Source organism: Roseateles asaccharophilus (assembly GCF_004362405.1).
In the GTDB taxonomy this organism is placed as follows: domain Bacteria; phylum Pseudomonadota; class Gammaproteobacteria; order Burkholderiales; family Burkholderiaceae_C; genus Kinneretia; species Kinneretia asaccharophila.
On record NZ_SNXE01000004.1, the window covers coordinates 37,964 to 146,374 of the forward strand.

Annotated in this window: 112 protein-coding genes, 6 tRNA genes and 1 riboswitch; of the genes, 39 read left to right on the top strand and 79 right to left on the bottom strand. The window is 68.0% G+C overall.

Features of this window, described 5'->3' with window-relative positions; translation table 11 throughout:
- Nucleotides 1-20: 20 nt before the first annotated feature.
- From DFR39_RS10245 to DFR39_RS10270, 6 genes are all read left to right on the top strand, one after another.
- Nucleotides 21-96 (top strand) — tRNA-Ala (locus tag DFR39_RS10245).
- A 49-nt stretch (nt 97-145) separates the two neighbouring features.
- Nucleotides 146-221 (top strand) — tRNA-Glu (locus DFR39_RS10250).
- Between the two features lie 37 nt (nt 222-258).
- Nucleotides 259-335: transfer RNA gene (locus tag DFR39_RS10255), tRNA-Asp, on the top strand.
- A gap of 35 nt (nt 336-370) precedes the next feature.
- Nucleotides 371-446, top strand: a tRNA-Ala gene (locus tag DFR39_RS10260).
- Between the two features lie 49 nt (nt 447-495).
- Nucleotides 496-571 (top strand) — tRNA-Glu (locus DFR39_RS10265).
- Between the two features lie 37 nt (nt 572-608).
- Nucleotides 609-685, top strand: a tRNA-Asp gene (locus DFR39_RS10270).
- Nucleotides 686-944: 259 nt separating this feature from the next.
- On the opposite strand, the gene lexA is transcribed toward DFR39_RS10270, so the two are convergent.
- Complete coding sequence (gene lexA / locus DFR39_RS10275) at nt 945-1,646, bottom strand: transcriptional repressor LexA (RefSeq protein WP_246030781.1); 702 nt, start codon at nt 1,644-1,646, stop codon at nt 945-947.
- A 78-nt stretch (nt 1,647-1,724) separates the two neighbouring features.
- Here lexA and DFR39_RS10280 point away from each other — a divergent pair, with 78 nt between their 5' ends.
- Nucleotides 1,725-2,687: an asparaginase gene (locus DFR39_RS10280; RefSeq protein WP_336622257.1), complete on the top strand. Its 963-nt coding sequence runs from the start codon at nt 1,725-1,727 to the stop codon at nt 2,685-2,687.
- Nucleotides 2,688-2,700: 13 nt separating this feature from the next.
- Here the strand turns inward: DFR39_RS10280 and DFR39_RS10285 are convergent, their stop codons facing one another.
- Together DFR39_RS10285 and DFR39_RS10290 are read right to left on the bottom strand one after the other, a co-directional pair.
- A complete protein-coding gene (locus tag DFR39_RS10285) occupies nt 2,701-3,126 on the bottom strand; it encodes an organic hydroperoxide resistance protein (RefSeq protein WP_133603480.1) in 426 nt (141 codons plus the stop codon).
- A gap of 13 nt (nt 3,127-3,139) precedes the next feature.
- Nucleotides 3,140-3,655, bottom strand: coding sequence for a MarR family winged helix-turn-helix transcriptional regulator (locus DFR39_RS10290; protein WP_133603481.1), 516 nt, complete (start codon nt 3,653-3,655; stop codon nt 3,140-3,142).
- A gap of 67 nt (nt 3,656-3,722) precedes the next feature.
- On the opposite strand from DFR39_RS10290, the gene DFR39_RS10295 reads away from it, so the two are divergent.
- Entirely contained in the window at nt 3,723-4,073 is a 351-nt protein-coding gene (locus tag DFR39_RS10295; protein ID WP_133603482.1) for a DUF1304 domain-containing protein, read from the top strand.
- A gap of 168 nt (nt 4,074-4,241) precedes the next feature.
- Entirely contained in the window at nt 4,242-5,927 is a 1,686-nt protein-coding gene (locus DFR39_RS10300) for an ankyrin repeat domain-containing protein (RefSeq protein WP_246030782.1), read from the top strand.
- Here DFR39_RS10300 and DFR39_RS10305 read toward each other — a convergent pair.
- The 8 genes from DFR39_RS10305 to queF form a co-directional block, all read right to left on the bottom strand.
- Nucleotides 5,924-7,909: an ATP-binding cassette domain-containing protein gene (locus tag DFR39_RS10305; RefSeq protein WP_133603483.1), complete on the bottom strand. Its 1,986-nt coding sequence runs from the start codon at nt 7,907-7,909 to the stop codon at nt 5,924-5,926. The genes DFR39_RS10300 and DFR39_RS10305 overlap by 4 nt on opposite strands.
- The gene (gene prmB, locus DFR39_RS10310; RefSeq protein WP_133603484.1) at nt 7,906-8,808 is read right to left on the bottom strand and encodes a 50S ribosomal protein L3 N(5)-glutamine methyltransferase; all 903 of its coding nucleotides are present in this window, start codon (nt 8,806-8,808) and stop codon (nt 7,906-7,908) included. Before prmB ends, DFR39_RS10305 begins: the two co-directional genes overlap by 4 nt.
- The gene (gene dapE, locus DFR39_RS10315) at nt 8,805-9,956 is read right to left on the bottom strand and encodes a succinyl-diaminopimelate desuccinylase (protein WP_133603485.1); all 1,152 of its coding nucleotides are present in this window, start codon (nt 9,954-9,956) and stop codon (nt 8,805-8,807) included. Before dapE ends, prmB begins: the two co-directional genes overlap by 4 nt.
- Before the next feature lie 36 nt (nt 9,957-9,992).
- A complete protein-coding gene (locus DFR39_RS10320; RefSeq protein ID WP_246030783.1) occupies nt 9,993-11,159 on the bottom strand; it encodes a PilT/PilU family type 4a pilus ATPase in 1,167 nt (388 codons plus the stop codon).
- A 63-nt stretch (nt 11,160-11,222) separates the two neighbouring features.
- Nucleotides 11,223-12,041 (bottom strand): 2,3,4,5-tetrahydropyridine-2,6-dicarboxylate N-succinyltransferase, encoded by an 819-nt coding sequence (gene dapD, locus DFR39_RS10325; protein WP_133603486.1) that lies wholly within the window; start codon nt 12,039-12,041, stop codon nt 11,223-11,225.
- Nucleotides 12,042-12,055: 14 nt separating this feature from the next.
- Nucleotides 12,056-13,279 carry a succinyldiaminopimelate transaminase gene (dapC, locus tag DFR39_RS10330; protein WP_133603487.1) on the bottom strand — a complete coding sequence of 408 codons (1,224 nt, stop codon included), beginning with the start codon at nt 13,277-13,279 and terminating at the stop codon, nt 12,056-12,058.
- A gap of 99 nt (nt 13,280-13,378) precedes the next feature.
- Nucleotides 13,379-13,804: an SET domain-containing protein gene (locus DFR39_RS10335; protein WP_133603488.1), complete on the bottom strand. Its 426-nt coding sequence runs from the start codon at nt 13,802-13,804 to the stop codon at nt 13,379-13,381.
- 90 nt (nt 13,805-13,894) lie between these two features.
- Entirely contained in the window at nt 13,895-14,326 is a 432-nt protein-coding gene (gene queF, locus DFR39_RS10340; protein WP_133603765.1) for a preQ(1) synthase, read from the bottom strand.
- Between the two features lie 264 nt (nt 14,327-14,590).
- Here queF and smc point away from each other — a divergent pair, with 264 nt between their 5' ends.
- From smc to paeA, 3 genes are all read left to right on the top strand, one after another.
- Nucleotides 14,591-18,109, top strand: coding sequence for a chromosome segregation protein SMC (gene smc / locus DFR39_RS10345; protein WP_133603489.1), 3,519 nt, complete (start codon nt 14,591-14,593; stop codon nt 18,107-18,109).
- A 43-nt stretch (nt 18,110-18,152) separates the two neighbouring features.
- Nucleotides 18,153-19,247 carry a cell division protein FtsZ gene (locus DFR39_RS10350; protein WP_133603490.1) on the top strand — a complete coding sequence of 365 codons (1,095 nt, stop codon included), beginning with the start codon at nt 18,153-18,155 and terminating at the stop codon, nt 19,245-19,247.
- Nucleotides 19,248-19,310: 63 nt separating this feature from the next.
- A complete protein-coding gene (gene paeA, locus DFR39_RS10355; RefSeq protein ID WP_133603766.1) occupies nt 19,311-20,618 on the top strand; it encodes a polyamine export protein PaeA in 1,308 nt (435 codons plus the stop codon).
- A 7-nt stretch (nt 20,619-20,625) separates the two neighbouring features.
- Here the strand turns inward: paeA and DFR39_RS10360 are convergent, their stop codons facing one another.
- Entirely contained in the window at nt 20,626-22,671 is a 2,046-nt protein-coding gene (locus DFR39_RS10360; RefSeq protein ID WP_133603491.1) for a putative bifunctional diguanylate cyclase/phosphodiesterase, read from the bottom strand.
- 128 nt (nt 22,672-22,799) lie between these two features.
- Here DFR39_RS10360 and ligA point away from each other — a divergent pair, with 128 nt between their 5' ends.
- Nucleotides 22,800-24,854, top strand: coding sequence for an NAD-dependent DNA ligase LigA (gene ligA / locus DFR39_RS10365; RefSeq protein WP_133603492.1), 2,055 nt, complete (start codon nt 22,800-22,802; stop codon nt 24,852-24,854).
- A gap of 16 nt (nt 24,855-24,870) precedes the next feature.
- Here ligA and DFR39_RS10370 read toward each other — a convergent pair whose 3' ends face one another.
- The 6 genes from DFR39_RS10370 to DFR39_RS10395 form a co-directional block, all read right to left on the bottom strand.
- Nucleotides 24,871-25,767, bottom strand: a complete 897-nt coding sequence (locus DFR39_RS10370; RefSeq protein ID WP_409847242.1) for a DMT family transporter — start codon at nt 25,765-25,767, stop codon at nt 24,871-24,873.
- Nucleotides 25,764-26,276 carry a methylated-DNA--[protein]-cysteine S-methyltransferase gene (locus DFR39_RS10375; RefSeq protein ID WP_211343846.1) on the bottom strand — a complete coding sequence of 171 codons (513 nt, stop codon included), beginning with the start codon at nt 26,274-26,276 and terminating at the stop codon, nt 25,764-25,766. The genes DFR39_RS10370 and DFR39_RS10375 overlap by 4 nt, the downstream gene beginning before the upstream one ends.
- Complete coding sequence (locus DFR39_RS10380; RefSeq protein WP_133603494.1) at nt 26,276-27,784, bottom strand: Ada metal-binding domain-containing protein; 1,509 nt, start codon at nt 27,782-27,784, stop codon at nt 26,276-26,278. Before DFR39_RS10380 ends, DFR39_RS10375 begins: the two co-directional genes overlap by 1 nt.
- Nucleotides 27,785-27,856: 72 nt before the next feature.
- A complete protein-coding gene (locus tag DFR39_RS10385) occupies nt 27,857-28,618 on the bottom strand; it encodes a substrate-binding periplasmic protein (protein ID WP_133603495.1) in 762 nt (253 codons plus the stop codon).
- A gap of 106 nt (nt 28,619-28,724) precedes the next feature.
- A complete protein-coding gene (locus DFR39_RS10390; protein ID WP_133603496.1) occupies nt 28,725-29,504 on the bottom strand; it encodes a LytR/AlgR family response regulator transcription factor in 780 nt (259 codons plus the stop codon).
- 41 nt (nt 29,505-29,545) lie between these two features.
- Nucleotides 29,546-30,697 carry a sensor histidine kinase gene (locus tag DFR39_RS10395; protein ID WP_162849486.1) on the bottom strand — a complete coding sequence of 384 codons (1,152 nt, stop codon included), beginning with the start codon at nt 30,695-30,697 and terminating at the stop codon, nt 29,546-29,548.
- Between the two features lie 206 nt (nt 30,698-30,903).
- Between DFR39_RS10395 and DFR39_RS10400 the strand changes: the two genes are divergently transcribed.
- Together DFR39_RS10400 and DFR39_RS10405 are read left to right on the top strand one after the other, a co-directional pair.
- On the top strand, nt 30,904-32,295 hold the full coding sequence (locus DFR39_RS10400) for a phosphomannomutase/phosphoglucomutase (RefSeq protein ID WP_133603498.1): 1,392 nt from the start codon (nt 30,904-30,906) through the stop codon (nt 32,293-32,295).
- Nucleotides 32,292-33,587, top strand: coding sequence for a 3-deoxy-D-manno-octulosonic acid transferase (locus DFR39_RS10405; RefSeq protein WP_133603499.1), 1,296 nt, complete (start codon nt 32,292-32,294; stop codon nt 33,585-33,587). Before DFR39_RS10400 ends, DFR39_RS10405 begins: the two co-directional genes overlap by 4 nt.
- Before the next feature lie 21 nt (nt 33,588-33,608).
- Here DFR39_RS10405 and selD read toward each other — a convergent pair whose 3' ends face one another.
- From selD to DFR39_RS10420, 3 genes are all read right to left on the bottom strand, one after another.
- Complete coding sequence (selD, locus tag DFR39_RS10410) at nt 33,609-34,694, bottom strand: selenide, water dikinase SelD (protein ID WP_133603500.1); 1,086 nt, start codon at nt 34,692-34,694, stop codon at nt 33,609-33,611.
- A gap of 16 nt (nt 34,695-34,710) precedes the next feature.
- Nucleotides 34,711-35,877, bottom strand: coding sequence for a helix-turn-helix domain-containing protein (locus DFR39_RS10415; RefSeq protein WP_133603501.1), 1,167 nt, complete (start codon nt 35,875-35,877; stop codon nt 34,711-34,713).
- A 105-nt stretch (nt 35,878-35,982) separates the two neighbouring features.
- Nucleotides 35,983-38,529: a GspE/PulE family protein gene (locus tag DFR39_RS10420; RefSeq protein ID WP_336622256.1), complete on the bottom strand. Its 2,547-nt coding sequence runs from the start codon at nt 38,527-38,529 to the stop codon at nt 35,983-35,985.
- A gap of 233 nt (nt 38,530-38,762) precedes the next feature.
- Here DFR39_RS10420 and pcp point away from each other — a divergent pair, with 233 nt between their 5' ends.
- Nucleotides 38,763-39,419: a pyroglutamyl-peptidase I gene (gene pcp / locus DFR39_RS10425; RefSeq protein ID WP_133603502.1), complete on the top strand. Its 657-nt coding sequence runs from the start codon at nt 38,763-38,765 to the stop codon at nt 39,417-39,419.
- Between the two features lie 6 nt (nt 39,420-39,425).
- Here the strand turns inward: pcp and DFR39_RS10430 are convergent, their stop codons facing one another.
- Nucleotides 39,426-39,629: a zf-HC2 domain-containing protein gene (locus DFR39_RS10430; protein ID WP_133603503.1), complete on the bottom strand. Its 204-nt coding sequence runs from the start codon at nt 39,627-39,629 to the stop codon at nt 39,426-39,428.
- A gap of 25 nt (nt 39,630-39,654) precedes the next feature.
- Nucleotides 39,655-40,215 carry a sigma-70 family RNA polymerase sigma factor gene (locus DFR39_RS10435; RefSeq protein WP_133603504.1) on the bottom strand — a complete coding sequence of 187 codons (561 nt, stop codon included), beginning with the start codon at nt 40,213-40,215 and terminating at the stop codon, nt 39,655-39,657.
- A gap of 142 nt (nt 40,216-40,357) precedes the next feature.
- On the opposite strand from DFR39_RS10435, the gene DFR39_RS10440 reads away from it, so the two are divergent.
- The 4 genes from DFR39_RS10440 to DFR39_RS10455 all read left to right on the top strand — a co-directional run bounded on the left by DFR39_RS10440 (nt 40,358) and on the right by DFR39_RS10455 (nt 42,759).
- Complete coding sequence (locus DFR39_RS10440; RefSeq protein ID WP_133603505.1) at nt 40,358-40,645, top strand: BufA1 family periplasmic bufferin-type metallophore; 288 nt, start codon at nt 40,358-40,360, stop codon at nt 40,643-40,645.
- A 22-nt stretch (nt 40,646-40,667) separates the two neighbouring features.
- Nucleotides 40,668-41,525, top strand: coding sequence for an MNIO family bufferin maturase (bufB, locus tag DFR39_RS10445; protein ID WP_133603506.1), 858 nt, complete (start codon nt 40,668-40,670; stop codon nt 41,523-41,525).
- Nucleotides 41,522-42,262 (top strand): HvfC/BufC N-terminal domain-containing protein, encoded by a 741-nt coding sequence (locus DFR39_RS10450; protein WP_133603507.1) that lies wholly within the window; start codon nt 41,522-41,524, stop codon nt 42,260-42,262. Before bufB ends, DFR39_RS10450 begins: the two co-directional genes overlap by 4 nt.
- 65 nt (nt 42,263-42,327) lie before the next feature.
- The gene (locus DFR39_RS10455) at nt 42,328-42,759 is read left to right on the top strand and encodes a DoxX family protein (protein ID WP_133603769.1); all 432 of its coding nucleotides are present in this window, start codon (nt 42,328-42,330) and stop codon (nt 42,757-42,759) included.
- Here the strand turns inward: DFR39_RS10455 and tolA are convergent.
- The 18 genes from tolA to DFR39_RS10545 form a co-directional block, all read right to left on the bottom strand.
- Complete coding sequence (gene tolA / locus DFR39_RS10460; protein WP_133603508.1) at nt 42,737-43,657, bottom strand: cell envelope integrity protein TolA; 921 nt, start codon at nt 43,655-43,657, stop codon at nt 42,737-42,739. The genes DFR39_RS10455 and tolA overlap by 23 nt on opposite strands.
- A 49-nt stretch (nt 43,658-43,706) precedes the next feature.
- The gene (gene tolR, locus DFR39_RS10465) at nt 43,707-44,144 is read right to left on the bottom strand and encodes a protein TolR (protein ID WP_133603509.1); all 438 of its coding nucleotides are present in this window, start codon (nt 44,142-44,144) and stop codon (nt 43,707-43,709) included.
- A 3-nt stretch (nt 44,145-44,147) separates the two neighbouring features.
- A complete protein-coding gene (gene tolQ / locus DFR39_RS10470; RefSeq protein ID WP_133603510.1) occupies nt 44,148-44,846 on the bottom strand; it encodes a protein TolQ in 699 nt (232 codons plus the stop codon).
- A complete protein-coding gene (gene ybgC / locus DFR39_RS10475) occupies nt 44,843-45,283 on the bottom strand; it encodes a tol-pal system-associated acyl-CoA thioesterase (RefSeq protein WP_133603511.1) in 441 nt (146 codons plus the stop codon). The genes tolQ and ybgC overlap by 4 nt, the downstream gene beginning before the upstream one ends.
- Entirely contained in the window at nt 45,280-46,476 is a 1,197-nt protein-coding gene (locus DFR39_RS10480; RefSeq protein ID WP_133603512.1) for a pyridoxal phosphate-dependent aminotransferase, read from the bottom strand. The genes ybgC and DFR39_RS10480 overlap by 4 nt, the downstream gene beginning before the upstream one ends.
- Before the next feature lie 31 nt (nt 46,477-46,507).
- Entirely contained in the window at nt 46,508-46,987 is a 480-nt protein-coding gene (nusB, locus tag DFR39_RS10485) for a transcription antitermination factor NusB (RefSeq protein ID WP_133603513.1), read from the bottom strand.
- A gap of 9 nt (nt 46,988-46,996) precedes the next feature.
- A complete protein-coding gene (ribH, locus tag DFR39_RS10490; protein WP_133603514.1) occupies nt 46,997-47,461 on the bottom strand; it encodes a 6,7-dimethyl-8-ribityllumazine synthase in 465 nt (154 codons plus the stop codon).
- A gap of 13 nt (nt 47,462-47,474) precedes the next feature.
- Nucleotides 47,475-48,578: a bifunctional 3,4-dihydroxy-2-butanone-4-phosphate synthase/GTP cyclohydrolase II gene (ribBA, locus tag DFR39_RS10495; protein WP_133603515.1), complete on the bottom strand. Its 1,104-nt coding sequence runs from the start codon at nt 48,576-48,578 to the stop codon at nt 47,475-47,477.
- Between the two features lie 20 nt (nt 48,579-48,598).
- On the bottom strand, nt 48,599-49,726 hold the full coding sequence (gene ribD / locus DFR39_RS10500; RefSeq protein ID WP_246030785.1) for a bifunctional diaminohydroxyphosphoribosylaminopyrimidine deaminase/5-amino-6-(5-phosphoribosylamino)uracil reductase RibD: 1,128 nt from the start codon (nt 49,724-49,726) through the stop codon (nt 48,599-48,601).
- A gap of 25 nt (nt 49,727-49,751) precedes the next feature.
- Nucleotides 49,752-50,963: a prepilin-type N-terminal cleavage/methylation domain-containing protein gene (locus DFR39_RS10505; protein ID WP_133603516.1), complete on the bottom strand. Its 1,212-nt coding sequence runs from the start codon at nt 50,961-50,963 to the stop codon at nt 49,752-49,754.
- Nucleotides 50,960-52,240 (bottom strand): PilX N-terminal domain-containing pilus assembly protein, encoded by a 1,281-nt coding sequence (locus tag DFR39_RS10510; protein ID WP_162849487.1) that lies wholly within the window; start codon nt 52,238-52,240, stop codon nt 50,960-50,962. The genes DFR39_RS10505 and DFR39_RS10510 overlap by 4 nt, the downstream gene beginning before the upstream one ends.
- A 5-nt stretch (nt 52,241-52,245) precedes the next feature.
- A complete protein-coding gene (locus DFR39_RS10515) occupies nt 52,246-52,953 on the bottom strand; it encodes a PilW family protein (protein WP_133603518.1) in 708 nt (235 codons plus the stop codon).
- Nucleotides 52,954-52,956: 3 nt separating this feature from the next.
- Nucleotides 52,957-53,580, bottom strand: a complete 624-nt coding sequence (locus tag DFR39_RS10520) for a pilus assembly FimT family protein (protein ID WP_162849488.1) — start codon at nt 53,578-53,580, stop codon at nt 52,957-52,959.
- Nucleotides 53,580-54,050: a type IV pilin protein gene (locus tag DFR39_RS10525; protein WP_133603771.1), complete on the bottom strand. Its 471-nt coding sequence runs from the start codon at nt 54,048-54,050 to the stop codon at nt 53,580-53,582. The genes DFR39_RS10520 and DFR39_RS10525 overlap by 1 nt, the downstream gene beginning before the upstream one ends.
- 104 nt (nt 54,051-54,154) lie before the next feature.
- The gene (locus DFR39_RS10530) at nt 54,155-54,643 is read right to left on the bottom strand and encodes a GspH/FimT family protein (protein WP_162849489.1); all 489 of its coding nucleotides are present in this window, start codon (nt 54,641-54,643) and stop codon (nt 54,155-54,157) included.
- A 229-nt stretch (nt 54,644-54,872) separates the two neighbouring features.
- Nucleotides 54,873-55,316: a transcriptional regulator NrdR gene (gene nrdR, locus DFR39_RS10535; protein WP_133603521.1), complete on the bottom strand. Its 444-nt coding sequence runs from the start codon at nt 55,314-55,316 to the stop codon at nt 54,873-54,875.
- Between the two features lie 15 nt (nt 55,317-55,331).
- Nucleotides 55,332-56,582: a serine hydroxymethyltransferase gene (gene glyA, locus DFR39_RS10540; protein ID WP_133603522.1), complete on the bottom strand. Its 1,251-nt coding sequence runs from the start codon at nt 56,580-56,582 to the stop codon at nt 55,332-55,334.
- A gap of 65 nt (nt 56,583-56,647) precedes the next feature.
- A riboswitch (ZMP/ZTP riboswitch) is annotated at nt 56,648-56,785 on the bottom strand.
- A 54-nt stretch (nt 56,786-56,839) separates the two neighbouring features.
- Nucleotides 56,840-57,679, bottom strand: coding sequence for a lytic transglycosylase domain-containing protein (locus DFR39_RS10545; RefSeq protein WP_133603523.1), 840 nt, complete (start codon nt 57,677-57,679; stop codon nt 56,840-56,842).
- A 265-nt stretch (nt 57,680-57,944) separates the two neighbouring features.
- Between DFR39_RS10545 and ubiD the strand changes: the two genes are divergently transcribed.
- Nucleotides 57,945-59,498: a 4-hydroxy-3-polyprenylbenzoate decarboxylase gene (gene ubiD, locus DFR39_RS10550; RefSeq protein ID WP_133603524.1), complete on the top strand. Its 1,554-nt coding sequence runs from the start codon at nt 57,945-57,947 to the stop codon at nt 59,496-59,498.
- 267 nt (nt 59,499-59,765) lie between these two features.
- Here ubiD and DFR39_RS10555 read toward each other — a convergent pair whose 3' ends face one another.
- Nucleotides 59,766-60,566: a YdcF family protein gene (locus DFR39_RS10555; protein ID WP_133603525.1), complete on the bottom strand. Its 801-nt coding sequence runs from the start codon at nt 60,564-60,566 to the stop codon at nt 59,766-59,768.
- A gap of 82 nt (nt 60,567-60,648) precedes the next feature.
- Here DFR39_RS10555 and DFR39_RS10560 point away from each other — a divergent pair, with 82 nt between their 5' ends.
- The 8 genes from DFR39_RS10560 (at nt 60,649) to DFR39_RS20375 (ending at nt 70,288) form a co-directional block, all read left to right on the top strand.
- On the top strand, nt 60,649-64,383 hold the full coding sequence (locus DFR39_RS10560) for a DUF748 domain-containing protein (protein ID WP_162849490.1): 3,735 nt from the start codon (nt 60,649-60,651) through the stop codon (nt 64,381-64,383).
- Between the two features lie 56 nt (nt 64,384-64,439).
- Nucleotides 64,440-65,006, top strand: coding sequence for a peptide-methionine (S)-S-oxide reductase MsrA (gene msrA, locus DFR39_RS10565; protein WP_133603527.1), 567 nt, complete (start codon nt 64,440-64,442; stop codon nt 65,004-65,006).
- A gap of 5 nt (nt 65,007-65,011) precedes the next feature.
- Nucleotides 65,012-65,671, top strand: a complete 660-nt coding sequence (locus DFR39_RS10570; protein ID WP_133603528.1) for an ABC transporter ATP-binding protein — start codon at nt 65,012-65,014, stop codon at nt 65,669-65,671.
- Complete coding sequence (locus tag DFR39_RS10575; protein ID WP_133603529.1) at nt 65,668-66,879, top strand: FtsX-like permease family protein; 1,212 nt, start codon at nt 65,668-65,670, stop codon at nt 66,877-66,879. The genes DFR39_RS10570 and DFR39_RS10575 overlap by 4 nt, the downstream gene beginning before the upstream one ends.
- A gap of 48 nt (nt 66,880-66,927) precedes the next feature.
- Nucleotides 66,928-67,203, top strand: coding sequence for a hypothetical protein (locus tag DFR39_RS10580; protein WP_133603530.1), 276 nt, complete (start codon nt 66,928-66,930; stop codon nt 67,201-67,203).
- A gap of 1 nt (nt 67,204) precedes the next feature.
- Nucleotides 67,205-67,717 carry a DUF3299 domain-containing protein gene (locus DFR39_RS10585; RefSeq protein WP_133603531.1) on the top strand — a complete coding sequence of 171 codons (513 nt, stop codon included), beginning with the start codon at nt 67,205-67,207 and terminating at the stop codon, nt 67,715-67,717.
- Between the two features lie 35 nt (nt 67,718-67,752).
- Nucleotides 67,753-68,109, top strand: a complete 357-nt coding sequence (locus DFR39_RS10590) for a hypothetical protein (RefSeq protein WP_133603532.1) — start codon at nt 67,753-67,755, stop codon at nt 68,107-68,109.
- Between the two features lie 133 nt (nt 68,110-68,242).
- Nucleotides 68,243-70,288, top strand: a complete 2,046-nt coding sequence (locus DFR39_RS20375) for a TonB-dependent receptor (protein ID WP_133603533.1) — start codon at nt 68,243-68,245, stop codon at nt 70,286-70,288.
- A 19-nt stretch (nt 70,289-70,307) separates the two neighbouring features.
- Here DFR39_RS20375 and pdxH read toward each other — a convergent pair whose 3' ends face one another.
- The 7 genes from pdxH to DFR39_RS10630 are packed head-to-tail and all read right to left on the bottom strand — an operon-like array spanning nt 70,308 to nt 76,292.
- Nucleotides 70,308-70,946: a pyridoxamine 5'-phosphate oxidase gene (gene pdxH, locus DFR39_RS10600; RefSeq protein ID WP_133603534.1), complete on the bottom strand. Its 639-nt coding sequence runs from the start codon at nt 70,944-70,946 to the stop codon at nt 70,308-70,310.
- A 53-nt stretch (nt 70,947-70,999) separates the two neighbouring features.
- Nucleotides 71,000-71,386, bottom strand: coding sequence for a VOC family protein (locus DFR39_RS10605; protein ID WP_133603535.1), 387 nt, complete (start codon nt 71,384-71,386; stop codon nt 71,000-71,002).
- Nucleotides 71,387-71,436: 50 nt separating this feature from the next.
- Nucleotides 71,437-72,777: a hypothetical protein gene (locus DFR39_RS10610; RefSeq protein WP_133603536.1), complete on the bottom strand. Its 1,341-nt coding sequence runs from the start codon at nt 72,775-72,777 to the stop codon at nt 71,437-71,439.
- On the bottom strand, nt 72,774-73,541 hold the full coding sequence (locus tag DFR39_RS10615) for an outer membrane lipoprotein-sorting protein (RefSeq protein ID WP_133603537.1): 768 nt from the start codon (nt 73,539-73,541) through the stop codon (nt 72,774-72,776). Before DFR39_RS10615 ends, DFR39_RS10610 begins: the two co-directional genes overlap by 4 nt.
- A 47-nt stretch (nt 73,542-73,588) precedes the next feature.
- Complete coding sequence (locus DFR39_RS10620; protein ID WP_211343848.1) at nt 73,589-74,824, bottom strand: ABC transporter permease; 1,236 nt, start codon at nt 74,822-74,824, stop codon at nt 73,589-73,591.
- Nucleotides 74,821-75,570: an ABC transporter ATP-binding protein gene (locus DFR39_RS10625; RefSeq protein WP_211343849.1), complete on the bottom strand. Its 750-nt coding sequence runs from the start codon at nt 75,568-75,570 to the stop codon at nt 74,821-74,823. Before DFR39_RS10625 ends, DFR39_RS10620 begins: the two co-directional genes overlap by 4 nt.
- Entirely contained in the window at nt 75,570-76,292 is a 723-nt protein-coding gene (locus DFR39_RS10630; RefSeq protein WP_133603538.1) for a hypothetical protein, read from the bottom strand. The genes DFR39_RS10625 and DFR39_RS10630 overlap by 1 nt, the downstream gene beginning before the upstream one ends.
- Before the next feature lie 323 nt (nt 76,293-76,615).
- Here DFR39_RS10630 and DFR39_RS10635 point away from each other — a divergent pair, with 323 nt between their 5' ends.
- On the top strand, nt 76,616-77,251 hold the full coding sequence (locus tag DFR39_RS10635) for a nucleotidyltransferase family protein (protein WP_246030786.1): 636 nt from the start codon (nt 76,616-76,618) through the stop codon (nt 77,249-77,251).
- 27 nt (nt 77,252-77,278) lie between these two features.
- Here the strand turns inward: DFR39_RS10635 and DFR39_RS10640 are convergent, their stop codons facing one another.
- A complete protein-coding gene (locus tag DFR39_RS10640) occupies nt 77,279-77,974 on the bottom strand; it encodes a gamma-glutamylcyclotransferase (protein WP_133603540.1) in 696 nt (231 codons plus the stop codon).
- Nucleotides 77,975-78,157: 183 nt separating this feature from the next.
- Here DFR39_RS10640 and edd point away from each other — a divergent pair, with 183 nt between their 5' ends.
- Entirely contained in the window at nt 78,158-79,978 is a 1,821-nt protein-coding gene (gene edd / locus DFR39_RS10645; protein WP_133603541.1) for a phosphogluconate dehydratase, read from the top strand.
- A gap of 151 nt (nt 79,979-80,129) precedes the next feature.
- Nucleotides 80,130-80,768, top strand: coding sequence for a bifunctional 4-hydroxy-2-oxoglutarate aldolase/2-dehydro-3-deoxy-phosphogluconate aldolase (locus tag DFR39_RS10650; RefSeq protein WP_133603542.1), 639 nt, complete (start codon nt 80,130-80,132; stop codon nt 80,766-80,768).
- On the opposite strand, the gene DFR39_RS10655 is transcribed toward DFR39_RS10650, so the two are convergent.
- Nucleotides 80,765-82,381 carry a methyl-accepting chemotaxis protein gene (locus tag DFR39_RS10655; RefSeq protein ID WP_133603543.1) on the bottom strand — a complete coding sequence of 539 codons (1,617 nt, stop codon included), beginning with the start codon at nt 82,379-82,381 and terminating at the stop codon, nt 80,765-80,767. The two genes, DFR39_RS10650 and DFR39_RS10655, sit on opposite strands and share 4 nt — an antisense overlap.
- Nucleotides 82,382-82,499: 118 nt before the next feature.
- On the opposite strand from DFR39_RS10655, the gene DFR39_RS10660 reads away from it, so the two are divergent.
- Nucleotides 82,500-83,135: a CatA-like O-acetyltransferase gene (locus DFR39_RS10660; RefSeq protein WP_133603544.1), complete on the top strand. Its 636-nt coding sequence runs from the start codon at nt 82,500-82,502 to the stop codon at nt 83,133-83,135.
- Between the two features lie 20 nt (nt 83,136-83,155).
- On the opposite strand, the gene xth is transcribed toward DFR39_RS10660, so the two are convergent.
- The 5 genes from xth to DFR39_RS10685 all read right to left on the bottom strand — a co-directional run bounded on the left by xth (nt 83,156) and on the right by DFR39_RS10685 (nt 86,681).
- Entirely contained in the window at nt 83,156-83,929 is a 774-nt protein-coding gene (xth, locus tag DFR39_RS10665) for an exodeoxyribonuclease III (RefSeq protein ID WP_133603545.1), read from the bottom strand.
- Between the two features lie 56 nt (nt 83,930-83,985).
- Nucleotides 83,986-84,657, bottom strand: a complete 672-nt coding sequence (locus DFR39_RS10670) for a response regulator transcription factor (protein WP_133603546.1) — start codon at nt 84,655-84,657, stop codon at nt 83,986-83,988.
- 127 nt (nt 84,658-84,784) lie between these two features.
- Nucleotides 84,785-85,300, bottom strand: a complete 516-nt coding sequence (locus DFR39_RS10675) for a dihydrofolate reductase (RefSeq protein WP_133603547.1) — start codon at nt 85,298-85,300, stop codon at nt 84,785-84,787.
- 17 nt (nt 85,301-85,317) lie between these two features.
- Nucleotides 85,318-86,127, bottom strand: coding sequence for a thymidylate synthase (locus DFR39_RS10680; RefSeq protein WP_133603548.1), 810 nt, complete (start codon nt 86,125-86,127; stop codon nt 85,318-85,320).
- 80 nt (nt 86,128-86,207) lie between these two features.
- Nucleotides 86,208-86,681: a hypothetical protein gene (locus DFR39_RS10685; RefSeq protein WP_133603549.1), complete on the bottom strand. Its 474-nt coding sequence runs from the start codon at nt 86,679-86,681 to the stop codon at nt 86,208-86,210.
- Between the two features lie 264 nt (nt 86,682-86,945).
- Between DFR39_RS10685 and DFR39_RS10690 the strand changes: the two genes are divergently transcribed.
- Complete coding sequence (locus tag DFR39_RS10690; protein WP_133603550.1) at nt 86,946-87,323, top strand: hypothetical protein; 378 nt, start codon at nt 86,946-86,948, stop codon at nt 87,321-87,323.
- On the opposite strand, the gene DFR39_RS19835 is transcribed toward DFR39_RS10690, so the two are convergent.
- From DFR39_RS19835 to DFR39_RS10775, 19 genes are all read right to left on the bottom strand, one after another.
- Nucleotides 87,292-87,429, bottom strand: a complete 138-nt coding sequence (locus tag DFR39_RS19835) for a hypothetical protein (protein WP_162849491.1) — start codon at nt 87,427-87,429, stop codon at nt 87,292-87,294. The genes DFR39_RS10690 and DFR39_RS19835 overlap by 32 nt on opposite strands.
- A complete protein-coding gene (locus DFR39_RS19840; protein WP_162849492.1) occupies nt 87,419-87,574 on the bottom strand; it encodes a hypothetical protein in 156 nt (51 codons plus the stop codon). Before DFR39_RS19840 ends, DFR39_RS19835 begins: the two co-directional genes overlap by 11 nt.
- Complete coding sequence (locus DFR39_RS10695; RefSeq protein WP_133603551.1) at nt 87,574-87,777, bottom strand: hypothetical protein; 204 nt, start codon at nt 87,775-87,777, stop codon at nt 87,574-87,576. Before DFR39_RS10695 ends, DFR39_RS19840 begins: the two co-directional genes overlap by 1 nt.
- A gap of 2 nt (nt 87,778-87,779) precedes the next feature.
- Nucleotides 87,780-88,289 (bottom strand): hypothetical protein, encoded by a 510-nt coding sequence (locus DFR39_RS10700; protein ID WP_133603552.1) that lies wholly within the window; start codon nt 88,287-88,289, stop codon nt 87,780-87,782.
- The gene (locus DFR39_RS10705) at nt 88,286-88,528 is read right to left on the bottom strand and encodes a hypothetical protein (RefSeq protein ID WP_133603553.1); all 243 of its coding nucleotides are present in this window, start codon (nt 88,526-88,528) and stop codon (nt 88,286-88,288) included. Before DFR39_RS10705 ends, DFR39_RS10700 begins: the two co-directional genes overlap by 4 nt.
- Nucleotides 88,525-89,133: a glycoside hydrolase family 24 protein gene (locus DFR39_RS10710; RefSeq protein ID WP_246030787.1), complete on the bottom strand. Its 609-nt coding sequence runs from the start codon at nt 89,131-89,133 to the stop codon at nt 88,525-88,527. The genes DFR39_RS10705 and DFR39_RS10710 overlap by 4 nt, the downstream gene beginning before the upstream one ends.
- Nucleotides 89,134-89,198: 65 nt before the next feature.
- Complete coding sequence (locus DFR39_RS10715) at nt 89,199-89,924, bottom strand: hypothetical protein (protein WP_133603554.1); 726 nt, start codon at nt 89,922-89,924, stop codon at nt 89,199-89,201.
- Between the two features lies 1 nt (nt 89,925).
- Complete coding sequence (locus DFR39_RS10720; protein ID WP_133603555.1) at nt 89,926-90,573, bottom strand: hypothetical protein; 648 nt, start codon at nt 90,571-90,573, stop codon at nt 89,926-89,928.
- A 4-nt stretch (nt 90,574-90,577) separates the two neighbouring features.
- Nucleotides 90,578-90,895, bottom strand: a complete 318-nt coding sequence (locus tag DFR39_RS10725) for a hypothetical protein (RefSeq protein ID WP_133603556.1) — start codon at nt 90,893-90,895, stop codon at nt 90,578-90,580.
- Nucleotides 90,896-90,898: 3 nt separating this feature from the next.
- Nucleotides 90,899-91,303 (bottom strand): hypothetical protein, encoded by a 405-nt coding sequence (locus DFR39_RS10730; RefSeq protein ID WP_133603557.1) that lies wholly within the window; start codon nt 91,301-91,303, stop codon nt 90,899-90,901.
- A 73-nt stretch (nt 91,304-91,376) separates the two neighbouring features.
- Nucleotides 91,377-92,228, bottom strand: a complete 852-nt coding sequence (locus DFR39_RS10735) for a major capsid protein P2 (protein ID WP_133603558.1) — start codon at nt 92,226-92,228, stop codon at nt 91,377-91,379.
- 289 nt (nt 92,229-92,517) lie between these two features.
- Entirely contained in the window at nt 92,518-93,168 is a 651-nt protein-coding gene (locus DFR39_RS10740; RefSeq protein WP_133603559.1) for a hypothetical protein, read from the bottom strand.
- Nucleotides 93,165-93,680, bottom strand: a complete 516-nt coding sequence (locus tag DFR39_RS10745) for a hypothetical protein (protein WP_133603560.1) — start codon at nt 93,678-93,680, stop codon at nt 93,165-93,167. The genes DFR39_RS10740 and DFR39_RS10745 overlap by 4 nt, the downstream gene beginning before the upstream one ends.
- Nucleotide 93,681: 1 nt before the next feature.
- A complete protein-coding gene (locus tag DFR39_RS19845; protein WP_162849484.1) occupies nt 93,682-94,011 on the bottom strand; it encodes a hypothetical protein in 330 nt (109 codons plus the stop codon).
- A 230-nt stretch (nt 94,012-94,241) separates the two neighbouring features.
- Nucleotides 94,242-96,104 carry a replication endonuclease gene (locus DFR39_RS10755; RefSeq protein WP_133603561.1) on the bottom strand — a complete coding sequence of 621 codons (1,863 nt, stop codon included), beginning with the start codon at nt 96,102-96,104 and terminating at the stop codon, nt 94,242-94,244.
- A gap of 9 nt (nt 96,105-96,113) precedes the next feature.
- Nucleotides 96,114-96,467: a hypothetical protein gene (locus DFR39_RS10760; protein WP_133603562.1), complete on the bottom strand. Its 354-nt coding sequence runs from the start codon at nt 96,465-96,467 to the stop codon at nt 96,114-96,116.
- On the bottom strand, nt 96,464-96,685 hold the full coding sequence (locus tag DFR39_RS10765; protein WP_133603563.1) for a hypothetical protein: 222 nt from the start codon (nt 96,683-96,685) through the stop codon (nt 96,464-96,466). Before DFR39_RS10765 ends, DFR39_RS10760 begins: the two co-directional genes overlap by 4 nt.
- The gene (locus DFR39_RS10770) at nt 96,682-97,023 is read right to left on the bottom strand and encodes a hypothetical protein (RefSeq protein ID WP_133603564.1); all 342 of its coding nucleotides are present in this window, start codon (nt 97,021-97,023) and stop codon (nt 96,682-96,684) included. Before DFR39_RS10770 ends, DFR39_RS10765 begins: the two co-directional genes overlap by 4 nt.
- Before the next feature lie 185 nt (nt 97,024-97,208).
- Nucleotides 97,209-97,445, bottom strand: a complete 237-nt coding sequence (locus DFR39_RS10775; protein WP_133603565.1) for a hypothetical protein — start codon at nt 97,443-97,445, stop codon at nt 97,209-97,211.
- 289 nt (nt 97,446-97,734) lie between these two features.
- On the opposite strand from DFR39_RS10775, the gene DFR39_RS10780 reads away from it, so the two are divergent.
- Nucleotides 97,735-98,031, top strand: coding sequence for a helix-turn-helix domain-containing protein (locus tag DFR39_RS10780; RefSeq protein ID WP_133603566.1), 297 nt, complete (start codon nt 97,735-97,737; stop codon nt 98,029-98,031).
- A 104-nt stretch (nt 98,032-98,135) separates the two neighbouring features.
- Here DFR39_RS10780 and DFR39_RS10785 read toward each other — a convergent pair whose 3' ends face one another.
- Both DFR39_RS10785 and DFR39_RS10790 read right to left on the bottom strand, forming a co-directional pair.
- The gene (locus tag DFR39_RS10785) at nt 98,136-99,842 is read right to left on the bottom strand and encodes a SulP family inorganic anion transporter (protein WP_246030788.1); all 1,707 of its coding nucleotides are present in this window, start codon (nt 99,840-99,842) and stop codon (nt 98,136-98,138) included.
- Nucleotides 99,843-99,933: 91 nt separating this feature from the next.
- A complete protein-coding gene (locus tag DFR39_RS10790) occupies nt 99,934-100,800 on the bottom strand; it encodes an MBL fold metallo-hydrolase (RefSeq protein WP_133603775.1) in 867 nt (288 codons plus the stop codon).
- A gap of 322 nt (nt 100,801-101,122) precedes the next feature.
- On the opposite strand from DFR39_RS10790, the gene DFR39_RS10795 reads away from it, so the two are divergent.
- Nucleotides 101,123-102,523, top strand: a complete 1,401-nt coding sequence (locus DFR39_RS10795; protein ID WP_409847482.1) for a sigma-54 interaction domain-containing protein — start codon at nt 101,123-101,125, stop codon at nt 102,521-102,523.
- Nucleotides 102,524-102,551: 28 nt separating this feature from the next.
- Here the strand turns inward: DFR39_RS10795 and DFR39_RS10800 are convergent, their stop codons facing one another.
- Nucleotides 102,552-103,394, bottom strand: coding sequence for a COG1361 family protein (locus DFR39_RS10800; RefSeq protein WP_133603568.1), 843 nt, complete (start codon nt 103,392-103,394; stop codon nt 102,552-102,554).
- A gap of 410 nt (nt 103,395-103,804) precedes the next feature.
- On the opposite strand from DFR39_RS10800, the gene DFR39_RS10805 reads away from it, so the two are divergent.
- The 3 genes from DFR39_RS10805 (at nt 103,805) to DFR39_RS10815 (ending at nt 107,656) form a co-directional block, all read left to right on the top strand.
- The gene (locus tag DFR39_RS10805) at nt 103,805-104,689 is read left to right on the top strand and encodes a TRAP transporter TatT component family protein (RefSeq protein ID WP_133603569.1); all 885 of its coding nucleotides are present in this window, start codon (nt 103,805-103,807) and stop codon (nt 104,687-104,689) included.
- A 67-nt stretch (nt 104,690-104,756) separates the two neighbouring features.
- On the top strand, nt 104,757-105,785 hold the full coding sequence (locus DFR39_RS10810; RefSeq protein WP_133603570.1) for a TRAP transporter substrate-binding protein: 1,029 nt from the start codon (nt 104,757-104,759) through the stop codon (nt 105,783-105,785).
- Between the two features lie 2 nt (nt 105,786-105,787).
- A complete protein-coding gene (locus DFR39_RS10815) occupies nt 105,788-107,656 on the top strand; it encodes a TRAP transporter large permease subunit (RefSeq protein WP_133603571.1) in 1,869 nt (622 codons plus the stop codon).
- Between the two features lie 50 nt (nt 107,657-107,706).
- Here DFR39_RS10815 and DFR39_RS10820 read toward each other — a convergent pair whose 3' ends face one another.
- Entirely contained in the window at nt 107,707-108,378 is a 672-nt protein-coding gene (locus DFR39_RS10820) for a PEP-CTERM sorting domain-containing protein (RefSeq protein ID WP_133603572.1), read from the bottom strand.
- Nucleotides 108,379-108,411 lie beyond the last annotated feature (33 nt).

Here is a 108,411-nt window from a genome sequence, read left to right on the forward strand (position 1 = left end):
GACAGCGCGTTACCCGATACGGGGGTATAGCTCAGCTGGGAGAGCGCTTGCATGGCATGCAAGAGGTCAGCGGTTCGATCCCGCTTACCTCCACCAAATTCCCCAGGGAGTTTGTGTGGCGCGCGGTTCAAGTAAAACGGCTTTTGCCTCGTTCGTCTAGAGGCCTAGGACACCACCCTTTCACGGTGGCTACAGGGGTTCGAATCCCCTACGAGGTACCAGTTAGATGATTGCACTAGACGGCAATCATCGCCACGCGGAGTGGTAGTTCAGTTGGTTAGAATACCGGCCTGTCACGCCGGGGGTCGCGGGTTCGAGCCCCGTCCACTCCGCCACAATTTTTACGCTTGAACGGCGCGTTACCCGATACGGGGGTATAGCTCAGCTGGGAGAGCGCTTGCATGGCATGCAAGAGGTCAGCGGTTCGATCCCGCTTACCTCCACCAAATTCCCCAGGGAGTTTGTGTGGCGCGCGGTTCAAGTAAAACGGCTTTTGCCTCGTTCGTCTAGAGGCCTAGGACACCACCCTTTCACGGTGGCTACAGGGGTTCGAATCCCCTACGAGGTACCAGTTAGATGATTGCACTAGACGGCAATCATCGCCACGCGGAGTGGTAGTTCAGTTGGTTAGAATACCGGCCTGTCACGCCGGGGGTCGCGGGTTCGAGCCCCGTCCACTCCGCCATAAATATCAAATCCCCGGATTGCGAAAGCATCCGGGGATTTTTTTTGTGCGACACTGCGTAGTATTCGTGCGTTTTAAACGCCAGTGATTCGAAACATCAGGCGGCAGCGCAAACCAATTGCTCTTATCCGCGCCTCACATACCCATCTCCATCCGCAAGCAAGGGGATAAGCCTGGCCGGTCCATTACCGACGCCCAAGATGGCGCAGCATCGGCTAAGTGCAGGAGCAAGTGGGGCTGGTGGAGCGCCTCTGAAGCCTCAAGAACTCAGGCTGTTTCGAATCAAGCCCACGGCATGCCCCTCGATGGCGAACTCCTCGCCAGGGCGTACTTCGATGGGCTCGAAATCCGGGTTTTCGGGCAGCAGGCAGATGCCGCTGCGGTTCTTCTGGTAACGCTTGACCGTGACCTCGTCGCCGATGCGCGCCACCACGATCTGCCCGTTGCGGGCCTCGCTGCACTTCTGCACGGCCAGCAAATCGCCGTCCATGATGCCGATATCTTTCATGCTCATGCCTTTGACTTTGAGCAGGAAGTCGGGACGGCGTGCGAACATGCCGGCTTCCACCGTGTAGCTCTGTTCGATGTGCTCTTCGGCCAGGATGGGCGCGCCCGCTGCCACGCGGCCCACCAGGGGCAGGGTCAGCTGGGCAAGTTGGGGGATGGGCAGGGCGAACTGGCGGCTGCTTTCGCGCTCGACCCGCTCGCGGCGTTCCTGGTTGAGGGCGCGCAGTGTGTCAGACTTCAGGCGAATGCCCCGCGAGGTGCCGCCCAGCAGCTCGATCACGCCTTTGCGCGCCAGGGCCTGCAGATGTTCCTCGGCGGCATTGGCCGAGCGAAAGCCCAGCTCGGCGGCGATTTCGGCCCGGGTGGGTGGGGCGCCGGTGGTCTCGATGGCCTCGCGCACCAGATCGAAAATCTGCTGCTGGCGGGCGGTGAGTTTGGGGCTGCTGCTGTCCACGGCTGACCTCGCTGAAGCGTTGGGGCGACCGGCTGATTGTATATCCAGTAACTGTTCATTCATCCAGGATTCTTCATCTTGCAAGCGCATATCCCCTCAGAGACCTCTCGCCGCGTCGTCATCCTCGGCACCGGCGGCACGATTGCCGGCCGTGCCAGCCAGGCCAGTGACAACGTGGGCTACACCGCAGCCCAGCTGGGTGTGGATCAGCTGGTGGCTGCCATTCCGGCCCTGGCCGGCCAGGCGCTGGAGGCCGAGCAGGTGGCCCAGCTGGACAGCAAGGACATGGACTTCGCCGCTTGGCAGCGCCTGGCGCAGCGCCTGGCCGAGCATCTGGCCCGGCCCGAGGTGGCTGGCGTGGTGGTGACGCATGGCACGGACACGCTGGAGGAGACGGCCTACTTCCTGCAGCAGGTGCTGGCTCCGTTCAAGCCCGTGGTGCTGACCGCCGCGATGCGTCCGGCCACCGCCTTGCAGACCGATGGCCCGCAAAACCTGCTGGATGCCGTGGCCCTGGCGCGCGAGCCCGGCGCGCGCGGCGTGCTCACCGTTTTTGCCGGTGCCATCCATGGCGCCGAACAGGTGCGCAAGGTGCACAGCTACAAGGTGGAGGCCTTTGCCTCGGCCGAGGGCGGGCAGCTGGGGGTGGTGGAGGAGGGGCGGGTGCGCTGTTTCGGCGCCTGGCCGCAGGGTCAAGCCTTGGGGCTGGCGAGCATTGTGCGGCCTGCGGCCGAATGGCCGCGGGTGATGCTGCTGTGGAACCATGTGGGCGCGGACGGCGCCTTGGTGCGCGCCTTGCTGGACCATCCCACGCAGCGGCCCCATGGCCTGGTGGTGGCGGGCACCGGCAATGGCACGCTGGCCACGGATCTGGAGGCCGCGCTGCGCGAGGCGCAGGCGTCTGGCGTGCGCGTGCTGCGCAGCACGCGTTGCGACGCCGGGCCGGTGATGGACCTGCCCGGCGCCCTGCCCAGCGCGGGAGCGCTGAGTCCGGTCAAGGCCAGGATCCGGCTGCTGCTCGATCTGCTGGCCGAGATGTAAGGACCGAGGCCGATCAGGCCAGGGTCAGGGTCACGTCGATGTTGCCACGGGTGGCGTTGGAGTAGGGGCAGACCTGATGAGCCGCGTCCACCAGCTCCTGGGCCAAGGCGCGTTCCACGCCGGGCACGGAGATGCTCATGGCCACCTGGATGCCGAAGCCTGCGGGGATGGGGCCGATGCCCACGTCGGCGGTGATGGACACCTCGGCGGGCAGGGCCACCTTCCTCATCATGGCCACATGCTTGAGCGCGCCGATGAAACAGGCCGAGTAGCCGGCCGCGAAGAGCTGCTCCGGGTTGGTGCCCGGGCCGCCGGCGCCGCCCAGTTCCTTGGGGGTGGAGAGTTGCACATTGAGTGCGCCGTCCGAGCTGGACGCCGTGCCCTGGCGGCCGCCGGTGGAGGTAGCGCGGGCGGTGTAGAGGACTTTGTCGAGGGCCATGGTGTGCTTCCTATCAAACAGGGTGGGTGGGTGAGGGAATCTCGGCGTCCGCCAGCTGCTGTCGCAGCTCGTGCAGGCGTCGGGTCAGGGAACTCAGTTCTTCCAGCGAGCAGGCGGCGGCACAGGCCAGCCGCGGCGGGATTTCGACGGCCTGTGTCTTGAGGCTACGGCCAGCCGGCGTCAGCAAGATGTCGACACGGCGTTCGTCCTCCGCGGCGCGCTGGCGCAGCAGCAGGCCGGCGGCCTCCATGCGCTTGAGCAAGGGGGTGAGCGTGCCCGAGTCCAGCGAGAGGCGCTGGCCCAGGGTGGACACCCCGATGCCATCCTGTTCCCACAGCGCCAGCATCACCAGGTACTGCGGATAGGTCAGGCCCAGGGGCTCCAGTAGGGGCTTGTAGAGCTTGGTCATGGCCAGGGAGCTGGCGTAGAGGGCAAAACACAGCTGCTGGTCCAGACGCAACCAGTCGGCGCTGGGCGGCGGGGCCGGGTTTGCCAGGGCCTGGGGGGCGAGGGTCTTGCTGCGTGCCATGGGTGATAATGTAGTTCGCAATTAAATTGCGTACAATCTAAATGGGTATTCGAAAGCGAGAGCAAGCATGACGATGATCGCGAACCTGCTGGTGGGCCTGGTGGCCGCCTTGCATCTGTACATCCTGGTACTGGAGATGTTCCTCTGGACCAAGCCGCTGGGCCGCAAGGTCTTCCGGCTGGAACCCGACTTCGCCGAAGCCAGCAAGGTGCTGGCCGCGAATCAGGGGCTGTACAACGGCTTTCTCGCCACCGGCCTGGCCTGGGGACTGCTGGCTGGCAAGCTCGATGTGCAGCTGTTTTTCCTCGGCTGCGTCGTTGTGGCCGGCGTCTACGGTGCGGCCACGGTCGGCAAGAAGATCCTGTTTGTCCAGGCCCTGCCAGCTGCCGTCGCGATGGCGGCGGTGCTGGCGGCCTGAGTACGCGTCCAGGCTGGGGCTGACTTGCGCTAGCATGCAGGCCTGCGGTGCAAGCCGCACCCGGGCCCGCGGGAAGGGTTGAACCCACTTGCCTTCTTTTGCACGACACGTGCTCACACCCTCTGTGCAGCCGGTTCGCGGGCCATCGGCAAGGCACTGGAGGTTCCTGTGAAGCCCGTGATCAAACGACTGCCTGCCCGGCCAGATCTGGCCCATCTGAAGAAGCAGGCCAAGCAACTACTGAACGACTGGCGCGAAGCGCGGCCCGAGGCGCTGGAGCGCCTTCAGGCACTGCGTGTGGTGGCCGAGCCCGTGAGCGGTGTCGATCGCGCTGCGCAGCGGGTTGAAGCGGCGCCGCGCCTGAGCCTGGCCCAGCTGTGCCTGGCCCGCGAGCATGGCTGCTCGTCCTGGAGCGAACTGTCGGCCTGGGTCACCGTGCGGCGGCAGCTGAGTGAGGATCCAGCGCGCAGGCTGCAGCACTGGCTGGCCCTGGTCTACCCTGGCGACGTGGTCGGCAGCCTGGACCGGGCCCGGCCCCGGCTGGCGGCGCAGATGCTGGAGGAGGAGGGCACTGCGATGCTGGGCGAGGATCCCTGGCTGGCCTGTGCCGTGGGCGATCTCGAGACCCTGCGCCGGGCCAGCAGCCGGGATCCGGCCTGGGTGCATCGCCCTGGCGGCCCGCTGGCCTTGCCGCCTCTGCTGGCCGTGACCCATTCCAGCCTGGTGCGTCTGCCGGCCTTTGCCGAGGGGCTGCGCGACAGCCTGCGCTGGTTGCTGGCGGCCGGTGCCGATCCGAACCAGACCGCTGGCAGCCGCTGGCCGCCTGCCTCGGTGGCGGCACCTTCGAACGAGCATGCGCTCACGGCCCTGTATGGGGCCGCCGGCCAGCACGGCGATGCCATCCTGACCCAGCTGCTGCTTGATGCCGGCGCCGACCCCGATGACGGCGAGTCGCTGTACCACGCGCTTGAGCATCCGGACTGTCTGCAGCCCTTGCTCGAGGCCGGGGCGCGGGTGGCGGGCACGGGGGCGATCTATCGCGTGCTTGATCGGGACGACCTGTTGACGCTGCGCCTGCTGCTTGCCCACGGGGCGGACCTGAATGAGCCCCCGCCGCAGGGGGCGGCGCAGGCCTGGCCGTCGCCACTGCTCTGGGCGATCCGCCGCGGGCGCTCGCTGGCCCATGTCGAGACCTTGCTGGACGCCGGGGCGGATCCGGCTGTCCGCACGGCCGAGGGGCTCGATGCAGCCAGTCTGGCCCTGCAGTACGGCCTGCCCGCCCTGGCCGAGCGGCTGGCGTGCGGTGCTCAGCCCGCTCAGTCCCGTCTGTCGGCGCGCTTCGTCGCCGCCTGCTCATGCGGCGATGAGCCGGCTGCCCGTGCGCTGCTGTCGATGCAGCCCGGCTTGGTGGCCGCGCTGTCGGCGGCGGAACTCAGGCTGCTGCCGGAAATGGCGGCGCTGGGGCGCCACGAGGCGGTCCGCTGCATGGTGCGGCTGGGTTGGCCGATCGCCACGCCCGGCGGGGATTGGTCAGCCTCGGCGTTCAACCAGGCGGTTTTCCGCGGCGACGCCGAAATGGCTCGGTTCCTGCTCGCCCACGGCGCCGACTGGCGCGAGGTCCATGGCTTCGGCAGCGATGCGCTGGGCACCCTGTCCTGGGCCTCCTGCAACGAGCCCGACGGGATCGGTCCTGGCCCGGATGCCGGTGACTGGCCGGGCTGCGCAGCGGCGATGCGTGAGCACGGAATGCCCGCGGCCCGCCCGGACCCGCAGGACCCCGATGCCCTGCTGATCGACGGGCGCAGCCTTGAGTTCTCCGACGAGGTCTGCGAGATCTTGCTGCGCCTGCCCTAGGCCGCGGCCTGGATGGCGTCGATCTCGGCGCTGAGCTCCAGCCAGCGCATCTCGGCGGCTTCCAGTTCGTCGTGGATGGCTTTCAGGCGCTTGCCCAGGTCCGCAATCCTGGCCGGGGTGGCGCTGCCGCTGGCCAGCTCGTTCTCGATGGCCAGGCGCTCGTCGGCCAGCTGCTTGAGGCGGGCGTCGATCTGCTCCATCTCCTTGCGCAGCGGCTTGGTCTGCTCGGCCAGGCGGGCACGTGCCTGACCGCTGGCCTTGCGGTCCTCGCGCTTGAAGATCTGGGGTGCGGCGGGTTCGGGCATGGGCGCCGGGGCGGGCGCCGCCACGGCCGCAGATGTTGCGGCGGCCGTGCGGGCCGCTTCCTTGGCCAGTTTGGCCATCTCGCGCGACTGCTCCAGCAACCACTTCTGGTAGTCGTCCAGATCGCCGTCGAAGGGGCCGACCTTGCCGCCCGTGACCAGCCAGAACTCGTCGCAGACCTCGCGCAGCAGGGCGCGGTCGTGGCTGACCAGCATCACCGTGCCCTCGAACTCGTTGAGTGCCATGGAAAGCGCCTCGCGGGTCTGCAGGTCCAGGTGGTTGGTCGGCTCATCCAGCAGCAGCAGATTGGGGCGCTGCCAGACCAGCATGGCCAGCACCAAGCGGGCCTTCTCGCCACCCGAGAGGCTGCCCACGGCCTGGTTGACCATGTCGCCGACGAAGCGGAACTGGCCCAGGAAGTCGCGCAGCTCCTGCTCGCGCGCCTGCGGGCTCACCTCCTTGGCCAGGCGGATCATGTGCATCAGCGGGCCTTCGTCGGGCCGCAGCACATCCATTTCCTGCTGGGCAAAGTAACCGATGGACAGACCCTTGCCCTCGGTGATCTTGCCGCCCATGGCGCGCTGCATGCGCGCCACGGTCTTGACCACGGTGGACTTGCCCTGGCCGTTGGCGCCCAGGATGCCGATGCGCTGGCCGGCCAGCACCGAGCGGTCGATGCCGCGCACGATGATCTTCTCGCCCTCGTCGGTGTCGTAGCCGCAGGCCACTTCATCGAACATCAGCATGGGGTTGGGCAGGCTGACCGGCTCACGGAACTCGAAGCTGAAGTCCGAGGCGGTGAGCACCGGCGCCAGCTTCTCCATGCGCTCCAGCGCCTTGACCCGGCTCTGCGCCTGCTTGGCCTTGCTGGCCTTGGCCTTGAAGCGGTCGATGAACTTCTGCAGATGCGCCATGCGATCCTGCTGCTTCTCGTAGGCCGCCTGCTGCAGCACCATGCGCTCGGCGCGCATGGCCTCGAACGCGGTGTAGTTGCCGCCGTAGCGGTGCAGCTTGGCTTCGTCCAGGTGCAGGGTCACCTTGGTGATCGCGTCCAGGAACTCGCGGTCGTGGCTGATCACGATCAGGGTGCCGTCGTAGCGCTGCAGCCAGGCTTCCAGCCAGACCAGGGCGTCCAGGTCCAGGTGGTTGGTGGGCTCGTCCAGCAGCATCAGGTCGGCCGGGCACATCAGGGCGCGGGCCAGTTGAAGACGCATGCGCCAGCCGCCGGAGAAGCTGTTCACCGGCGCATCCACCTGATCACCCCTGAAGCCCAGGCCCATCAGCAGCGCCTGCGCGCGGGGGCGGGCGTCAAAGGCGCCGGCGTCCATCAAGAGGCCATGGGCCTCGGCCATGGCGTGGCCGTCCTCGGCGGCCTCGGCCTCCTCCAGGGCCTTGCGCGCAGCCATCAGCCGCGTGTCGCCCTCCAGCACGAAGTCGGTGGCCGGCATCTCGGTCTCGGGCATGTTCTGCGCGACCTCGCCCACGGCCCATTGGCGCGGGATCTCGATCTCGCCCTTGTCGCTCTGCAGCCGGTCGGTCAGCAGGGCGAAGAGGCTGGACTTGCCGGCACCGTTGCGGCCCACCAGGCCGATCTTTTCGCCGGGTTGCAGGGTGACGCTGGCGTCGTCCAGCACGATCTTGGTGCCGCGACGCAGGGTGATGTTCTTCAGTTGGATCATTGTTCTTCTTGTCCCGGCGTGGCCGCGGTCTGCTCCAGCAGCAGGGCCTCGCGCGTGATCAGGCAGACCTGGTCGGCGCCGGAGGAGGTGTCCATCCAGGCCACGGCCAGGCTGGGAAATGCGGCTTCAAAGAAGGGGCGCTCGTTGCCGATTTCCAGCACCAGCACGCCGTCTTCGCTCAGGTGGGCGGGCGCCTGGGCCAGCAGGCCGCGCACGAAGTCCATGCCGTCGGCGCCGCCGGCCAGGGCCAGCTCGGGCTCGGCCTGGTACTCGGCGGGCAGGGCGGCCATGGAAGCGCTGTTGACATAGGGCGGGTTGCACAGGATCAGGTCATAGACCTTGCCCGCGGCGGGCGCCAGGCCATCGCCCTGCAGCAGGCGGATGCGGTCCTGCAGGCCGTGCTTGTCCACATTGATGCGGGCCACTTCCAGGGCCTCGGGGCTGAGGTCGATCGCGTCCACGCGGATCTCGGGCCAGGCCAGGGCGGCCAGCACGGCCAGGCTGCCATTGCCGGTGCACAGGTCCAGCACCTCGGTGGTGGCCTCGCTGAGCCAGGGGTCGATGCTGGCGTCGGCGATCAGCTCCGCGATGAAGCTGCGCGGCACGATGGCGCGTTCGTCCACATAGAAGGGAACGCCTTGCAGCCAAGCCTCGCGGGTGAGGTAGGCGGCGGGCTTGCGGCTCGTGATGCGCTCGTCCACCAGGGCCGCGATCTGGGCCTGCTGGTCGTGTGTCAGGTCTTGCTGGGCATGCTCGTCCAGGGCATCCAGGGGCAGACCCAGGCGCCACAGGGCCAGCCAGACGGCCTCGTCAAAGGCGGTGGCCGTGCCATGCCCAAATGAAACGCCCGCCTCCGTGAGGCGGGCGGCTTCTTGTTCGATACAGGTGATGAGCTTCACAGCAGCAGGTTCTCCAGCGTGCGCCGGTAGATGTTCTTGAGCGGATCGATGCAGTCGGCCGGCACGTTCTCGTCCACCTTGTGGATGGTGGCATTGATGGGGCCGAACTCCAGCACCTGGGGGCAGATCTTGGCAATGAAGCGGCCGTCCGAGGTGCCGCCTGTGGTGGAGAGTTCGGGCTTCAGCCCCGTCTCGGCCGCAATGGCGGCAGACACGGCGTCACTGAGGCTGCCCACCGGGGTCAGAAAAGGCTCGCCCCCCAGGGTCCAGGCCAGCTCGTAGTCGAGTCCGTGGCGCTTGAGCAGGGTCTCGACCTTGTGCTTGAGTCCTTCGGGTGTGGACTCGGTGGAGAAGCGGAAGTTGAAGTCGATCAGCACATCGCCCGGGATCACATTGGTGGCACCCGTGCCCGCGTGGATATTGGAGATCTGGAAGCTGGTGGCCGGGAAGTAGCTGTTGCCGCGGTCCCACTCGGTCGCGGCCAGCTCGGCCAGGGCCGGGGCCACCTGATGCACCGGGTTGCGGGCCAGGTGCGGATAGGCCACATGGCCCTGGATGCCCAGCACGCGCAGCTTGCCCGAGAGCGTGCCGCGGCGGCCGTTCTTGACCATATCGCCCAGGCGCTCCACCGAGGTGGGCTCGCCCACGATGCAGAAATCCAGGCGCTGCTGGCGCGCCCTGAGACGCTCGCAGCAGACCACGGTGCCGTCCACGGCCGGGCCTTCCTCGTCGCTGGTCAGCAAGAAGGCCACACTGCCGCGGTGCTCGGGGTGGGCCACCACGAATTCCTCGGCCGCCACCACCATGGCCGCCACCGAACCCTTCATATCGGCGGCGCCGCGGCCGTAGAGCCGGCCGTCGCGGTAGCTGGGCACAAAGGGGTCGCTGGTCCAGGCCTCGAGCTTGCCGGGCGGCACCACATCGGTGTGGCCGGCAAACATCAGGACCGGAGCGTCATCGCCCGCGCTGCCCCGCTTGAGGGCCCAGAGATTGGCCACCCGGAAATGCTCGGGCCCACTGTCCATGCGCTCGATCTCGAAGCCGCAGCGGGCCAGGCGTTCGGCAATCAGGTCCTGGCAGCCGGCATCGGTCGGGGTGACCGAGGGGCGAGTGATCAGGGCTTCGAGCAGGGCAAGGGTTTGACTCATGAGGGGCGGCGCAGCGGACGAGCGTGGTTCTGAAACTCAGTCGGGACGGACGTCCAGGGTGATCTCGGTGAAGCTGGCCAGATCGCTGGCCGGCTCTTCCTTCTTCTTGCCTGCGGCCGGACCGAGGGCGGCCGGGTTCTCGTTCTGCAGGCGCCAGAGCAGATTGGTGGGCGAGTCGGCGAAGGCCAAACCTTCCTCACGGGTAATGGTGCCGTCCTTGATGAGCTTGGCGAAATGCTCCTCGAAGGTCTGCGAGCCCTCGGCGATGGACTTCTCCATGGCCTCTTTCGCACCCGTGAAGTCGCCGCGTTCGATCAGCTCGGCGATCAGCTTGGTATTGAGCAGGATTTCGGTCACGGGCACACGGCCGCCGGCCGTGGCGCGCACCAGGCGCTGCGAGACCACGGCCTTCAGGCCCGCGGCCAGGTCGTTCAGCAGGGCCGGACGCGACTCCGGCGTGTAGAAGGACAGGATACGGTTGAGTGCGTGGTAGCTGTTGTTGCCGTGCAGGGTGGCTACCACCAGATGACCGGACAGGGCGTAGGAGATGGCCGCGGTCATGGTCTCGCGGTCGCGGATCTCGCCGATCAGGATGCAGTCCGGCGACTGGCGCAGCGCGTTCTTCAGCGCGATCTGCAGCGAGGCGGTGTCGCGCCCCACCTCACGCTGGTTCACCACCGAGCGCTTGTTGCTGAAGAGGTATTCCAGCGGGTCCTCGATGGTGAGGATATGGCCCGCCATCTGCTGGTTGCGATGCTCCAGCATGGCCGCCAGGGTGGTGCTCTTGCCGGTGCCGGTGGCGCCCACCATGAGGATCAGGCCGCGCTTTTCCAGAATCATCTTGCCCAGGATGGGCGGCAGATTCAAAGACTCCAGCGAGGGGATCACATGGGGGATGTGGCGGAACACCGCGGCGATGGAGCCGCGCTGGCGAAAGCCCGAGAGCCGGAAGCTCCCCACCTTGGGCACGGCCACCGCCATGTTCAGCTCGCCCGTGGCGTCGAGCTCGGCCAGCTGGCCGGCATCGATGAGCTCCGCGATCAGCTGGCGGGGCTGGCTGGGTGCGAGCAACTGGTCGGAGAGCTGCAGCATCTGGCCATTGATGCGTATCAGCACCGGCATATTGGCCGAGAGATAGCAGTCCGAGGCACCCTTGTCCGCCATCAGGCGCAGGATGCGCTCCATATTGCCGCTGCTGCTCATGCTGTGCTTGCCTTCCGGGTAAATGCTGGCGATCTCGGCCGGGCCGCCGGGCCCGGCCAGCGATCAGGCGCGCAGCAGATCGTTGATGCTGGTCTTGGCGCGGGTGCCGGCGTCGACCTTCTTCACGATGATGGCGGCGTAGAGGCTGTACTTGCCGCCGTCCTTGGGCAGGGAGCCGCTGATCACCACCGAGCCGGCGGGCACGCGGCCGTAGCTCACGGTGCCGGTTTCGCGGTCGTAGATGGGGGTGCTCTGACCGATGTACACGCCCATGGAGATCACCGAGTTCTCTTCCACGATCACGCCTTCCACCACTTCGGAGCGGGCGCCGATGAAGCAGTTGTCCTCGATGATGGTGGGGTTGGCCTGCAGGGGCTCCAGCACGCCGCCGATGCCCACGCCGCCGCTCAGGTGCACGTTCTTGCCGATCTGGGCGCAGGAGCCGACCGTGGCCCAGGTGTCCACCATGGTGCCCTCATCGACATAGGCGCCGATGTTCACGTAGGAGGGCATCAGGATCACGTTCTTGGCCTGGAAGCTGCCGCGACGGGCCACGGCGGGCGGCACCACGCGCACGCCCGAGGCGCGGATGGCGGCCTCGTCCATCTGGCCGTACTTGCTGGGCACCTTGTCGAAGAAGGTCAGGGCGCCTTCGCCCATCAGCTGGTTGTCGTTCAGGCGGAAGGACAGCAGCACGGCCTTCTTGATCCACTGGTGCACGGTCCACTGGCCCACGCCCTGGCGCTCGGCCACGCGCAGGCGGCCCGCGTCCAGCTCGCCCAGCACATGGTCCACGGCCTCGCGCACGGCACCGGTGCTGCTGGTGTTCAGGGAGGCGCGGTCTTCCCAGGCCTGTTCGATGGTGGCTTGCAGTTGGCTCATGGTGCTCTGAGGGTTCACTTGGAGGAGAAGGAGGAAACGAATTCGACGATGCGCTGTGCGGCTTCCAGGCACTCGGCCTGGTCGGCCACCAGGGCCAGACGCACGCGGCCGGCGCCGGGGTTCAGGCCATGGGCCTCGCGGGCCAGCAGGCTGCCCGGCAGCACCGTCACATTGTATTGAGCGAGCAGCTGCTGGGCGAAGGCGATATCGTCCCCGCCGCACACATGGGCGGGCACGCCGGCCCAGAGGTAGAAGCTCGCATCCGGCAGGGCCACGTCCAGGACCTGGGCCAGCAGGGGCGTGACGCGCGCGAACTTGGCGCGGTACTCCTCGCGGTTGGCCACCACATGGGCCTCGTCGTTCCAGGCGGCGATGCTGGCGGCCTGCACCATGGGGTTCATGGCGCTGCCGTGGTAGGTGCGGTAGAGCAGGAACTTCTTGATCAGGGCCGCGTCGCCGGCCACAAAGCCCGAGCGCATTCCCGGCACATTGGAGCGCTTGGACAGGCTGGTGAAGGCGATCAGATTGCGGAAGTCGCTGCGGCCCAGCTTGGCGGCAGCCTCCAGGCCAGAGAGCGGCGCTTCATCACGGAAATAGATTTCCGAGTAGCACTCGTCCGAGGCGATCACGAAGCCATGTTTGTCGCTGAGCGCGAACAGGGCTTCCCATTCCTCCAGTGGCATCACCGCGCCGGTGGGGTTGCCGGGCGAGCAGGTGTAGAGCAGCTGGGTGCGGGCCCAGGTGGTCTCGTCGATCTGCGACCAGTTGGCCGCGAAATTGCGGGCCGGGTCGCTGTTGGCAAAGGCGGTCTGGGCGCCGGCCAGCAGGGCCGCGCCCTCATAGATCTGATAGAAGGGATTGGGGCAGACCACGGTGGCGCCCGTGCCTGCACCTCCACGACGGGGGTCGATCACGGTCTGGGCCAGCGCAAACAGCGCCTCGCGCGAGCCGTTCACCGGCAGCACCTGGGTGGCGGCATCCAGGCTCAGGCCGTAGCGGCGTTGCAGCCAGGCGCTGATGGCCTCGCGCAGCTTGGGTTCACCGGCCGTGGCGGGGTAGGCCGAGAGGCTCTTGAGGCTGGCCATCAAGGCCTCCTCGATGAGCTTGGGCGCCGGATGCTTGGGCTCGCCGATGCCCAGGCTGATGGGACGGTAGGCCGGGTTGGGCGCGATGTCCTTGGTGAGCGCGCGCAGGCGCTCGAAGGGGTAAGGATGGAGCTTGTCCAGCAGGGGATTCATGGCGGCGGGGCAGGGCGATGGGGCGGCAATGTCGGGCTGCGGCAGGTGGCGACAGATGGCCGCGAACGGCGGCTAACTGCCCCTGCGGCAGGGCTGCCATCATAGCCAGCCGGCGCAGCCGGGCTGGCCGCAGCGGCAGGCCAGCCGCCCCTCGTGGTGGGTGGCACCGTAGCCCACGGTGATTTCCTCGCCCGGTGCGATGGCGCGGCTGGCGAAGAACTCGATGGCGCCATCCTGCACCTGGATGCGGGCATTGGGCGCGCAGCTGTGGTTGGTGAAGCGCAGCGCGTCCTCGCTGCGTGTGGCGTCGATGGCGCGGCTTTCGCTCAGCTCCACCAGCATGATGCGCTGGCGCCCGGCGGCGCGGCGCCGGCCCTCGGCCACGGTGATGGCCTCGCCGGTGAGCGCGCCGATGCGCGCACCCGCTGCAATGGGCTCATCGGCAAAGACCCCGTAGCCATCGATGCGGCTGCGACGCACCGCGACCGCGACGCTCAGATGGGCGGAGCTGGTCCGGATCCCCAAGCTAAGGTGCCCCCCGCCCGTGGGTACACGGGCGGTCCCCCACGGGGGCAGGCAAGCTGTTCTTGGGAGCGTCCCGGCGAACCGCTTGCATCAGCGCAGCAGGCCCGATTCGAAGGAATGCGCCGGCAGGTCCACCTTGGGCTGGGGCTTCCAGCCCTTCTTGCGGTGCTCCACGACCACATTGGTGTAGATGCCGCCGCGCACATACCACTTGGCGGTGATGCGGATGAAGCGCGGGTTCGTCACCTTCACGATGTCTTCCAGGATGGTGTTGGTCACCTTCTCGTGGAAGGCGCCCTCGTCGCGGTAGCTCCAGAAGTACATCTTCAGGCTCTTGAGCTCCACGCAGAACTTGTCCGCGATCATGTCGATCGTGAAGTGGGCGAAGTCGGGCTGACCGGTCAACGGGCAGTGGCAGGTGAACTCGGGCACCTGGAACTGGATCACATAGTCGCGCTCGGGGGCCGGGTTGGGGAAGACATGCAGCTCCTTGCTCGGACGCGAGGGCGGGTTGGGCGGCATCTCGCGCATCTTGGGCGCGGGCTTGGCCGCCTTGCTCGCCTTGATGGGCTTCGCAGCAGCGGTGGTCTTCGGGGCAGCCGGCTTGGCGGTGGAGGGGGTCTTGGCCATGTTCTTGGTGCTGGCGCCTGTCCGGCCGCATAAGCCAGAACGGGCTGAATTTCAGGGTAGGCCCCGATGGTATCATCCGAGCCCGTGAAAGCCCCGCTCGATGGGGCTTTTCCGTAAACAAATCAACGGCTTAGCAAGTGTTCTGAATCCGCGTCCATGCGCCTGAACTCGATCAAGCTCTCGGGCTTCAAATCCTTTGCCGATCCCACCAACTTCCAGCTGCCCGGGCAGCTGGTGGGTGTGGTCGGGCCCAATGGCTGCGGCAAGTCCAACATCATGGACGCGGTGCGCTGGGTGCTGGGCGAGAGCAAGGCCAGCGAGCTGCGTGGCGAGTCCATGCAGGACGTGATCTTCAACGGCAGCGGCAACCGCAAGCCAGCCAGCCGCTCCAGCGTGGAGCTGGTCTTCGACAACGCGAGTGCCCGCGCGGGCGGGCAGTGGAACCAGTTTTCCGAGATCGCGGTCAAGCGCGTGCTCACGCGCGACGGCACCAGCAGCTACTTCATCAACAACCAGCCGGTGCGCCGCCGCGATGTGCAGGACGTGTTCCTGGGTACGGGCCTGGGGCCGCGGGCCTACGCCATCATCGGCCAGGGCACTATCAGCCGCATCATCGAGTCCAAGCCGGAGGAGATGCGCATGTTCCTGGAGGAGGCCGCCGGGGTCTCCAAGTACAAGGAACGTCGTCGCGAGACCGAGAACCGGCTCAGGGATACGCGCGAGAACCTCACGCGGGTCGAGGACATCCTGCGCGAGCTGAACAACAACCTCGAGAAGCTGGAGAAGCAGGCCGAGGTCGCCGCCAGCTATCGGCAGCTGCAGGACGCCGGCACGCTCAAGCTGCACCAGCTCTGGTTCCTCAAGCACCGTGACGCCAGCAGCGAGCAGGCGCGGGTCAAGGGCGAGCATGCCGAGGCGCTGAATGCGCTGGAGTCGCGCACCGCCGAGTTGCGCCATGTCGAGGCCGAGCTGGAAACCATACGCCAGGCCCATTACGCTGCGGGCGACGAGCTGCACGCCAGCCAGGGCCGCTTTGCCGAGGCCCAGCTGGAGGTCAGCCGCCTGGAAGAGCGCATCCGCTATGTGGTCGAGGGCCGCCAGCGGGTGCAGACCCGTCTGGCCGAGCTACAGGCGCAGAACCAGCAGTGGCAGGATCGCAGCGAGCAGGCTCAAGGCGAGCTGGAGACCATTGCCGAGCAGATCGCCATGGCCGAGGAGCAGAGCGAGATCCTGGCCGCCCAGGCCGAGGAGCAGGCCGCCAATCTGCCCAATAGCGAGGACGCGGTGCGTGCCGCCCAGGGCCGCGCCAACGAGCAGCGCGGCGCGGTGGTCCAGGTGCAGCAGCAGATCCAGGTGCTGGCCGCCGAGAGCCGCAATATCGAGGAACAGAACCGGGCCCTGCGCACCCGCCGTGAGCGCCTGGCTGCCGAGCGCCAGGGCCTGGCCGCGCCCGACCAGGACAAGCTGGCCGAGCTGAAGCGCCAGAGCGAGGCCGCCGACGAGGCCCGCGATCTGGCCGAGGCCCGCCTGCACGAGCTGCAGGAGCAACTGCCCCAGCTGGAAGACCAGCGCCGTGCGGTGCAGCAGGATGCCAATGCCCAGCTGGCACGTCAGTCCGAGCTGGTGGCCCGCCTGGAGGCCCTGCGCGCCCTGCAGGAAAAAGTGCAGACCGAGGGCAAGCTCAAGCCCTGGCTGGCCAAGCATGGGTTGGACGGCCTGCCGGGTCTGTGGACCCGCCTGCACATCGCCCAGGGCTGGGAGAACGCCCTGGAAGCCGCACTGCGCGAGCGCATGGGCGCGCTGCAGGTGGGCCGGCTGGAAACGGTGCGGGCCTTTGCGGCCGATGCGCCGCCGGCCCGCCTGGCCTTTTATTCGCCGCCCCAGGCCGCTATCGCCAACACCCACGAGACCCTGCCGCGCCTCTCCGAGCTGCTGCGCCTGGATGACGCCGGGCTCAAGGCCTTGCTCAATGACTGGCTGGAAGGCGTGTACACCGCCTCTTCCATGGACGAGGCCCTGGCCGGCCGCGCCAAGCTCAGCCATGGCGAGCTGATCATGACCCGCGAGGGCCATGCGGTGAGCCAGTTTGCGGTGAGCTTCTATGCGCCCGACTCCGAGCAGGCCGGCATGCTGGCCCGGGCCCAGGAGATTGAGCAGCTGCAGCTGGAAAGCCGCGCCCAGACCCTGATCGCTGACGAGGCCAAGAGCCAGCTGGTGCGCACCGATGCGGCCTTCAGCGAGGCCTCCCAGCGCCTGGTAGGCCTGCGCCGCGAAGCCAGCGAAACCCAGACCCGCGCCCACCAGCTGCAGGTGGAGCTGCTGCGCCTCTCGCAACAGGCCGAGGCCGCCAGCAGCCGGCGCAGCCAGCTGGAAGAGGAACTGGCCGAGATCGACGGCCAGATGGAAGAGCTGCAGGAGCGCCGCGTCACCGGCGAGGCCCGCTTCGAGGAGCTGGACCTGCAGCTGGCCACCACGCAGGAGCGCCATGCCGAGCTGGAGGAGGCCGTGATGCAGGCCGAGCGCCGCCTGGCCGAGGCGCGCGAGCAGCTGCGCGGCCTGGAGCGCCGCGCCCAGGAGGCGCAGTTCAGTGCCCGGGCCCTGGCCTCGCGCCGCGGCGAGCTGCAGCGTTCCATCGAGACGGCCCTGGCCCAGGTCAAGACCAATGAAGCCTCGGCCGAAGGCCTGCAGCGCGAGCTGGACACACTCAACGACGCGGCCGCCCAGGCCGGCCTGCAGGAGGCCCTGGCCCTCAAGCTGGAGCGCGAGAAGGAACTGGCCGCCGTGCGCAGCGGCTATGACGATCTGAGCCTGCGCCTGCGCAAGGCCGAGGAGCAGCGCCTGGAGTTCGAGCGCAGCCTGGACCCCTTGCGCGAGCGCATCACCAAGCTGCAGCTCGAAGAGCAGGCGGCCCAGCTGGGCGGCGCCCAGTTCATGGAGCAGCTGGTGGCGGCCCATGTGGATCTGGAGGCCCTGGCCCGCAGCATCGAGGAGGGGGGCGTCAAGCTCTACGGCCTGCAGGGCGAGATCGACCGCATCAACCGCGAGATCGCGGCCTTGGGGGCCGTCAATCTGGCGGCCCTGGACGAGCTGACGGCGGCGCGCGAGCGCAAGACCTTTCTGGACTCGCAGAACGCCGACCTGGCCGCCGCCATGAAGACCCTGGAGGACGCGATCCACAAGATCGATCTGGAGACGCGCGACCTGCTCTCCAGCACCTTCAACCAGGTCAACGAGCATTTCGGCCGCATGTTCCCGCAGCTCTTTGGCGGCGGGCAGGCCAAGCTGACCATGGTGGGCGAGGAGATTCTGGACGCCGGCGTGCAGGTCATGGCCCAGCCGCCGGGCAAGAAGAACAGCACCATCCACCTGCTCTCGGGGGGCGAGAAGGCGCTCACGGCCATCGCCCTGGTGTTTGCCATCTTCATGCTGAACCCGGCGCCCTTCTGCCTGCTGGACGAGGTGGACGCCCCGCTGGACGACGCCAACACCGAGCGCTACGCCAAGCTGGTGTCGGAGATGAGCGAGAAGGGCACCCAGTTCCTCTTCATCTCGCACAACAAGATCGCCATGGAGATGGCCAAGCAGCTCATCGGCGTGACCATGCAGGAGCAGGGCGTCTCGCGCATCGTGGCGGTGGATATGGAATCGGCGCTGAGCATGGCGGAGGCCGCGTGAGCGCGCGCCGGCCGGCGATCAAGAGCATGAGGGAGTTGCTTCAATGAGTTTGACCGAGCTGTTGGCCATTCTGGGCGGCGTGGTGCTGGCCGGGGTGGTGGCTCATGGGGCCTGGGTGGCCCGCAAGGCCGGACCGCGGCGCGCCAGCCCGCAGATCGAGCCGTCCCTGCACGCGGGCGCCCCCTCGGCCGCCGAGCGGCAGGAGCCCGATATGGCGCAAGCCCAGGCCGCCGTGGCCGAGCCCTTCGCGGCACCGGGCGGCGCGCCGGAGCTGGCGCAAGGCGAGCCCGGCGCGGGCCGGCCGGTGCGCAAACCCTCCACTCGCATCGATGCCCTGATCGACGCGATCGCCAGCATCACGCTGGAGGGCCCGGTCAGCGGCGAGATGGCCCTGGCCCATTTGCCGGGCAGCCGTCGCGCGGGCACCAAGCCCTTTCATATCGAGGGCTTGAACGTTCTCAATGGCGAATGGGAACTGCCCCTGCCCGGCCAGCGCTACAGCGAGTTCCAGGCCGGTCTGCAGATGGCCAATCGCAGCGGTGCGCTCAACGAGATCGAGTACAGCGAGTTCGTGCAGAAGCTGCAAGCCTTTGTCGATGCCATCGGCGGCTTTGTGCAGTTCCCGGACATGCTGGACGTGGTGGCCCGCGCCCGCGAGCTGGATCAGTTTGCCGGCGAGCATGATGCCCAGCTGGCCGTACGTCTGCGCTGCCGCGAGGCCGCCTGGACCCTGGGCTATGTGCAGCAAGTGGCCTTGCGCCATGGCTTTGTGCCCGGCGCCGTGCCCGGCCGCCTGGTGCTGCCCGCCGCCGAGGAGGGCCTGCCCCCGGTGCTGACCCTGGGCTTTGAAGCCCAGGCGGCCCTGGCCGAAGACCCCCAGGCCTCGGCCCTGCGCGAGCTGACCCTGAGTCTGGATGTGCCCCAGACGCCCGAGTCCGCCGAGCCCTTCGCCGCCTGGCAGGAGGCCGCGCGCGCTCTGGCGCGCGACTTCGAGGCCGAGCTCTGCGACGACCGCGGCTACCCGCTCAATCTGCATGCCTTCCCGGCCATCGACGAGGGCCTGCGCGGTCTCTATCGCGCCCTGGCCGAGCGGGACTTGGCGGCGGGGTCGCTGGCCGCGCGGCGCCTGTTCAGCTGATCTGCGCCTTGCGGGGCGCCGCAGGGGCGCGGGTACACTGAGCTCTGATCCACGACCCCAGTGCTGCCCTTGACTACAAGCCTCCTGCTGATTGCCCTCCTGATTGCCTGCAGCGCCTTCTTCTCGATGGCGGAGCTTTCGCTGGCGGCCTCGCGGCGCCTCAAGCTCCAGCAACTGCTCGACGATGGAGATGCAAGGGCGGCGCGGGTGATCGCGGTACAGGAGCAGCCGGGGCACTATTTCACCGTGGTCCAGATCGGTGTGAACACCGTGGCCATCTTGGGCGGTATCGTGGGCGAGGGCGCGTTCACGCCCCACTTCGCCGGCCTGCTGGCCTATGTGCTGCCCGAGGAGCAGGCCCAGAATCTGGGCTTTGCCCTATCCTTCATGTGCATCACGGCGCTCTTCATCGTGATGGCCGATCTGGTGCCCAAGCGCCTGTCCATGAATGAGCCCGAGCGCGTGGCCCTGGCCCTGATCGGTCCCATGTCGGGCCTGGTGACCCTGCTCAAGCCCCTGTCCTGGGGCTTCAACGCCATCAGCGATCTGCTGCTGCGCCTGATGGGCCAGCCCGCGGCGCGTGATAACAGCATCACCCACCACGATATCCTGGCCATGACCGAGGCCGGCAATCTCGCCGGCGTGGTGGCCGATGCCGAGCAGCAGGTGATCGAGAACGTGTTCGAGCTGGACACGCGCACGGTGGAGAGTGCGATGACCACGCGCGAGCGCATCGTCTTCCTGAACCTGGATGAGGACGATGCCCTGATCCGCACCCGCATCGCGGAGTCGCCGCACAGCACCTATCTGGTCTGCGACGGCGAGATCGACCGGGTGGCGGGCTATGTGGATTCCACCGATCTCTTCCAGCGCGTGCTGCGCGAGGAGGCCATCAATCTGCGCACCTGTGCCGATCTGGTGAAGAAGGTGCTGATCGTGCCCGACCGCCTGACCCTGGCCGAGGTGCTGGTTCAGTTCCGCGAGAAGCTCGAAGACTTTGCCGTCATCGTCAACGAGTACAGCCTGGTGGTGGGTGTGATCACGCTCAATGATGTGATGAGCACCGTGATGGGCTCGCTCGTGGCCAGCCATGACGAGGAACAGATCGTGCGCCGCGAGGACGGCAGCTTCCTGGCCGATGGCGTGACACCCATCCCCGATGTGCAGCGCGCGCTGGAGATCGAGGCCTGGCCGCATGCGGGCCAGTACGACACCCTGGCCGGCTTCCTGATGGTCATGCTGCGCCGCATTCCGCGCCGCACCGACCAGGTGCAGTGGGAGGGCTGGCGCTTTGAGGTGGTGGACGTGGACAGCCACCGCGTGGATCAGGTGATGATCACCCGCGTGCAGCCGGAAAGCCGTGCGGGCTAAGTTCGCTTCAGCGCCCCAGCTCCTGGGGCGCAGTTTCGCCAAACAGAGAGGCACGGAACTCCGGTGCCGTACCGCCTTGCTCGCCGTGGGCCCACATCAGCAAGGCCTCTGAGGACATGGGGCGGGCATAGAGGTAGCCCTGCAGCTCATCGCAGCCCAGCTTGACCAGCCATTTCTGCTGGCTCTCACGTTCGACACCCTCGGCGACCACTCGCAGATTCAGAGCGTGGGCCAGGCGCAGGATGGCATCCACCATGGTCAGGGCGCTGGAGTTGGTGTCGATCTCGGCGACGAAGCTGCGGTCGATCTTGAGCTCCTTGGCCGGTAGCTGGCGCAGATAGGCCAGGCTGGAGTAGCCGGTGCCGAAATCGTCGATAGAGAGATGCACACCCAAGTCGCCCAGGGCGCGGAAGGTTTCCTGGGTGGCATGGGTGTCCTCCATGGCCACCGACTCGGTGATCTCGCAGGTCAGCAAGGAGGGCTGGATGCGGTTTTCCTGCAATGCCGTGCTGATGCGCTCGACGATATCCGCCTGACGCATCTGCTGGGCCGAGAGGTTGATGGCCAAGCGCATGCGCAAGCCCTGCTCGCGCCAGGATCGGGCCTGCAGGCAGGCGGCCTTGATCACCCAGTTGCCCAGATCCCGCATCAGCCCAAAGCGCTCGGCGATGGGGATGAAGACCGCGGGCGAAATGACCCCGCGACTGGGGTGATTCCAGCGCAGCAGGGCCTCGGCCGCCGTGATCTGGCCGCTGCGCGCATCGATCTTGGGTTGGAAATAGAGTTGCAGCGCATCGCGTTCAATGGCCTGGCGCAGCTCGGCCAGCAGCTCGATCTGCGCCCGGGAGTCGCCGTCCATGCTGCGGTCGTAGAAGCTGAAGCTGGAACCACCCAGGCGCTTGGCTTGCTGGGCGGCGAGCTCGGCACAGGCCAGCAGGCGGCTGGCGGCCCCGTGTTCGGGATAGAAGGCAATGCCGGCCGAACAGGACAGGGAGATGGCCCGCCCCCCCGAGGCAAAGGGCTGGGACAAGAGCTGTAGCAGGCGCCGTGCCCGTGCGCCCACCTGCTCCATATCGCCGGCCTGAGGTATCAGCAGGGCAAACTCATCGGCGCTCACCCGTCCGACGAATTCGTCCTTGGCGCATTCACGACGCAGGCGCTCGGCCGTCTCACGCAGCAGGGTGTCGCCCAGCTCGTGGCCGAAGGCCGTGTTCACCGAGCGAAAACCATCGAGATTGAAGACCATTGCGGCCATGGGAATGCCGCTGCGGTCGGCCTGCATGGCCTGCAGTGCCAGCTGCTGCTCGACGCCATGGCGGCTGGCCAGCTCGGTCAGCGGATCCAGCAGCTGCTGGCGGCGCAAGGTATCGGCCGCAGTGCGGGCGGCCATGCCATGCCGCAGGGCCAGCTTGAGCACCAGGGCCAGGGCCAGGGGCACGGTGAGCAGCAGCCACAGCAGGTCGGCCTGCAGCCACGCTGCGGGTGCCGGTGCGCTCAGCGGGGCCAGAGCAGGCGGGCCGATCAGCAAGACGGGCAGACTCAGGGCCGCCAAGGCCGGCCATGAGAGCTTGCCCAGAACCGGATAGCGCTGGCGCTGGCGCAGCAGCAGCAGCCCCAGGCTCTGCAGAAAAGCCAGCAGCAGGGGCCAGAGCCAGTCTTTGGGACTTGCCGGCCAGGCCTGGGGTTCAGCCAGCAGACGCGGCAGCAGGGCTGCCATGCACAGGGCCAGGCTGCTGAGCAGGGCCAGGGCCAGTCGTGCAGCATGGCCCGATTTCACCGATGTATTCGCCCGCGCCATGGACACGGCGGCTATGCAGGCCAGGGCGGCCAGGGCGGCCAGGCCCAGCGCCTTCCATCCCTGGCCCTGCTGCGGCAGGGGCAGCCCCAGCCACAATGGCCACCACAGGGCCAGGCTCAGCAGCAGGGTGCCCGCCGCGGTGCCCAGCCGGCTTTCATGGGGAAGCCTGTCAAGGGCCAGGGCACCCAGCCAAGCCAGCCAGAGGCTGAGCGCGAGGCAGATGAGTTGCGGGACGAGGGGGCTGGCATCTGGCATGAGTGCGGGCGCCGACGGGGAGTTGGCTGCAGTCTAGCCCCAGAAACGGCCCGAGCTCAGCTGTGATTTGCCCTTGGCAGGGTGCAGCGTGATATTTGCCTGCCGCGGCTGCGCCACAATTCCGCCCCATGACGATCACCGATTCCGGGGCGGCCCGCGCACGCGCCGCTGCACTGCGCGAGCTGCTCAACCACCACGCCCATCTCTACTACGTGCTGGACGCGCCCAGCCTGCCGGACGCTGAGTACGACAAGCTCTTCCAGGAACTGCAGGCCCTGGAGGCCGCGCATCCCGAGCTGCTCACGCCCGACTCCCCCACCCAGCGCGTGATCGGCCGCGTGCTGGACGGCTTCAGTCCGGTGCGCCATGCGGTGCCCATGCTCTCCATTCGTACCGAGACCGACACCAGCCCGGCCGGGGCCGAAGCCTTTGACGCTCGGGTGCGGCGCGAGCTGGGCCTGGGGCCCGAGGCCCCCGCGGTGGAGTACGCCGCCGAGCTCAAATTCGATGGCCTGGCCATCAATCTGCGCTATGAGCGGGGCGTGCTGGTGCAGGCCGCCACGCGCGGCGACGGCGAGACCGGCGAGGATGTCACGCAGAACATACGCACCGTCAAGCAGATCCCGCTGCGCCTGCGCGGCGAGGCGGCGGCCGCGGCCGTGATCGAGGTGCGCGGCGAGGTCTATATGCGCCGCGATGACTTCGAAGCCCTCAACGAGCGCCAGCGCGCCAAGGGCGAGAAGACCTTTGTGAACCCGCGCAATACCGCTGCGGGCGCGGTGCGCCAGCTGGACCCGGCCGCGGCGGCAGCCAAGCCGCTGAGTTTCTTTGCCTACGGCCTGGGCGATGTGCAGGGCTGGGAGATTCCGCCCACCCATGCCGGCCTGCTGGACGCCCTGCAGGCCTTTGGCCTGCCGGTCTGCGAGCACCGCAGCGTGAGCGCAGGGGCGGCCGGCCTGGTGGCCTTCCACCAGGCCATGGGCGCGCTGCGCGACTCGCTGCCCTTTGACATCGACGGCATCGTCTACAAGGTCAACAGCCGCGCCCTGCAGCAGCAGCTGGGCTTTGTGACCCGCGAGCCGCGCTGGGCGGTGGCGCACAAATACCCGGCCCAGGAGCAGGTGACGCGGCTCAACGCCATCGAGATCCAGGTGGGGCGCACCGGCAAGCTCACCCCGGTGGCCAAGCTGGAGCCGGTCTTTGTGGGCGGCACCACGGTGAGCAATGCCACCCTGCACAATGTCTTCGAGCTGCGCCGCAAGGGCGTGCGTGTGGGCGACCAGGTGATCGTGCGCCGTGCCGGCGATGTGATTCCCGAGATCGTCGGCAAGCTCGAGGCCGTCCGCGAGCCTTACGTGCCCAACTTCCGCATGCCCGCCCTGTGCCCGGTCTGCGGCAGCGCGGTGCTGCGCGAGAAGGGCGGCATCGACCACCGCTGCAGCGGTGGCATCTTCTGCCCGGCCCAGCGCAAGCAGGCCCTGCTGCACTTTGCCGGACGCCGCGCCATGGACATCGAGGGCCTGGGCGACAAGCTGGTGGACCAGCTGGTGGACGGCGGCATCGTGCTCAGCCTGCCCGGCCTCTACAAGCTGGGCGTGGCCAAACTGGCGGCCCTAGAGCGCATGGCCGAGAAGAGCGCGCAGAACCTGGTGGACGCGCTGGAGGCCAGCAAGCGGCCGCCGCTGGGGCGCTTTCTGTTTGCCCTGGGCATACGCCATGTGGGCGAGACCACGGCCAAGGACCTGGCGCGGCATTTCGGCACCCTGGAGGCCCTGATGCGCGCCAGCGTCGAGCAGCTGCTGGAGGTGCCGGATGTGGGCCCCATCGTGGCGGCCAGCGTGCACGCCTTCTTTGCCCAGCCCCATAACCGCGAGGTGGTGGAGCAGCTGCTGGCCGCGGGCGTGCAGCCCCAGGAAAGCCAGGGCCAGGCCGACGAGCGCCCGCGCCCCCTGTTGGGCAAGACCCTGGTGCTCACCGGCACCCTGCCCACGCTCTCGCGCGATGCGGCCAAGGAACTGATCGAGAACGCGGGCGGCAAGGTCAGCGGCTCGGTCTCCAAGAAGACCCACTATGTGGTGGCGGGCGAGGAGGCCGGCTCCAAGCTGGACAAGGCCCGCGAGCTGGGCATCACCGTGCTGGACGAAGCCGGGCTGCAGACCTTGCTGAGCGAGGGCGCTGACTGAGGCTGGCTGGGCGGGCTCAGGAACCGCCCAGCGCGGCCGGCTGAGCGCGCAGCTTCAGCAGCCCCAGGGCCAGGGCCGTGCCCAGCAGCACGATGGCGCAGCCGCCGGCCATGGTCCAGGTAAAGGCTTCGGACAGGAACAGCCAGCCCCAGACCACGGCAAAGCCGGGGATCAGAAAGGTCACGGCAATGGTGTTGCTGGGGCCGATGCGGCTCATCAGCCGGAAGTAGAGGATGTAGGCCACGCCGGTGCACAGCAGGGCCAGGCCGGCTGCGGCAGCCCAGGCGCCGGCGCTGGGCAGGGCTTCGGGGCGCAGCCACAGGGCCGGGCCGGCCAGCAGCAGGGCGGCGCTGAACTGGCTGCCCGTGGCAACCGCCAGGGGGCTGCATGCGCTCAGCTGCCGTTTGGTGTAGCTGGCCGCAATGCCATAGCACAAGGTGGCCAGCAGGCAAGCCAGCACCGCCCAGCCGCTGCCGCCCGGCTTGAAGCTGGCTTGCTCCCAGGCCAGGAAAACCACGCCGGCAAAACCCAGTGCCAGTCCCATGATGCGGCTGCCGTTTAGACCCTGGCCCAGCCAGATCCAGGCCACGATGGCGCCCCATAAGGGCGTGGTGGCATTGAGGATGCTGGACAGGCCGGCGCTGATGGACAGGGCCGCATAGCTGTAGAGGGCAAAGGGCAGGGCGCTGTTGAGCAGGCCCACCACCAGCAGCGCGCGCCAGTACTGCCTCAGCTCCCCCAGGCCCTGGCGCATTGCCAGCAGGGGCAGCAGCAGCAAGCTGGCGCCGGCCACCCGCAGCGCCGCCAGCGGTATGGCACCAAACTCATGGGCGCCCAGGCGCATGAACAGGAAGGACGCCCCCCAGATGGCGGCCAGCAGCAGCAGCTCGCCCAGATCCAGACGCTTGATCATGCGACGCGCCGCTCCGCTTGGAAGTGCGCGCCCTCCAGGCGCAGCAGCGCCTGCTTTCGCGCCAGTCCACCGGCATAGCCGGTGAGCCTGCCCCGGCTGCCCAGCACGCGATGGCAGGGGATCAAGATGCTGATGGGGTTGCGGCCCACGGCGGCGCCCAGGGCCCGTGCTGCCTGGGGGCGCCCCAGTTGCCGGGCCAGTTCGCCGTAGCGGCGGCTATGGCCGGGCGGGATCTCCAGCAGGCTCATCCAGACCGTGCGCTGGAAGACCGTGCCCTGCGGGTCCAGGGGAATGCCGTCCAGGGCCAGGCCTTGCCCCGCGAAATAGGCGTCCAGGCGCGCCTGAAGGGTTGAGCGCCAGGGGTGGTCGGGCTGGGGCCGCGCCGCCAGGGTGCCAGGGTGGTGGCGCTGGGCATCAAACCACAGGCCACGCAGCCCGCTCTCGCCCACCAGGGCGCTCAAGGGGCCCAGGGGCGTGTCCAGGCGAAATTGCTGCAACTCGGGGTTCATCACTTGTCCTTGTCCTTGTCCTTGATGGGGCGTGACGCCATGGCGGCCTGGCGCCAGAGCTGGAGCACCGCATAGCTCCGATAGGGCTGCCAGTCTTGAGGCATGGTGCCGGCGGGCAGCTCGGCCAGCTGCTTGCGTAGCACCACATCGCCGGGGGGAAAGACGTCCGGCCAGCTCCAGCCGCGCATCAGCATATAGGCGGCCGTCCAGGGGCCGATGCCGGGCAGGGCCACCAGCTCGGCATGCGCGGCCTCGAACTCGGCCTGGCCGCCGGCCTCGCCCGCATAGCGCAGCCGGGGCCATGCGCGGGCCAGGGCGATCAGGGCCTCGGCGCGGCGGCGGATGATGCCCAGCTCGGCAATGGCCTCCACCGGCGCCTGAGCAATGGTTTCGGGCAAGGGAAAGAGCCGGTCCACGCCGGGCGCGGCCTGGCCGGCATCCAGCGACGTGCCGAAGCGCTGCACAAAGCGCGCGCCCAGGGTGCGGGCCGCGGCCACCGTGACCTGCTGGCCCAGCACGGCACGCACGGCCAGCTCGAAGCGGTCGGTGCAGCCGGCTAGGCGCAGGCCCGGCGTGGTCTCGGCCAGATCGCCCAGGCGGGTGTCGATGGCGGCGGGTTCGGCATCCAGGTCCAGCCAGCGCCGCACCAGGGGAATCAGGCTGGCGGCCGTGCCCCAGACCGCCGCGCAGGGCGAGAGCAGCAGCACCGGCTGGGCCGTGTCGAAACGCACGACCACGCGCCCGGCATGCACCCGCCCGCCATGGCGGATGCGCAGGCTGCGGCTGACCGTGCGCTGAGCCAGGTCCACCGTCTCGATACCGGGAATGGCTCGCGCCGCCAAAAACTCCAGCAGGGCCTCCACCGCATAGGGCGGGCGGTACGCCAGGCGCAGGGCCGGTTCACCGCAGGCGGTGGCCACCGGCGGGGCGCCGCGGCGCAGGGCCGAGGGTTGCAGCCGGTACTGCTCCACAAAGGCGGCGTTGAAGCGCCGCAGGCTGCGAAAGCCCGCGGCCGCCGCCACCTCGGTGATGGGCTGGGCGCTGTCGGCCAGCAGTTGCTTGGCCAGGAGCAGGCGGCGGGTCTGCAGGTATTGCAGGGGCGAGACGCCGTGCTCGGCCGCGAAGATGCGGCGCAGATGCCGGTCGCTGATGCCCAGGCGCCGCGCCAGGTCTTCCACCGACTCGCTCTCGCCGCCCTCCAGCAGGGCGGCAGCCTGGCGGGCCAGGGTGCGGGAGGCGTCCATCACGCTCCAGCGCAGGGGGGCGGCCGGCGCCATCTCGGGACGGCACTTCAGGCAGGGGCGGAACTGTGCCGCTTCGGCCTGGGCCGCGCTGGCAAAGAAGCGGCAGTTGTCGCGGCGGGGCGTGCGAACCCGACAGACCGGCCGGCAGTAGATGCCTGTGGAGGTGACGCCGACAAACCACAGGCCGTCAAAGCGGGCATCGCGCGCCTGCAGCGCCGGGTAGCAATGCTCGGGGTCCAGGGCAGGGGAGTCGCTCGCGTCCATGATGGCTTCATCATAGGCGCGACCCGAGGGGCGGACTGGCCGGATCCGGACATCTCGTCCGGCCGCTCCTCCTCAGGGGCGCAGGTACTGCTGCTGCAATTTGGCCACGCTGCCGTCCGCCTGCAGCTGCTGATAGGCCTGGACCCAGCGCTGGGCCTCGACCTCCGAGAGCGCCAGGGAGGCGCCCATATAGAGCGTGGCCTCGCCCAGGGTGGCGTGCACCTGGAATCGCTGGCGCTCGTAGCCGTACTCATCGATGGCGGCATTGAGCATCGGCGCGCCGGCATAGATCGCGCTGATGGCATCGATGTGCAGCAGACGCAGCAAGTCCTTGTAGTCCCGCGCTTCAATCACCTCGGCAAATCCCTCGGCGCGCAGATTGTTGATGATGGGTGAGCCGCGGAGCACGCCCACGCGCTGCGTGCGCAGCTGCTCCAGGGTTTGTGCGGGGCGTCCGCTCAGGCCCACCAGGCTGTAGCGCACCGTCATCAGGGGCACCAGCCAGCGAAACTGTGTCTCGCGGTCCGGTGTGCGGGCCAGGGGAAAGATGCCGTAGTGCTGACCTTCTCGCGTCATCTTCACGGCCCGCGCCCAGGGGTAATAGCTGACTTCGGCGGGCCGGCCGAGTTTCTCCGCCATGCGGATGGCGAGCTCGTGGGCGTAGCCCTGCGCGCCCTTGGGGCCGACCCAGGCGAAGGGTGGCAGATCCCCGGCCACCCAGGCCAGCCCGCGCTCGGGTGCGGGCAACGGGTCGCGGGCTTCGGCAGGGCCCGAGATCAGACCCAGCCCCAGCATCACCAGGGCCAGGCGCTGTGCAAGCCGGAATCGATTCATGCCATGGCTCGGCAAGGACCGACCGGATCTGAGGCCGGTTGCGGGCCGCCAACTCCCCTATCGGCCGCAGTGTAGCGCCAGGCCCGATCCAGCCGCCAATCCCCGTCTACATGGACTTGAACAGGTGCACATAGGCCCGGCTGACCGGCAGTTCGCGCTCTTGGCCCCGCATGCGCAGGAAAAGGCGGCTGTTGGCATCGCGCCGGGTGCTGGCCAGATGGGCCATATTGATCAGTGTCGAGCGATGCACCTGCACGAACTGGTCCGGGTCCAGCTGGGGCAGCAAGTCCACGATGGGCGTGCGTATCAGGTACTCGGCCTCGGCCGTCTGCACCACCGTGTACTTGTCGTCGGCATGGAAGTAGAGCACCTGCTGCACATCGATCTGGTGGGTGATGTCGCCCTGGCTGGCCCGCAGCCAGCGCAGGCGGGGCGCGGCGCCGGAACCTGCGGCCGGGCCCTGGCTCAGGGCTTGCAGCGCCTGCAGGGCCTGGGCCAGCTGGGCGTCGCTGCCGCTCGTCGGCGGCTGTTCCATGCGGGCGCGCAGCCGCTCCACGCAACGGGCCAGTCGCTCCGTCTTGAGCGGCTTGAGCAGGTAGTCCAGGGCCGCCGTCTCGAAGGCCTGGACGGCGTACTCGTCATAGGCCGTGACGAAGACGACCCGGGTGTCGCCCTCGATGCCTTGCGCCACTTCCAGTCCGGTGAGTCCGGGCATCTGGATGTCCAGAAAGGCCAAGTCGGGCTGAAGCTCGTTGATCTGCGCCGCCGCTTCATCGCCGTTGCGGGCCATGGCAATGATCTGCAGCTCGGGCCAGAGCGTGGCGAGCTGGTTCTTGAGGTATTGGGCCAGATGGGGCTCGTCGTCGGCAATCAGGGCGCGGGGCATGGTCTCTTTGTTGTGGGAGGTGATGTGGTGTGGCGGCGGTCTCAGGTCCGGTACAGCGGCAGGTTCAGGCGGGCCATGGTGCCGCCCTGCGGGCGCGGTTCCAGGCTGAGCCGGGCGGCTTGCCCGTAGCGGGACTGAAGTCGCGCCCGGATGTTATCCAGGGCGATGCCATTGCTGCCGCGCCGCGGTCGGCGGGCGGCCGCTTCCAGACCCAGGCCGTCATCCTCCACGCAGATGTCCAGGCGCCCGTCCTGCTGCCGCGCATGGATGCGCAGGCAGCCGCCCTCGGCCTTGGGCTCCAGACCATGGTGAATGGCATTCTCCAGCAGGGGCTGCAGGAGCAGGGGTGGCATGGGGGTGCCGCGCAAAGCGGGGTCCACCTCGATCTCGAAGCGCAGCCGCTGGTCCATGCGGGTCTGCATCAGCTGCAAATAGGCCTGGGCCAGGTCCAGCTCCTCACCCAGCTTGCCGTCCTCGCGGCGCAGCTGGCCCAGGCTGCTGCGCAGATAGTCGGTGAAGGACTCCAGCATCTGCTTGGCGCGCAGTGGCTCCTCGTCCATCAGGCAGTGCACATGAGCCAGGGTGTTGAAGAGGAAGTGCGGCTCGATCTGGGCCTGCAGGGCCTTGAACTGTGCCTCGGTGGCGCGCAGGGCCTCGGCCTGGCGGCGCTCCCGCCACCAGAAGATCAGGCTGGCGGCGGTGGTCGCCACCAGGGAGGTGAGCAGGAATTCTTGCAAGACGGCGGGCTTGTTGAGCAGCCGGGTCCAGAGGTCGATCTGCAAAAGCGTGCCCAGCAAGCTCAGGCCGATGAAGAAACCCAGCACCACCAAGACAAGGTTCAGCCCGCCATGCAGCAGGGCCGCCCGCCAGCCGCGATCGGCATTGATGCGATCGAGCGTGGACTCGGGCAGCAGGCGCTCCAGCGCGCGGTAGCCCGCGAAGATCACCAGGGACACGCAGCCAGCGATCACGAGGTTCTCGAACAGGGCCCAGGCCCAGGCGCGGGCATCGCCGAGCTGATGGCGGTTGGCCAGACCGGCCACGCTCAGCGCCAGGCCGACCAGCAGCGCAATGCTCAGGGGTACGCACAGCTGAGCCCACAGGGGCACATCACGTTGCTTGTAGAGCTTCCAGCTCAGGCGCCAGGCCTGGCGCAGCTGCTGGGGGATGGACGTCGGCGCGGGGGTGTTCATGGGGGCGCAGTGTAGGCAGACCCTGTTTGGGGGCCATTGGGGGCGCGACGAATGGACGAGCGGCGCGACGAACGGCGAGCGGCCGGGATGGGGGCTGGGCATGCTCCCCGTGAATAAGGGCCGCGGCTGTCTTGAAGCCGTGTCGGGACTGTCGCGCCAGCTGCCTACAATCCGCGCGGAAATTCATCTTCGCAGCAAGGAAACTCATGCAAGTCCACGCCTCCATCTTCAAGGCCTATGACATCCGCGGTGTTGTGGGTCAGACCCTGGACGAGACCCTGGCCGAGCACCTGGGCCGGGCCTTCGGCACTGAAGCCAAGCTGGCCGGCGAGAAGGCCGTGGCCGTGGGCCGCGACGGCCGTCTCTCGGGCCCGGGCCTGGTGGCCGCGCTGGTTCGCGGCATCCAGTCCACCGGTCTGGACGTGGTGGACATCGGCGCCGTGACCACGCCCATGCTGTACTACGTGGCCGCCACCCGCGGCAAGCATGGCTGCAACTCCGGCATCCAGGTCACCGGCAGCCACAACCCCAAGGACTACAACGGCTTCAAGATGGTGCTCAAGGGCGCCGCCGTCTACGGCGAGCAGATCCAGGGTCTGCGTCGCCGCATCGAGGCCGAGGACTATGCGACGGGCCAAGGCCGCGTGGGCCAGATGGATGTGCTGGCGGAGTACAGCCACCGCATCGTCAAGGACTGCAAGCTCAAGCGCCCGCTCAAGATCGTGGTGGACTCGGGCAACGGCATTCCCGGCGCTTCCTCGCCCGCCATCCTGCGCGCCCTGGGCTGCGAGGTGATCGACATCTATTCCAAGGTGGACGGTGACTTCCCCAACCACCACCCGGACCCCAGCCGCCCCGAGAACCTGGAAGACCTCAAGCGCATCGTGCACGCCACCGATGCCGATCTGGGACTGGCCTTCGACGGCGACGGTGACCGCCTGGGCGTGGTGACCAAGGACGGCGAGATGATCATGCCGGACCGCCAGATCATGCTCTTCGCGGCCGACATCCTCTCCCGCAAGCCCGGCGCCGAAATCATCTTCGACGTCAAGTGCACGCAACGCCTGGCCCCCTGGATCCGCGAGCATGGCGGCAAGCCCCTGATGTGGATGACCGGCCACTCCCTGGCCAAGGCCAAGCTCAAGGAAACCGGCGCCCCCCTGGCCGGCGAGCTCTCGGGTCATATCTTCTTCGCCGAGCGCTGGTACGGCTTTGACGACGCCATGTACACCGCGGCCCGTCTGCTGGAGATCCTCTCGCGCTCGGCCGACCCCAGCGCCGTGCTCCAGGCCCTGCCCACCAGCTTCAACACGCCCGAGATCAATGTGCCCTGCGCCGAGGGCGAGCACCACGAGGTGGTCAAGCAGCTCAAGGAGATCGCCGAGTTCCCCGGCGCCGCCGAGATCGTCACCATTGACGGCCTGCGCGTGGAATACGCCGACGGCTTCGGCCTGATCCGCCCCTCCAACACCACGCCGGTGCTGGTGCTGCGCTTTGAAGGCCACACGCAGGAGGCGCTGGAGCGCATCCAGCACGATATGCTGGCCCAGCTCAAGCGCGTGAAGCCGGACGCCACCTTTGCCGCTTCGGCCCATTGAAGCAGACCCTGGCCCGCGGCCTCTATGGCTGGGCCCTGCGCTTGGCCACGCCGCTCTACCTGCTCAAGCTCTGGCGGCGCGGTGCGGCCGAGCCCCTGTACCGGGCGCATTGGGGCGAGCGGCTGGGCCTGTATCGCGGGCCGGCGGCCGAGCCGGGACGGCTGTGGCTGCATGCGGTCTCCCTGGGTGAGACCCGGGCGGCGGCGCCCCTGATCGCGGCCCTGCGCGCCGAGCGCCCGGGCCTGCGCCTGCTGCTCACCCATGGCACTGCCACCGGGCGCGAGGCCGGTCAGGCCCTGCTGCAGCCGGGCGATGCCCAGGCCTGGTTGCCCTATGACACGCCCGGCGCCACGCGGCGCTTTCTGCGCCACTGGCGGCCCGCCGTGGGGGTGCTGATGGAAACCGAGATCTGGCCCAGCCTGCAGCACAGCGCCCGCCGCGCGGGTCTGCCCATGGTGCTGGCCAATGCCCGCCTGTCCGAGAAAAGCCTGCGTCAGGGCCGGCGTCTGGCCGCCCTGATGCGGCCGGCGGCCGGCGCCCTGAGCCTGGCCCTGGCCCAGACCGAGGCCGATGGCCAGCGCCTGGCCCAGGCCGGCGTGCCGCGCTGGGAGCGGTCCGGCAATCTCAAATACGATCTGCGGCCCGATGAAGCCTTGCTCGCGCGTGGCCGGGCCTGGCGTGCGGCCCTGGGACGGCCGGTGCTGCTGGGCGCGGTGACGCGCGAGGGCGAGGAGATCGCCCTGCTGCGCGCCTTCCAGCGCCGCTACGCCGAGCGCTCAGGCGCCGAGCGGCCGCTGCTGCTGATCGTGCCGCGCCACCCCCAGCGCTTTGACGAGGTGGCCGGCCTGGTGCAAGCGCAAGGCCTGAGCCTGGCGCGCCGCAGCGCCTGGGGCGAAACGCCGCCGCCCGAGGCGGCCCGCGCCGAGGTCTGGCTGGGCGACAGCCTGCGCGAGATGTCGCTCTACTACGGCCTGGCCGATCTGGCCCTGCTGGGCGGCAGCTTTGCGCCCCTGGGCGGCCAGAACCTGATCGAGGCGGCGGCCTGCGGCTGCCCCTTGCTGATGGGCCCGCACACCTTCAATTTCGCCGAGGCCGCGGAGCTGGCCCAGCAGGCCGGCGCCGCCCGCCGCGTGGCCGATCTGGACGAGGCCCTGGCTCAGGCGCAGGCCCTGCTGGGCGAGGCGGGCGCCGAGCGCAGCGCCATGGCCCAGGCCGCGCAGCAGTTCGCCGCGGCCCACCGTGGCGCGGCCAAGCGCATGGCCGCGCGCATTCTGGAGCTAATGCCGGCCTGAAGCTGGGGGCCGGCGGGGGCCTCAGACCACCCGCAGGCGCGGCGCGCCCTCGGCCGGGCGCTCGTCCAGTACCTCGCCGATCTCGGCGGCGTAGTCAAAGCCCTCGCGGCGGAACAGGGCCAGCACCTCGTCCACGGCCTCGGGGGCGCAGGAGACGAGCAGGCCACCGCTGGTCTGCGGGTCGCTGAGCAGGGCGCAGTCTTCGGCGGCAAAGCCCTCGGGCAGGGCGATCTGGCTGCCGTAAGAGGCCCAGTTGCGGCCCGAGGCGCCGGTCACAAAGCCCTGGCCGGCCAGGGCGCGCACGCCCGGCAGCAGGGGCACGCGCGACCAGTCGATGCGCAGGGCCAGGCCGGCGCCGCGCGCCAGCTCCAGGCCGTGGCCACCCAGGCCGAAGCCGGTGACATCCGTCAGGGCGTGCACGCCCTCCAGCGCCGCCAGGGCCATGCCCGGGGTGTTGAGCTGGGTGGTGCTGGCCAGCATGCGGGCATAGCCCTCGGAATCCAGCTGCTCCTTCTTCAGCGCGGCGGAGAGCACACCCACGCCCAGGGCCTTGCCCAGGATCAGGCGGTCGCCGGGCCGCGCATCGGCATTGCGCTTCAGGCGCTTGGGGTGGACCAGGCCCAGGGCGACCAGGCCGTAGATGGGTTCCACCGAGTCGATGGTGTGGCCGCCGGCAATCGGGATGCCGGCCGCGGCGCAGACTGCCTGGCCGCCGGCCAGGATGCGGCCTATGGTCTCGGGCGGCAGCACATTGATGGGCATGCCCACCAGGGCCAGGGCGAAGATGGGGCGGCCGCCCATGGCGTAGACATCACTGATCGCATTGGTCGCGGCAATGCGGCCGAAGTCATAGGGATCGTCCACGATGGGCATGAAGAAGTCCGTGGTCGCAACCAGGGCCTGTTCCTCATTGAGCTGGTAGACGGCGGCATCGTCCGCGGTCTCTATGCCCACCAGCAGCTCGGGCGGCACCAGGCCGCCCACACCGCTGTTCTTCAGGATTTCGGACAGCAGGCCCGGAGCGATCTTGCAGCCGCAGCCGCCACCATGGGACAGGCTGCTGAGACGGGGGACGCTGGCTTGGGAGGGGGACGATGTGGCGCTCATGGCGCCGCATCATAGGTCAGGCCATGGTCTTGAGCTTGCGGTAGAGCGTGCTGCGGCCTATGCCCAGCTGGCGGGCGGCTTCGGAGAGATTGCCGGCCGCGGCCTGCACCGCCGCGGCAATCGCCTGTTGTTCGGCCTCGCGCAGGCTGAGATGGCTCGTCGCCGAACCTGTGGCACGGTTGGGGGCCGCTGGCACGGCCACCGGCGCTGGCGTGGCAGCAGGGGCCGCTGGCGCGGGCGACGGAGCGGGGGTGTGTCGCGGCTCGGGCCCAGCCGCGGACCTGGACTGCCATGGTCTGGCCAGACTGAGCTTGGCCCAGCAAGGCGCGGCGGCCAAGCGGGTCTGCAGACAGACGGGCTCGGTACAAGTCGCCAGCAGGCCCAAGCCTGTGTCGAAAAGGCTGGACACGGTCTCGCGCCGCAGCGCCATGGGGGTGAGTCCCAGCAGCGTGGCCGCCTGCCGGTTGCAGCCGAGCACCCGGCCATCGTCGTCAAGAGCCAGCAGCCCCTCGGCCAGCGTGCCCAGGCCCGAGGCCAGTGCATGCAGATGCAGTCGGTGGCTGTGGCGGAACTGTTCGGCAAAGCACTGGGCTTCGATCAGCCGGGCGGACATGCCGGCCAGGGCCAGGGTGTGGGGGTGGTAGGAGCGCTTGTCGCCCGAGACATCGATCACGCCCAGCAAGGCACCCTTGTGATCAAAGATGGGTGCGGCCGAGCAGGTCAGGAAATGCATGGCACGCAGGTAATGCTCCTGGCCATGGACCAGGGTGGGCGCCTCGGTCATCAGCGCGGTACCCACGGCGTTGGTGCCCTTGTCGGCTTCGGCCCAGAGCGCGCCCGGCGCCAGGGCCACCTGGTCGGCGCGCTGCAGAAATCCGGGGTCGCCCAGGGCGTGCAGCACGCAGCCACTGGCATCGGTGAGCAGCACCATGCTCTGCCCATGCATGAGTTGCTCGTAGAGCAGCTCCATGACCGGCAGGGCCTGGGCGCAAAGACGGGCATTGCGCTGCTGCAAGTCGCGCAAGGCCGAGGGTGCCAGCCTGTGCAGATCGGCCCCGGCCTCGCTGCGCAGACCAAAGGCACGGCAGCGCTCGTGCGAGGCCATGATCTGGTGACCATGCCGTACATCCAGCGGGGGACGTGGGGCACTCGGTGCGGTCGGGCTGTTGGGGACGGCAGGCATGCTGGCTCCCTGTGGGGCGGGCGAGTTGCCGAATATGGCGCAAGCCGCCCGGGCCTGACAAGCGGGAAAACAGCCGATTTCTCGCGGGCGCTGGCCGTCCTGGGGTCAGGCGTTGCTGGTGGAGCGGACTTCCGCGAGGGTGCTGACCCCGCTCAGCACCTTGATGATGCCGTCCTGGCGCAGGGTGCGCATGCCTTCGCTCAGGGCGCAATGCTGGATGTCCTCGGCGCGCGCACCGGTCTGGATCAGGCGGCGCACGTTCTTGGACACCGTCAGCAGCTCATGCAGACCCGCTCGACCCTTGAAGCCGGTTTGGTCGCATTGCGCACAGCCGGGGCTGTGGTAGTGCTGGAGCTGGCCCTTGTCGCCGTACTGAGCCTGCCATTCGGCTTGAAGCGTGGCGCGATCGCCGCGCTGGTCCTTGGGGAAGACATGGAGGTAGTCTTCCAGCAGTTCTTGCAGCTGCGCGTCGCTCATGGGTTCGGCCTTGCGGCAGTGCGGGCACAGGCGCTTGACCAGGCGCTGGGCCAGCACCGCCAGCAGGGAGTCCGCAAAGTTGAAGGGGTCCATGCCCATGTCCAGCAGACGCGTCACCGTCTCGGGCGCGCTGTTGGTGTGGAGGGTGGAGAGCACCAGGTGCCCGGTCAGCGAGGCTTCGACGGCGATATGGGCGGTCTCCTCGTCGCGGATTTCGCCCACCATGATCACGTCCGGATCGGCACGCAGGAAGGCGCGCAGCGCCTTGGCGAAGGTCCAGTCGATCTTGGGATTGACCTGCACCTGACGCAGGCCCTGCTGGGTGATTTCGATGGGGTCTTCCGCCGTCCAGATCTTGCGGTCCGGGGTGTTGATATGGCCCAGTGCGGAGTGCAGCGTCGTGGTCTTGCCGGAGCCCGTGGGCCCCACGCAAAGCACCATGCCGTAAGGCCGGCTGATGGCCTGCTTGAGCGCCTCGAGATTGGCGGGGCTCAGCCCCAGCTTGTCCAGCGGCAGGGGGCGCGCCGAGGACAGCAGGCGCATCACCACATCCTCCAGACCGTTGGTGGTCGGGATGGTGGCCACGCGCAATTCCAGCTTGTGCTGGCTGGAGAAGCGCGCGAAGTTGATCTTGCCGTCCTGCGGTTTGCGCCGCTCGGAGATGTCCAGATCGCACATGATCTTGATGCGGGCGATCATGGCGTTGCGGTAGGTGTGGGGCAGCTCCAGATAGGGCTGCATCTGCCCGTCCTTGCGAAAGCGGATTCGGACCTTCTCGCGCCCCGGATAGGTCTCGATATGGATGTCTGAAACACCCTGGGCATGGGCCTCGATGATCATGGTGTTGATCAGGCGCACGAGGGAGTTGTCGGACTGCTCGACCTGGGCATCGTCATCGCGGACGGTGCTTTCATGGCTGTCGCGCTCCAGGCTCTCGATCAGCTTGTCGGCGTTGTCGAGCTGAAAGTCCAGGGCGAGCGCGGGAATGCGCAGATCACTGGGCGAGGAGGCGCCAGCCGTCGTGCCGCTGCCAAAGCGGTCGTAGACCTGGGGCAGGGCAAATTGCAGGGTGCCGACCTTGGTGAGGGTGGGCACGACCTTGAGCTGGGAGATGAACTCCACCTCGTCGATGGCGTCGCGGCGTGTGGGGTCTTCCATGGCCACGATGAGCTTGCCCTCGCGCAGCACCAGGGGCAGGACCTCCAGGCGCTTGGCCACCGCATAGGGCAGGGTATGTACCGCCTCCGCCTCCACCGGGAAATGTTCCACGTCCACCAGTGGGTAGCCCATCTTGCGCGCCAGGGCCGACTGCAGCTGCTGGCGCGTGATCACCCCACGCCGCACCAGCAGCTGGCCCAGGGGCACGGACCGGTCTTCACGCTGCTGTGCCAGCGCCTCGTCCAGCTGCTCCTGGGTTACCAGCTCCAGTGCCAGCAGGGCCTCTCCGATGCGCACCATGGGCATCTTGGCTTGTTGCTCAATGGCCTGCATCAGCTGCGCCGAGCTGACCACCTGCTTGGCCACCAGGATGTCGCCCACCCGACGGTTGCGCAGCTCGCTCTGTTCGCGCGCCGCCGCCTCGATCTGGTCGGCGGAGGCCGCGCGATCGCGCACCAGCAGTTCGCCCAGACGCTCGCCGAGTTCAAAGCCGGCCAGCACCTCACGGGGGACGAAGATGCGCTGCACCGAGTCATCGCTGTCTGAAACCGGTGCGAAAAGATAAAGGCCGTTGTCGTCCTGGTAATGGCCGATGGTGACGCCCTCTAGCTCGCTACCGCCGAGATAGCTGAGACGGAATTTATTGCGAGGGCGTTGATCCAGGCTCAGCGCATCACCGGGATCAAGCTGTGTGGGCGGTGTGGCCGGCACGGGACGCAGCAGTTTGATGGCCCGGAACTGCGAGAACTTCAGGGGCATCGCGCTGCGGGCGGGGGGGACATTGATATGAGCCAGGCGCTCGCCGATCGCCATCAGCACCACATGGCCCACGGTGCGGCTATTGTTCAGGCCCAGGATCTCGCAGGGCTCGGGGGCCGTCTGCGGCTGGGGCTGGGGGTAGGCGGTGTAGGGTGGCGTGGGCCACTGGAACTGAGCGTCTCCCATTGCCGAGCCTGCCGCATCAGGATCCTGGGCCTTGGCATAGGGCCAGTTCAGGGGGGCTGACGGGTCGTGCATCGGGATCTTCTCCGGGTTGACGGGCTCGGGGCCTACAGGCCGGCAGCGAGCGTGAATTTCTGGAACCGTTCTCGGCTTGCAGCTTAGCGCCTTTGCATGGCACAGCATCCGCAGAAGAGCCGGGCCCCACCCATGCTGATGCCCGCTGCCCGCTGGGGTGTGGCAACTTTGTCACGCTGCGGCGCTCCGTCGGCCGGCGTCCCGGCCTTTACACGCTTGCTAGCATCGGGCCCATGACTTCCAGCTCTGTCCCCAGTCTTCTGCTCACCGGCTTCGAACCCTTTGGCGGTGAGACGCTCAATCCCTCCTGGGAAACTGCGCGTGCGCTGGATGGCGAGCTGCTTGAAGGGGTGCGCGTCAGGGCCTGGCAGCTGCCCTGCGTCTTCGGCGCGGCCCTTCGCTCCCTGGATCAAGCCCTGGCTGCGCATTCGCCACTGCTGGTTCTGGCCCTGGGGCAGGCCAGTGGGCGGTGCGACCTGTCGCTCGAGCGTGTGGCGATCAATGTGGACGACGCCCGCATTCCCGACAACGCCGGAGCGCAACCCGTGGATGAGCCGGTGCTCGCGACGGGGCCGGCGGCGTATTTCTCGACCCTGCCCATCAAGGCCATGGTGGCCGGGCTGCGCGCGGCGGGGATTCCGGCCTCGGTCTCGCAGACGGCCGGTACCTTTGTCTGCAACCATGTGTTCTATGGGCTTCAGCACCGCCTGGCAGGCAGCGCGGTGCGCAGCGGCTTCATGCACATCCCGCCGCTGCCCGAGCAGGCTGCGCGCTTTCCGGGGCAGCCCAGCCTGCCCCTGAGCACCCTGGTGGAGGGCACAAGGCTGGCGCTGAGTCTGGCCCTGCGCACCCAAGAGGATGTGCGCGAGCAGGGCGGCGCCATCGCCTGAGTCGGTTCAGCCCTCTGACTCGTCGCTGTAGCGGCGCCAGCGCTCGCTGGCACGTCGCATGAGCTGCACCTGCTGCGCGAATCGAGGGCAGGCCCGGCAGGCCAGCATGTGCAGGCGCAGGGCGAGGCGCTCATGCCAGCTCAGGGCACGGTCCTCGGCTTGGAGCACCAAGCTCGTAACCTCGCGGCAGTTTTTCTTGAACAGGGACATATCGGTGCGGGGCGCTTGCGAAGGCTCAAGAGCGTTGAAGAGGCTGGGCAAACCAGTTCAGCTGCAAGCATTCGCGCAGGCGTAGCCGGGCGCGATGCAGCATGACCCAGAGATTGGTCGGGCTGATGCTCAGGACCTTACAGATTTCCTCGGTGTCGAGTTCCAGCCATTCACGCATCATGAAAAGTCGGCCCTGCTGGCCGGGCAGATGCTCCACACAGGCTTCCAGCACCTTGATGAACTCCAGCTGGCGCAGCGCAGCCTCGGGATCGCCCCAGTCCTGTGGCGCCTCGCGCCAGTGACCGTCCGGCATGAAGAGGGCGTCATCCAAATCCTGATCATCTTCGGGCGTGATGCTGATTTCGCGCCGGCGGCTGCGGATCTGGTCCACCAGCTTGTGCTTGAGGATGCCGATCAGCCAGGTCTTGAGCTGGGACTGGCCGGCAAAGGCCTGGGGCCTCTCCAGCGCGGCGAGCAGGGTCTCGGAGACCGCGTCTTCGGCCCACTCGGGGTTTCGCAGCTGCAGCCGTGCAAACTTGAGGAGCTGGGGCCTGAGAGCTTCAAGCGCCTTGGCGAAATCGCTCATGAACCGGGCGCTGGGTGAGCAGCGCGAAAAAATGGTGGAGCGCAGTGTAAGGACTCCGCGGGGCTTGGCGACAGAGACTCGGGTCGGCCATCATCGAGATGCCGATCATTCCCAACCCCTAGCTTTTGCAACAGGAGATCCCATGAGCAACCGCACTTCGCAAATCCTTTCTTCGGCCTTCGCTGCCGCACTGACCCTTGGTCTGGCCCAGACGGCTGTCGCCCAGGACAGTGGCAAGGAAAAATGCTACGGCATCGCCAAGGCCGGTCAGAACGATTGCGCCAACCTCAGTGGAACCCACTCCTGCGCCGGTCAGGCCAAGGCGGATATGGCCCCCGACGAGTGGAAGTACGTGCCCAAGGGCAGCTGCAAGAGCATGAAGGGCATGACGGCCGATGAGGCCAAGGCCAAGCACGGCGGCAAGAAGTAAGCAGGCGACCGGAGCCCTCCGCATGCACACAAGCCCCACGCCCCGGCCGCCGCAGGCCGGCATAGGCTGGCGTCAGCCGCACTATGCCGCGCTGATGGCGCAGCGACCCGCCCTCGGCTTTATCGAGGTGCACTCGGAGAACTTCTTTGCCGAGGGTGGGGCGGCCCTGCAGGTGCTGGAGGCGGGGCGGGCCTGCTACCCGGTGAGCCTGCATGGTGTGGGGCTCTCCCTGGGTTCGGCCAGCGGTCTGGATGCAGGGCATCTGGAGCGTCTGGCTCGCCTGGTGGAGCGCATCGAGCCGGTCCGTGTTTCGGACCATGCCAGCTTTGCCTGCGTGGGTCCGCGCCACGGGCAGGATCTGCTGCCCATCGCCTTTACCGAGGCCAGCCTGGACCTGATGGTGACCCATGTGCAGCAGGTGCAGGAGCGGCTGCGTCGGCCTCTGCTGGTGGAGAACCTCAGCGCCTATCTGGCCTGGGAGGACGATGCCCTGGCGGAGCCGGAATTCTTCAACGCGCTGGTACTGCGCAGTGGCTGCCAGCTGCTGCTGGATGTGAACAATCTGGTCGTCAACGCGCTCAACCGGGGCCATGACCTGGATGCGGCACGTGAATGCGCCTGCGCCTGGATCGACACCCTGCGCCCGGACTGTGTGGCCGAGATCCATCTGGCTGGACATAGCCGGCAGCAGGGGCTGGTGGTCGATGATCATGGCAGTGCAGTCCATGCCTCGGTCTGGGCCGTCTACCGTCATGCCCTGCGTCGGGTGGGCGCCCAGCCCACCCTGATCGAGCGGGACAACAATATTCCGGCACTTGAAGAGTTGCTTCAGGAGGCTGCCGAGGCGGACGCCATCGCCGCTCAGGAGCTGCTGCCATGAGCCCGCCGCGCGAAGCCGTGGATGCCGAGATGCAGCGCCAACAGGCCCTGCTGGCGGCCGTGGACAGCGGGCAGCTGCTCGGCTTTGCGCCGGGCCGCGCGCCGCGGGCCCTGGGCGTGCAGGTCTCGGCACAGTCGGGCTTGCTGGCCTACCGCCGCAATGTGCAGGCCCTGGCTGAGCGCGCCCTGGCGGCCGTCTATCCCAGGCTGCAGGCCGAGTTGGGGCTGCCCGACTTTGCGGCCATGGCCTGGAGCTTCTGGCGCCACCATCCGCCACGCAGCGGTGACCTCGGTGATTGGGGCCAGGCCTTGCCGGCTTACCTGGCCTCGCAGCCCGGCATGGATCTTGAGCTGGTGGATCTGGCACGCCTGGAATGGGCCTGCCACTGCGCCGAGCGTGCGCCCGATGTCAGCCCTGCGCCCGAAACCCTGGCCGCTCTGGCCGCCGCACCCGAGCGTGTCTGGTGCGCCCGTCTGGCCCCGGGCATGCAGTGGCTGGCACCCGACCGGCTGGTGTGGCGCAAGGGCTGGCGCGCGCGCAGCATGAGCCTGGCCGAGCAGCCTGCCGTGCTGTTTTTCCTCAGGCAGCTGATGGTGAATCCGGTTCTGACCATGGCCCTGGAGGCATGCCTGAGCCGGCATCCCGAGTTCGACATGGGTGCCTGGCTGCAGCAGGCACTGTCCGAGGGCTGGCTGCTGGGGCTCGACGAGGCGCCCTGCGCGCAAGAAAGCACATGATGAAGACCGTTTTGACAAGCCTGTGGCAAGCCGCCTGCGATGCCGGCCTGGAGCGCCCCCGCCAGATGGCCGCCGCACCGGCCGCGTTGACGAGCCAGCTGCGTTGGCTGGCCTTGCTGCTGGCCCGGCTCCATGTGGCGCAGGTCTTTCTTCTATCGGGCCTGAGCAAGCTGCGCGACTGGGAGATCACCCTGGCCCTTTTCCAGGACGAGTACCACGTGCCCCTGCTGCCGCCCGAGCTGGCGGCTTGGCTGGGCACAGCTGGCGAGTTGCTGCTGCCGGTTCTGCTCATCCTGGGCCTGGCCACGCGTTTTGCGGCGGCCGGGCTGTCGGTGGTGAATGTGGTGGCGGTGCTCAGCCTGGCCGAGATCGCGCCGGCCGCCCTGCTGGGCCATCAGCTCTGGGGGACGCTGCTGCTGGCCCTCTTGCTGTGCGGCGCGGGCCGCTGGTCGGTGGACGGCTGGCGGGCCGGCCTCACTCGCGGGGCTGGAACCTGATGATCAGATGGGGCGGCACGCGGCCGTCCACATCGCGCGGCAGCGTCTCGGTCTTCTCGATGGCGCGCAACACGGCCTTGTCCCACTCGGAGTCGCCGCTGCTCTTGAGCAGTCGGCTGCTGATGATGTTGCCGTCGGGGGCGACCCTCAGCTCCGCCTCGGCCACCGGATTGCCCAGGCCCGAATCGCTGTAGATGATGTTGGGCCGGATGCGGGCCTTGATGCGGCCGGCATAGCTGGACGAGGGGCCGGCGCTCTGCAGGGCCGTGCCGGTGGCATTGGGAGCGCCGCTGGCGCCGGCCATGCCCTGGATGCGCCGCAGGTTCTCCTGGCGCTGCTTCTCCAGCGCCGCCTCGGCCTTCTTGGCGTCCTGCTTGGCCTTTTCTTGCTTGGCCTTGTCCAGCTTCTCCTGCTTGGCCTTTTCCTGGCGGGCCTGTTCTTCCTTCTTCTCCTTCTCGGCCTTCAGGCGCTCTTCGCGAGCCTTCTTCTCCTTGAGCTCCTGCTCGCGCTGCTTGCGCTCGGCCTCTTCCTCGGCGCGCTTCTTGTCTTCGAGCTTTTTCTTCTTCTCGCGCTCGGCAGCGATCTCGGCCTCGCGCTGCTCCTGCAGGCGTTGCTGCTGCTCGATGCTGGGATCGGGGCGCGGCGGCTCGGGCACGGGCTTGGGCGGCTCGGGCTGAGTCTCCGGCGGAGGCGTCTCCTCGCGGGGGGCGGCGGCCACGGGCACGGCGGCCCAGAGCTCGGCCTCGATGGCCGGCTCGATCTGGCTGCGCCAGTTCAGGCCGGCGGTCAGGCCCAGCAGCAGCAGTCCATGCGCAAGCAGGGCCAGGGCGATGCCGCGGCCCAGCCCTGGGCTTGGCGGCGGGCGCAAGGGATCATGTGGCACGGCGAAGGCGCTCATCTGCGGAACCGCTCGTTCTCTGTGGCTATTTGTCCGAAGCTCGGCGGCCTCAGCCGCCGCTGCTGGCGCCGGTCTTGACGGCCAGGCCCACCTTGGGAATGCCGGCACTCTGCAGCGCATCCATGACCTTGACCACGGCCTCGTACTTGACGGCCTTGTCGGCTGAGATCACCACGGGCGAATTCTCCTTGCCGGCCTGGGCCTGCTTGACGCGGTCGGCTAGGCGGTTGAGTTGCACGGCCTCGGGCTCACCCTTGTCGATCTTGAGCCTGAGCGTTTCGTCGCTGCCCACGATGACATGGATCACCTGATCGGGCTGCTGGCGACTCTTGCCCACGCTGGGCAGGTCCACCAGACCGGTGGTGATCAGCGGGGCGCTGACCATGAAGATGATCAACAGCACCAACATCACGTCGATGAAGGGCACCATATTGATCTCGTTGATGGTGCGGCGGCGGCCACCGCCGCGGGAGCTCATCGCGGGCATGGCTCAATCGGCTCCGTGCTGGTGACCCGACGGCGTGCCCGCATTGCGCTGCAGGATATTGGAGAACTCTTCGATGAAGGTCTCCATGGTGATGGCACTGCGGTCGATCTGACGGGCGAATCGGTTGAAGCCCAGCACCGCCGGAATGGCCGCGAACAGGCCGATGGCAGTGGCCACCAGCGCTTCGGCAATGCCGGGGGCCACCGTGGCCAGGGTCACCTGCTGCAGATTGGACAGGCCCACAAAGGCGTGCATGATGCCCCAGATGGTGCCGAACAGGCCCACATAGGGCGAGACCGAGCCCACCGAAGCCAGGAAGGAAAGCTGTGACTCCATCGCGTCGAGCTCGCGCTGAAAGCTGGCGCGCATGGCGCGACGTGCGCCATCGAGCAGTGCGCTGGGGTCGCTGACACGGCGTTCACGCAGCTTGAGAAATTCGCGCATGCCCGCGGCGAAGATGCGTTCCAGCGGGGCGCTGCCTTGCTTGCCGTTGACGTTGTTGTAGAGCTCGTTGAGGTTCTTGCCGGACCAGAACTCGGCCTCGAAGGCCTCGTTGCCGGCCTTGATCTTGGAGAGGGCGAAGAACTTGCTGAAGATCACGCTCCAGCTGGCGAGCGACATGCCCACCAGTCCCGCGATCACCAGTTGCACCGGCAAGCTGGCGTGCATGATCAGGCTGACGATGGAAAGATCTTGGTTCATTCTCGGGTGGTGGCGGGCAAGAGAGGGGTGGTGCGGGTGTCCAGCGCCTGCAGGATGGGCGCGGGAATGCGGGTGGGCTTGAAGCTGTGGCTGTCCACGCAGCCGATGCGGATCTCGCCCTCGGCCAGCAGGGCGCCATCGCGGGCGCGGCGGGCCTGCTGGAACAGCGTCATGCTGACGCGTCCGCGCTCGGTGAGTCGCACCGAGACGTGCAGGAAATCATCCAGCCGGGCGGGGCTCAGATAGCGCACCGAGGTGCTGCCGACGATGAACATGGCGCCGCCCTCGACCCGCAGCTGTTCCTGCTCGAAGCCCAGGGCGCGCAGCCACTCGGTGCGGGCGCGCTCGAAGAACTTGAGGTAGTTGGCGTAGAAGACCACGCCACCGGCGTCGGTGTCTTCCCAGTACACCCGCAGACCGTGGGAGAAATCGCTCATGCTGTCTTCTTGGCGGGCAGGGCGGCAGCCAGACGGGCCACGGCCTCCTTGAGATCGTCCAGGCTGCTGGCGAAGGACAGACGCACCCAGCGCTCCGCGCCCAGCTTGCCGAAGTCCTTGCCCGGGGTCAGGGCGATATGGGCCTTGTCCATCATCTCGAAGCAGAAGTCCCAGCTGCTGTCGCTGTAGGCCGAGACATCGAACCAGACGTAGAAGGCACCGTCGGGCATCACCGGCACCGTGAAGCCCAGCTGCTGCAGGGCCGGCACGATGTAGTCGCGGCGGGCACGGAACTCGGCGCGGCGCTGCTCGTAGATCTCGAGCTGGGCCGGCTCGAAGCAGGCCAGGGCCGAGTGCTGGGCCACGCTGGAGGCGCAGATGAAGAGGTTCTGCGTCAGCTTCTCCACGGCGGGCAGCAGGGCCGGCGGCAGCACCAGCCAGCCCAGGCGCCAGCCCGTCATGCCGAAGTACTTGGAGAAGCTGTTGACCGAGATCACATCCTCGCCCAGGGCCAGCACGCTGTGGCCGAAATGGGCCTCGTAGCTCAGGCCCAGATAGATCTCGTCCACGATGCTGATGCCGCCGCGCGCCCGCACCGCCTCGACGATGGCGCGCATCTCTTGCGGCTCGATGGAGGTGCCCGTGGGGTTGCTGGGCGAGGCCAGCAGCACGCCGCGGGTGTGCTCATCCCAGGCCGCCTCGATCTGCGCTGCCGAGGGCTGGAAGCGCTGCTCGGGTCCGGCCGGCAGCAGCACGGCCTCGGCATCGGCCGCGGCCACGAAATGGCGGTTGCAGGGGTAGCAGGGGTCGGGCATCAGCACCCGGTCACCGCGCTCGAACAGGGCCAGGCAGGCCAGCTGCAGCGCGGCCGAGGCGCCGGCCGTGACCACGATGCGCTCGGGCGCGATCTGCAGGCCGAAATGCGTGCCATACCAACGCGCAATGGCCTCGCGCAGGGCCGGCAGGCCGGCAGCCGGCGTGTACTGGGTGCGGCCGGCCGCAATGCAGGCCTGAGCCGCGGCCTGAACAGCCGGCGGCGCCGCAAAGTCGGGCTCACCGATGTTCAGATAGATCATGCGCCGGCCGCCCTGGGCCGGATCGCAGGCCGGGCTACGGGCGATCTCGGCCGCGGCCTTGGCGCATTCCATCACGTAGAAGGGCTCGATGTGTTCGAGCCGCTGGGCCAGCTTCATGGCGTGCGTGCGTGCGGACGGGCGACGAGGCTCAGCGCTTGGCGGCCTTGACCTCGGCCGGGCGCAGGTCCGCGGCGGCGCGGTCGAGCACGCCATTGACGTATTTGTGGCCGTCGGTGCCGCCAAAGCTCTTGGCCAGCTCCACCGCCTCGTTGATCGCCACCTTGTAGGGGATGTCGATGCAGTGCTTGAGCTCGTAGGCGCCGATCATCAGCACCGCATGCTCGATGGGCGAGAGCTCGGTGGTCTTGCGGTCCACATGGGCGGAGAGCACCGCGTCCAGGTCCGCGGCCTCAATCACGCAGCCGTGCAGCAGGGCTTCGTAATGGGCCTGATCGGCCTTGTTGAAGCCGTCCTGCTCGCGCATATGGGCGTCGATGGCACCGGCATCCTCGCCCGCCAGCAGCCATTGGTACAGGCCTTGCAGCGCGGCCTCGCGGGCGCGGCGGCGGGCGGACTTGGGGGCGGCACGCTTGCCGGCCGGCTTGTTGGTCTTCTTGTCTTCAGCCATGGTCGTTGTTCAGCGCAGGGTGTCCAGCAGATTGGCCATTTCGACCGCAACGCGGGCGGCGTCGCGGCCTTTCTCGTCCACGCGGGCCCAGGCCTGTTCCTCGGTCTCGACGGTGAGAATGGCATTGGCCACAGGCACCTGGAAGTCCAGCGAGACCCGGGTCACGCCGGCGCCGCTTTCATTGGCCACCAGCTCGAAGTGGTAGGTTTCGCCACGGATGATGCAGCCCAGGGCCACCAGAGCGTCGAAGTCCTCGCGCTCGGCCAAGGCGTGCAGGGCGACCGGAACCTCCAGGGCGCCGGGCACGGTGATGTGATGGATGTCGGCCGCATTGACGCCCAGGGCCTGCAGCTCGTCGATGCAGTGCGTGGCCAGGGCGGAGGTGAGGGCGTCATTGAAACGCGCCTGCACGATGCCAATGCGCAGGTCTTGGCCGTTCAGATTGACGGCCTGGCCTTTGTCGGCTGCTTGCATGAAGTGAGAGTCCTTAACTTTGATTGTCCGGGCCGCGGAAACCGCTGACCTCGAGGCCGTAGCCGGTCATGCTGGGCATGCGTCGCGGGCTGCCCAGCAGCTGCATGCGCTGCACGCCCAGCTCGCGCAGGATCTGCGCGCCCACGCCATAGGTGCGCAGGTCCATGGTGGCGCGCGGCGCGCCGGCGCCGCTGGCGGGGCGCTGCAGGCGTTCCAGCAGGTCGTCGGCCTCTTCGCCGCAGTTCAGCAGCACGGCCACGCCGCGGCCGGCGCGCTGGATCTCGGCCAGGGCCTTGGGCAGGGGCCAGGAGTGGCCGCTGGGGCCGGTTTCCAGCAGGTCCAGCACCGAGAGCGGCTCATGCACACGCACCACCACCTCGTCTTCCGGGGTCCAACTGCCCAGGCTCAAGGCCAGATGCACGCTGCCGCTGCGGTCGCGGAAGCTGCGGGCCAGGAACTCGCCCTGGGCCGTCTGCAGCGGACGCGAGCCCACGGCCGTGATGATGGATTCGTTACGGCTGCGGTATTCGATCAGGTCGGCGATGGTGCCGATCTTCAGGCCATGCTCCTGGGCAAAGAGCTCCAGATCGGGCAGGCGCGCCATGGTGCCGTCGTCCTTCATGATCTCGCAGATCACGCTGGCGGGGCTCAGGCCGGCCATCTGGGCCAGGTCGCAGCCGGCCTCGGTATGGCCGGCGCGCATCAGCACGCCGCCGTCCTGGGCTTGCAGGGGGAAAATGTGGCCCGGTTGGACCAGATCGCTGGCCTGGGCATGGCGGGCTACGGCGGCCTGCACGGTGCGGGCGCGGTCGGCGGCCGAAATGCCGGTGGTCACACCGGTGGCGGCCTCGATGGACACGGTGAAGGCCGTGCCATGCTTGGTGCCGTTACGCGTGGCCATGGGCGGCAGCTGCAGGCGTTCGCAGCGCTCGCGGGTCAGGGTCAGGCAGATCAGGCCGCGTCCGTACTTGGCCATGAAATTGATGGCCTCGGGGCTCACATGGTCGGCCGCCAGCACGAGGTCGCCCTCGTTTTCGCGATCTTCTTCGTCGACCAGAATGACCATGCGACCGGCTGCCAGCTCGGCAACCAGCTCGGGAACAGGTGATATGGGCATAGGGCGTGATTGTAGGCGGCCTAGAGTGCCCAGCCGCGCGGGCGGGCGATCAGGCGAAGATCTTCGCCCACGGGCGCGATCTCGCGCCAAAGCAGCTGCGGCGCTTCATCCAGGGAATCCAGCGGGCCAAAGGCGGCCATCTCCCGGCCCTGGCCCAGCAGCTTGGGCGCCAGATAGATCAGAAATTCGTCCACCAGGCCGGCCCGCAGCAGGGATCCATTGAGTTTGTGGCCGGCCTCGACATGCAGCTCATTGATGCCGCGCCCGCCCAGGTCATGCATCAGCGCGGCCAGATCCACCTTGCCGCTGGGATCTGGCAGCAGCACGATCTCGGCGCCGGTGGCACGCAGGGCGCGGGCGCGTTCGGCCGCATCCTGGGCCGCATAAATCAGCACCTGCCCGGGCGGCTGCAGGATGCGCGCGCCCGGTGGCGTTTCCAGGCGGGAGTCCACAATCACCCGCAGGGGCTGGCGCTGTGTCGGCACCCAACGCACATCCAGGCGCGGATCATCCTCCCGTACCGTGCCGATACCGGTAAGCAGGGCGCCGGCCCGGCGACGCCAGGCATGGCCGTCACGGCGGGCCGGCTCGGCCGTGATCCATTGGCTGCGGCCATCGGGCAGGGCGGTGCGGCCGTCCAGCGAGGCGGCGATCTTCATGCGCACAAAGGGTCGGCCGCGCAGCATGCGCGAGAAAAAGCCGATATTGAGCTCGCGCGCCGGCACGGCCAGCAGGCCCAGGCTGGTGCGGATGCCGGCGGCCTGCAGGCGTGCCATGCCCTGACCAGACACCTGAGGGTTGGGGTCACCCAGGGCCGCCACCACCCGGCCCAGACCCGCGGCAATCAGCGCGTCGCAGCAGGGCGGCGTGCGACCATGGTGGGCGCAGGGCTCCAGGGTGACGTAGGCCGTGGCGCCGCGCACGTCCTCGCCGCGCGTCTGGGCGTCGCGCAGGGCCATGATCTCGGCATGGGCCTGTCCGGCGGCCTGGGTATGGCCAGCGCCCAGCAGGCGTCCATCGGGCGCCAGGATTACGCAGCCGACGCGGGGATTGGGATCGCTCAGGCCGATGGCCTGTTCGGCCAGCTTCAATGCCTGGCGCATGGCCGCTTCGTCGGCGGCGCTGAAAGAGTCTTCGACAGCGGTCATGGCGGCAGTCTAGCCGCGGCCATGGCTAACGCGGGTCGGGCTGGTGCTCGACGGTGGCACTGTTGAAGAAGTGTCCCTGGCTGGGGTCGACGGGATGGCCAGCCGGGCAATTGCGCGAGCCGGCCACCACCAGGAAGTTCTGCTGCACCAGGGAGGCCTCGACCTTGAGGTAGTTCAGCGGATGCTCGGTATTGCCGATGCTCTTGTCGGCGTTGTAGTCGGCGCTGTAGCGGCAGACGCGGTAGGCATTCGGGCCGCTGAGTGGCAGATCCAGGATGTTGAGCCGGCCATCCCAGCTGGGGGGCGTACGGCTGATGTTCGGGTAGACGATGCAGTAGTAGCGAACACCCTGGGTGCGGGTGGGGTCGGCAGCGGCGGGGGCGTTGTTGAAACACTGATGGCTGGGCACGGGTGTTTGCGCGTTGACCGCGACCAGGCCAAGGTTCAGCGGCAGGGCGGGGCTGAGGGGGAGTTCCGGGTCGGGCGTTTCGCCCGTGGAAAAGCGCACGTGACCGGCCAACAGCATGGCGTTGGTGCTGCCGGTGCAAGAGGCCGCCAATTCGGCTGCGCTGATCGTCTCCGTGGTCGCCGCAGCCGAGAGGCTGCTACACAGCTGGATGATCAGACCGCTCTTGTTGTCGAAGATCCAGGCCACGCCACTGGCGAGTGCGGGCGGTTTGAGCAGACTGCGACCGTCGCCCAGATCCTTGGCCTCCGGCGGGATGGTGGGGTGACGATCCGCCGGGCGGCGTAGCGGCGTGCCATCTGGCGGCACCGAGAGTGCGCCGGCCAGGCGCGGATCGCTGCGGGTGATCACGCTGTCGAGCTGGATCTGCTGTTCCTGGCCGACACGGTCCTGCCAGCTCACCTGCACGGCGACGGCCACCCCCAGGCCGTCGGGCGTGGCGCTGACGTTGCGTGTGAGGGTAAAGCTGGCATTGGCAATGGTGTCGCCCGCATTCGCGCGGGCGGCTTCGGAGACGATCTGGGTATAGGCTCGCCGACGGTCCTCGGCATTGCCCGAGGCCTGCAACAAGGAATAGGCCCTCAGGGTTTCCATCTCCTGCTGGGCCAGACGCACGGCCTCGGTACGCTGTCGCGCCAGGTCTGCGCTATTGCGCATGGTGCCCTGCAGGCCGATCAGGGCCACCATGCCGAAGGCCATGACCAGGAGCGAAACCATGGCCTCGATCAGGGTGACGCCGCGCTGCCGGCGCATGAGCGGGTGGGTGTTCATTGCGTGGCGTCCATCCAGCTGCCCGGCACCCGCACAAAGCTGCCGCGCTGATTGCTGATCGTGCCCAGAGTGCCGGCGTCGTAGGCGATGTCCACCGTGCCGGCGGCCACCATATCGCCCTCGCTCAGCAGGGCGCCGATGAGCCGGGCGGGCTGTCCGCTGCTATTGCTCCAGCTGGCATCGCCGCGGGCATAGATCAGGCCATGGAGCAGCATGGGGCCTTCCATCTGCAGGCTGCCGTTGACCACCAGCACGATGGGGCGGGTGGGGCTGCCCAGTTGCACATTGCTGCCGATGCGGGCCGCGCCATCCACCCAGATCAGGTCGGCGCCTGCGGCGATGGCCTGGCTCAGGGCGTCTGCACAGTCTGCATTGCCGCAGCGCACCTCGCGCATCACGGCCTGCTGGCGGTAGGTCTGTGGCGCCATGCCGAAGAAGAGCCGGAACATATCGTCCCCCGTCCCACGTCGCAAACTACCGTCATCGCGGATCAGGGCGCTACCCGCCGGCGTGCCCGGCGTGCTGCTGGAGCGGCCCAATGACCCGCGGTACTCCGCCTGCCCGGTCTGCATCAAAAGGCCACCGGTGTCGGGATGGGTGTTGTGCAGCCCCAGCCCCACGGTACCCAGGTCCACGCTGCCGCGCACGGTCAGGGGGCTGGCGGGCGGCGTCTTGAGTGCGCTTACGAGGGCCGCATCGAACTGGAGGGTGTTCTGCGCCAGATTGTTGGTGGCGGCGCGGGCCAGATTGCGGCAGTTTGACAGGCGATCGGTGCAGCCCTGCACCGTGATGCGCACCACACCCGGCCGTGGCGAGACGGCAAAGCGCGTGCCGAACATGGGCTGAATCCGCCCATCGGGATCGGCCGCCGGGGCCAGGGTGACCACGCCATTGGCGGGGCAGTCGCATTGCCAACCCTGGCCACCATTGCGTGCGCAGGCGGCCACTTCCCAGTTCGTGTTCTGGATATTGCGACCGATGCTGCGATCGGCCGCAATACCCAGGTGTATGTCGCGAAAACGCTGGCCCGCGGCCGAGGGCTGGCAGTTGGGGCCGACCAGATCACCGTTGAGTGCACCCAGCACCCACTCCGCGCCGGCCTCCGCCGCCTCCTGAGCCAGGGCAGAGCGGTAGTAGTTGCTGCCAATGCGCTGCTCGAACACCAGATTGCGGTTGGAGAAAGCTGCCACCATGGCCATGATGAAAAAGAGCACCATCACCAGCACAAGGGTGCTGGCGCCTTGCTGCTGCGTCCGTCCGAGACGCTGATGGTGCATGAATCTCATGTAGCTGGACAGGCGCCGAAGACGGCGTCATTGCGCAGGCGCGTGCTGACATGGATGCTGCGGCTCACGTTCGCGCGGTCATGCCTGGCGCGCCCTTCCAAGCGAAGCGATACATCGAGCACCTGCTGCTGCGGACAGTCGGCATCGTTCGCGCAGGGCGTAGGGCAAAACTCCTTGAGTGAGATGGTCTGGACCTGAGGGGTGACCTGGAACACCGTCACCTCCAAGGTGTTGGGATCGGTCAGGGGCTGCCAGCTGCCACCCAGGTTGAACTGCAGTACGCCTTGCCGCAGCCGGTAGCCGAAGACCTCGTTGGCATCGACCTGGTTGTTCTCGTTCGGGGCACTCTTGGCGTCCAGGGCCGAGGTGTAGCTGTAGAGCACCTGTTTGCCGTCTTCGGAGACCTGCAGGGCCAGGGGGTAGGGGTTGGCCGTCACAGGCGCCGTCGGCGCCCAGACGGACTGAAAGGCCTGGGCCCGGTAGCCCGAGCGGCGCAGGTCGCGCAGCATCAGATCGGCGGCGGCTCGGAGGTCTTGCTGGATCTGGGTTTCGAGGGTGAGGCGGCGATGCTCGTCGATCTGGTTGACCATCATCGTGGAGGCGCCGGCCACAATGATCATGCCCACCGTGATGCCCACCATCAGCTCGACCAGACTCAGGCCGCCTTGGCGGGATCGTGAACCTCGATGGGCAGGGTTGGCCATGATTCAGCTCTCCCTCAAGGGGGCCGCACAGCGCGGGACATCGCTATAGGAACCATTGGGCGAGCACAGGGTCGGGCGTCCCAGGGGTGTGAGCTGCATGCGCAGCTGATAGCCGCGCCCGCCGGTGATCTCCACCATGGCATTGTTCGGATTGGCTTGCAGCGAGGGCACCATAAAGGCCAGGGCAAAGCCCTCGATGCCCGGGCGGCCGGTTTCATAGCGCAGCTGTTCCGCGGGCGCCAGGCTGACGCCGGTGAGCGAGGGGATCGACACCGTCTTGAGCTGGAGAAAGCCACCGGTGCAAATGGGGGTGCTGCTGCAATCGCAGCGCCCCAGGGCGCTGAATTCGGCAATGGTGTAGCAGCTCTGCGAATTGCCGCTGCTGAAGAAGACATTGACCCGGCGGTTGCGCAGCCCGGCTTCGGAGCGTGCGTAAACCATCAGGGTGCTGAGCTCGTCGGCCACAAGACGCACCCTACGCTTGTTCATGAAGTCAGCCAGGGAGGGGGTGATCACAGCAAGCACGATACCCAGGATGCCGACCGTGACCATCAGCTCAATCAGGGTCAGACCACGTGCCTGACCTTGCCGCGGACGGTGGTGAAAAGGGCAGCGCTTCGATTTCATCACTGCGCCCAACATTTGCCTGACGTCGGCTGGCGGTCCGAGTCCGCACTGGTGTAACTGACCTGCCCGCCGTTGACCGCAATCCCCAGACTGGCGCACTGGCTGTCACTGGACTGAGTGCCTGTGGCGACGGGCGTGGCTGTCACGGTGTAAGTGCTGGTGCCCACATTGCTCAGCGCGATTTCGTAATAGCCCTTGGGTGAGCTGCCACTGTTGAAACCCAGATCGCTGAGCCTGCTGGTGTAGCTGGTGCGATTGGCGCGCCAGCGCTCCTGGGCCTGCTGTACCGCGGTGAGCATGGCGATGGCGTCGGAACGGCGGCTCTTCTGCACCATCTGCTGATAAGTCGGGAGGGCCACGGCAGCCAGGATCCCGACCACGATCAGGGCCAGCATGATCTCAACCAGGGTGAAGCCACGCGGCACGCACGCAAGCGGGCTGACTGGCAGGATGCGAGCTGAGGGCGGCATGGGGGAATTGTGGTCAGCAGTCGTGAAGGATTTCACATCTTTTTCGCCGTTTGTCGTCGATGCCTTGCCGTTGGTCGCCCGCTCCCGCGTTCGAGGGGGCCGGGTTAACAAGGGGGTAGTCCCCCCACGGGCGCGGCTGGCGCACAGCTGCGTACCCGGCCCGCGATGCTGACGATATGGCGGATGCTTTGCTGGTCTGCGCCGACGATGTCAATGCTGCCGGTCGAGGTCACGCTGCCCTGGCGAGGCTGGAAGCTCATCTGGCCGACATTGGCTTGCAAGCTGCTGAAGCCGCGGCTCGGCGGCAACCACTGCAGCTTGATCAGCTGTTCCGCCTGCGCGCAGACGGCCTGACCCTGGTCGGAGCAGGCACAGTCGCCTACCTTGCCGGTGTGCAAGATGTAGCAGCTGCCCTGCGGGTGCTGACTGATGCGCAGGTGCACGGCGCCAGCCCCCAGTACCGCCTGACTACGGGCCTCCTGCAGATCGGTGTAGAGCATCCGGGCGATGCCCTGCAGCTGTTGGCGCTGCTGAAACTGTCGAAACTGGGGCAGGGCGGCCGCCAGCAAGATGCCGAGCGTCAGAAAGGCCATGCAGCTTTCAATGAGGCTGAGGCCGGCCTGCCGGTGGCCTGCTGTCACGTGACAGCGCAAAAGGGGGATGCCAGGGCGCATAAAGCCTCCGCCAGATGGCAAGGGATTGCTCAGAGCAATCTAGGCCCGAGGTTTCGGGCTTTCTGTCCTGCCTAAGGGGGAGGCGCGGGGGGGGCTTTGGGGGAGGCTCGGAGGAAAGGCGGAAGGGGGAGGGCGCCTGGCTGGTGGCTCAGATGTCTCGAATCAGCTGGCGGAACTCGTCCACATCCTCAAAGCTGCGGTAGACCGAGGCAAAGCGCACATAGGCGACTTTGTCGATCTTCTTGAGCTCACGCATGACCAACTCCCCCAGCTTGGTCGAGGGGAGTTCGCGGGCCCCGCTGGTCAGCAGCTTTTCCTGAATTCGCTCCAGCGCCGCATCGATTTGCTCAATGCTCACGGGGCGCTTGCGCAAGGCCAGCTGCATGGAGGCGCGCAGCTTGCTGGGGTCGAAATCCGCGCGGGTGCCGTCCTTCTTCACCACCACGGGCAGGGCAATCTCAGCCCGCTCGTAGGTGGTGAAGCGCTTGTCGCAACTCAGGCAGCGCCGCCGGCGCCTCACCACATCGCCTTCGTCCGATTCCCGGGTCTCGGCGACCTGGGTTTCACCGTGATTGCAGAAGGGGCAGCGCATCGGCGGCGGGGCGCTTTAACGGTAGACCGGGAAGTCGCGCGTCAGGGCGGCGACCTTCTCGCGCACGGCGGCCAGATTGGCTTCGTCATGCGGCTTGTCCAGCACATCGGCGATCAGGTGGGCGGTGATGCGCACCTGTTCTTCCTTGAAGCCGCGCGTGGTCATGGCCGGAGTGCCCAGGCGGATGCCGCTGGTGACCATGGGCTTTTGCGGGTCGTTGGGGATGCCGTTCTTGTTGCAGGTCATGTGGGCGGCGCCCAGGATGGCCTCGGCTTCCTTGCCGGTGAGGTTCTTGGGGCGCAGGTCCACCAGCATGACGTGGCTCTCGGTGCCGCCCGAGACAATGCGCAGTCCGCGCTCGATCAGGGTGTCGGCCAGCACCTTGGCATTCTTGACCACCTGTTCTTGGTAGGCCTTGAACTCCGGCGTCAGCGCTTCCTTGAAGGCCACGGCCTTGCCGGCGATGACATGCATCAGCGGGCCGCCCTGGATGCCGGGGAAGATGGCGGAGTTGATCTTCTTGGCAATGGCTTCGTCATTGCACAGGATGATGCCGCCGCGCGGGCCGCGCAGGCTCTTGTGGGTGGTGGAGGTCACCACATCGGCGTGCGGCACCGGGTTGGGATAGACACCCGCGGCGATCAGGCCGGCGTAGTGGGCCATGTCCACCATGAAGTAGGCGCCGATTTCCTTGGCGATCTTGCCAAAGCGCTCGAAGTCGATGCGCAGGCTGTAGGCCGAGGCGCCGGCGATGATGAGCTTGGGCTTCTTCTCGCGGGCCAGGGCTTCCATGGCCTCGTAGTCGATCTCTTCCTTGGCGTTCAGACCGTAGGAGATGACGTTGAACCACTTGCCGCTCATGTTCAGGGCCATGCCGTGGGTCAGGTGACCACCTTCGGCCAGGCTCATGCCCATGATGGTGTCACCCGGCTGCAGCAGGGCGAAGAACACGCCCTGGTTGGCCTGCGAGCCCGAGTTGGGCTGCACATTGGCGAAATTGGCGCCGTAGAGCTGCTTGAGACGATCGATGGCCAGCTGCTCCACCACGTCCACGTACTCGCAGCCGCCGTAGTAGCGCTTGCCGGGATAGCCCTCGGCGTACTTGTTGGTCAGCTGGCTGCCCTGCGCCTGCATCACGGCCGGCGAGGTGTAGTTCTCCGAGGCGATCAGCTCGATGTGATCTTCCTGGCGACGGTTTTCGTTCTGGACGGCGGCCCACAGTTCGGGGTCGACGTTGGCGAGGGTCGATTGGCTGCGATCAAACATGATGGTGGTGGTTCATGATGAGGGTTGGGCCCGGAGCGAACCACGGCGACGCGCGCAACGGCTGGCTGGGCTGCCCAGGCGAACGGCTGTTGACGGCCAAGCCCTAGGCCTGGAACCGTTCGCGCTCCCCGGTGGTCCACCACCTCGGGCCGCCGGCCGGTTGATGCCGTCCGCAGCCTTGATCGCCAGTTGCGCGAAGGCCCCAGTGTAGCGGACACCGGGGCCTTGCTCGATGCTTTGCAAGGAAGTGATGAAACTCACTCCAGCAGCGCGAGCTGTTCCTGCTTCAGGTCCCGCTTGGGCGAGGGTTTCTCGGCGCCCGCGGTCGCCGGGGCAAAGCTGCGACCCGTGACGAGGGACTTCATTTGCTCGTGCTCGGCCAGGACTCGGTTGGCATAGCCAGCGTCGTCGGGCAGATTGGCCGCACCCACGTAGTAACGCAGGCCTTCTTCCAAGCTACCCGCGCGCTGGATGCACTCCTTGAGCACCTGCACACCGACCCGCAGATTGGTGATGGGGTCGAAAGCGGCCAGATTGCCACCGAAAGCCTCGTACTTGTCGTCGTGCACCCGGGTCATGACCTGCATCAGGCCCTGGGCACCGACGGCACTTTGTGCAAAGGGGTTGAAGCCCGACTCGATGGCCATAATGGCCAGGATCAGGGTCGGTTCAACGCGGGCACGCTGCCCCACAACCCAGGCTTCCTGGACCAGCCGGCTGATGGGCTCTGGTGCCACCTTGTATCGCCTGGACAGCCACATCGCCACCGCGGCCTGCTGGCGCGTCAGCTCTTTGGGGTCGGCGGCGGTTGCGCGGGCCAGGGCTTCCGGCTCGGCCACGCCCAACAGGGTGTTGCCCGAGGCTTCGGCGCGAGCTTCCTGGCGGGCGTTGAGCCAGCCAAAGGCCTCGGTTTCGAGCTTGTGGCGGAGATCCGCCTGACTGCTGAACATCAGCAAAACAGCCACGACGGCCAGACCCAGCAGGGCCAGGGTGTTGTGGCTGACCACCAGCAGGCCCTGACCGATATCCTTGACAAACAAGGTTGCAGCGGCAGTGGCACCACGAGTGAGGGAAGAAACACTTTGACGCGCTGTCATGCGACTCCTTTCTTCTCCGCCTGGTCCGCGGCGCTTTTCCCCATGGGGTGTGCGCCTGGATGTGGCAGTGATAATGGGCCGGCCGTTGATGGCGCTGGAGAGCACTCTGGCTTCTCAGCATCCTGGCCGGGTCCATCGGCAGCGGGGCGCTTTGCCGTCCCAAGGCAAAGCACGGGTTAACCCTGAAAGCTCAGGGCAGGGCGGATTCTAAGGATCAAAAATAACCCGTCAAGCTTATTGCAGCCATTCTTAATTACTATTGATTATGAAGTACCGAGATCTTCGCGACTTTCTCCACGGATTGGAGGGGCTGGGGGAGCTGCGCCGCATCGCCACGCCGGTATCCCCCGTGCTGGAGATGACGGCGCTGAGCGATCGTGTTCTGCGCGCCGGTGGTCCCGCCCTTCTGTTTGAGAAGCCTGGCATTCACCCGACCCCGGCACTCACCAATCTATTCGGCACGACCCGCCGCGTGGCCCTGGGCATGGGTGCTCAGAATTTGGAAGAGCTGCGTGATGTGGGGCGCGTGCTGGCCAGTCTGAAGGAGCCTGAGCCGCCCCGCGGGCTCAAGGACGCAGGCCGCCTGCTGCAGATGGCCAAGGCCCTGTGGGATATGAAGCCCAGCCGGGTGCGTGAGGCGCCCTGTCAGCAGGAGGTGATGGAGGGCGGCGAGGTGGACCTGAAGCGCCTGCCCATCCAGACCTGCTGGCCCGGGGATGCCGGTCCGCTGATCACATGGGGCTTGGTGGTGACACGTGGCCCGCAATCCGTGCCCCAGCCGCGCCGGCGCCAGAACCTGGGCATCTACCGCCAGCAGCTGATCGGGGGGCGCCAACTCATCATGCGCTGGCTGGCACACCGGGGTGGTGCCCTGGACTTTCGCGAGTTCGCCCTGGCCAATCCGGGACAGAACTTCCCGATCGCTGTGGCCTTGGGGGCCGACCCGGCCACCATCCTGGGCGCCGTGACGCCGGTGCCGGATTCGCTCTCGGAGTACCAGTTTGCCGGTCTGTTGCGCGGCTCGCGCACCGAGGTGGTGGACACCGGCGTGGGCGAGGCAGGTCAGTTCCTGCAGGTGCCTGCGAGCGCCGAGATCGTGCTGGAGGGCCACATTCCGACCGCAGCGCCGGGCTTTGAGGGCTTGAGCGAAGACGGCGTGCCGCTGAAAGAGAAGGGCGGTTATCTGCACGCGCTGGAGGGACCCTACGGCGATCACACCGGTTACTACAACGAACAGGACTGGTTCCCGGTCTTTGAAGTTAGCCGGCTGACCCAGCGCCGCGACCCGATCTATCACAGCACCTACACCGGCAAGCCACCCGATGAGCCCGCCATCCTGGGCGAGGCGCTCAACGAGGTCTTCGTGCCCATCTTGCAGAAGCAGTTCAGCGAGATCGTAGACTTCTACCTGCCGCCCGAGGGCTGCAGCTACCGCATGGCCGTGATCTCCATCAAGAAGGCCTATCCCGGCCACGCCAAGCGCCTGATGTTTGGCTTGTGGAGCTTCCTGCGCCAGTTCATGTACACCAAGTTCATCGTGGTGGTGGACGAGGACGTGAACATCCGCGACTGGAAGGAAGTGGTCTGGGCCATCACCACCCGCATGGATCCGGTGCGCGATACCACCTTGGTGGAGAACACCCCCATCGACTATTTGGACTTCGCCTCCCCGGTCAGCGGTCTGGGCGGCAAGATGGGCTTGGATGCCACCAATAAGTGGCCGGGCGAAACCAACCGGGAGTGGGGGCGCACCATCACCATGACGCCCGAGGTCACAGCCCGCATTGACGAGCTCTATGGCCAGCTCTTTGGCGCATGAGAAGTCGCAACAGACGCCGCAGTCCGCATTTCAACTAGGGTTTGCCGAGGCTTGAAGCTCCCAAGGCTCACGCCTACTGTTGAAAGGCCTGCAACGCAGGTTAATACGCTGGCGCAGTCTCTGCGCGGCAGGGGCCCCATGGCAAATGGCCGCGGAGCTCCACCCGGTGGCGTCAGTCACCAGCCCCTCCCCAGCTCATGGCCCGGGAGGGGTTTCTGTTTATGGGCCAGGCATTCGGGCTTGGGGCTCATCCGGCGCAATTCATGCCTAGCGTCCGCCCAGCAGCCCCAGCGCCTCGTAAACGACATAGCGGGTCTTGCGTATGGCCTCGGACGATGGAACCCAGTCCAACACGCCGTAGGCGCTGCTGGGCCGCAGGCCCATGGGCGCCGGAACGATCTCCATGCCCAGGTCTGCCGCGACCCTTCGGAATGCGCGCAAAGCTCGGCTCATATGCACATCGTGGGTCACCAGCAGCACGCGCTGAACGCCATCGCGTTGCAGCATAGGCAGGCTCAGTCTGGCGTTGGCCAGGGTGTCCGGGGCCCGGTCTTCGGCCCAGCGCAGCGGGTGTTGCCACTCCTGTGCTGCGGCTTGCTGAGCCAGGCCTGCCTCAGTGATGCGCGGGTCGCGCAGCTCCGCCGAGGTGCCGCCGCTGAAGCCCAGGGGCCAGTCGCCATGGCGCGCCAGCCACACGCCATATCGGAGACGCTCAAGGCTGATCGGTTTGAGGCTGGGTCCGCCATACTCCGGCGCCTCGCGCAAGGCACCACCGCCCAGCACCAGCACGGCCGTGCGCTGCGGCTCGGCCCGTATCTGTGCCAGGGCCTGCGGGTCCAGCGCCTGGCTGCGCTGCAAGAGCAGGCGTTGCAGACTGTCCGCACCCACCTCGCTGAACGCAAACCACAGGCCCAGCACGCCGATGGCCAGCAATAGTCGGCCGGGCCAAGGGTTGCGACGCAGCAGGGACGCGCCCAGGAGCAGCAAGACCAGCAAAGGGGTCGGGGGCAATAGCAAGACCAGCAGCAGCGGCTTGAGCTCGTGAAGCGCGTAGAGCAAGTCTTTCATGGTGTGTGGGACGGCCGCCAACGATATTCAAGCCGTGGCGCGCACAGGATAATGGTTTGCAATGGCACATCCCGGTTTTCCCATGTCCTTGGCTGCTGTGATTTCTGGACGACGCTGGCTGCGCCGCTTGGCGCTGGTCCTGGGCGTGCTTGTGCTGCTCATATTGCTGGCGCTATGGCTCTTGCCCCGTTGGGTGGCCGGTAGTGGCATGCAGGTGGCCAGCCAGGCGCTGGGCCGGCCCGTCAGCGTGGAAGCGGTGCGCTTCGAGCCCTGGCGGCTGGGGCTTGTGCTTCAAGGCTTGCGCGTTGGTGCGGCGTCGGCTGCCGAGCCTGCGCTGCTTGAGGTGGCCGAAGTCGACGCGGCGCTGTCCCTGCGCTCGCTCTGGCACCGCAGTCTGGTGCTGGAGTCGCTGAGGGTGCAAGGGCCATTGTTGCGTCTGGCCCGCCTTGGCGAGGGGCAATACGACATTGATGATTTGGTCGCGCATCTGCGCCGCCCCCCCGAAGCGGGCGCAACACCGGACGATCCCGCGCCGGACTTTGCCGTCTACAACCTGCAGCTGTCAGAAGGCCAGGTCTTGCTGGACGACAGGCCCTATCAACGCCTGCACAAGCTGGAGCAGCTACGGCTGGACCTGCCCTTTCTCTCCGGCCTTGACCGCCATGTGGCGGTGCATGTGCAGCCGAGGCTGGCCGGGCGCCTCAACGGATATGACTTTGATCTGGGCGGCAATGCGCTGCCTTTTGCCCAGACGCGCGAGGCCGCGCTGAAACTCCAGCTACAGGACTTGGATCTGCAGCCCTACCTGGCCTACTGGCCGGCGGCGCTGCCGCTCAAGCTCACACAAGGCCGGCTCAGCGCCGATCTGAAGCTCGGCTTTGCCCAGACGCCCGGGCAGCGGCCGGCCCTGAACCTGACGGGGCAGCTCAGACTGCTGGATGGCGTGCTGGCCCAGGGCCGGCAGGCCGACTGGATGGCTTGGCGCGCGCTGAGCCTGGATCTCAAGTCCCTGCAACCCCTCAAGCGCGAGCTGCACATTGAGTCACTGCGTTGGGAGGCACCGCGCCTGCAACTCCAGCGAGACGCCAGCGGTCGTCTGGGCCTGCCCACGCTCGGGACCCAGGCGACGGGTGCGGCTGCCACGCCGGCCGACAAGAATGCGCCCGCTTGGCGTTTGAGCTTGGGCCGTCTGAGCGTTGAGGAGGCCGGCGTGGACTGGTTGGACCGGCGCAGCGGCGCCGCCCTGCGCCTGCAGCCTCTTGGGCTGGAACTCAAGCAGCTCAGCTGGCCCCTGCAGGGTTCAGCACAACTGAGTCTGCAAGCCAATCTGCAGAGCGCCGGCAAGGCTCGCGAGCCCAGTGCCAAGCTGGGTCTGCAGGGTCAGCTCAGCGCCGAGGCGCTCGACGTGCAGGCCGATTGGCAAGACCTGGCACTGGCCTGGTTCTCCCCCTATCTGGAGGCGGAGCTGCCTCTGACCCTGCAGGGGCGCCTGGCGGGCAAGGCCAGCCTCAGCCTGCCCCAGCCTCTGGACGAACAGCCCGAGAGCCGCCTCGAGGCCGGCCTGCGCGAGCTCCGGCTTGAGCAGCTGCAGGTGCAGCAGCTGGTGGCGGGTGGTCGGCGTGAGCCCTTGGCCAGTCTGGCGGGTCTGAGCCTCGACGAAGCCCGCTTGCTGCTGGGCAAGCGGCAAGTGCTGCTGGGGCAGCTCGGCCTGCGGGAGCCGCGTCTGCAGCTGGAGCGTGCTGCCGATGGGCGCTTGCGCCTGCCCGGAGTCGCCGCGCCCTCGGACAGCACGCCGGGCTCGCCCGCCAGCACAGCGGGCTGGTCCGGGCGTCTGGCCGCGCTGACGGTGGAGCAGGGCGGCTTGAGCCTCAGTGACGCCTCGGTGCGCTCGCTCAATCGGCGCGAGGGCGAGGCCGAGAACGCGCCCTACAGGCTTGTGGCCGAGCAGCTGCGGCTCAAGCTGCAGAACCTGAGCTACCCCGCACTGGAAAAGTCCCGCTCACCCCTGCAGTTCAGCGTGCAAATGGGCCGCTCGGCCGCAGCCAGCCGGCGATTCGCAAGCGGCGGCCGCGGCAGCAATCCCCTGGGTACCCTGCAGTTCCAGGGCGAGCTGGGCCTGGCGCCGCTGGCCCTGTCCGGCAAGCTCAGTGCGGAACGCCTGCCTCTGCACGCGGCAGATCCCTATCTGGATCCGCGTCTGGGTCTGCACCTGCGTCGAGCCGAGGCAGGCTTTCGCGGTGAGCTGAGTGTCGTGGCTGCGAGCCAGGGGCTCCAAGCGCTGCTGCGCGGCGAGGCGCTGCTGGCCGATCTGCGCCTGATGCAAACGCGCGAGCGCGACGGACAGCGCGAGGTCGGTGAAGAGTTGCTGAGCTGGCATGCCCTCAGCCTGGCCGGCCTGCGCGCCGAGCTGGTGGCTGACAAGCCGCCGAGTCTTGAGGTGCAAAAGGCGGCGTTGACAGAGTTCTATGCCCGGTTGATCGTGGACGAGCAGGGGCGTTTCAATCTTCGCGATCTGGGGCCGCGTGAAGTCCAGGCACAGGCACAGGCACAGGCGCCCAGCGCCGCTGCCGCCTCAGCCCCGGCGCTGCAATTCAGTCTGGGTGAGCTGCAGCTGGACAAGGGGACCGTGGACTTCAGCGACCGCTTCATCCGCCCCAACTACAGCGCCAATCTGAGCGAGTTGCAGGGCAGTCTGGGTCGTGTGGACAGCCGCCAGGCCCAGCTGGCACCGCTGGCCATCAAGGGCAAGGTGGCGGGCACCGGTTTGCTGGACATCAGTGGTCAGCTTCTTCCCGGATCACCGCCGCAAATGGACATCCGTGCCGCCGCGACCGATATCGAGTTGGCGCCGCTCTCGCCCTATGCCGGCAAGTACGCGGGCTATGCGATCGAGCGGGGCAAGCTCTCCACACAGCTGCATTACCGCATCGACGCCGACGGTCGATTGCAGGCCGACAACCAGATCGTGCTCAATCAGCTCAGCTTTGGCGAGAAGATCGACAGCCCGGACGCCACCAAGCTGCCGGTGCTGCTGGCCGTGGCGCTGCTCAAGGACAGCCAGGGTGTGATCGATGTGAATCTGCCCGTCAGCGGTTCGCTCAATGACCCCGAGTTCAGCGTCGGAGGGCTGATCCTCAAGGTGATTATCAATCTGCTGGGCAAAGCCTTGACGGCGCCGTTCTCCCTGCTCATGGGCGGTGGAAGCGCTGATCTGAGTCAGCTGGAGTTCGCACCCGCCAGCAGCCAGCCCGCAGCCAATCTGCCTGGCCAGCTGGACAAGGTGGCCAAGGCCCTGAGCGATAAGCCGTCCCTGAATCTGACTCTGACTGGTTGGGCCGATCCCCAGGCGGAGAAGGCAGCCCTGCAGAACGCCAAGGTCGAGGCCCTGATCCAGGCCGAGCGTCGGCGCGAGCTGCGCCGCCAGCAGCTCAGCAGCGGCGGCAGTGCTGCAGACACGCGCGGGGCGGGCGCCGAGGCGCCGCTGCCGCCGCTCAGCGATGCTGAACGCCGACGCCTGCTGCGCCAGGTCTATCAGGCGAGCAATCTGCCGGGGCGTCCGCGCAATCTGCTGGGCTTGCTCAAGGATGTGCCGCCGGAACAGATGCAAAGCCTGCTGGCCACGGCCCAGGCGGCCGATACCGAGGCCATGCGTCAGCTGGCCTTGCAACGTGCCGTGGCCGTGCGCGACGCACTGCTGGCCCGTGGCGTGCCCAATGCGCGGCTCTTCCTGGCCTCGCCGCGGTTGCATGAGGCCGCTGCCGGCCAGGAGGCCAAGCCCTGGGTGCCACGCGTGGATATGGCCTTGGGCCTGCGCTGATTGCCCCGCCTGGGCTATGCTGCCGGCCGCGCTGCTCATCGAGAGTTCTTCTGTCCATGAACCCACTTTCTTCCCACGCCCCTCAAGGCGAGCTCATCACCCTGGGCGGAGGCTGTTTCTGGTGCACCGAGGCCGTGTTCGAGCGGGTGCGCGGTGTGCTGTCGGTGGAGTCCGGTTACTGCAATGGGCACAGTCCGGCGCCCAGCTACGAGCAGGTTTGCGGGGGGCAGACCGGTCATGCCGAGGTGGTGCGGCTGCGCTTCGACCCCGAGCAGGTCAGCCTGCGCGAGTTGCTGGAGGTGTTCTTCGCGGTGCATGACCCCACCACGCTGAACCGCCAGGGCGCGGACGTGGGCACGCAGTACCGCTCCGGCATCTACTTTCACAGCCCGGCACAGGAAGCCATTGCCCGCGAGGTGCTGGCCGAGGCACAGACCGCCCATGGCGGCCGTGTCGTGACCGAGCTGCTGCCCGAGCGCAACTACCACCGCGCCGAGGACTATCACCAGCACTACTACGCCCGCAATCCAGAGCAGGGCTACTGCGTCTTCGTGGTGGCGGCCAAGGTGGACAAGTTTCTGGCCACCTTCCGGCGCCTGGCGCGCGATCCAGAGCAGAGCTGAGGCCGATGATCGAGCTGCAGGGGCTGCGCTACCGCTATGCGCAAGGTCCGGAAATCGCCTTTCCCGATATCGCCCTGGGCGCGGCCCCGGGCCTGCTGCTGCGTGGCGCCTCGGGCAGCGGCAAATCGACCCTGCTGGCCCTGATGGCCGGCCTGCTGAGCGCCAGCGCAGGTGTGGTGCGCATGGCCGGTACCGAGCTGGGGGCGCTGAGCGCCCGCCAGCGCGACGCCTGGCGGGGGGCGAACCTGGGCTTTGTGCCGCAGCGCCTGCATCTGAGTGCGGCCCTGAGTGTGCGTGACAATCTGGGCCTGCCCTATCTGGCCGCCGGCCAGCTCGTGGATGCCGCCCGGGTCGATGCGCTGCTGACGAGCCTGGGCCTGCAGTCTCTGGCCGAGAGGCGCCCGCATCAGCTGAGCCTGGGCCAGGCCCAGCGGGTGGCCCTGGCGCGCGCCCTGCTACGGCGTCCGCGCCTGCTGTTGGCCGACGAACCCACGGCAAACCTGGACGACGAGAATGCCGCCGCCAGCCTGGACCTGCTTCAGCAGGCTGCGGCGGAGCAGGGCGCGATCCTGGTGCTGGCCACCCACGACGGTCGCGTGGCCGAGCGCCTGGGCGCGCGTTTGCCAAATCTGGTCCTGCCCAAGCTGCTCGGAGCTCAGCCATGAGGGGCGGCGTGCTGGCCCTGGCCTGGCGCTATCTCTGGGCCCGCCCTCTGGTGTCTGGCCTCAATCTGCTGCTGCTGAGCCTGGGCCTGGCGGCGGTGAGCTTTGTGCTGCTGGTCAGCGAGCAGATCGAGGCCGGTGTGCGCCGCGATCTGGCCGGTGTGGACCTGGTGGTGGGCGCCAAGGGCAGCCCCATGCAGATCATGCTGGCGGGCCTCTTCCACCTGGATGTGCCCACCGGCAATATCCCGCTCACGGCCCTGGACGAGCTGCGGGCCCAACCCCTGGTGGCCAGCGCCGTGCCCCTGTCCCTCGGCGACAGCCTCAAGGGTTTTCGCATTGTGGGCACCACGGCCGACTACCCCGTGCTTTACCAGGGGCGCCTCGCGCAAGGGCGTTGGTGGAGTGAGCCGCTGGAGGCCGTGCTGGGCGCCGAGGTGGCGCAGGCCACCGGCTTGCGCCCGGGCGACAGCTTTGCCGGCAGCCATGGTCTGGGCGAGGGCGGCCACGAGCATGGCGATCACCGCTACAAGGTGGTGGGCGTGCTGGCGCCGGGCGGCACGGTGCTGGACCGTCTGGTGCTGACCGATCTGGCCTCGGTCTGGAAAGTCCATGAGGATATGCATGCGGTGGACGAGTCCGACCGCCGCGCCCTGGAGGCCGAGCGCGAAATCACCTTGGCCCTGGTGCGCTACCGCAGCCCGCTGGCGGCCGTGAGCCTGCCGCGCTGGGTCAATGCCCAGGACGGGCTACAGGCGGCCGCCCCGGCCCTGGAAACGGCCCGCCTGCTGCGCATGGTGGGGGCGGGCACCGAGGTGCTGCGCGGCTTTGGCGCGGTGCTGCTGTTGGCGGCCGGGCTCTCGGTCTTTGTGGCCCTGCTGCATGCGGTGCGCGAGCGTCAGGGCGACCTGGCCATGCTGCGCATGCTGGGGGCGCCGCCGTGGCGGGTGGGCCTCTTGATTGCGGCCGAGGCGGCCTGGCTGGCCCTGCTGGCCAGCGCCCTGGGCCTGGCCCTGGGCCATGGCTTGACGGCTTTGCTAGGCTGGGTGCTGGCCCAGCAGCAGTCGCTGCGGGTGGTGGGCGGCTGGTTCTCGGTCTGGGAGCTGCTGGTGCCGGCCCTGGCCCTGCTGCTGGCGCTCGTCAGCAGCGCCTGGCCGGCCTGGCGCGCCTACCGCCTGGACGTGACCGAGCTGCTGCAGGCGCCGCACTGAGCGTCTCAATGAACGCCGCTTTTATCGTTTTTCTCTCGAGGTTTCGTCATGAAGTTTCTCCCGCAAGCCCTGCTGATTGCCCTGACGCTGAGTGCCACGGGCGCGCTGCAGGCACAATCCCAGCCTGCGCCAGCGACCGCTAAGTCCCTGAGCGAGCATGTGAAAACCGATATCAGCCGCCACCGCGCCATGGCCAAGGCCCATGAGGACGCTGCTCGCTGCCTGGAATCGGGCGAAAGCGAAGAGCGCTGCCAGAAGGCCCTGCTCGCGGCCTGCCGCGGCCTGGCCATCGGCAAATACTGTGGCTTGAAACATGAACACTGAGATGTCCAAGACCAATCGCTGGCTTTCGAGCCTGCTGGCCTCGGCCTTGCTGGCGGCTGCGGCCCTGCCGGCGGCCGCACAGGCACCGGCCCTGGGGCAAGGCCCAGGCTTTCACGATCCGCGCAGCCCCTTCAAGCCGCTGCAGGAACGCGAGGGCGTGCTGTCCTGGCCCCTGCTGTCCTCCGTCACGGTCAAGGCCGAGAAGAACAAGCTGGTCCCCAGCTTTCCGGCGGCGGTGCAGGCCCTGGACAAGAAGACGGTCAAGGTGCAGGGCTTCATGATGCCGCTGGAGCCGGGCGACAAGCAGCGTCACTTTCTGCTCTCCTCGGTGCCGACCAGCTGCTCCTTCTGCGTGGCGGCCGGGCCCGAGGGCCTGATTGAGGTGCGCAGCAAGACCCCCGTGCGCTACACCCTGGATCCGGTGACGGTAGAAGGCCAGATGTCCGTGCTCAGCAATGATCCCTACGGCCTGTTCTACCGCGTGACCGAGGCCCAGCCCGTCGCCGCCAACTGAAGCACCCGCTCCCCGGCATGGCCCGCAGCCCCCGCATGAGTTCCCACGCCCTGGCGCCCTGGCGGCGCTTGTCGCTGTGGCTCGCGCTGAGCCTGCTGCTAAGCCTGCAGGGCCTGGGCCAGTGGCACCGCATTGCCCATGCCCAGGGCGCCCCGGCGCTGCAGGGCCACTCGCATTCCGATGACTGGGGTCATGCCGCCGGCGGTCTGGACTGCCAGCAGCTGGACCATCAGGCCCATGAGGGCGCGCCACCGCTGGCCGCGCCGCTGCTGCTGGCGGCGCATGGCGCCGAGACGCCGGGCCGCGCCCAGCGCGCCGCCCAGCACGCCGCCCCGCGCTGGGCGCGCAGTGCCCGTGCCCCGCCCGGAGCGCTTTCGCCCCTTCACGCCTGATTGACGCGCGCCGCCTTGCGCGGATGGCCGAGCCATCCCGCCGCCGCGCGCCCTCCCTTGTGTCCGCAAACGATCTGCGGCCGGCGCCTCCCTGGAGCCGGCCCGTCGCCTTTGCCTGCGAAAGCCCTCCGCCATGAAGTTCCCTGTCTCCCCCGTCCGTCCGCGCCCGGCCTTGGCGCCGCATCTGCTGAGTCTGGCCATTGCCGCCCTGGCCCTGCCCGCCGTGGCCCAGAGCACCCAGAACACTGACGGCTCCGCCGCCCCCGAGAAGCTGCAGCCGGTGCTGCTCACCGGCAACCCGCTGCGCGAGAAGGAGCCGGTGCAGCCCAGCCTGCAGCTCTCGGGCGATGCCCTGACCCTGCGCCGCGGCGCCACCCTGGGCGAGAGCCTGGACGGCCTGCCCGGCGTGGCCGCCACCTATTTCGGGCCGAACGCCAACCGTCCGGTGCTGCGCGGCCTGGACGGCGACCGGGTGCGCATGCTCAGCAACTCCGGCGCCTCCATCGACGCCTCCAGCCTCAGCTATGACCATGCGGTGCCGGTGGATCCGCTGGTGGTGGACCGCATCGAGGTGCTGCGCGGCGCGGCGTCCCTGCTGTACGGCGGCAATGCCATCGGCGGCGTGGTCAACACCCTGGACAAGCGCATCCCGCGCGAGCCGGCCCAGGGCCTGTCCGGTGCGGCCGAGCTGCGCCTGGGCGGCGCCGCGGCCGAGCGCAATGGCGCCGTCACCCTGGACGGCGGCAGCAGCAGCTGGGCCTGGCATGCCGATGTCTCGGACCGCAAGGCCGATGATCTGCGCGTGCCAGACGGCCGGGTGCGCAACTCCGCCAGCGACAGCCATGGCGGCGCCCTGGGCAGCTCCCTGCTCTTCTCCCAGGGCTTTGCCGGGGTCTCGCTGGAGGACTACCGCAATGACTACGGCGTGACCGTGGAGCCGGATGTGAAGATCCGCATGCAGCGCCAGCGCCTGGCCACGGCCGGCGAATGGCGCGATGCCAGCGGCCTGTTCCCGCGCATCGAGTGGCAGGCCAGCCGTTCGCACTACGAGCACCAGGAGGTGGAGGGCACGGGCGAGGTCGGCACGCGCTTCAAGAGCCGCGGCAGCGATCTGCGCCTGCAGGCGGAGCATGCGGCCCTGGGCCCGGTGCGCGGTGTGGTGGGCCTGCAGTGGGAGCGCTCGGACTTCTCGGCCCTGGGCGAGGAGGCCCTGGTGCCGGGCACGCGCAGCCGCTCGGCCGCGCTCTTTGTGCTGGAGCAGTACCGCAGCGGTCCGCTGTCCCTGGCAGCCGGCCTGCGCCAGGAATCGCTGCGGGTGGCGTCGGGCGGCGATGCCCCGGGCGCCGAGGAGGCGCGCTTTGGCGAGGCCGCGCGGCGCAGCTTCAAGCCGCGCAGCCTGTCGCTGTCGGCCGGCTATGCCCTGAGCCCCAGCCTGAGCCTGCAGGCCAATCTGAGCGACACCCAGCGCGCGCCCATGTTTTACGAGCTCTACGCCAATGGCGTGCATGTGGCCACCGGCGCCTACGAGCGCGGCGATGCCAGCCTGGGCCTGGAACGCGCCCGCGGCCTGGACCTGGGCCTGCGCTGGCAGGAAGGCGGCAGCCTGCTGCGCGCCAATGTCTACCAGACGCGCTTTCGCAACTACATCGCCCTGGATGCCACCGGCGCCAGCTTCAGTAACGAGGAGGGCGAGACCCTGCCCGAGTACCGCTACACCGGCGTGGCGGCACGCCTGAATGGCCTGGAGCTGGAAGCTCGCCAGACCCTGCCGCGCATGGCCTGGAGTGGCGCCTGGCGCCTGACCCTGGGCGGCAGCTTTGACGCGGTGCGCGGCAGCAATCGCGCCACGGGCGAGCCCCTGCCGCGCCTCGCACCCCGACGCGCCACGCTCTCGCTGGCGGCGGACGACGGTGGCCTCTGGTCCGCCAGCCTGGAGCTGCGCCTGGCCGCGCGCCAGAACCGGGTGCCGACCCTGGACACGCCCACGGCCGGCTATGGCCTGCTGCGTCTGAACCTGGCCCGTCAGCTGCGCCTGGGCGGCTATGACGCGCTCTGGTACCTGAAGCTCGACAACCTGGGCAACAAGACCGCCTACAGCGCCACCAGCATGGCCACGCTGCGCGATCTCTCGCCCCTGGCGGGGCGCTCGGCCCTGATGGGCCTGCAGGTCCGCTTCTGAGCGCCGCAGCGCTCACGGCTCAGGGAGCCAGGCGCTCCTTGAGCCAGCTGCCGTCCGCCTGCAGCTTGTAGCTCAGGCGGTCGTGCAGGCGCGACTTGCGGCCCTGCCAGAACTCCCAGCGCTCCGGCAGCAGGCGGTAGCCGCCCCAGTGCGGCGGACGCTCGGGGTTCAGGCCATGCTGGGCGGCGGCCTTGGCGGCATTGGCCACCAGCACCGCGCGCGAGCTGATCACCTGGCTCTGGGGCGAGGCCCAGGCACCCAGGCGCGAGTCCAGCGGGCGGCTGCGGAAGTAGGCATCGGACTGCGCGGCGTCTACCTGCTCCACCCGGCCCTCGATGCGCACCACCCGCTCCATCTCAACCCAGTGGAACTGCAGGGCGGCGAAGGGATGGGCGGCCAGTTCGCGGCCCTTGCGGCTCTCGTAATTGGTGTACCAGACCAGGCCGCGCTCGTCGATGTCCTTGATCAGCACGATGCGGGTGGAGGGCCGGCCTTCGGGGCCCACCGTAGCCAGGGTCATGGCATTGGGCTCGGGCACCTCGGCCGCCAGGGCCTCGTTCAGCCAGGTCTTGAACTGCTGCAGGGGCTGGCCGGCCACCTGCTCCTCGTCGAGCTCGCCTTGTTCGTAGCTCTTGCGCAGATCGGATAGTTTGCTCATGCCCGCCAGTATGCAGGAGGGTGCAAGCCCGACAGGCAGGCCTGGATCAAGCCTCAGCCCGGCTCGTGGCAGACAGCCTCGATATTGTGGCCATCCGGGTCCAGCACGAAGGCGCCGTAATAGTGGGGGTGATAGTGGGGGCGCAGGCCCGGCGCGCCGTTGTCGCGCCCGCCCGCGGTCATGGCGGCTTGGTAGAAAGCCTCGACCAGGGCGCGCGAGCCCACCCGGAAGGCGATATGGATGGGCGGCTGGTTGGGCGTGCCGCGGCTGATCCAGAAGTCGGGCTTGGGCGGCTCGCCAAAGCCGGCCACATCGGTATGGCCGGTGACCGAGGCCGGGAACTCTGCCAGCATGGCATAGCCAATGGGTGCCAAGGCCGTGACGTAGAAGCGCTTGCTGCGCTCGAAATCGCTGACGACAAGGCCGGTGTGATCGATCATTGTTCGCTCCCTTGTTAGACAAGACGATTTTGCTGCGTGTTTTGCCAGACTCACAGAAAGTCCGCCTGCGCCCACAGGCCCAGGCTGCCGCGCTGGGGCATATGGGCCAGCAGTGCGGCTTGCCCGCCGCCTAGCCGACGCCAGGCTCCGCCCAGCTGCCAGCGCTGGCCCTGCCACTGCAGGCCCAGGCCCAGGCTGTGGCCGCCATCGGCGGGATGATGGAGCAGGTCGGCGCTGAGCTGCCATTCGCGCAGCTCGCCTGTCTGCCAGCTCCAGCGCAGCAGGAGGTTGCGGCGCTGCAGGCTGCCCGAGCCACGCTGCAAGGGCGCAAGCTGCTGCAAGGCCAGCTGCGCCAGGCGCTGGGGCGGCTGCGCGCCGGAGGCCCCGCCCAGCGTCTCCAGCATGCCCTGCCAGCGCTGCCAGTCCGCATCGCCGTTCGCCGTGCCGTCATGCCAGGCCTCCAGGATCCAGCTGTGGGCGCTGCCCTCGGGCGTCCACTGGGCGCCCAGCAGGGCTTGCAGGGCATCCTGCCGCCAGGCGGGCTGCCAACGCAGGCCGGTGGGTTCGCCCAGCACGCTTTCCCAGGCCGCATGCCGCTGGCGCCAGCGCAGCGAGCCGTAGAGGCTCAGGCTCTCGCCAATCACGGACTGGGCCGCCAGGCCCAGGCTGGCGCGCTCACTCCGCCCCAGCCGGGCGTAGGTATAGACATCCTGGCTGCCCTGCCGGCGGTACCAGCGCAGCGCCAGGGCGGCCTCGCGGTCCAGCGACTGGCCGGGCTCAGGTGTGCCTGCGGCCTCGCCCAGCCGCTGAGGGTTCACGGCCACCAGGCTCCAAGCCTGATCCGCGTCGAAATGTTCCAGCATCAGCAAGGTCTGACCCCGCAGTGTGCTGGGCAGCAGGCCGCGCCGCCGCTCCTGCTGCACCATATCGTTGGGGCGAAAGCCCCAGCCCACATCCCAGCTCAGCACCTTGCGCCCGGCCGTCCAGGACCAGTTCTCGTGGCTGGCCGAGAGCGCGGCTTCCTGCAGCTGGGCGCGGGCTTGCCAGCGTTCGGGCTGGGTGCGGCTGGCGGGCTGGCGCGTCAGGCGTCCCGTGGCCGCGATCAGCAGCTGACTCTGCCCGGGCAGATCGCTGCGCTCATGCCGCAGCGTGAGCTCATGCGACGCTTGACTGCTGTCAGTGCGGGGCAGGCCGGCCGCCTGCAGCAAGGCGGGGGCGAGCCGGGTCGCCTGGGCCAGCGGCCCCTGCTGCAGATTCGCCGTCTGCTCCTGCCACTGGCTGCTCCAGCTGCTCTTGAGCGTCTGGGCCGGGGCGGGCAGCACGCAGCCCAGGCCGAGCAGCAGCAGTGCGCTTCGCAAGGCCTGCTTGAGGGGGGGGCGCAGCAGCCTCATTCCAGCACCGGATTGCGGCTGAGAAACATGGGGTTGAGCCAGGCCTCGGGCAGCCGACGCGGCTGGCGACTCACATAGCTCACGCGGGTCTTGCGATCGCCGGCCAGGGCGTCCTGCAGCAGCATCTCGCTGACCATGCCCTGGGCGTCCAGCTGGTAGCTCGCCCGCTTGGCCAGCTTGTCCGACAGCAGATAGAGCTCGGCGCGCACCGGCTCGGCCCGGGTCTTGCCCAGCCAGAGCTCGATGCGCTGGTAGCTCAGGCCCTTGCGCTGGGCGCGCAGACTCAGGTGCAGACAGGTCCGGCTTGTCGGTGCCGGGGCTTCCAGGCAGGGGGCCTCGCCGATCAGCTCGCCGTCATAGTCCTGGGCCCAGTTCAGGGTGGCGATATCGCCGGTCGAAGCCTCGCCCAGGATCTTCTGGCTGGGCGTGATGCGCACGGGGCGCTGGCTGCCGGGCAGGAACAGCCAGTAGTCCTCGCCCAGCATAAGCACCTTCTGGCCGACCTCGCCCGGGCTGCGCATCAGCACCAGGCTCTTGTCCAGCCCTTGAACCAGCACGGTGTAGCGCCGCTCGCGGCTGATGCCGCCGTCCGGCGCCAGCTGCTGCACCCGCATCTCGATTTGCAGCGAGTCCGCGCCGGAGCGGCTGGCGTCCGCCCGCTTGAGCAGGGCCTGCACCCGCTCATCCGCATGCACCAGGCCCGTGCCGAGCCACATCGCGGTGGCCAGCGGCAGGCCGGCCAGGAACAGGGCGCCTTTGTTCATGATTGTCTTCATTGCGTATCGTTTTCTGCGCTGTCGTGCGTCAGGGTTCAGACATGGGCCAGGGCTTGCGGGATGGGCTGGCGCACGCTGCGGACGGCCACCCCGGCACTGCTGAGCAGGGCCAGCAGGGAGATGGCGCCGAGCACGGCCAGCACCATCAGCGGTGTCAGCTCCAGCTGCAGGGGATAGCCCTGGTTGCGGCCGGGCGGCGGTGGCATCTGCACATCCACCAGCATCAGGGCCAGGGACAGGCCCAGCGCGATCAGGCTGCCCAGCAGGCCGCCCAGGGCGCCCAGCAGCAGGCCTTCGGTGGCAAAGCTGCCAATCAGCGGCCCCGGCTGGCAACCCAGGGCGCGCAGGGTGCCGATCTCGCGGCTGCGTTCGATCACGCTCATGGCCATGGCATTGCCCACCACACAGACCACGATCAGGCCGAGGATGCCTCCCAGGGTGCCGAAGATGCGGTTGTAGAGCTGGCGCACGGCGCCGTAGAAGGGCGCGAGCTGCTCCCAGTCCTTGATGGCCAGTTCGGGCCAGCGCACCTGCAGGCGCTGCTGCAACACGCTCGTTTGCTGCATGCGCTCCAGAAACAGGCCGACGCTGCTGACCTTGCTGCTGTCCAGCAGGGTCTGGGCGGTGGCGATATCGGTGTAGACCAGGCGCTGATCAAGCTCCGGCACGCCGGTGGACACGACGCCCGCCACGTGCACATCGATGGCATTGAGCGCCCCATGCGCGGTGCTGGCCATCAGGGTCAGGCCGCTGCCGGGCGTGGCCCGGAGGCTGCGCGCCAGGCCCTCGCCCAGCAGCACGCGACCGCGCTCGCCGTCGCTCAGCAGCTGCCCGCTCTTCTGGGTCAGAAACGGGCCCTTGATGGCGAACTCCGCATCCGGGCTGATGCCCACGCCCATCATCAGCGCCGACTTCTCGCCATTGCTGATCAGGCCGCCGAACTGCAGCCGCGGCAGCACATGCCGGACCTCGGGCTCGGCCAGCAGGGCCTCGCGCAGCGCCTGCCAGTTCTGCAGACCATGCTCCAGCGGCTGGGCCTCGTCGCCTTCGAAGCTCTGGGGCAGGCCCAGCACCAGATGGCCGGTGCTGCGGGCCGAGGCCTCGGCCAGGCCGGTATAGGTGTAGCGCGCAAAGCCAGCCGCGACCAGGATGGCGGCCGTGCCCAGGGCGGCAATGCCCAGGGTGACGAGCGAGCGGCGCCGGTTGCGCAGCAGATTGCGGGCCGCGAAGTCCAGCCAGCGCCGCTGTGTGTTCAAGGCGGTGTACATCATGCGGCGGCCTCGCTGTGAGCCGGGTTCAAGAGGGTGGCGGCAAGCCCGGCATCCTGCAGTCGGCCGTCCTCCAGCTGCAGCACGCGGTCGCAGAAGAGCAGGGCGCGAGCGTCGTGGGTGGCCATGAGCACGGCCGCACCCTGGGCCTTGGCACGCTCACGCAGCAGTTGCAGCACCTGGGTGGCCGTGTGGCTGTCCAGGCTGGCGGTGGGTTCGTCGGCAATGATCAGGCGGGGCTGCTTGACCAGGGCGCGGGCAATGGCCACCCGCTGGCGCTGACCGCCCGAGAGCGCATCCGGACGCTTGGCCGCGTGCTGCTCCAGACCCACGTCCGCCAGCATGCTGGCCACGCGTGCGGCGCGCTCGGCCTTGCTCAGGCCTTGCAGCAGCAGAGGAAAGTCCACGTTGTCGGCCACGCTCATCACCGGCACCAGATTGAAGCCCTGGAAGATGAAGCCCAGCGCGTCGCGCCGCAGCTGCGTCAGGGCACGCATGCCCAGGCCGTCCAAGGGACGACCCTGCCAGTGCAGATGACCGCGGTAGTCCTCGTCGATCAGGCCGGCGATGTGCAGCAGGCTGCTCTTGCCGCTGCCCGAGGGACCGGTCAGGGCCAGGATCTCACCCGCATGGATGTCGAGATCCACACCCCGCAGCGCGTGGATGCGGTGCTGACCCAGCGGGTAGCTCTTGTGCAGTCCGGCCAGCTGCATCAGCGGCGCTCGGACCATGGTCTTGGTCGCGTCCATCAGCCCAGCTCCTTGAGCAGGGCGCGGGCGGCCTCGGCCTGGGGCAGGGCCTGGTCCACGATGCGCCGGGCCAGCACACGGGCCTGCTCGGCCTGCTGCTGCTTGTGCGCCTGTCGTGCGGCGCTGAGCCAGACGCTGCCGCGCAGCCCCGGCGCGCTGTCCGCCAGGGCCGGATGGTTCAGCAGCTCCTTGAGCAGGCGTTCGCCGCGCTCCTGGCGCTTGAACATGCCGGGCAGGGCCAGAAAGGTCTGGGCGGCATTGGCGCGGACCTGCAGCGCCAGGGCCGAGCCCAGCACCTGCTGCCGCTCATGTTCGGGACGCAGCAGCTGCAGGGCCTTGTCGATCTGGGCCAGCCCGTCCTCGACGGCTTGCAGCTTGGTCCAGGGGGCCCAGGCGTCGCGGCCCTTGAGGGTGAGCGTGGTGCCCAGATAGCTCAACAGCAGGGGATTGCCCGGCTGCTGCTCTAGCAGCCGCTCCCAGGCCTGCTGCGAACGCTGGACCGCCGCCTTGTCGCCTCGCGTGGCAGCCAGGAATTGCTGGAGCGCTTCATTCAGCGACCGTGAATCCAGGGCGGGCGTGCCGGCAAGGGCGAGGCTGAGCGGGGGAGGGGCCTCGGGGCCGGCGGCGGTCTGGGCGCGCAGCGGCAGTGCGGCTGTCATCAAGAGCAGGGACAGCAGGGCCGCGCTCAGGGCCAGGGCGGGACGGTTGGTGAGAGGTGACATGGCAGCTCCATCGCTTGATTGATGGGCGCAGTCTCGTCTTGGCCTTGGGCAGCGGCCACCGGCTTGCGACCGGCCGTCGTGGCGCGGCGCGAGTTGTCACCGCAGGTCGCGAGCTGCTGGTCAGAGCCCTCACTGGGCGGCGCTGTCGCGCGGCGGCCGCCGCGGGGATCAGTACTTTCTTCTAAGTAAAGGCCCCAGTAACCAGCGGCGCCAAGCCTGGGCATGCTGCGAACTGCGTCGGGAGACCGACAAATGTCCTAGCCCCACCTTGGGATCAGCAACAGCCAGGAACCATGGTGACCCGAACGAACGACCGTCCTCTCGTGCTTGTGCTTGCAGCCGGGCGCGGAACGCGTTTTCGCGGCAAGGGGCACAAGCTGGAGCAGTCTCTGGGCGCGGACACGGTGCTGGAGCGCACGCTGGCCACCGTGATGGCCACGGGGCTGCCCATGGTGGTCGTCAGCAGCGCGCAGCTGGCACCTGCGGTGCGACGCCTGGTCGCCAGCCGGGATGTGGTGGTCATGCCCGAGCACGACGCCCGCGGGCGGCCGGAGCCCCTGGGCATGGGGCACTCCATCGCGGCCGGCGTGGCGGCCACGGGCGATGCCTCAGGCTGGCTGATCGTGCCGGCGGACATGCCCTTGCTGCAGCCCCACAGCATACTGGCCGTGGCCGCAGCACTGGGCCAGAACCCCGTGGTCTATGCCCAGTACCGCGGGCAGCGCGGCCATCCGGTGGGCTTCAATGCCGAACTCTTCTCCGAGCTGGTCGGCCTGCAGGGCGACGAAGGTGCACGCCGCATTCTGGCCCGCTACCCCTCCCTGGGCCTGGAGCTGGATGACCCCGGGGTGCTGATGGACCTGGATACCACCGAGGACCTGGAGCGGCTGCGCTCGCATCAGAACAGCACGGCCGAGCTGGACTCCGGGCTGGGCACGGGCGGGGGCGCCGGGGCGTGAGCCAGGCGTGGCCTGGCCGGGGCGGCTTCAGCGAAGCGCCGTGCCGAGGCCGGTTTTGAGCGCCAGGGCGTAAAGACGTTCGAGCTCCCGGTCGCGCAAGCCATGCTGGCGCAGGCTCAGCACCGTGCGCTCCAGATACTCCATGCTGCTGCCGGCCCGTCCGCGCGCATGGCGCAAGACGCTCAACATCTGGGCATCGTCAAGCACATCCGAGCAGTTGGGGCTGTGCCGTGAGAGCGTGAAGCCCAAGGCACTGAGTGTGGGGTGGGATGAGCTGCGACTGCCCTGGCAGGGGTGGCAGCGCAGCCAGCGGGGCTGATAGGCACCGGTCACCATCTCGCGCTCCCAGACCTGCCGGAGCACGGCTTCGGCACGGCGGGCGCCAATGCGGTAGACCAGGCCGGTGCAACTGCCACCCGAGAGCAGGGCTAGCACCAGGCCGGGCAACTCGGGCGTGCCACGGTAGACGCGTGAGCGCATGCGCAGGGCGCGGTGATAGCCCTGCACGCGCGCCAGCGTGTGCGCCTCGTAGTCAAAGTCCGGCCGCCAGATGAGGGATCCGTAGGCGAAGACATGCAGGTCCTGGCCTCGCACCCGCTGCAGATGCTCCTCCAGCAGTTGCCGGCTGCGGATCTGCCATGAGCGGGCCGCCGCAGCCTCATCGCAAGGCGCTGCGCTGGCGGGGGGCGATTCCGGTTCGCTGAGGCGTTCGACGACAGACATCTTGGCCCGAGATGCTGCCACAGCTTGCCGAGCTGGCCGGCCCGGCCAGCGAGACGGAGGGCTCGCGGCCCGCTTGGTAACCAATTTGTACCCATGCTGGGCAAGATTTGCATCGCCCCAGCAGCGGAGTGCGTGTAATATGGTTACGTAAATTCCAGCACAAGAGTTACATCACTGCATCGCATGAACACCACCCTGAGCCGTGTCACCGAGCGAATCCGTGCCCGCAGCGCGGCCACCCGCGAGCGCTATCTGTCCCTGATCGAGCGCATGGCCGCACGGCCGCGCGGCGTGGAGCGCATGGGCTGTGCGAATGTGGCCCATGCCGTCGCGGCCATGCCGGCCCATGACAAGCTGCGCATCGTGGCCGAGAAGGCGCCCCATCTGGCCGTGGTCACGGCCTACAACGACATGCTCTCGGCCCACCAGCCCTACGAGGCCTACCCGGCCCAGATCCGCGCGGCGGCGCAGGCGCGCGGCGCCACGGTCCAGGTGGCCGGCGGCGTGCCCGCCATGTGCGATGGCGTGACCCAGGGTCAGCCGGGCATGGAGCTCAGCCTGTTCTCACGCGACACCATCGCCATGGCCACGGCCGTTGCGCTCTCGCACGATGTCTTCGATGCGGCCTTGCTGCTGGGCATCTGCGACAAGATCGTGCCCGGCCAGCTGATCGGGGCCCTGCACTTTGGCCATCTGCCCTGCGTCTTTGTGCCGGCCGGTCCCATGGGCTCGGGTCTGCCCAACAAGGAAAAGGCCAAGGTTCGCGAACTCTATGCTGCCGGCAAGGTCGGCCGGGAGGAGTTGCTGAAGGCCGAGTCCGCCGCCTATCACGGCGCCGGCACCTGCACCTTCTACGGCACGGCCAATAGCAACCAGATGCTGCTGGAGGCCATGGGCCTGCATCTGCCGGGGGCCGCCTTTGTCCATCCGCATGACGGCCTGCGTCAGGCCCTGACGGATGCGGCCGTGGAACAGGCCCTGGCCATCAGCCCACGCGCCCGCTACACACCGATCGGCCGGGTGGTGGATGAGCGCTGCATCGTCAATGCCATGGTCGCCCTGCTGGCCACCGGAGGCTCGACCAATCACCTGATCCACTGGGTGGCGGTGGCACGTGCCGCGGGCATCCTGATTGACTGGGACGACTTTGCCGAGCTCTCCGCCGTGGTGCCCTTGCTGGCCCGCGTCTATCCCAATGGCGAGGCCGATGTGAACCAGTTTCAGGAGGCCGGCGGTCCCGGCTTCGTGATCCGTGAGCTGCTGGACGCCGGCCTGATGCACGAGGATGTGCTGAGCATCAACGGCGACTCCCTGCGTCCTCAGACCCGTCTGCCCACCCTCGCCGCCGACGGCAAGCGTGTGGCCTGGCAGGACCTGCCGGCCGCCAGCGGCGACGCCAGCGTGCTGCGCGGCGTGCAGCAGCCCTTCAGCGCCACGGGCGGCCTCAAGCTGCTGCAGGGCAATCTCGGCCGCTCGGTGATCAAGGTGTCGGCCGTGCCCGAGGATCGCCATGTGATTGAGGCCCCGGCCCGGGTCTTCGACAGCCAGGAAGCCATGCAAGCCGCCTTCAAGGCCGGCGAACTGGAGCGCGATGTGGTGGTGGTGGTGCGCTTCCAAGGGCCCAAGGCCAACGGCATGCCCGAGCTGCACAAGCTGACCCCGCCCCTGGCCGTGCTGCAGGGCAAGGGATTCAAGGTGGCCCTGGTAACCGACGGCCGCATGAGCGGCGCCTCGGGCAAGGTGCCGGCGGCCATCCATGTCTCGCCCGAGGCCCTGGCCGGCGGCCCGCTGGCCAAGCTGCGCGACGGCGATCTGCTGCGCCTGGATGCCGTGTCCGGCAGCCTGGAGGCCCTGGTGTCCGCCGAGGACTGGGCCGCCCGCGAGCTGGCCCAGATCCGCCCGGAAGCGCTGGAGGAAAACGGCCAGGGCATGGGACGCGAGCTCTTTGCCGGCATGCGCCGCAATGTGCTGAGTGCCGAGGAAGGCGCCGTCAGCTGGTTGTGATTGCCCACCCCTCACGCGCTTCGCGCGCCCCCTCAAGGGGGCACACCCTAGGGACCGGCGGAGCCGGATCCCTGGGTGTCGCTGGATCAGGCAGCTCCACCGCGGTAGGGGCCTTGTTTCAACTTGAGAACTTTCATCGTTTCAGCCCGCTATGAGCCTTAGCAACGACACCCTCAGCCTGGCCAGCCACGGCCCCGTGATTCCCGTGATCGTGATCCAGCGCCTGCAAGACGCCGTCCCCCTGGCCGAAGCCCTGGTGGCCGGTGGCGTCAAGGTGCTGGAGGTGACCCTGCGCACGCCGGTGGCTCTGCAGGCCATGGAGGCCATGGCGCGGGCCGTGCCCGAGGCCATCGTCGGTGCCGGTACCCTGCGCAGCGCGGCCGATGTGAAGGCCGCTCGCGATGCGGGCTGCAAATTCGGCGTGAGCCCCGGCTATACCGATGCCATCGGCGCGGCCTGCCGCGAGCAGGGCCTGCCTCTGCTGCCCGGCGTCTCCACCGCCAGCGAAGTCATGCAGGCCAATGCCGCCGGCTACCACTTCCTCAAGCTCTTCCCGGCGGTGGCCGTGGGCGGGGTCAATCTGCTCAAGGCGCTCGCCGGTCCCTTCCCGGATGTGGCGTTCTGCCCCACGGGCGGCATCTCGCTGGAAAGCGCGCCGCAGTTCCTGTCTCTGCCCAATGTCCGGGTCTGCGGCGGTTCTTGGCTGACCCCGCAGGACGCGGTGGACCAGGGCGACTGGGCTCGCATCACGCGCCTGGCCGCTGAGGCCCAGGCCCTGCGCCAGGGCTAAGCCGCGCGCTGGGCGGCCTTGGCCTCACGGCGCAAGGCCACCGCATCCGGCAGGGGCTGCTGGGCCGCGCCCCCAAGGCGGAACACGCCCAGCGCAGCCTGCACCTCGGTGGCCTGCGCCTGCAGGCGTGAGGCCGAGGATGCGAGTTCCTCGACCAGGCTGGCATTGTTCTGCGTGATGCCGTCCAGCTGCTGGATGGCCTCATGGATCTGAGAGATGCCTTGCAGCTGCTCCCGCGCACCGGTGTCTATGCCGTCAATGATGCCGGCGAACTGGCGCACCGATTCCAGGGTCTCGTCAATGCTCTGGCGGGCATCCCGGGTCTGGATCTCGCCGGCATCGACCTTCTGGGCCGAGTCGCTGATCAGCTGCCGGATCTCTTTGGCAGCGGTTGAGCTGCGTCCCGCCAGCGCCCGCACCTCGGAGGCCACGACGGCAAAGCCGCGTCCATGCTCACCGGCCCGGGCGGCCTCCACGGCGGCATTCAGGGCCAGGATATTGGTCTGGAAGGCAATGCCTTCGATCAGCTGGATGATCTCGCCGATGCGATGCGAGGAGGCCGCGATGGCGCTCATGGTGTCGGTGACGGAATGCACCACATCGCCGCTGCGGCGCGAGACCGCATTGAGTTCCTCCGCCACATTGTGGGCGCGCCGCGTCGCATCGGCACTGGTGCGCACCGTGGCCGTAATCTGCTCCATGCTGGCAGCGGTCTCCTCCAGGCTGGCGGCCTGCGATTCGGTGCGGGCCGACAGATCGCTGCTGCCCTTGGCAATGGCCGAGCTGGCCACCAGCATGCGACTGAGCTCGCGTTGGCTGTCCGCCACCAGGGCACGCATGTTCACGCACAGCTGGGACAGCGCCATCTCCAGGCCCCGGCTCAAACTATTGCCACTGGGGCTCAGCTTCCCGCTCAGATCGCCCGCCGCGAGCTGGTTGGCAAAGTGCAGCAGAGGCGCCAGGGCAGCACGGCGCCGGGCGCGCAGCCAGGCACCGCCCGCCATGGCCAGCAGCAACAGCAGGGGCAGGGCGCCATACCAGGGCAGGGCGGCCATGCCCCAGCCGACCAGGCCCATCAGCACCAGGCCCAACCAGCTATCGGCCTGTCGCAACCAGGCGCAGAACTGACGTTGCGCGGCGTGAAGCCAGCCATTGCGCAAGACCTGCCCCTCGCTGAGCCTGTGCTCCATCCGACCGCTGCGCGCCTCGTCCCGCATGCGCGCATACAGGGCTTCGGCGGACTGGATTTGCTCTCGTGTGGGCTCGCTGCGCACCGACATATAGGCCACCGGTCTGCCGGCATCGAGCAGGGGCGTGACATTGGCCACCACCCAGTAATGGTCACCGTCCTTGCGGCGGTTCTTGACCAAGCCGGACCAGGGTTTACCGGCGGCAATCGTGTCCCAAAGGTCGCGGAAGGCTTCCTCGGGCATGTCGGGGTGGCGGATCAGGTTGTGCGGCTGGCCCAGCAACTCTTCCCGCGCATAGCCGCTCACCTCGATAAAGGCTGCGTTGCAGTGCAGGATGCGGCCCTTGAGGTCGGTGGTCGACACCAAGCTCGTGCCGGCCGGAAACGGGTACTCGCGTTGAGTGACAGGCTGGTTGTCGCGCATCAAACCGTCTCCTGTATGTCGAGAGCAAGCAGGCGAAGGATAGCCCGGTCGCGGCCGGAGCGGGGCCAAGTGTTGCATGTTTGCCCCTTGGCGCGCCTCGCGCCGTTAGGATGCCGGCATGAGCACCAGTGAGCGACTCGATCTAGGGACCTGGCCGCGCCGCGCGGCTTTCGAGCATTTCCGGCAACTCCCCCATCCCCATTTCAATATCTGTGTGGAAGTGGACCTGGGCAACTTGGCGTCACGCGTGGCCCAATGTCCGGGGGCCACTCCTTTTCTGGTCTACCACCACGCTGCCTTGCGTGCGGCCAATGCGGTGGCGCCGTTTCGCTACCGCCTGGAGGGTTCCGGCGTGCGGGTTCACCAGCAGGTGGATGGAAGCACCGTGGTGCTCCGGGAGGACCAAAGCATAGGTTTTGCCAATCTGCGCTACGAACCGGAGCTGTCGGACTTTGTCGCAGCAGCCCTGCCCGTGCTGGAGCGCGTGCGCCAGCCCACACAGGCCATGGGTGGTGAAAGCCGCTCCGATGCGCCGCCCCTGATCCATATGACGACCTTGCCCTGGCTGCGCTTCAGCAGCTTCAGCTTTGCGCGCGGCCACGAGGACAGCGACACACCCAAGCTGGCATTCGGTCGCATGCAGGAGCGTGACGGCCGGCTGCGCATGCCGGTGGCTGTGGAGGTGCACCACGCCCTGATGGACGGGCTGCATGTCGCACAGTTTTTCGAGGCCCTGGAGGCCGCCCTGGCCTGAGGCCGGACCCGGGCGAGATCTCAGCTGCCGAGGCTCAGCACCACGGGCGCATGGTCGCTAGGGCGCTCATTGCGGCGCGGCTGCTTGTCAATCTCGCAGGCGCTGACGCGTCCGCGCAGGGCCTCGCTCACCAGGATGTGATCGATGCGCAGGCCCTGGTTCTTGCGGAAGGCCAGATTGCGGTAGTCCCACCAGCTCCAGCTCTTGGGCGGCTGCTCGAAGAGCCTGAAGGCATCGACCAGACCCAGTCCCAGCAAGGCCTGGAAATGTGCGCGTTCCTCGACCGTGCAGTGGATCTGGTCCGCCCAGGCTACCGGGTCGTAGACGTCGCGGTCCTCGGGGGCGATATTGAAGTCACCCATCAGCACCAGTTCGGCATGCTGCTTCAGCTCTTCCGCCACCCAGGCCCGCAGCGCCTCCAGCCAGGCCATCTTGTAGGCGAACTTCTCGGAGCCCGGCGCCTGGCCGTTGGGGAAGTAGGCCCCGATGACCCGCAGCGAGCCCAGCGTGCCGGCAATCACACGCGCCTGCTCGTCCGGGAAACCCGGGATATTGCGCAGCACCGTGTCGGCGGCCACCGGCTCGCGGCTGATCAGGGCCACACCGTTGTAGGTCTTCTGGCCAAACCAGTGCACGTGGTAGCCGGCCGCCTGGATCTCGGCGGCGGGAAACTTGTCGTCGGTGAGCTTGGTCTCCTGCAGCACCAGGGCATCGACCGGGTGGGTCTGCAGCCAGTCCAGCATCTGGGGCAGGCGCACGGCCAGGGAGTTGACGTTCCAGGTGGCGAGTTTCATGGCAGGGGCGCGGGGCGCAGGGTCAGGCGCTGACGGCAGCAGCGAAGGCCGGGATTCTAGGCCTGGGCCTGCGGCGGGGGAATCTGCAGACCGCGACGACCGATCTCGGCCATCAACTCCGTGCGCCGGCTCACACCGAAGACACGCAGCAGCTCGGTCACATAGGACTTGCGCACCGTCGCCTCCTCGATGCCCATGCGTCGCGCAATGGCCTTGTTGGATAGCCCCTGGCAGAGGTGGTAGAGCACCTCGCACTTGCGCGGCGACAGGCCCAGCTCGGCGAGTGTTGCCGGCCAATGCGACGGCGCCTGCGAGGCCTCGGCCGGCTGTGCCGACCAGGAGTCCAGCTTCAGCGCCCACAAGGCCTTGAGCAGCGCGCTGCCATCGTCGCTGGCCTTGGAGATATAGCCGCTGGCTCCCTGGGCCAGGCAGTAGTCCACCATATCCCGCTCTTCGTTGCCGGACAGCATGATGACCTGGCATGTCGGCTGGCGCTGCCGCAACTCACGCAGCAGATCCAGTCCGCTGCGCGGGCCGCCCAGCTCGATGTCCAGAAAGACCATGTCGTAGCGGCCCGTGTCCAGAGCGAGCAGGGCGCTTTCATAGCCGGCTTCTTCCTGCACGCGGCAGCCGGGTGCGCGCTCCTCGATCATCAGACGCAGGGCCTGGCGAATCAGGCTCTGGTCTTCGACGATCAGGATTTGGGCGGGGCGCTGGAGGCTGGTCACGCGGATCGGCTTCTTGGAGGTTGCGTATCCTCGCGTCCCGCACGCCAGCTAGCAAGACCCGACCCCGCAAACGCGTGCATCTATTCACGCTTGTGCTGCTCGCCGTCACGAGCCAAGTCGCGGGTTTTCAGCCGCAGGGGCGTCGCGCGTAGCTCGCGAAACGGTAGTCCCAGCCATGGCCGCGCTCGGCGGGGCTGTGATGCTGCTCCGTGCTTTGCAGCTGAAACTGCGCGGGCGACCAGGCGGGGAAGAAGGCGTCGGCGCCCTCGAACACGGTGTCCAGCTCGGTGAGCTCCAGCACATCGGCGCGGGGTAGGGCCAGGGCGTAGATTTCGGCCCCGCCCATCACAAAAACCTCGGGGGCCTCGGCGCAGGCGGCCAGGGCCGCTTCCAGGGAACTGAAGGTTTCCGCACCCTGAAGCTGCAGGCCGGGCTGGCGGCTCAGCACCAGATTGCGCCGGCCGGGCAGGGGCCTGAAGCGTGCGGGAATCGAGTCCCAGGTCTTGCGGCCCATGATGACGGGGTGACCCAGGGTCAGGGCCTTGAAGCGGGCCATGTCCTCGGGAATGCGGGCCAGCAGCTCATTGCCGCGGCCAATGCCACGGTCGTGCGCCACGGCGGCGATCAGGGTGATGCGACTCATGATGCCGGGCTCGCGACTCAGACCGCCACCGGCGCCTTGATGGGCGCGTGGTGCTGGTAGTCCTGCAGCTCGAAGTCCTCGAACTCGTAGTCAAAGATGGAGGCCGGGCGGCGCTTGATCAGCATCTTGGGGTAGGGGTAGGGCGCGCGCGCCAGCTGGGTCTGCACCTGCTCGAAGTGGTTGCTGTAGATGTGGCAGTCGCCGCCGGTCCAGACAAAGTCGCCCAGTTCCAGGTCGCACTGCTGGGCCAGCATCTGGGTCAGCAGGGCGTAACTGGCGATATTGAAGGGCACGCCCAGGAAGATGTCGGCGCTGCGCTGGTAGAGCTGGCAGGAGAGCTTGCCCTCGGCCACATAGAACTGGAAGAAGGCATGGCAGGGCATCAGGGCCATCTTGGAGAGATCGGCCACATTCCAGGCGCTGACGATGATGCGGCGCGAATCCGGACTGCTCTTGAGCTGCTTCACCACCTCGGCGATCTGGTCGATGTGGCCGCCCTCGGGCGTGGGCCAACTGCGCCACTGCACGCCATAGACGGGGCCCAGGTCACCGTCCTCGCGCGCCCACTCGTCCCAGATCGTGCAGCCGCGCTCCTGCAGCCATTTCACATTGCTGTCGCCGCGCAGGAACCACAGCAGCTCCAGGATGATGGACTTGAGGTGCACCTTCTTGGTCGTCACTAGGGGGAAGCCCTGGCTCAGGTCGAAGCGCATCTGGTGGCCGAACACGCTGCGCGTGCCTGTGCCGGTGCGGTCGGTCTTGCTGACGCCATGCTCGAACACATGGCGCATGAAATCTTCGTACTGGGAGGGGACAGCGCTGCTCATGGGCGGGATTCTAGGGCTGCAGATCCCGGGCCATCGGTAGGTCCTGGGACCGCGAGATCGGTGCCACGACCCTCAACGCATCATTTGGCCTGGATCAGCCCCTTGGTCTTGGCGTCGGCGTCATACCAGTAGTCTTCGCCCTTGAGGCGGCGGTCTCCCTGGATGGTGTAGGTCATGGAGCCTTGCTTGAACACGAGCGCGCCGTCACTGCGCTTGGCCTTCACGGCCTTGCCATTCACCTTGACCTGCTCCTTGTGGTCAATCTGGATTTCCGCCACCACCGCGCCACTGGGGCCCATGGCCTGCCAAGTGCCCGCATAGGGTGACTGATGACTGGCATGGGCGCTGGAACCCGCGCCTTCAGCGGGCGCCACGGTGACAAAGCCCGCCTTGGCGTTCTCCGCCTTGGTCTTGTTGATGTCGCAGCCCTGCAGCTCGCTCATCTGTGTGCAACCCGAGCGTTCAAGCTTCTGGCGGTACTTGGCGTCGATTGCATGGGCGGGCACATTGGCCAGCAACAGGGCGCCCAGGGCGGCGATCAGTTTCATCTTCATGTTGATACCTTTCGGGTGTAGGGCTGGCGGGACCTGCATCTCGATAAGGTGATGCCGTGACTATTCTGTGCGCGAACATCGGTCACACCAAGGCCGAACTGCCGTGCATGTGACTTTACATAATACACATTGTGCGTTCAGCCTCGGTCTGGTGCGATCTGTAAGCGTAGCGCCTGCTAACTTGCGATAGCCTTTTCGTCAAGCCTTACAACAACTCGATGACAAAAGGGAGACTGCATGCTAGGGGGGATATTTCCGGAAAAGATGCCCGCGCTTTCGGCGCTGCTGGCGGATTTGGGGCGCCCGAGCGCGGCCCGTCTTGCGGCCTCGCTGGGGGTATCTCGGGCCACTGCCCATCGGTGGATTGCGCAGGACCGGGCGCCGCGTGCGGTGCTGCTGGTGCTGTACCTGGCGGCGCCCAGCTTTGGGGCTCGATCCGAGGCGGCGCGCGTGATGCACGCGCAGGAAGGCCAGCGCCTGGCGCAGGCCCTGGCCGAGGCGCACAGGCGGGAGGCCGAGGCCCTGCGGCGCGAACTGGCGCGGGTGGTGGCCTTGGGGGACTTTGGCGCGGCGAATCAGCCCACTGTGCGGGCGCTGCCTGCGGTGGTGGTCAACGGGGGGCGCCGTCCCATTGGCGTTTGATCCACTCGCGCAAGGCCGGAACCTGGCCGATCACCACGGCGGCCAGCACGGCGCCGGCAATCACGGTGATGGCCTCGGTGATGATGGCGCGCGGTTTAGGCAGCATGCATTCCCCCACGCGGCGGCAGTCGCTCAAGAATGGTCGTTTCCAGCCTGGTAAGGCGGTGCTCGATCTTCACCAGCCACACCAGCACGGGGCCGGCAATGGCGGCCAGGGCGGCGGCGCCGGTCAGGATTTGGCCCGTGTCCATCAGCGGCCCCCTTCGGGCAGCAGCACGGCCAGCAGGCCGGCTACGGCTGCAATGCCTTGCATGGCGGCCTCGGGCACGCCAGGGGGCACGCCGGCCAGCAGCGCCAGGGCCGAGAGGCCGGCCATGGTGGATGGCTCGCGCAGGCGGGCCAGGATGGCGGCGGCGCGGCGCTTGGTGGTGTTGGTGGTCTTGGTGGTGGTCATGGTCAGAATCCCCAGATGCCCCCCGGCTTGAAGTCGTAGCCGGCGCCGGCCTCAAAGCTGGCGCCGCCGTCAAAGATGCTTGAAGGCTCGCGCGGGGCCGGGTAGCGGGCCGCCAGGCGGTCGGTTTCGTCATAGCTGGCCTGCGGTGCCAGGCGCGGCAGGAACTCGAGGCCTACGGCGCTATCGGCGGGCGGCGGCCTGCCGCTGCCTGCGTCCATGAACTGGGCGCGCAGGTAGGCCGGTGCGCCGGCCCACTTGCTGGCCTCCAGCTGGCCGAAGTTGTCAATCAGCCAGCGGGCGACCTGTGCGTCGGTGCTGGTCTGGGCGGGCGTCGGCAGGCCCACGGCTTGGCCGATGGCGCCCACGGCGCCCGAGGCGGCGCCGCCCACGGCTTGGACGGCGCCCGCGCCCACGGACGCGGCCACATTGCCCAGGCCCTGGCGGCTCACGTACAGGGCCAGCAGGCCGGCGCCGGCCACGCCTGCGCCGATCATCAGTGCTCGGGTGCTCACCATGCGAGCGGCCCCCCTGCCCCGCCCATGCTGGGCATTTTGGGCATGTCGGGCATCCTGGGCATGTTGGGCGCGGCGCCGCTGATGGCGGGCAGCGGCGGCAGCGACGGCAGGCCCGGCAGGCGCGGGCCTGCGGCCTGGTTGCGGTTGAGGTCGAGGGTTTCTTTGCGGCGCCACAGATGCACGGCGGCCAGGGTCACACCCACGGCGGCCACGATTGCGAGGGCTTGCTTGCTCATGCGAGGGTGCCTCCTGCGTTGAGATAGGCCAGGCGCAGGGCGTCCAGGCTCTTTTCGGGTTGCGCGTAGCCGGCGCCGGGCATGCTGGCCCAGATGCGGCGGACCTTGTTCACGGCCTGGTCAAAGCGCCCTGCCCTCACATCGCCCAGGGCGCCGGCTTCTCTGATGAGCTCCAGCGCGGCGCGGTCTTGGCTCTCGGGTGAGAAGTCGGGCAGGCCCAGGCGCTCGGACAGCTTGTCCCAGGTGTTTGCGCGGGTGCTGCCGCCGCCTGGCAGCGGTGACACGGCGAGGAACTGGTACGCCCCTGCGGCGCTGGTCCACAGGGTTTCGCCGGCCTTGTTGGTGAAGCGTTGCGCCACGCGCGGGTGGTCCGCGTAGCTGTCGAAGAGGCGCCCGCCAAAAAGCGTGCGGTATCCGTTGGGGCCTGCGGTGCCTTCGGCCTTGCGGATCATGAGCAGAAATGCGGCCTCATTGGCGGCGGCGGTGTCGGGCTCGGGCTGTGCGGTCATGATGGGCATTTGCTCTGCAATCAGGTCTTGAAGGGTCCACAGCGGCGCGGCGGCCTCGGTGGTCTGCTCGGCTTCGGCCTCGCCCGTGGTCGTCACGGGGTCAGGGCTTGCGCGGCGCAGCAGCCACCAGGCTGCCAGGGCGAGGCCAGCAGCGGCGGCTATTACGCGGGCCACTCTTCCCACTCGAAGTTAGCGCGCAGGGTGTTGCTGGGCGCGTTGATATAGAAGTCAATTCCGAAGCCTGGCGGGATCATCAGCGGGCGCCGAAACTCCACGCCTGCATCCTGGTTCGCCTGCATGTAGCCGCTTGCATAGAAACGAGGGGCCGCCACGGCTGCGGCTGTTGCGTCGGTGCGGACTAGTGCAACCGGCGCCGCTGCACTCACAACGCTTAGATTCGGTCCCGCGCTAGCAATGGTCGCGTGCTGCGTCGTCGTCACACGGACCCCCCACGAATCCGCCGCCAAGGCGCCGCCGCGTGCGCTCATGATGAACAGGTTTCTCCCAGACGCAGCGGGGTTATAAATCTGGCAGACCGGCGCGTTTCCGGTCGCTGAAGGCGCAGCACGAAAGCACACGCCTGCCGCCACTTTGTCGCGCTCGGCGTCGATTACCCGCACATTACCCACCAAGCGGGCCGACTGCACACGGCCCACGCCCAGCCGCACGATGCCAGCACAGGCGCCCGAGGTCGGGCTGATTTCCCAGGTGCTGCACGCCTGCGGCAATTCGATTGCATCGCCGGGGAAGTACAGGCCCAGGTCTGCGCCGTCTGCGCGAACCCTGATGGATTCATCGGCGCCGCCTGCGCTTCCGCTCTCGTAGCGGAAGAACGAGGCCGCCGCATTGATGAGGCGGGGGCCGGAAAAGGTCAGAGTCTGGAGCATGTCAGCCCTTTTTCATTGCGACCACTACGGCCACAAGGCCCACGGCTGCAAGGGCCGCAATGGTCAGGGTTTTGTTTCCGTTGGCCTGGCTGGCGGCTGCGCTGTAGGCGCCGGCCACATTGGCGGCGGCGCTGTCGGCATTGCGGCTGCTGGCCTTGAGCAGATCGCCCGTGAGGCCGGCCAGCTGGTCGAAGCGTTCGCCGGCCCAGCCCATGGCCTCGGTGCTGGAGCGGAAGGCCGCCGCCGTGCTGGTCTGCGCCAGGTCCAGGGCGCCGCGCGTGCTGCGCTCGCCCGAGGCTATGGCGGCCTCCTGCGCGCGGGCGGCGGCGCTGGTGGCGCCTTGGCTGCTGTCGCGGGCTGCCGTGATGGCGGCCAGGGCAATCTGGCGCGCGGCCTCGGTCTGGCCGGCGTCGATGGTCTGCACGTGGGTTGTGCTGTTATCGGTCCAGTTGTTCCGACTGCGGTTGCTGTTGTCGGTGTTCTGCGTCCAGCTGGTCTGGCTCGCGTCCACCCAGTTCGTGCTGGAGTCCCAGGCGTTGCCACTTCCCGCGATGCCGCCGCCTGCGTCGTTGACTTGGCGGTTGTCGTTGTAGGTGGTGTTCGTGCTGGTGTTGGTGTTGCTGCTCTTCTTGGTGCTGAACAAGCCCATGAGCTCACCCCTTCTTGATGATGAAGGCCGCGAAGGCGCCGGCCAGCGCCAGCGCCAGCAGCGGATTCATCCCGGCCTGGTCGGCATAGCCGAAGGCGGGCGCGGTGGGCTGGCCCATGGTGGCGCCGCCTGCGCGGCCTCCGGTGGCGCGGCTGCTCCCGGTGGATACCGTCCAGCCGCTGCCGTCCATCATGGAGCGCGCGTCGGTGGTGCCGCCGCTGACCATGGGGCCGCCGCCGCCGCCGATGGCATCGCCCAGGCCCTTGCCGATGCCACCCGCCAGGGAGGCGCCGGCCTTGGAGGCCAGGAACATTTCGAGCATGCCTTAGCCCTTCTTCGATGCCACGAACCACACCACGCCGCCCACCAGCAGGAAGGGCATCAGCGCGTTGAGGTTGAGCAGCGTCGGCGGGCGCTGCTGGCCCAGGCTCACGCCGCCAGGCCGGGGCACGCCTGCGCCGCCCATGAACAGCGGGCCTTGCGTGCTGCCGAGGGTCGGATAAGGCTGCGCGGCCTGTGCGCGGCTATACAGGTCAATATCCATGCGCTTGGCGAGGTAGCCGGTGCCTAGGGTGGTCGCCACTTGCAAGGCGCCCGACCAAAAGCCGCCGCTCCCGTCGCTGCGGGCTGCGATGACTTGCGGGCTGTCGTTCGCGCCCACATCGCCCACGCCGCCGTCCTCGGTGCCGTCATAGCCGGCGCCGCTGATGGAATCCCAGAATGCACCCATTTGTGCGTCCCTTTCGTGTTGTCAGGCCCAGCGCCACACGGGCGCCGGGCTGGTTTGCTTCAGGGCTGCGGGGTCACAGGTTGTTGGGGCTGTCCAGCACTTCCACGATAGCCGTGATCGTGTCGGCAGCGCCCAACGCAAGGTTGAACTCCAGCGCGCGGGCGTCCGCAGTTGCAAGGGCCGCGCTGTGGACGTTGTCATGCACAAAGTCCAAGTGGTAGTAGCGGCTCTGCGGCGTCTTGCGCTGCTCCTGCTCCACAAAGCGTGCATCGCGGCATTCGATGCGGTCCCAGACGGCCACGCCGTTTTTCTTGCACTCCACCGACTGCACATTGCCGTTCGCGCTCGCGGTCCAGTCGGTGCCGGTGTACTTGAAATGAATGCGCTGCACGATGGCGCCCTTGAAGATCGGGGTCCACGTGATGGCGGTGCCGCCGCTGGTCGGAACCTGAATCTTCAGCAGCTTCTTAATCAGCTGTCCGTCCGGGTTCGGTTCCTTTGGATTGAATTGCAGGCTGGTAAAGCCGCCCAGGGCGTACAGGGCCGGCGTTCCCGATGCGGCGGTGTTCGCCACTTCGATAAACATGTCTTGCCCGCCCAAGGCCGGAATGTCGATTCCGCCGATTTCTTTTGCGACGACGCTCAGGCCGTCGCGCTCGGTGAAGTCGATGGTGAGGCTGTCGGCCTGGTCGTGAATGCCCTTGTACTTGTTCAGCGCGTCCAGTTCGGCGCCGCTGATGGGGCCATAGACCACGCGGGCGCCGATCTTGACGACGATTTCGCTGATGGTGGCCTTGGTGATGGAGTTGGTGCCGATGAACTTCAGGACCACGCGCCCGAGCGTCATGTCATAGCGCGGAATCTGGATGGTCGAGCGGACGCCGTTAGCAACGGGATTGAACGGGGGCAAGCGGAGATAGATCACACATAGCGCCCCCCGGCCCCTTGTGGTGATGCGGCGCTACCGGCGCCGCTGCGGTGTGCTGGTGCTGCTGGATCAGCCGGCCAGGGCCTTGTCCACCATATCGCGCGTCACGCCGACCTGGCGCAGCACGAAGATGGTAAGCAGCACAAGGCCGGTAGTCATGGCAGCGTTTTTGACTTGGGAAACCATTTGTTGCCCTCCTTTGGGCGGTTGAAGTGTTGCGGGTTCGCGGGCCTCATTCAAGCCGGCGCCGGCATACGTCGCAAGGCTTTCCGTCTGTACGTAGGCCCTACGTCGCCTTTAGCTTGATGTTGCCGGCGCGGGCCTCGTCCGCGTTGCGGAAGTCGCGTTCGAGGTACGCAATCACCACGCCGCGCGAGTCCTTGACGGTGCGCAGGGCGTTAACCCGCGCCTGGTCAACGTCCAGCGCCTTTGCCATCGCTCGGCGGTCGTCGTCATAGCGCAGGCCGAAGCAGCGCACAAAGGTGCAGTTCCCGAGTAGCGTTTTGTCGATCAGTGCCGGGCGCTGGGCGGCGGCCATGATGTGCAGGCCCTGGTGTCTGCCCTGGGTGATGCATTTCCGCCAGGCGGGCGGCGCCTGGCTGGCGCTGGTGACGTCGCTCAGTTCTTCGGCCAGGAACACCAAGTTTCCCGCGTCGAAGGCCAGGCGGCAGACGAAGGCAAAGGCGGCCTCCAGCTTCATGGAGTCGCCGGCCACGAAGCGCGCACGGAAGGGGCCGGCGCCGGCCTTGGCGACGGCCAGGGCCAGGGCCTTCAGGCTGGTGTATCGCGGCGCGTGCTTGTCGTACTCGTCGCGCGGGTCCCAGATCAGCAGGCGGGCCGGCTTCAGCTGCCGCAAGGCGGCATTGATGCTCACCCCCTTACCTGATCCGCTCGCGCCGATATAGGCCCATATCTTGGGCTCATTGCGGACGCTCACAGCCGGGTGCCCTCCTGCGGGGTGGCGCCTGCGGGCATGGGCGGCGGGCTGGGCGGCGCGGGCGGCCTGGGCGCGGGCCGGCTCAGTTCGGCGCGGCGGGCCTTGATCGCTGCATAGGTCGCCAGGCCGGGCGGCAGGGTCGCGCCGGCAAGGGCGATGTAAGGCCCGTACTGCGCGGCCAGCTCGCCGAATGTCAGGTCATGGCGGGCCATGACGGCGGCGCCTGCGTCCGAAATTGCGTCGAGCTGGCGGTCACTCCAGCAGGTGCCGAAGTCGGGCCAGAAGGCCATTGCCGGCGCCGCGATCATGCGGGCCATGCCCAGGGCATCGCGCAGGGCCTGGCGGTTTGCGGCTGTCAGGTCGGCCACGGCGGCGGCGGCCTTCTCTGCGGCGGCGGCGGCCTGTGTGCCCTCCAGGGCGTCGGCCTCGTCGATCAGGTGCGAGAGGTCGGGGCCGGGCGCCGCGCCGGCCTGGTCGCCGGCCTCGGGGGTGTCTTGGTTGTCGGGGTCCATGTCAGGCATTCGGGAAGAGGCCCCAGCCCATGGGCTTGCGCGCGGGCGCAGGGGCCGGCGCTGGGGCGGGTTCGGGGGCCGGCGCCGGCTTGGCGGGCGTCGGTGCGGGCTCGGGCTTGGCAGGGGCCGGCGCCGGCTTGGCGGCGGCGTGCTGCTCCTTCAGCAGCAGGCCGCGCGCCAGGGTGTCGGAGTGGTCGCCGCGCGTGAACAACTGCGCCTTACAGCAGTCCATGGCGAGGTAAGACAGGCCAGATGCCGACACGCGCAGGGAGGCAGTTCCGCCGCACAGCGGGCAGCGGGCCTTGCCAATCTCGTTTTCACGCGCTGCCATGGTTCAGCCCTCGGCGCCTGGCTGCTCGGGGTTGGCCGGGATCAGCGGCGCCGGTGGCTGGACCGATGCCGCGAAACGGGCGAACTCTTCGCGCGTCTCTTGCAGATATGCGCGCGTCAAGTACTGTTCGGCGACCAGGGCCTCCGCGAACTCGTTTCGAGTCGATCTCAGTTCGGCGCGCAGGTCGGCCAGGTCGGCGGCCAGGGCCTGCGCAAACTCGGCGGCTTCGGTCAGGTGTCCGCGAAGGCCACCGAATGCCGGTGCAGCATCAGCCGCGCGTGCCAGTCGTTCGGCGCGTTCGGTGATGGTCGGGAGGGTGTTGGCGCCGCTGTCGGTGCCGGTTTGGGGGGTGTTGGCGTCGTCGCCCATGGTGTCGAGTCCTTAAAGCCCCCCGGCTCCCCAAAACTCGCGCCGACAATGCCGGCTTTCATCAGATCCACGCGCGGCCCTCGCGGACAGTTATTGACACGGGTCCGAGGCTGCGCGGTCGGCTGCGCCGCCCTTGCCCATGCGCCCAGGTAGGCGCCGCGCGCCCACCCGGCCAGGCCGTGCCGTGCCTCGGCCTGCTCGCTGGCCTCCCAGGTGCCGCGCGGCTTCCAGCGCTTGCGGTTGCTGGTGCCCACCACTTCGGGCCGGTCCTTGTCAAACACGCCCAGCGGGCGGGGCTGGTAGGTGGTGCCGTAGCGGCCCATGCGGGGCTCAGTCTCGGCCAGCAGTCGCAGCTGATAGGCGCGGCCCGCCATGGCGCCGCCCTGGGCGTCCATGTAGGCCCGCCAGCAGGCGCGGCGCTCGCCGTCCCGGTTCACGGCCTCATGGCCCGCCACCAGGGCGCGCGTGCCGCCCTCCACGGCTTGGCGATCGATGCGGCGCAGTTCGCGCCACACAGTCACTGGCGGCTGTCCGATGGCCTGAAACTGCCTGATGCCCCATTCGCCGGCCCAGGCTTCCACGCGCTGGGCCTTGCGCCCGCCTTCCACCAATTCCAGCTGCTCGCCGCCGTACTCGTCGCGGTGGCCCTCGGTGCCCACGGCGCCGAAGTCGTCGATGTTCTTGGCGATGTACTTCGCCACATAGGCCGCCGCGCTGCCCTTGGCCGGGTCCAGCACTTCAAACTTGACCCGGTGCTCCTGGGCGCCTGGCTCGTCGCCTGCGTCCGTGAGCCACTGCTTGCGCATGATGGCTTGCAGTCGCTCCAGCTTGGCCGGCTCGGTCCAAATCAGCATGTGCCAATGTGGGCAGCCATCGTGATGCGGCTCGGCGATCCTGAAACCAAACACGCCGATGCGTTCGCGGTGCAGGGCTGAGCGCGTGCGCTGCCAGGTCTTGCGCAGCCAGCCTTGGCCCTCGCGCGGGGTGCTGCCGTCCCATTTGGGGTTTTTGCCGCCCTTGAACAGCTGGGCATGAAAGCGGCTCGGTAGGGTGTTGGTCGTGAACAGGCCCACCAGGCCGCGCGCCTGCGCCCATTCGTCGCAGCCTCGAATGCGGGTCATCAGCTCGCCGCGACGGATGGCCTTGTTCGCCGTGCTGGCCTCCACGGCGGCCCACAGGCTCAGAATCTGGCCGTCTGCGGCCTCTATCTCGGTGGCCTCCAGAATGGCCCGGTTCGCCTTGTGGCGGGCCTGGCGGCGCTGTACGGTTTCGTCCGTCACGTACGGCTGTCCCGTAAGTACGGAAACGCGCCCCGCTGCCTGGGCCTGGGCCTCGCGCTTACGTACGGCGGCGCGTCGAACCTGGCGGCGCCACCAGTGCGGGCAGCAGGCCCGTTTGACCATGCCGGCCAGCTGCTCGGCCACGGTGCCGGCGCCGCATTTGAACTCATCGAAGGGCCGGGCCTCCAGCTGCTCAAGCCGGGTATTGAGCCAGTCCCGCGTGATGATTTCTCGGGCCGCGCCTATGGCGTCGGTCATCCAGTCGGCACGGCGCCGCGCCAGGTCGCACAAGGCGCGGTCGCTGGCGTGCGGGTCAATGGGTGCGGTGGTGCGGTCCTCGCGGGCCTGCGCGATGGCCTCCAGGCCCTGCCTGTACTCGGCATTTGCCCAGGGGCGATCTGCTTCTTCGCGCGCCCAGCGCAGGAACGAGGCCGAGAAAGACACGGCCCAGTCTCAGAACAGGCTAGAAACGTCTGCCAGGTCGCGGCGCAGGGTGCGCGCACATGCGGCAATGCTGTCGCGGTCGGCCTCGTCCAGCGCTTCCCAGGGCTTGCGGGCCACTTCTCGCGGGTCGCCGTCCGTCTTGGCGGCCAGCATCACCAGCACGGTGCGGGTGCGCAGGGCCATCAAGCGCCAGGTCTTGCCCGGCAGGCTCTCGGCGCCCTGGGCGGCGCGGTGCTTGTCCAGGCTTTCCAGCAGCTTGGCTTGCGCCAGGCGCCCGAGCGTGAGGCCACGGGCTGCGGCCTCCGCGCGTAGGGCAATCAGTCCGGCAGCTTGGGCCAGTTCGGGATTAAGGGCGCCGCTCATTTGCCGGCCCTCACGAAGTCCGCAGCGTTGCGAAAGACCCGCGTTGTATCGTCGCTATCCTGGCCGGTTTCTGCCAGCTTCGCCAGCGCCACCACGCAGACGCATTGCGCCATCTTTTCCAGCGCGTGCGCCTGGCGCTCTGCGGCCTGGGCCTGGCGCTCGGCCAGGCTCTCCAGCGCCTTTGCGCGCGCGTTCAGTTCTTCAATCGCGCTCATCATGCCTTGCACTCCTTCAGGCGCTCGGCCTGGATCAGGAACTGATAGCCAGCGCGGGGGCCGGTGGTCGGCTCGATCCACGCGCCGGGCTCATTGGTGGCCGGGATGGGTGCCAGCAGCACCACGCGCACGGCCTGGGGCGCGGTGGCCTGGGGCTGGGTGTTGGGGACCGAATACCAGGCATCGGGCACGGTGCAGACGGCGCCGGCCTTGATGGGCTCGGCGGCTCTGGCGTTCGGCGGGTAGACCAGCAAAGACAGCACAAAGAGGATGAAGACCAGCACGGCCACCAGTGCAATCAGCCAGCCCTCTGGCAAGTCCGGGATTTCGCGGCGGCTCATTTCCAGCCCTCTACAACCACAAGACTCCCAAAGTCATCAACTACGGCTCTAGCGCTTGCGCAGTCTTCGCAGCCGCTCACACCGTAGCCAGGAAACACGCGGCGCAGGCCGGTATGGATGAAGACTTTCCAGAAGGCGGTCCCATGCTCGCGCCAGTGGTTGCAATAGGTCTTTGCGCTCATGGCTCAGCCCCCCGAGGTGATTGCCAGAGGCTGGCCGGCACGGATGCCGGCGATGTTGAGGCGGTTTGCCTTGGCGGCCAGTTCGCCCAGCTGCTCGGCGCGTTCGGCGCAATCGTTGAGCGCGTCGGCCAGCATGGCGGCCTCATGAGGCATCAGCGCGGCGCCGTTGAAGATCACCCGCCCCGGCTCGCTGTGGATCGAAGCGCAGCCGGCGCCGGTCTTGGTCGTGTATCGCGGCATAGAACCCCCTGGTTCGCTATCCCCCAGGCCCCAAGGGGAAGCGCCGGGCCTTTGCATGACCCCCATCGGCCGATGGCGGCTTAACTGGCCGCTGCCTCTGGTCCCGGCGCTTCCCCTTGCGGGGCTGACCGGGGAGGAACCGGGGGAGTTGTCAAGGAACCCGGTCAGCGAGGCGGACGTTATCCCAAGCCTCTTGTGACTCACAAGTTGCTTTTGATATTTCCCACTTGGGATAGTCGGGATACATTGGCGCCATGTGGCACCAGGGCCACGAAACCGGGGGGTTTCAATGCTTTCTACCGTCCAGCTTCTGGATATCGCACGCGCTCACCAGGGCGGCGTCTCGGACTATCGGATTGCCAAGCTCATAGGCATCAATCCGAACGCAATTTCCAACTACCGTACGGGCCGTTCAGTGCCCGCAGAGCCAATAGCCATGCGGCTTGCCGAGGTTGCGGGGGTCGATCCTGCCGAGGCGATTTTTGCCCTCAATGCCGAGCGCGCAAGCGATGAAGGCATGCGGGAATTCTGGCTTTCGCAGCTTCGCCGGGTGGCGGGCACTTCCAGACGCAAGACGGCGGATTGATGCCGCCCCTTGTCGCATTTTGAGACGGCGCTGCGGCGCCGTTTTTCTTTGGCTGATAAGGACTTAGACGCGATCAGCAGGGCGGCAAATTACACATTGTCATATCAATGACCATCTCCGACGCAGACCTCGGGGGTTAGCGCCTGGATGGCCTGGTAATGCGTCAGGAAGACCTGACCACTGAGCTGGCGCAAAAAGTCGGTGCGCTCCAGCCTGTCCATCACCGGACCCTTGACCTCGCTGAGGTGCAGCTTGATGCCGGCTTCTTGAAGGCGCTGGTCAATGGCTTCCAGGCTTTCCAGCGCGCTGGCATCGATTGCATTGATGGCCGAGCACTGCAGCAGCACATGTCTGAGCCCGGGCCGGCTGGCCACGGCATTGTTGATGCGGTCCTCAAGACTGCGCGCGTTGGCGAAATACAGGCTTTCGTCCACCCGCAGGCTCAGCAGCTGGGGCGCCGTTTTCACCTCATGGCGCAGCACATTGCGGAAGTGCTCGGTGCCCGGCACCAGGCCCACTTCCGCGATATGCGGACGGCTGCTGCGAGCGAGGTAGAGCAGCAGCGACAGCCCTACCCCCAGCACCAAGCCCCACTCCACCCCAAGCACCAGGGTGCCCAGCAGGGTGGCGGCGACCGCGGCGAAGTCGCTGCGGTCATAACGCCAGGTGCGCGCCAGCATGCCGAAGTCCACCAAGGACAGCACCGCCACCACGATGGTGGCCGCCAGTGTGGCCTGAGGCAGGTAGTACAGGGCCGGCGTGAGCAGCAGTGAGGCCGCCAGCAGGCCCATGGCCGTGAATACGCCCGCTGCGGGCGTTTGCGCACCCGCATCAAAATTGACCACCGAGCGGGCAAAACCGCCCGTGACCGGAAAGCCGCCGGTAAAGGCCGCCCCCAGATTGGCGCTGCCCAGGGCCACCAGCTCCTGGTCCGGCTCGATCCGCTGGCGGCGCTTGGCAGCCAGGGTCTGGCCCACCGACACCGATTCCACAAAACCCACCACGCTAATCAGGAGGGCGGGCAGGGCCAGCTCCTTCCACACCGCCGGGTCCAAGCTGGGCCAAGTGAGCGGTGGCAGGCCCTGGGGCACATGGCCCACGATCTTCATGCCCTGCCCCGCCCAGTCCAGCTGCCAGGACAGCCAGGTGCTCAGCGCGATAGCCGCTACCGGTCCCGCCTTGGCGCCGAGCTCGGCCGCGCGAGCCTTGAGGCCCAGGCGCATCAGCGCGGGCTTGAGCCCCTTGCGGGCCCAGAAGAGAAACACCGTGCAAACCAGGCCCAGCACCAGCGTGGGACCGTGCACCTTGTGCAGCTGGCCGGCCAGGGCACCCAGCAACTGCAGCAGATTGTGTCCCTCGGCCTTCACGCCCAGCAGCACCTTGAGCTGGCTCGCCGCGATCAGCAGGCCCGAGGCGGTGATGAAACCCGAGATCACCGGATGGCTCAGAAAGTTCGCCAGAAAACCCAGGCGCAGCAGACCCATGGCCAGCAGCATCAGGCCGCTGAGCGCGGCCAGGGTCAGGGCCAGCGTCCAGTACGCCGGGGAGCCGGCCGGCGCCAGCTGGCCAATGGCCGCCGCCGTCATCAGGGAGACCACGGCCACCGGCCCCACGGCCAGCACCCGGCTGCTACCGAACAGCGCATAGAGCAGCAAGGGCGCCACGCTGGCGTACAGCCCCACCTCGGGCGGCAGACCGGCCAGCAAAGCATAGGCCAGGCTCTGCGGAATCAGCATGATGGTGACGATGGCCGCTGCCACCAGATCGCTGACCAGGGTGCCGCGGTCATAGCGCCGCCCCCAGTCCAGCACAGGCAGACGCGGCAGCGCCCGCCACAGCCCTGTTCTGCGCCGGTTTGGCGGGCCGCCCTGCGCATCTGGCATCGCCGTCCCCTGCCCCGGCTCAGAGCGCATTGAGCGGAATCTTGATGTAGCGGGTGCCGTTGTCCTCGGGCGGCGGCAGCTCACCGGCACGCATATTCACCTGCACGGAGGGCAGGATCAGGGTGGGCATGGCCAGGGTGGCATCGCGCGCCTGACGCATGGCCACGAACTCATCCTCGCTGATGCCATCGCGCACATGGATGTTCTGGGCCCGCTGCTCCGCCACCGTGGTCTTGTACTGCAGCTCGCGGCCGCCGGGCAGGTAGTCGTGGCACATATAGAGCGTGGTTTGAGCCGGCAGGCTTAGCACCTTGTTGATGGAGCGGTAGAGCGTGCGCGCGTCGCCGCCGGGGAAGTCGCAGCGCGCCGTGCCGTAGTCCGGCATGAAGAGGGTGTCGCCCACAAAGGCGGCGGTCTCCTGGCCATCGCTCACCACATAGCTCATGCAGGCCGGCGTGTGGCCGGGGGTGTGCAGGGCGCGGGCCTGCAGGCCCCCGATGCTGAAGCTCTCACCATCGTCCAGCAGACGGTCGAACTGCCGGCCGTCGCGGGCAAACTCGGGCTCGGCGTTGAAAAGCGTGCCAAACACCTTCTGCACCGTGGTGATCTGGCGCCCAATGGCCGTCTGGCCGCCCAGCTGCTGCTTCAGATAGGGCGCGGCGCTGAGGTGATCGGCATGCACATGGGTTTCCAGAATCCATTGCACCGTAGCGCCCAAGGCGCGCACGCGCTCGATCAGCTTGTCGGCGCTGGCATGGCGGGTGCGGCCCGACTTGGGGTCGTAGTCCAGCACGCTGTCCACCAAGGCACATTGGCGCGTGTCGCGGTCGAGCACGATATAGCTCAGGGTCCAGGTATCCGGATCGAAGAAGGCCTCCACCTGCATGCGGCTGCCGCCGCCACTTGTGATACTGCCGCCGCTGTTTGCGGTCGTCGTGCTCGTCATCGTCATGCCAATCTCCTGTTCGTGGGGCCTCAGCCCAAGATGATGCATATCACCTCTCAAGTTGCATGCCAAGTCCACGACAGGGACTCAAGTGCCTGATGCACAAAGGTTTTTTCAATGTCTTCGGCAATCCAGCCATCGCAGTGGCAGTGCATTTGCTGCCAGCTTGGCAGTCCTTGGCAGGGTTGGCAGAATGCCTGCCATGCACGATGACAGCGCCCCACCCCCGCCTGCCGCCGCCGACCCGGCCGCCGGCTTGGTCCTGAGCTCAGGACCCCAGGTGCAAGCCCTGGTGTCCTACCTGGAGCACGAGGCCCGCCCCATGATCGTGCTGGACACCGACTACCGCATCCTGGCGGCCAACACCGCCTACCGGCGCCAGTTCGGCGCGGTCCAAAGGCCCTATCTGGGTCGGCCCTGCTACGAGGTCTCGCACGGCTACGACGTGCCCTGCGACCAGGCTGGGGAGCACTGCCCCATGGCCCGTGCCCGCGAGACCCGCGGACCGGACCGCGTGCTGCACATCCACCACACGCCACGCGGTCCCGAGCATGTGGATGTGGAGCTGCGCCCCATCCTCGACGCCTCGCGCGAGGTGGTGGCCTATGTGGAGCGCCTGTGTACCGTGCGCAGCGCCGCGCCCCGGCCCAGCGCCGACGGGCTTGTGGGGCGATCCCCGAGCTTCAATGCCGCCCTGGCCGCGGTGCAGCGCGTGGCGCCCTCGGCCCTGCCCGTGCTGCTGCTGGGTGAATCCGGCACCGGCAAGGAACTCTTTGCCCGCGCGGTGCACGAGGCCTGCGGCGCCGACAGGGCGGGCGGTCCCTTTGTGGTGGTGGACTGCTCCGGTCTGCCCGAAACCTTGTTCGAGAGCGAACTCTTCGGCTACGAAAAAGGCGCCTTCACCGGCGCCCAGGGCCGCAAGAAGGGCCTGGTGGAAACCGCTCAGGGCGGCACCCTCTTCCTGGACGAGATCGGCGATGTGCCCCTGTCCATGCAGGTCAAGCTGCTGCGCCTGATCGAGTCGGGCACCTACCGCCGCGTGGGTGGGGTCGAAACCCTGCAGGCCGACTTCCGTCTGGTGGCCGCCACCCACAAGCCCCTGGAGCAGATGGTGGCCCAAGGCCTGTTCCGACAGGACCTGTACTACCGCATCGCCGCCTTTCCCATCGTGCTGCCGCCCCTGCGCGAGCGCCGCGAGGACATCCCCATGCTGGTGGATTCCTTTTTGCAGCGCGCTCGTGGTTTCAAGGCGCGGATTCAGGTCTCACCCGAGGCGCTGGCGCGGCTGCAGGCCCATTCCTGGCCCGGCAATATCCGCGAGCTGCGCAATGTGCTGGAGCGGGCACGGCTGTTTGCCGACGATGGGGTGATCCGCACCAAGGATCTGCCCGCGGGCTTGGGGGTGCCGGTGGCGGCAGCAGTCACGGGGGGCGTTGCCACACCAGGCCCGCAACTTCCCGCGGCCTACCCCGACCCAGCGACTGCCGGGCCGGCTGCCGATTCAGCCCGCCCGCCCTTTGGACGGCCGACCCGGGAGCTGGATGACAGCGCCCTGCGGGCGTGGATCAGCCAGTTCAGCGGGACCCGGCGGGAGATGGCGTCCGCCCTGGGCTGGAGCGAGCGGACCTTGTATCGGCGCTTGAAGGCGCTGGCCGGCGGCTGATCCGGCCGCTTGGCCGCGGCCTGTGAACTCAGGGCGTTCCAATCAAGACACTGTTGTTGCTGCTGTCGGTGTCTGCGCTGGCTCGCACGCTGACGTTGAACAGCGTGGACTGCGTCACGCCCGGGGCAAAGCTGTAGGGCAAGGTGAAGACCAGTGCGCCATCCTTGGGCAGCCTCGGCAGAGTCATATCGCCCACCTTCAACTCCGTGGGACACACCGCGCCACCGGAAGCGCTGCAGCTGATGGTGCCCAAGGTGGGCGCCGTGGCGGTAGGGCTGCTCAGCAGGTCGATCCGCAGCTGCGCATCAGAGGACGCATCAGGCCCCTTATTGCCCACCGTGACCACATAGTTGAAGCTGCCACCCGCCGGCACCTTGCCACCGGGGCCCGTCGCTTGAACGGACACGTCCACGCTGTAGACCTTGAAGCCCAGCGAGTTGTTGCTGGCGGACAGCTGCCCGCCATTGGTGCTCATGGCCGAGGCGCTCAGATTGATCACCTTGCTGGTGCCCAGCTTGACCACACCCGCCACATCAAAGCTGAGCGAGGAGCCGGGCTGCAGATTGCTGATGGACATGCGTGCACCACTGGCGGGGCAGACGGAACCCGGGTTGTCCGACTTGCAGTTCAGCACCTTGATGTCCTGCAACTCAGCGTCGGCCGTGATGCTGAGGTCGGTCGTCCCCGCCACCCCCTTGCCCACATTGCTCAGTTGGATGCTGGCCAGTATTTGGCTGCCATTGCTCGAAGGAATCGGGTTACCGGCGGGCTTGACCAGCACTGACAGTTCCGCCGCATTGATGGGCGGCGGCGGGATGACCTCGCCACCTCCACCGCCGCCGCAGGCGCTGAGAAAAACCAGCGCAGACATCGTGGCGAACGCCAGTGCCCCGCGACGACGGGGGTGGGCTTTGATCTTGGCGGTTTGCTGACTCATAGTGGTTCCTCGAAAGCTTTTGGGAGAAGAAGGCGAAACAGAGCTGTCGATGAACTGATGAGGTCCAAAGTGTGTTTCGGTAGGGGGTGGAAGAGGTGCGGAATTTTATGGGCCGGGCTCGCGAAAACACCCACAAACGCCCGGCGGGCCGCGGAGGTAGCGCGTCCTGGTCCCCCAGGTATCACGTGCCTGGTCTTCGGGCCGCTCCGACCTTGGGTCGCGCCGCATATGACAGCGTCACAGCTTGTTCACCAAGCCTGCCTAGACTTCACGCGGCTGTCACTGCCGGGCTTTCACGAGCTTGTGCGTGGCCCCTGCATCTTGCCCCTTGCTCGCTCCCCCGCATGAAGCTGCTGCCTCTTCGACTTCTCGTCCTGCTGCTGGCAGCCTCCCTGCTGAGCGCCTGCTCGCCACGGCTGATGCTGGTGCGCGGCGTGGCGGATGAACTGGCTGGCCAGGGTCTGGTCGAGGAGGAGGACCTGCAGCTCGCGCGTGAGTCCAGTGCCTTCTATCTGAAGCTGTCCGAGTCCCTGCTGCGCCAGACGCCGGGGCATCTGGCACTGGCGGAGTCGGTGGCGGGCGGCTTCACGCAATATGCCTATGCCTTTGTGGCCTTCGAGGCCGACCGTCTCGAGAGCCGCGATGCGCGTGCCGCGCAGCAGCTGCGCCAGCGTGCAGCGCGCCTGTACGGACGCGCCCATCGCCACGCCATGGCAGCACTGGAGCAACATCATGACGGCGTCTTCCTGAAGCGCCTGCAGCAGACGCCAACGCAACAGCCGCTGCCACCTTTGCCCGCAGAGCAGGTGGGCCTGGCCTACTGGGCGGCGGCTTCGTGGGCCGCCTATATCTCGCTGTCCAAGGACCGGCCCGAGGCGGTGGCCGATTTGCCGCTGGCCCTGCGTCTGGCCGAATGGGCCTGGGTGACCCAGCCCGCACATGGCGAGGGTGCTCTGGCCGCGCTGCTGGGCACCTTGGAAGCTTCGCGCCCCGGCGGCAGTGCTCGCCGGGCCGAAAGCCTGTTCGACCAGGCAATTGGCGCCGCCGGCGGCCGCAATGCCGGCACCCTGGTGGGCAAGGCCGAGACGCTGGCCCTGCCCGCCGGTGATCGCGCCACCTTCGAGGCCCTGCTGCGCCAGGCACTGGCCGTGCCCGGGCAGAGCCTGGGCAATCAGGTGATGCGCCAGCGCGCGCAATGGCTGCTGGACAGCGCTGACGATCTCTTCTGAGGCCCGGCAGCCTGCCGGGTTCCTCCCGTTTCAAGCAAGAAGCCCCCTCTCCCACACCGCCACGTCAATGACACAACATCGCCTCCACCGTCGCCACGCCGCCGCCCTGCTGCTGGCCTTGATGAGCACCGTCGGCAGCGCCTGGGCACAGGCGCCGGTGCAATTGCGCATCGGCAGCCTGGTGCCCAAGAACTCGCTATACCACCAGCAACTGATGGAACTGGGTGAAGGCTGGCGTGCGGCGCAGGGCGGCAATGCCCGCTTCGTGGCCTTCACCGATGGCAGCCAGGGCGGCGAGGCCGAGCTGGCCCGGCGCATGCGCATCGGCCAGCTGCAGGGTGCGCTGATGTCGGTGGTGGGACTGCGTGAGATCGAACCCACCGTGGCCGCATTGCAGAACCTGCCGCTGCTGTTTCGCAGCTGGGAAGAGGTGGACCATGTGCGCGAGAAGATGCGCCCGGCCATGGAAAAGCGCTTTCTCGATCGCGGCTTCGTGGTGGTGGCCTGGGGCGACGCAGGCTGGGTGCGCTTTTTCTCCAAGGAGCCCGCGCTGCGACCGGATGACTTCAAGCGCATGAAGTTCTTCGCCTGGGGCTCGGAGCCCGAGCAACAGGCCATCATGAAAAGCCTGGGCTACACGCCGGTGCCGCTGGAGACGGCCGACATCCTGCCCGCCATGCAGACCGGCATGATCAGCGTGGTGCCGTCCACACCCTACTTCGCGCTGGCGAGTCAGATTTACAACACCGCCGGCCAGATGCTGGACATCAACTGGGCGCCCATCGTTGGGGCCTTGGTGGTGACCAAGAAGGCCTGGGATGCGATGACGCCCGCCGCCCAGCAGGCGCTGAAAAGCGGTGGTGAGAAGGCCGGCGTGGTGATGCGCCAGCAGGCCCGCCGGGAAGTGGACGAGGCGGTGGAGGCTATGAAGAAACGCGGCCTCAAGGTGAACAAGCCCACGCCCGAGCAGATGCGCGAGTGGAATGAACTGGCCGAGCGCCTGTACCCGCGCATCCGCGGCAGCATGGTGCCGGCCGACACCTTTGACGAGGTCTTCATGCACCTCAAGGCCTACCGCGCCAGCAAGGGGCAGTGAAGATGTCAGACCACGCCGCGCCGGCGACTGCAGCGGCGCCGGACCGGCCTGCAAGCGGCGCCCTGGCCCGCTGGCTGCCGCGCTTTGACGAGGGCATCGCCTCCGCCGCACTGGCGCTGATGGTGCTGCTGCCGCTGGCCGAGATTGCGCTGCGCCCGCTGATGGGTCGCGGCATCGAGAACGCGCCGGTGCTGGTACAGCACCTGGGCCTGCTGCTGGCCATGTTTGGCGCGGTGGCGGCCGAGCGCCATGGCCACCTCAGCACCCTGGGCAGCAGCCTGGGCCAGCTGGGCAGCGAACGCAGCCAGGCCTGGGTGCAGGCCGTGGCCAAGGGCAGCGCCGCCCTGCTGTGCGGCATGCTGGCGATGGCCAGCTGGCGCTTCGTGGCCAGCGAGATCCAGGGCGCGCAGACGCTGGCCTACGGCCTGCCAGTGTGGTGGGTGCAGGCCGGCATGCCGCTGGGCTTTGCGCTGCTGGGTTTCAAGCTGGGCCTGCGCTGCGCCCCGGGCCTGCTGCCGCGCATCGCGCTGGGCCTGACCCTGCCGCTGAGCGGCTGGCTGCTGGCCGCCGCGGGCGATGGCCAGGGCGGGTTGTTGTGGCCGGCGCTGGCCTTGCTGCTGCTGGCGCTGCTGGCCGGTGCGCCGGTGTTTGCGGTGCTGGGTGGGCTGGCGCTGGCACTGTTCTGGAGCGAGGGGCTGCCGCTGGCCTCGATTGCGCTCTCGCACTACCAGATCACGGTCAACCCCTCCCTGCCCGCCCTGCCGCTGTTCACGCTGGCCGGCCTGGTGATGGCGCGCACGGGGGCGGCGCAGCGCCTGGGCACCCTCTTCGTGGCGCTGTTTGGCGGCGGCGCACGTGGCACGGTGCTGGCCGCCGCCGTGCTGTGCTCGGCCTTCACCGCTTTCACCGGCGGCAGCGGCGTGACGATTCTGGCGCTGGGTGGCCTGCTGCTGCCCCTGCTGCGCAATGCCGGCTACCCCGAGCAGCGCGGCATCGGCCTGGTGACTAGCGCCAGCGCTCTGGGCGTGCTGCTGGCGCCCTCGGTGCCGCTGATCATGTATGCGGTGATCGCCCGCGTGCCCATCATGGACATGTTCCTGGCCGGCCTCGTGCCGGCCCTGGTGATGGTGGCCTGCCTGCTGCTGTTCGGCGGCTTTCTGCGCGGCAGCAGCCCTGTGGGCAGCCCTGCCGCAGCGAGCCGGCCGAACGCGCGCCAGGCCCTGGCGGCGGCCTGGACCGCCAAATGGGAGCTGCTGGCGCCTGTGGTGGCCATAGGCTCCCTGGCCAGCGGCCTGGCCACACCCACCGAGAGTGCGGCGCTGACGGCGGCCTATGCGCTGCTGACCCAGGCGCTGGCGCATCGCGAGCTGGGCTGGCGCCTGCTCGCGCGCTGCCTGTCCGAATGCGCGCAGCTGATCGGCGGCGTGATGCTGATCCTGGGCATGGCGCTGGCGCTGACCAACTACCTGGTGGATGCGGGCATTCCGGATCGGGCGGTGGAATGGGTGCAGGGCGCCATCCCGAACAAGTACCTGTTCCTGCTGGCCCTGTGCGCCTTCCTGTTCGTCGCGGCCGCCTTGATGGAGATTTTTGCCGCCATCGCGGTGCTGGTGCCCCTGCTGCTGCCGCTGGCACTCGCCTACGGCATCGACCCGGTGCACTTCGGCATCATCTTCCTGGCGGCGATGGAGCTGGGCTTTCTGTGCCCGCCGGCCGGCATGAACATCTACTTTGCGGCCGCCATGTTCGGCAAGTCGATCCGCTATGTGGCGAGCGCGGTGCTGCCGGCCATGCTCGCCATCTTTGTGGGCACGCTGCTGATTGCGCTGCTGCCGGGCTTGAGCCTCGGGCTGGCAGCGCTGGTCCGCTAGACGGCAGGCGCAGCCGCGCCTGCCGCGACAAGCGCCCTGCCTGGGACCGCTTAGCCGCGCTGTTGGCGGCGACGTGCCACGGCCACGCCGGCCAGGGCCAGTCCCACCAGGGCAAACGATGCGGGCTCGGGCACCTTGTTGCTGCCACTGAGGGTCACATTGTCCAAGGCGAAGAACTCGCTGCCGGAGTTGTTGCCCCAGCCAAAGCCATAACCCACCCAGCGCACGCTGTAGCTGCCAGGGCCCAGGCTAGACGCCAGATCCACGCTCAGGTTCTGGCCGCTGGTGGCCGTAGAGGCAATGAGATCCCGGGCCACGTTGCCATAGCCCTTGCCCTGATCCAGTTGCACACCGAACTTGTACTGACGCTCAGTCGGGAAGCCCCAGTTGTGGTTGTGGAAGTGGGTGAAGGAGAGCTTGAGGTTCTCCACCGTGTTGTCCAGGGTGAAGCTCAGCCAGGGCGTGTTGTCCGTGGAGTTGAACATACGGGTCACGGACAGCTTGTTGCCGCTCCAGTTCTCCACACCATTGTTGTCGGTGTTGAACAGGGCCTTGCGAACGCCGGGGGCGGTGCTGCTGGCCTCGATGTCGGAAACCTTGTTATTGGCCGCGTTCTGGAAGGTCCAGCTCGCCAGCACGCCCGCTTGGGCCGCGCCGGCCAGCAGCAGGCCGGTGGCGCCCAGGGCGAGACGGGTCTTGGTATTCAGCTTGATCAGGTTCATCTTCTCTTCTACTCCTCCGCTTGAAGCGAGACA

What these genes read in the sequence shown, in the direction of transcription:
- DFR39_RS10390 (WP_133603496.1), bottom strand. Translation starts at nt 29,504, where the DNA reads ATGCCCCGCGCCCTGATTGCCGACGACGAGCCCCATCTGGCCCAATAC.
- DFR39_RS10715 (WP_133603554.1), bottom strand. Translation starts at nt 89,924, where the DNA reads ATGCTCCAGACTCTGACCTTTTCCGGCCCCCGCCTCATCAATGCGGCG.
- xth (WP_133603545.1), bottom strand. Translation starts at nt 83,929, where the DNA reads ATGAAACTCGCCACCTGGAACGTCAACTCCCTGGCCGTGCGCCTGCCC.
- DFR39_RS10770 (WP_133603564.1), bottom strand. Translation starts at nt 97,023, where the DNA reads ATGAGCCGCCGCGAAATCCCGGACTTGCCAGAGGGCTGGCTGATTGCA.
- ligA (WP_133603492.1), top strand. Translation starts at nt 22,800, where the DNA reads ATGACGATCACCGATTCCGGGGCGGCCCGCGCACGCGCCGCTGCACTG.
- DFR39_RS19835 (WP_162849491.1), bottom strand. Translation starts at nt 87,429, where the DNA reads ATGCTGCCTAAACCGCGCGCCATCATCACCGAGGCCATCACCGTGATT.
- DFR39_RS10695 (WP_133603551.1), bottom strand. Translation starts at nt 87,777, where the DNA reads ATGACCACCACCAAGACCACCAACACCACCAAGCGCCGCGCCGCCGCC.
- ubiD (WP_133603524.1), top strand. Translation starts at nt 57,945, where the DNA reads ATGAAGTACCGAGATCTTCGCGACTTTCTCCACGGATTGGAGGGGCTG.
- bufB (WP_133603506.1), top strand. Translation starts at nt 40,668, where the DNA reads ATGCACACAAGCCCCACGCCCCGGCCGCCGCAGGCCGGCATAGGCTGG.
- DFR39_RS10520 (WP_162849488.1), bottom strand. Translation starts at nt 53,580, where the DNA reads ATGAAATCGAAGCGCTGCCCTTTTCACCACCGTCCGCGGCAAGGTCAG.
- DFR39_RS10625 (WP_211343849.1), bottom strand. Translation starts at nt 75,570, where the DNA reads ATGGACGCGACCAAGACCATGGTCCGAGCGCCGCTGATGCAGCTGGCC.
- smc (WP_133603489.1), top strand. Translation starts at nt 14,591, where the DNA reads ATGCGCCTGAACTCGATCAAGCTCTCGGGCTTCAAATCCTTTGCCGAT.
- selD (WP_133603500.1), bottom strand. Translation starts at nt 34,694, where the DNA reads ATGAGCGCCACATCGTCCCCCTCCCAAGCCAGCGTCCCCCGTCTCAGC.
- DFR39_RS10370 (WP_409847242.1), bottom strand. Translation starts at nt 25,767, where the DNA reads ATGATCAAGCGTCTGGATCTGGGCGAGCTGCTGCTGCTGGCCGCCATC.
- edd (WP_133603541.1), top strand. Translation starts at nt 78,158, where the DNA reads ATGAACACCACCCTGAGCCGTGTCACCGAGCGAATCCGTGCCCGCAGC.
- DFR39_RS10725 (WP_133603556.1), bottom strand. Translation starts at nt 90,895, where the DNA reads ATGCTCGAAATGTTCCTGGCCTCCAAGGCCGGCGCCTCCCTGGCGGGT.
- msrA (WP_133603527.1), top strand. Translation starts at nt 64,440, where the DNA reads ATGAACCCACTTTCTTCCCACGCCCCTCAAGGCGAGCTCATCACCCTG.
- DFR39_RS10320 (WP_246030783.1), bottom strand. Translation starts at nt 11,159, where the DNA reads ATGAGCAGCAGCGGCAATATGGAGCGCATCCTGCGCCTGATGGCGGAC.
- DFR39_RS10430 (WP_133603503.1), bottom strand. Translation starts at nt 39,629, where the DNA reads ATGTCCCTGTTCAAGAAAAACTGCCGCGAGGTTACGAGCTTGGTGCTC.
- DFR39_RS10290 (WP_133603481.1), bottom strand. Translation starts at nt 3,655, where the DNA reads ATGGCACGCAGCAAGACCCTCGCCCCCCAGGCCCTGGCAAACCCGGCC.
- DFR39_RS10805 (WP_133603569.1), top strand. Translation starts at nt 103,805, where the DNA reads ATGAAGCTGCTGCCTCTTCGACTTCTCGTCCTGCTGCTGGCAGCCTCC.
- ribD (WP_246030785.1), bottom strand. Translation starts at nt 49,726, where the DNA reads ATGACCGCTGTCGAAGACTCTTTCAGCGCCGCCGACGAAGCGGCCATG.
- DFR39_RS10400 (WP_133603498.1), top strand. Translation starts at nt 30,904, where the DNA reads ATGCAAGTCCACGCCTCCATCTTCAAGGCCTATGACATCCGCGGTGTT.
- DFR39_RS10350 (WP_133603490.1), top strand. Translation starts at nt 18,153, where the DNA reads ATGAGTTTGACCGAGCTGTTGGCCATTCTGGGCGGCGTGGTGCTGGCC.
- DFR39_RS10690 (WP_133603550.1), top strand. Translation starts at nt 86,946, where the DNA reads ATGCCCGCGCTTTCGGCGCTGCTGGCGGATTTGGGGCGCCCGAGCGCG.
- ribH (WP_133603514.1), bottom strand. Translation starts at nt 47,461, where the DNA reads ATGCAAGCAGCCGACAAAGGCCAGGCCGTCAATCTGAACGGCCAAGAC.
- nusB (WP_133603513.1), bottom strand. Translation starts at nt 46,987, where the DNA reads ATGGCTGAAGACAAGAAGACCAACAAGCCGGCCGGCAAGCGTGCCGCC.
- DFR39_RS10815 (WP_133603571.1), top strand. Translation starts at nt 105,788, where the DNA reads ATGTCAGACCACGCCGCGCCGGCGACTGCAGCGGCGCCGGACCGGCCT.
- DFR39_RS10440 (WP_133603505.1), top strand. Translation starts at nt 40,358, where the DNA reads ATGAGCAACCGCACTTCGCAAATCCTTTCTTCGGCCTTCGCTGCCGCA.
- DFR39_RS10515 (WP_133603518.1), bottom strand. Translation starts at nt 52,953, where the DNA reads ATGGCCAACCCTGCCCATCGAGGTTCACGATCCCGCCAAGGCGGCCTG.
- DFR39_RS10675 (WP_133603547.1), bottom strand. Translation starts at nt 85,300, where the DNA reads ATGAGTCGCATCACCCTGATCGCCGCCGTGGCGCACGACCGTGGCATT.
- DFR39_RS10605 (WP_133603535.1), bottom strand. Translation starts at nt 71,386, where the DNA reads ATGATCGATCACACCGGCCTTGTCGTCAGCGATTTCGAGCGCAGCAAG.
- DFR39_RS10790 (WP_133603775.1), bottom strand. Translation starts at nt 100,800, where the DNA reads ATGCAGGTGGAGGCCTTCTTCGATCCGGATACCTGGACCCTGAGCTAT.
- DFR39_RS10745 (WP_133603560.1), bottom strand. Translation starts at nt 93,680, where the DNA reads ATGGACCCCGACAACCAAGACACCCCCGAGGCCGGCGACCAGGCCGGC.
- DFR39_RS10820 (WP_133603572.1), bottom strand. Translation starts at nt 108,378, where the DNA reads ATGAACCTGATCAAGCTGAATACCAAGACCCGTCTCGCCCTGGGCGCC.
- tolQ (WP_133603510.1), bottom strand. Translation starts at nt 44,846, where the DNA reads ATGAACCAAGATCTTTCCATCGTCAGCCTGATCATGCACGCCAGCTTG.
- DFR39_RS20375 (WP_133603533.1), top strand. Translation starts at nt 68,243, where the DNA reads ATGAAGTTCCCTGTCTCCCCCGTCCGTCCGCGCCCGGCCTTGGCGCCG.
- dapC (WP_133603487.1), bottom strand. Translation starts at nt 13,279, where the DNA reads ATGAATCCCCTGCTGGACAAGCTCCATCCTTACCCCTTCGAGCGCCTG.
- DFR39_RS10360 (WP_133603491.1), bottom strand. Translation starts at nt 22,671, where the DNA reads ATGCCAGATGCCAGCCCCCTCGTCCCGCAACTCATCTGCCTCGCGCTC.
- DFR39_RS10780 (WP_133603566.1), top strand. Translation starts at nt 97,735, where the DNA reads ATGCTTTCTACCGTCCAGCTTCTGGATATCGCACGCGCTCACCAGGGC.
- DFR39_RS10630 (WP_133603538.1), bottom strand. Translation starts at nt 76,292, where the DNA reads ATGTCACCTCTCACCAACCGTCCCGCCCTGGCCCTGAGCGCGGCCCTG.
- dapE (WP_133603485.1), bottom strand. Translation starts at nt 9,956, where the DNA reads ATGAGTCAAACCCTTGCCCTGCTCGAAGCCCTGATCACTCGCCCCTCG.
- DFR39_RS10730 (WP_133603557.1), bottom strand. Translation starts at nt 91,303, where the DNA reads ATGGGTGCATTCTGGGATTCCATCAGCGGCGCCGGCTATGACGGCACC.
- DFR39_RS10295 (WP_133603482.1), top strand. Translation starts at nt 3,723, where the DNA reads ATGACGATGATCGCGAACCTGCTGGTGGGCCTGGTGGCCGCCTTGCAT.
- glyA (WP_133603522.1), bottom strand. Translation starts at nt 56,582, where the DNA reads ATGTTTGATCGCAGCCAATCGACCCTCGCCAACGTCGACCCCGAACTG.
- dapD (WP_133603486.1), bottom strand. Translation starts at nt 12,041, where the DNA reads ATGAGCCAACTGCAAGCCACCATCGAACAGGCCTGGGAAGACCGCGCC.
- DFR39_RS10530 (WP_162849489.1), bottom strand. Translation starts at nt 54,643, where the DNA reads ATGGCCTTTCTGACGCTCGGCATCTTGCTGGCGGCCGCCCTGCCCCAG.
- tolA (WP_133603508.1), bottom strand. Translation starts at nt 43,657, where the DNA reads ATGAGCGCCTTCGCCGTGCCACATGATCCCTTGCGCCCGCCGCCAAGC.
- ribBA (WP_133603515.1), bottom strand. Translation starts at nt 48,578, where the DNA reads ATGCCCATATCACCTGTTCCCGAGCTGGTTGCCGAGCTGGCAGCCGGT.
- DFR39_RS10455 (WP_133603769.1), top strand. Translation starts at nt 42,328, where the DNA reads ATGGCCGCCGCACCGGCCGCGTTGACGAGCCAGCTGCGTTGGCTGGCC.
- DFR39_RS10615 (WP_133603537.1), bottom strand. Translation starts at nt 73,541, where the DNA reads ATGAACAAAGGCGCCCTGTTCCTGGCCGGCCTGCCGCTGGCCACCGCG.
- DFR39_RS10640 (WP_133603540.1), bottom strand. Translation starts at nt 77,974, where the DNA reads ATGTCTGTCGTCGAACGCCTCAGCGAACCGGAATCGCCCCCCGCCAGC.
- DFR39_RS10650 (WP_133603542.1), top strand. Translation starts at nt 80,130, where the DNA reads ATGAGCCTTAGCAACGACACCCTCAGCCTGGCCAGCCACGGCCCCGTG.
- DFR39_RS10560 (WP_162849490.1), top strand. Translation starts at nt 60,649, where the DNA reads ATGTCCTTGGCTGCTGTGATTTCTGGACGACGCTGGCTGCGCCGCTTG.
- DFR39_RS10380 (WP_133603494.1), bottom strand. Translation starts at nt 27,784, where the DNA reads ATGGACGCGAGCGACTCCCCTGCCCTGGACCCCGAGCATTGCTACCCG.
- DFR39_RS10720 (WP_133603555.1), bottom strand. Translation starts at nt 90,573, where the DNA reads ATGGGCTTGTTCAGCACCAAGAAGAGCAGCAACACCAACACCAGCACG.
- DFR39_RS10545 (WP_133603523.1), bottom strand. Translation starts at nt 57,679, where the DNA reads ATGACAGCGCGTCAAAGTGTTTCTTCCCTCACTCGTGGTGCCACTGCC.
- DFR39_RS10760 (WP_133603562.1), bottom strand. Translation starts at nt 96,467, where the DNA reads ATGAGCGGCGCCCTTAATCCCGAACTGGCCCAAGCTGCCGGACTGATT.
- DFR39_RS10525 (WP_133603771.1), bottom strand. Translation starts at nt 54,050, where the DNA reads ATGCCGCCCTCAGCTCGCATCCTGCCAGTCAGCCCGCTTGCGTGCGTG.
- DFR39_RS10810 (WP_133603570.1), top strand. Translation starts at nt 104,757, where the DNA reads ATGACACAACATCGCCTCCACCGTCGCCACGCCGCCGCCCTGCTGCTG.
- DFR39_RS10800 (WP_133603568.1), bottom strand. Translation starts at nt 103,394, where the DNA reads ATGTCTGCGCTGGTTTTTCTCAGCGCCTGCGGCGGCGGTGGAGGTGGC.
- DFR39_RS10765 (WP_133603563.1), bottom strand. Translation starts at nt 96,685, where the DNA reads ATGATGAGCGCGATTGAAGAACTGAACGCGCGCGCAAAGGCGCTGGAG.
- DFR39_RS10385 (WP_133603495.1), bottom strand. Translation starts at nt 28,618, where the DNA reads ATGAATCGATTCCGGCTTGCACAGCGCCTGGCCCTGGTGATGCTGGGG.
- tolR (WP_133603509.1), bottom strand. Translation starts at nt 44,144, where the DNA reads ATGCCCGCGATGAGCTCCCGCGGCGGTGGCCGCCGCCGCACCATCAAC.
- DFR39_RS19845 (WP_162849484.1), bottom strand. Translation starts at nt 94,011, where the DNA reads ATGGCAGCGCGTGAAAACGAGATTGGCAAGGCCCGCTGCCCGCTGTGC.
- DFR39_RS10655 (WP_133603543.1), bottom strand. Translation starts at nt 82,381, where the DNA reads ATGCGCGACAACCAGCCTGTCACTCAACGCGAGTACCCGTTTCCGGCC.
- nrdR (WP_133603521.1), bottom strand. Translation starts at nt 55,316, where the DNA reads ATGCGCTGCCCCTTCTGCAATCACGGTGAAACCCAGGTCGCCGAGACC.
- DFR39_RS10435 (WP_133603504.1), bottom strand. Translation starts at nt 40,215, where the DNA reads ATGAGCGATTTCGCCAAGGCGCTTGAAGCTCTCAGGCCCCAGCTCCTC.
- DFR39_RS10610 (WP_133603536.1), bottom strand. Translation starts at nt 72,777, where the DNA reads ATGAGGCTGCTGCGCCCCCCCCTCAAGCAGGCCTTGCGAAGCGCACTG.
- DFR39_RS10285 (WP_133603480.1), bottom strand. Translation starts at nt 3,126, where the DNA reads ATGGCCCTCGACAAAGTCCTCTACACCGCCCGCGCTACCTCCACCGGC.
- DFR39_RS10305 (WP_133603483.1), bottom strand. Translation starts at nt 7,909, where the DNA reads ATGATCCAACTGAAGAACATCACCCTGCGTCGCGGCACCAAGATCGTG.
- DFR39_RS10590 (WP_133603532.1), top strand. Translation starts at nt 67,753, where the DNA reads ATGAGTTCCCACGCCCTGGCGCCCTGGCGGCGCTTGTCGCTGTGGCTC.
- DFR39_RS10555 (WP_133603525.1), bottom strand. Translation starts at nt 60,566, where the DNA reads ATGAAAGACTTGCTCTACGCGCTTCACGAGCTCAAGCCGCTGCTGCTG.
- DFR39_RS10775 (WP_133603565.1), bottom strand. Translation starts at nt 97,445, where the DNA reads ATGCCGCGATACACGACCAAGACCGGCGCCGGCTGCGCTTCGATCCAC.
- ybgC (WP_133603511.1), bottom strand. Translation starts at nt 45,283, where the DNA reads ATGAGCGATTTCTCCCACGGTCTGCGGGTGTACTGGGAAGACACCGAC.
- DFR39_RS10680 (WP_133603548.1), bottom strand. Translation starts at nt 86,127, where the DNA reads ATGAGCAGCGCTGTCCCCTCCCAGTACGAAGATTTCATGCGCCATGTG.
- DFR39_RS10685 (WP_133603549.1), bottom strand. Translation starts at nt 86,681, where the DNA reads ATGAAGATGAAACTGATCGCCGCCCTGGGCGCCCTGTTGCTGGCCAAT.
- DFR39_RS10585 (WP_133603531.1), top strand. Translation starts at nt 67,205, where the DNA reads ATGTCCAAGACCAATCGCTGGCTTTCGAGCCTGCTGGCCTCGGCCTTG.
- DFR39_RS10480 (WP_133603512.1), bottom strand. Translation starts at nt 46,476, where the DNA reads ATGAAGCTGGCCCAGCGGCTCGAACACATCGAGCCCTTCTACGTGATG.
- DFR39_RS10420 (WP_336622256.1), bottom strand. Translation starts at nt 38,529, where the DNA reads ATGCACGACCCGTCAGCCCCCCTGAACTGGCCCTATGCCAAGGCCCAG.
- DFR39_RS10660 (WP_133603544.1), top strand. Translation starts at nt 82,500, where the DNA reads ATGAGCACCAGTGAGCGACTCGATCTAGGGACCTGGCCGCGCCGCGCG.
- DFR39_RS10705 (WP_133603553.1), bottom strand. Translation starts at nt 88,528, where the DNA reads ATGAGCAAGCAAGCCCTCGCAATCGTGGCCGCCGTGGGTGTGACCCTG.
- DFR39_RS10505 (WP_133603516.1), bottom strand. Translation starts at nt 50,963, where the DNA reads ATGAACACCCACCCGCTCATGCGCCGGCAGCGCGGCGTCACCCTGATC.
- DFR39_RS19840 (WP_162849492.1), bottom strand. Translation starts at nt 87,574, where the DNA reads ATGGACACGGGCCAAATCCTGACCGGCGCCGCCGCCCTGGCCGCCATT.
- queF (WP_133603765.1), bottom strand. Translation starts at nt 14,326, where the DNA reads ATGCCGCCCAACCCGCCCTCGCGTCCGAGCAAGGAGCTGCATGTCTTC.
- DFR39_RS10510 (WP_162849487.1), bottom strand. Translation starts at nt 52,240, where the DNA reads ATGCACCATCAGCGTCTCGGACGGACGCAGCAGCAAGGCGCCAGCACC.
- pcp (WP_133603502.1), top strand. Translation starts at nt 38,763, where the DNA reads ATGACTTCCAGCTCTGTCCCCAGTCTTCTGCTCACCGGCTTCGAACCC.
- DFR39_RS10620 (WP_211343848.1), bottom strand. Translation starts at nt 74,824, where the DNA reads ATGATGTACACCGCCTTGAACACACAGCGGCGCTGGCTGGACTTCGCG.
- DFR39_RS10580 (WP_133603530.1), top strand. Translation starts at nt 66,928, where the DNA reads ATGAAGTTTCTCCCGCAAGCCCTGCTGATTGCCCTGACGCTGAGTGCC.
- DFR39_RS10450 (WP_133603507.1), top strand. Translation starts at nt 41,522, where the DNA reads ATGAGCCCGCCGCGCGAAGCCGTGGATGCCGAGATGCAGCGCCAACAG.
- pdxH (WP_133603534.1), bottom strand. Translation starts at nt 70,946, where the DNA reads ATGAGCAAACTATCCGATCTGCGCAAGAGCTACGAACAAGGCGAGCTC.
- DFR39_RS10415 (WP_133603501.1), bottom strand. Translation starts at nt 35,877, where the DNA reads ATGCCTGCCGTCCCCAACAGCCCGACCGCACCGAGTGCCCCACGTCCC.
- DFR39_RS10395 (WP_162849486.1), bottom strand. Translation starts at nt 30,697, where the DNA reads ATGAACACCCCCGCGCCGACGTCCATCCCCCAGCAGCTGCGCCAGGCC.
- DFR39_RS10375 (WP_211343846.1), bottom strand. Translation starts at nt 26,276, where the DNA reads ATGAACCCCGAGTTGCAGCAATTTCGCCTGGACACGCCCCTGGGCCCC.
- DFR39_RS10575 (WP_133603529.1), top strand. Translation starts at nt 65,668, where the DNA reads ATGAGGGGCGGCGTGCTGGCCCTGGCCTGGCGCTATCTCTGGGCCCGC.
- DFR39_RS10570 (WP_133603528.1), top strand. Translation starts at nt 65,012, where the DNA reads ATGATCGAGCTGCAGGGGCTGCGCTACCGCTATGCGCAAGGTCCGGAA.